This is a genomic window from Nonomuraea sp. NPDC049758, from assembly GCF_040674635.1.
Taxonomy (GTDB): Bacteria; Actinomycetota; Actinomycetes; order Streptosporangiales; family Streptosporangiaceae; genus Nonomuraea.
In genome coordinates, this window is record NZ_JBFAMZ010000016.1 from 171,138 (window position 1) to 272,224 (window position 101,087).

General features: G+C 71.6%; 86 protein-coding genes and 1 pseudogene (1 of these 87 only partly in view). 45 read left to right on the forward strand and 42 right to left on the reverse strand.

The features are described from left to right. The 4 genes in view from AB0J46_RS35370 to AB0J46_RS35385 are tightly spaced (at most 30 nt apart) and all read right to left on the reverse strand, a layout consistent with a single transcriptional unit that may run on beyond the window. A protein-coding gene (locus tag AB0J46_RS35370) for a glycoside hydrolase family 38 C-terminal domain-containing protein (protein WP_364338445.1) crosses the window boundary here: on the reverse strand, window positions 1-794 show its beginning. Its footprint begins 2,203 nt before the window's first position; the window shows 794 of its 2,997 coding nt (coding positions 1-794); its start codon is at window positions 792-794; its stop codon lies beyond the left edge, outside the window. 30 nt (window positions 795-824) lie between these two features. Continuing rightward, a complete protein-coding gene (locus tag AB0J46_RS35375) occupies window positions 825-1,739 on the reverse strand; it encodes a carbohydrate ABC transporter permease (protein WP_364338446.1) in 915 nt (304 codons plus the stop codon). 1 nt (window position 1,740) lies between these two features. After that, complete coding sequence (locus AB0J46_RS35380; RefSeq protein WP_358297843.1) at window positions 1,741-2,640, reverse strand: sugar ABC transporter permease; 900 nt, start codon at window positions 2,638-2,640, stop codon at window positions 1,741-1,743. Further along, window positions 2,637-3,917 carry a sugar ABC transporter substrate-binding protein gene (locus AB0J46_RS35385; RefSeq protein ID WP_364338447.1) on the reverse strand — a complete coding sequence of 427 codons (1,281 nt, stop codon included), beginning with the start codon at window positions 3,915-3,917 and terminating at the stop codon, window positions 2,637-2,639. Before AB0J46_RS35385 ends, AB0J46_RS35380 begins: the two co-directional genes overlap by 4 nt. A gap of 98 nt (window positions 3,918-4,015) precedes the next feature. Between AB0J46_RS35385 and AB0J46_RS35390 the strand changes: the two genes are divergently transcribed. From AB0J46_RS35390 to AB0J46_RS35405, 4 genes are read left to right on the forward strand one after another with little or no spacing between them, the layout of a single operon-like run. Beyond that, window positions 4,016-5,047 (forward strand): LacI family DNA-binding transcriptional regulator, encoded by a 1,032-nt coding sequence (locus AB0J46_RS35390; RefSeq protein WP_352354547.1) that lies wholly within the window; start codon window positions 4,016-4,018, stop codon window positions 5,045-5,047. A gap of 46 nt (window positions 5,048-5,093) precedes the next feature. Then, window positions 5,094-6,314 (forward strand): glycosyl hydrolase, encoded by a 1,221-nt coding sequence (locus AB0J46_RS35395; protein ID WP_364338448.1) that lies wholly within the window; start codon window positions 5,094-5,096, stop codon window positions 6,312-6,314. Between the two features lie 45 nt (window positions 6,315-6,359). Beyond that, a complete protein-coding gene (locus tag AB0J46_RS35400) occupies window positions 6,360-10,583 on the forward strand; it encodes an NEW3 domain-containing protein (protein WP_364338449.1) in 4,224 nt (1,407 codons plus the stop codon). Beyond that, window positions 10,580-11,683: a hypothetical protein gene (locus AB0J46_RS35405; RefSeq protein WP_364338450.1), complete on the forward strand. Its 1,104-nt coding sequence runs from the start codon at window positions 10,580-10,582 to the stop codon at window positions 11,681-11,683. Before AB0J46_RS35400 ends, AB0J46_RS35405 begins: the two co-directional genes overlap by 4 nt. 273 nt (window positions 11,684-11,956) lie before the next feature. On the opposite strand, the gene AB0J46_RS35410 is transcribed toward AB0J46_RS35405, so the two are convergent. After that, entirely contained in the window at window positions 11,957-12,607 is a 651-nt protein-coding gene (locus AB0J46_RS35410; RefSeq protein WP_364338451.1) for a TetR/AcrR family transcriptional regulator, read from the reverse strand. A 140-nt stretch (window positions 12,608-12,747) separates the two neighbouring features. Between AB0J46_RS35410 and AB0J46_RS35415 the strand changes: the two genes are divergently transcribed. Together AB0J46_RS35415 and AB0J46_RS35420 are read left to right on the forward strand one after the other, a co-directional pair. Next, a complete protein-coding gene (locus AB0J46_RS35415) occupies window positions 12,748-13,095 on the forward strand; it encodes a nitroreductase family deazaflavin-dependent oxidoreductase (RefSeq protein WP_364338452.1) in 348 nt (115 codons plus the stop codon). A 28-nt stretch (window positions 13,096-13,123) separates the two neighbouring features. Beyond that, on the forward strand, window positions 13,124-13,807 hold the full coding sequence (locus AB0J46_RS35420) for a DUF4386 domain-containing protein (RefSeq protein ID WP_364338453.1): 684 nt from the start codon (window positions 13,124-13,126) through the stop codon (window positions 13,805-13,807). A gap of 70 nt (window positions 13,808-13,877) precedes the next feature. On the opposite strand, the gene AB0J46_RS35425 is transcribed toward AB0J46_RS35420, so the two are convergent. Further along, window positions 13,878-15,353 carry a S41 family peptidase gene (locus AB0J46_RS35425; protein WP_364338454.1) on the reverse strand — a complete coding sequence of 492 codons (1,476 nt, stop codon included), beginning with the start codon at window positions 15,351-15,353 and terminating at the stop codon, window positions 13,878-13,880. Window positions 15,354-15,520: 167 nt separating this feature from the next. On the opposite strand from AB0J46_RS35425, the gene AB0J46_RS35430 reads away from it, so the two are divergent. The 4 genes from AB0J46_RS35430 (at window position 15,521) to AB0J46_RS35445 (ending at window position 19,351) form a co-directional block, all read left to right on the forward strand. Continuing rightward, on the forward strand, window positions 15,521-16,765 hold the full coding sequence (locus AB0J46_RS35430) for a sensor histidine kinase (RefSeq protein ID WP_364338455.1): 1,245 nt from the start codon (window positions 15,521-15,523) through the stop codon (window positions 16,763-16,765). After that, window positions 16,762-17,466 (forward strand): response regulator transcription factor, encoded by a 705-nt coding sequence (locus AB0J46_RS35435; protein WP_364338456.1) that lies wholly within the window; start codon window positions 16,762-16,764, stop codon window positions 17,464-17,466. Before AB0J46_RS35430 ends, AB0J46_RS35435 begins: the two co-directional genes overlap by 4 nt. Before the next feature lie 698 nt (window positions 17,467-18,164). After that, entirely contained in the window at window positions 18,165-18,746 is a 582-nt protein-coding gene (locus AB0J46_RS35440; RefSeq protein ID WP_364338457.1) for an RNA polymerase sigma factor, read from the forward strand. Continuing rightward, entirely contained in the window at window positions 18,734-19,351 is a 618-nt protein-coding gene (locus AB0J46_RS35445) for a hypothetical protein (RefSeq protein WP_364338458.1), read from the forward strand. The genes AB0J46_RS35440 and AB0J46_RS35445 overlap by 13 nt, the downstream gene beginning before the upstream one ends. A gap of 17 nt (window positions 19,352-19,368) precedes the next feature. Here the strand turns inward: AB0J46_RS35445 and AB0J46_RS35450 are convergent, their stop codons facing one another. The 3 genes from AB0J46_RS35450 to AB0J46_RS35460 form a co-directional block, all read right to left on the reverse strand. After that, window positions 19,369-19,917 (reverse strand): hypothetical protein, encoded by a 549-nt coding sequence (locus AB0J46_RS35450; RefSeq protein WP_364338459.1) that lies wholly within the window; start codon window positions 19,915-19,917, stop codon window positions 19,369-19,371. Window positions 19,918-20,007: 90 nt separating this feature from the next. Further along, window positions 20,008-21,051, reverse strand: a complete 1,044-nt coding sequence (locus tag AB0J46_RS35455) for a DUF5937 family protein (RefSeq protein WP_364338460.1) — start codon at window positions 21,049-21,051, stop codon at window positions 20,008-20,010. A gap of 57 nt (window positions 21,052-21,108) precedes the next feature. Next, the gene (locus AB0J46_RS35460) at window positions 21,109-21,522 is read right to left on the reverse strand and encodes a hypothetical protein (protein WP_364338461.1); all 414 of its coding nucleotides are present in this window, start codon (window positions 21,520-21,522) and stop codon (window positions 21,109-21,111) included. Window positions 21,523-21,690: 168 nt separating this feature from the next. Here AB0J46_RS35460 and AB0J46_RS35465 point away from each other — a divergent pair, with 168 nt between their 5' ends. From AB0J46_RS35465 to AB0J46_RS35480, 4 genes are all read left to right on the forward strand, one after another. Continuing rightward, window positions 21,691-24,378, forward strand: coding sequence for an AAA family ATPase (locus tag AB0J46_RS35465; protein WP_364338462.1), 2,688 nt, complete (start codon window positions 21,691-21,693; stop codon window positions 24,376-24,378). A 145-nt stretch (window positions 24,379-24,523) separates the two neighbouring features. Beyond that, the gene (gene bla / locus AB0J46_RS35470) at window positions 24,524-25,495 is read left to right on the forward strand and encodes a class A beta-lactamase (RefSeq protein WP_364338463.1); all 972 of its coding nucleotides are present in this window, start codon (window positions 24,524-24,526) and stop codon (window positions 25,493-25,495) included. A gap of 108 nt (window positions 25,496-25,603) precedes the next feature. Beyond that, the gene (locus tag AB0J46_RS35475; protein WP_364338464.1) at window positions 25,604-26,203 is read left to right on the forward strand and encodes an N-acetyltransferase; all 600 of its coding nucleotides are present in this window, start codon (window positions 25,604-25,606) and stop codon (window positions 26,201-26,203) included. Between the two features lie 98 nt (window positions 26,204-26,301). Continuing rightward, window positions 26,302-27,243 carry a hypothetical protein gene (locus AB0J46_RS35480; RefSeq protein ID WP_364338465.1) on the forward strand — a complete coding sequence of 314 codons (942 nt, stop codon included), beginning with the start codon at window positions 26,302-26,304 and terminating at the stop codon, window positions 27,241-27,243. Between the two features lie 71 nt (window positions 27,244-27,314). On the opposite strand, the gene AB0J46_RS35485 is transcribed toward AB0J46_RS35480, so the two are convergent. Next, window positions 27,315-28,580, reverse strand: a complete 1,266-nt coding sequence (locus tag AB0J46_RS35485; protein ID WP_364338466.1) for a valine--pyruvate transaminase — start codon at window positions 28,578-28,580, stop codon at window positions 27,315-27,317. 216 nt (window positions 28,581-28,796) lie between these two features. Next, window positions 28,797-29,882, reverse strand: a complete 1,086-nt coding sequence (locus AB0J46_RS35490; protein WP_364338467.1) for a helix-turn-helix domain-containing protein — start codon at window positions 29,880-29,882, stop codon at window positions 28,797-28,799. Between the two features lie 100 nt (window positions 29,883-29,982). Here AB0J46_RS35490 and AB0J46_RS35495 point away from each other — a divergent pair, with 100 nt between their 5' ends. Both AB0J46_RS35495 and AB0J46_RS35500 read left to right on the forward strand, forming a co-directional pair. Further along, a complete protein-coding gene (locus AB0J46_RS35495; RefSeq protein ID WP_364338468.1) occupies window positions 29,983-31,209 on the forward strand; it encodes an MFS transporter in 1,227 nt (408 codons plus the stop codon). Between the two features lie 68 nt (window positions 31,210-31,277). Then, a complete protein-coding gene (locus AB0J46_RS35500; protein WP_364338469.1) occupies window positions 31,278-31,799 on the forward strand; it encodes a carbonic anhydrase in 522 nt (173 codons plus the stop codon). A gap of 78 nt (window positions 31,800-31,877) precedes the next feature. On the opposite strand, the gene AB0J46_RS35505 is transcribed toward AB0J46_RS35500, so the two are convergent. Then, a complete protein-coding gene (locus AB0J46_RS35505; protein WP_364338470.1) occupies window positions 31,878-33,353 on the reverse strand; it encodes an SDR family oxidoreductase in 1,476 nt (491 codons plus the stop codon). Between the two features lie 116 nt (window positions 33,354-33,469). Between AB0J46_RS35505 and AB0J46_RS35510 the strand changes: the two genes are divergently transcribed. Together AB0J46_RS35510 and AB0J46_RS35515 are read left to right on the forward strand one after the other, a co-directional pair. Then, window positions 33,470-33,625, forward strand: coding sequence for a hypothetical protein (locus AB0J46_RS35510; protein WP_364338471.1), 156 nt, complete (start codon window positions 33,470-33,472; stop codon window positions 33,623-33,625). A 44-nt stretch (window positions 33,626-33,669) separates the two neighbouring features. Then, window positions 33,670-34,920: a deoxyribodipyrimidine photo-lyase gene (locus AB0J46_RS35515; protein ID WP_364338472.1), complete on the forward strand. Its 1,251-nt coding sequence runs from the start codon at window positions 33,670-33,672 to the stop codon at window positions 34,918-34,920. A 15-nt stretch (window positions 34,921-34,935) separates the two neighbouring features. Here the strand turns inward: AB0J46_RS35515 and AB0J46_RS35520 are convergent, their stop codons facing one another. Genes AB0J46_RS35520 through AB0J46_RS35530 form a run of 3 tightly spaced genes read right to left on the reverse strand, consistent with a single transcriptional unit; the run spans window position 34,936 to window position 35,995 of the window. Beyond that, window positions 34,936-35,193 (reverse strand): DUF3303 family protein, encoded by a 258-nt coding sequence (locus AB0J46_RS35520; protein WP_364338473.1) that lies wholly within the window; start codon window positions 35,191-35,193, stop codon window positions 34,936-34,938. A gap of 8 nt (window positions 35,194-35,201) precedes the next feature. Next, window positions 35,202-35,597, reverse strand: a complete 396-nt coding sequence (locus AB0J46_RS35525) for a hypothetical protein (protein WP_364338474.1) — start codon at window positions 35,595-35,597, stop codon at window positions 35,202-35,204. Further along, a complete protein-coding gene (locus AB0J46_RS35530) occupies window positions 35,594-35,995 on the reverse strand; it encodes a rhodanese-like domain-containing protein (protein WP_364338475.1) in 402 nt (133 codons plus the stop codon). The genes AB0J46_RS35525 and AB0J46_RS35530 overlap by 4 nt, the downstream gene beginning before the upstream one ends. Window positions 35,996-36,093: 98 nt before the next feature. Between AB0J46_RS35530 and AB0J46_RS35535 the strand changes: the two genes are divergently transcribed. After that, complete coding sequence (locus AB0J46_RS35535; RefSeq protein ID WP_364338476.1) at window positions 36,094-38,601, forward strand: LuxR C-terminal-related transcriptional regulator; 2,508 nt, start codon at window positions 36,094-36,096, stop codon at window positions 38,599-38,601. A gap of 57 nt (window positions 38,602-38,658) precedes the next feature. On the opposite strand, the gene AB0J46_RS35540 is transcribed toward AB0J46_RS35535, so the two are convergent. The 6 genes from AB0J46_RS35540 to AB0J46_RS35565 all read right to left on the reverse strand — a co-directional run bounded on the left by AB0J46_RS35540 (window position 38,659) and on the right by AB0J46_RS35565 (window position 47,335). After that, a complete protein-coding gene (locus AB0J46_RS35540; RefSeq protein WP_364338477.1) occupies window positions 38,659-41,484 on the reverse strand; it encodes a BTAD domain-containing putative transcriptional regulator in 2,826 nt (941 codons plus the stop codon). 27 nt (window positions 41,485-41,511) lie between these two features. Beyond that, window positions 41,512-43,329, reverse strand: a complete 1,818-nt coding sequence (locus tag AB0J46_RS35545; protein ID WP_364338478.1) for a potassium transporter TrkA — start codon at window positions 43,327-43,329, stop codon at window positions 41,512-41,514. 2 nt (window positions 43,330-43,331) lie between these two features. After that, window positions 43,332-44,288 (reverse strand): hypothetical protein, encoded by a 957-nt coding sequence (locus AB0J46_RS35550; RefSeq protein ID WP_364338479.1) that lies wholly within the window; start codon window positions 44,286-44,288, stop codon window positions 43,332-43,334. Between the two features lie 209 nt (window positions 44,289-44,497). Beyond that, window positions 44,498-44,857: a hypothetical protein gene (locus AB0J46_RS35555; RefSeq protein ID WP_364338480.1), complete on the reverse strand. Its 360-nt coding sequence runs from the start codon at window positions 44,855-44,857 to the stop codon at window positions 44,498-44,500. Window positions 44,858-44,956: 99 nt separating this feature from the next. After that, window positions 44,957-45,334: a hypothetical protein gene (locus AB0J46_RS35560; protein ID WP_364338481.1), complete on the reverse strand. Its 378-nt coding sequence runs from the start codon at window positions 45,332-45,334 to the stop codon at window positions 44,957-44,959. An 87-nt stretch (window positions 45,335-45,421) separates the two neighbouring features. After that, window positions 45,422-47,335, reverse strand: coding sequence for an NB-ARC domain-containing protein (locus AB0J46_RS35565; protein ID WP_364338482.1), 1,914 nt, complete (start codon window positions 47,333-47,335; stop codon window positions 45,422-45,424). An 87-nt stretch (window positions 47,336-47,422) separates the two neighbouring features. Between AB0J46_RS35565 and AB0J46_RS35570 the strand changes: the two genes are divergently transcribed. Together AB0J46_RS35570 and AB0J46_RS35575 are read left to right on the forward strand one after the other, a co-directional pair. After that, window positions 47,423-49,276, forward strand: a complete 1,854-nt coding sequence (locus tag AB0J46_RS35570; RefSeq protein WP_364338483.1) for a BTAD domain-containing putative transcriptional regulator — start codon at window positions 47,423-47,425, stop codon at window positions 49,274-49,276. 143 nt (window positions 49,277-49,419) lie between these two features. Then, window positions 49,420-50,238 carry a DUF4344 domain-containing metallopeptidase gene (locus AB0J46_RS35575; protein WP_364338484.1) on the forward strand — a complete coding sequence of 273 codons (819 nt, stop codon included), beginning with the start codon at window positions 49,420-49,422 and terminating at the stop codon, window positions 50,236-50,238. On the opposite strand, the gene AB0J46_RS35580 is transcribed toward AB0J46_RS35575, so the two are convergent. Then, window positions 50,228-52,039 (reverse strand): BTAD domain-containing putative transcriptional regulator, encoded by a 1,812-nt coding sequence (locus AB0J46_RS35580; RefSeq protein ID WP_364338485.1) that lies wholly within the window; start codon window positions 52,037-52,039, stop codon window positions 50,228-50,230. The two genes, AB0J46_RS35575 and AB0J46_RS35580, sit on opposite strands and share 11 nt — an antisense overlap. A gap of 621 nt (window positions 52,040-52,660) precedes the next feature. On the opposite strand from AB0J46_RS35580, the gene AB0J46_RS35585 reads away from it, so the two are divergent. From AB0J46_RS35585 to AB0J46_RS35600, 4 genes are read left to right on the forward strand one after another with little or no spacing between them, the layout of a single operon-like run. Continuing rightward, window positions 52,661-54,826, forward strand: coding sequence for a TOMM precursor leader peptide-binding protein (locus AB0J46_RS35585; RefSeq protein WP_364338486.1), 2,166 nt, complete (start codon window positions 52,661-52,663; stop codon window positions 54,824-54,826). 11 nt (window positions 54,827-54,837) lie between these two features. After that, window positions 54,838-56,160, forward strand: coding sequence for a SagB family peptide dehydrogenase (locus AB0J46_RS35590; protein WP_364338487.1), 1,323 nt, complete (start codon window positions 54,838-54,840; stop codon window positions 56,158-56,160). Beyond that, the gene (locus tag AB0J46_RS35595; RefSeq protein ID WP_364338488.1) at window positions 56,157-58,427 is read left to right on the forward strand and encodes a lantibiotic dehydratase; all 2,271 of its coding nucleotides are present in this window, start codon (window positions 56,157-56,159) and stop codon (window positions 58,425-58,427) included. The genes AB0J46_RS35590 and AB0J46_RS35595 overlap by 4 nt, the downstream gene beginning before the upstream one ends. Beyond that, entirely contained in the window at window positions 58,424-59,164 is a 741-nt protein-coding gene (locus AB0J46_RS35600; protein WP_364338489.1) for a thiopeptide-type bacteriocin biosynthesis protein, read from the forward strand. The genes AB0J46_RS35595 and AB0J46_RS35600 overlap by 4 nt, the downstream gene beginning before the upstream one ends. Here the strand turns inward: AB0J46_RS35600 and AB0J46_RS35605 are convergent. Together AB0J46_RS35605 and AB0J46_RS35610 are read right to left on the reverse strand one after the other, a co-directional pair. Continuing rightward, window positions 59,150-60,085, reverse strand: a complete 936-nt coding sequence (locus AB0J46_RS35605; RefSeq protein WP_364338490.1) for a LuxR C-terminal-related transcriptional regulator — start codon at window positions 60,083-60,085, stop codon at window positions 59,150-59,152. The two genes, AB0J46_RS35600 and AB0J46_RS35605, sit on opposite strands and share 15 nt — an antisense overlap. After that, on the reverse strand, window positions 60,073-61,266 hold the full coding sequence (locus AB0J46_RS35610) for a cytochrome P450 (protein WP_364338491.1): 1,194 nt from the start codon (window positions 61,264-61,266) through the stop codon (window positions 60,073-60,075). Before AB0J46_RS35610 ends, AB0J46_RS35605 begins: the two co-directional genes overlap by 13 nt. Before the next feature lie 289 nt (window positions 61,267-61,555). On the opposite strand from AB0J46_RS35610, the gene AB0J46_RS35615 reads away from it, so the two are divergent. After that, window positions 61,556-62,029, forward strand: coding sequence for a SigE family RNA polymerase sigma factor (locus AB0J46_RS35615; RefSeq protein ID WP_364338492.1), 474 nt, complete (start codon window positions 61,556-61,558; stop codon window positions 62,027-62,029). After that, window positions 62,026-63,162, forward strand: coding sequence for a hypothetical protein (locus tag AB0J46_RS35620; protein ID WP_364338493.1), 1,137 nt, complete (start codon window positions 62,026-62,028; stop codon window positions 63,160-63,162). Before AB0J46_RS35615 ends, AB0J46_RS35620 begins: the two co-directional genes overlap by 4 nt. Window positions 63,163-63,184: 22 nt before the next feature. Here AB0J46_RS35620 and AB0J46_RS35625 read toward each other — a convergent pair whose 3' ends face one another. Then, window positions 63,185-63,772 carry an XRE family transcriptional regulator gene (locus AB0J46_RS35625; protein ID WP_364338494.1) on the reverse strand — a complete coding sequence of 196 codons (588 nt, stop codon included), beginning with the start codon at window positions 63,770-63,772 and terminating at the stop codon, window positions 63,185-63,187. A gap of 134 nt (window positions 63,773-63,906) precedes the next feature. Between AB0J46_RS35625 and AB0J46_RS35630 the strand changes: the two genes are divergently transcribed. Further along, on the forward strand, window positions 63,907-64,728 hold the full coding sequence (locus tag AB0J46_RS35630) for an MBL fold metallo-hydrolase (RefSeq protein ID WP_364338495.1): 822 nt from the start codon (window positions 63,907-63,909) through the stop codon (window positions 64,726-64,728). Window positions 64,729-64,763: 35 nt separating this feature from the next. Here AB0J46_RS35630 and AB0J46_RS35635 read toward each other — a convergent pair whose 3' ends face one another. Further along, window positions 64,764-66,662 (reverse strand): N-acetylmuramoyl-L-alanine amidase, encoded by a 1,899-nt coding sequence (locus AB0J46_RS35635; protein WP_364338496.1) that lies wholly within the window; start codon window positions 66,660-66,662, stop codon window positions 64,764-64,766. A gap of 118 nt (window positions 66,663-66,780) precedes the next feature. Continuing rightward, window positions 66,781-67,710 (reverse strand): zinc-binding dehydrogenase, encoded by a 930-nt coding sequence (locus tag AB0J46_RS35640; RefSeq protein WP_364338497.1) that lies wholly within the window; start codon window positions 67,708-67,710, stop codon window positions 66,781-66,783. 74 nt (window positions 67,711-67,784) lie between these two features. Here AB0J46_RS35640 and AB0J46_RS35645 point away from each other — a divergent pair, with 74 nt between their 5' ends. The 3 genes from AB0J46_RS35645 to AB0J46_RS35655 all read left to right on the forward strand — a co-directional run bounded on the left by AB0J46_RS35645 (window position 67,785) and on the right by AB0J46_RS35655 (window position 70,001). Then, a complete protein-coding gene (locus tag AB0J46_RS35645; protein WP_364338499.1) occupies window positions 67,785-68,492 on the forward strand; it encodes a TetR family transcriptional regulator in 708 nt (235 codons plus the stop codon). Beyond that, window positions 68,441-68,809 carry a MarR family transcriptional regulator gene (locus AB0J46_RS35650; RefSeq protein WP_364338500.1) on the forward strand — a complete coding sequence of 123 codons (369 nt, stop codon included), beginning with the start codon at window positions 68,441-68,443 and terminating at the stop codon, window positions 68,807-68,809. Before AB0J46_RS35645 ends, AB0J46_RS35650 begins: the two co-directional genes overlap by 52 nt. Window positions 68,810-68,942: 133 nt before the next feature. Continuing rightward, window positions 68,943-70,001 carry a polyprenyl synthetase family protein gene (locus AB0J46_RS35655; protein ID WP_364338501.1) on the forward strand — a complete coding sequence of 353 codons (1,059 nt, stop codon included), beginning with the start codon at window positions 68,943-68,945 and terminating at the stop codon, window positions 69,999-70,001. A 30-nt stretch (window positions 70,002-70,031) separates the two neighbouring features. Here the strand turns inward: AB0J46_RS35655 and AB0J46_RS35660 are convergent, their stop codons facing one another. Further along, complete coding sequence (locus AB0J46_RS35660; protein ID WP_364338502.1) at window positions 70,032-71,342, reverse strand: hypothetical protein; 1,311 nt, start codon at window positions 71,340-71,342, stop codon at window positions 70,032-70,034. A gap of 224 nt (window positions 71,343-71,566) precedes the next feature. Here AB0J46_RS35660 and AB0J46_RS35665 point away from each other — a divergent pair, with 224 nt between their 5' ends. Continuing rightward, window positions 71,567-73,387: a M4 family metallopeptidase gene (locus AB0J46_RS35665; RefSeq protein WP_364338503.1), complete on the forward strand. Its 1,821-nt coding sequence runs from the start codon at window positions 71,567-71,569 to the stop codon at window positions 73,385-73,387. Between the two features lie 63 nt (window positions 73,388-73,450). Here AB0J46_RS35665 and AB0J46_RS35670 read toward each other — a convergent pair whose 3' ends face one another. Next, window positions 73,451-73,798 (reverse strand): hypothetical protein, encoded by a 348-nt coding sequence (locus tag AB0J46_RS35670; protein WP_364338504.1) that lies wholly within the window; start codon window positions 73,796-73,798, stop codon window positions 73,451-73,453. A gap of 732 nt (window positions 73,799-74,530) precedes the next feature. Between AB0J46_RS35670 and AB0J46_RS35675 the strand changes: the two genes are divergently transcribed. Further along, window positions 74,531-75,373, forward strand: coding sequence for a universal stress protein (locus AB0J46_RS35675; RefSeq protein WP_364338505.1), 843 nt, complete (start codon window positions 74,531-74,533; stop codon window positions 75,371-75,373). Between the two features lie 793 nt (window positions 75,374-76,166). Here AB0J46_RS35675 and AB0J46_RS35680 read toward each other — a convergent pair. Beyond that, on the reverse strand, window positions 76,167-76,340 hold the full coding sequence (locus tag AB0J46_RS35680; RefSeq protein WP_364338506.1) for a hypothetical protein: 174 nt from the start codon (window positions 76,338-76,340) through the stop codon (window positions 76,167-76,169). Between the two features lie 1,223 nt (window positions 76,341-77,563). Here AB0J46_RS35680 and AB0J46_RS35685 point away from each other — a divergent pair. The 4 genes from AB0J46_RS35685 to AB0J46_RS35700 all read left to right on the forward strand — a co-directional run bounded on the left by AB0J46_RS35685 (window position 77,564) and on the right by AB0J46_RS35700 (window position 80,083). Further along, window positions 77,564-78,019 (forward strand): GNAT family N-acetyltransferase, encoded by a 456-nt coding sequence (locus tag AB0J46_RS35685; protein ID WP_364338507.1) that lies wholly within the window; start codon window positions 77,564-77,566, stop codon window positions 78,017-78,019. A 46-nt stretch (window positions 78,020-78,065) separates the two neighbouring features. Continuing rightward, window positions 78,066-78,257 (forward strand): hypothetical protein, encoded by a 192-nt coding sequence (locus AB0J46_RS35690; RefSeq protein ID WP_364338509.1) that lies wholly within the window; start codon window positions 78,066-78,068, stop codon window positions 78,255-78,257. 30 nt (window positions 78,258-78,287) lie between these two features. Beyond that, window positions 78,288-79,127, forward strand: a complete 840-nt coding sequence (locus AB0J46_RS35695; RefSeq protein ID WP_364338510.1) for a hypothetical protein — start codon at window positions 78,288-78,290, stop codon at window positions 79,125-79,127. A gap of 182 nt (window positions 79,128-79,309) precedes the next feature. Continuing rightward, window positions 79,310-80,083 (forward strand): hypothetical protein, encoded by a 774-nt coding sequence (locus AB0J46_RS35700; RefSeq protein WP_364338511.1) that lies wholly within the window; start codon window positions 79,310-79,312, stop codon window positions 80,081-80,083. Window positions 80,084-80,795: 712 nt separating this feature from the next. Here the strand turns inward: AB0J46_RS35700 and AB0J46_RS35705 are convergent. From AB0J46_RS35705 to AB0J46_RS35720, 4 genes and pseudogenes are all read right to left on the reverse strand, one after another. Further along, window positions 80,796-81,944 carry a PLP-dependent aminotransferase family protein gene (locus tag AB0J46_RS35705; RefSeq protein ID WP_364338512.1) on the reverse strand — a complete coding sequence of 383 codons (1,149 nt, stop codon included), beginning with the start codon at window positions 81,942-81,944 and terminating at the stop codon, window positions 80,796-80,798. 365 nt (window positions 81,945-82,309) lie between these two features. Then, complete coding sequence (locus AB0J46_RS35710) at window positions 82,310-82,927, reverse strand: TetR/AcrR family transcriptional regulator (protein WP_364338513.1); 618 nt, start codon at window positions 82,925-82,927, stop codon at window positions 82,310-82,312. Window positions 82,928-83,048: 121 nt separating this feature from the next. Further along, a pseudogene (locus AB0J46_RS35715) lies at window positions 83,049-83,671 on the reverse strand (SDR family oxidoreductase). 45 nt (window positions 83,672-83,716) lie between these two features. Then, window positions 83,717-84,328, reverse strand: coding sequence for a TetR family transcriptional regulator C-terminal domain-containing protein (locus tag AB0J46_RS35720; RefSeq protein WP_364338515.1), 612 nt, complete (start codon window positions 84,326-84,328; stop codon window positions 83,717-83,719). A gap of 99 nt (window positions 84,329-84,427) precedes the next feature. On the opposite strand from AB0J46_RS35720, the gene AB0J46_RS35725 reads away from it, so the two are divergent. Further along, a complete protein-coding gene (locus AB0J46_RS35725) occupies window positions 84,428-85,948 on the forward strand; it encodes a carboxylesterase family protein (protein ID WP_364338516.1) in 1,521 nt (506 codons plus the stop codon). A gap of 25 nt (window positions 85,949-85,973) precedes the next feature. Here the strand turns inward: AB0J46_RS35725 and AB0J46_RS35730 are convergent, their stop codons facing one another. Further along, on the reverse strand, window positions 85,974-86,825 hold the full coding sequence (locus AB0J46_RS35730; RefSeq protein ID WP_364338517.1) for an alpha/beta hydrolase: 852 nt from the start codon (window positions 86,823-86,825) through the stop codon (window positions 85,974-85,976). A 68-nt stretch (window positions 86,826-86,893) separates the two neighbouring features. Between AB0J46_RS35730 and AB0J46_RS35735 the strand changes: the two genes are divergently transcribed. Continuing rightward, window positions 86,894-87,868 (forward strand): DUF5937 family protein, encoded by a 975-nt coding sequence (locus AB0J46_RS35735; protein ID WP_364338519.1) that lies wholly within the window; start codon window positions 86,894-86,896, stop codon window positions 87,866-87,868. Between the two features lie 56 nt (window positions 87,869-87,924). Here AB0J46_RS35735 and AB0J46_RS35740 read toward each other — a convergent pair whose 3' ends face one another. Beyond that, window positions 87,925-88,512 (reverse strand): TetR/AcrR family transcriptional regulator, encoded by a 588-nt coding sequence (locus AB0J46_RS35740; RefSeq protein ID WP_364338520.1) that lies wholly within the window; start codon window positions 88,510-88,512, stop codon window positions 87,925-87,927. A gap of 102 nt (window positions 88,513-88,614) precedes the next feature. On the opposite strand from AB0J46_RS35740, the gene AB0J46_RS35745 reads away from it, so the two are divergent. The 3 genes from AB0J46_RS35745 to AB0J46_RS35755 all read left to right on the forward strand — a co-directional run bounded on the left by AB0J46_RS35745 (window position 88,615) and on the right by AB0J46_RS35755 (window position 90,885). Then, window positions 88,615-89,055, forward strand: a complete 441-nt coding sequence (locus tag AB0J46_RS35745; RefSeq protein ID WP_364338521.1) for a DoxX family membrane protein — start codon at window positions 88,615-88,617, stop codon at window positions 89,053-89,055. Window positions 89,056-89,364: 309 nt separating this feature from the next. After that, on the forward strand, window positions 89,365-89,688 hold the full coding sequence (locus AB0J46_RS35750; protein WP_364338522.1) for an alcohol dehydrogenase catalytic domain-containing protein: 324 nt from the start codon (window positions 89,365-89,367) through the stop codon (window positions 89,686-89,688). 291 nt (window positions 89,689-89,979) lie between these two features. After that, window positions 89,980-90,885, forward strand: a complete 906-nt coding sequence (locus AB0J46_RS35755) for a S41 family peptidase (RefSeq protein WP_364338523.1) — start codon at window positions 89,980-89,982, stop codon at window positions 90,883-90,885. A 196-nt stretch (window positions 90,886-91,081) separates the two neighbouring features. Here AB0J46_RS35755 and AB0J46_RS35760 read toward each other — a convergent pair whose 3' ends face one another. The 3 genes from AB0J46_RS35760 to AB0J46_RS35770 form a co-directional block, all read right to left on the reverse strand. Beyond that, window positions 91,082-91,237 (reverse strand): hypothetical protein, encoded by a 156-nt coding sequence (locus tag AB0J46_RS35760; RefSeq protein WP_364338525.1) that lies wholly within the window; start codon window positions 91,235-91,237, stop codon window positions 91,082-91,084. A 117-nt stretch (window positions 91,238-91,354) separates the two neighbouring features. Continuing rightward, window positions 91,355-93,019: a TROVE domain-containing protein gene (locus AB0J46_RS35765; RefSeq protein ID WP_364338527.1), complete on the reverse strand. Its 1,665-nt coding sequence runs from the start codon at window positions 93,017-93,019 to the stop codon at window positions 91,355-91,357. A gap of 917 nt (window positions 93,020-93,936) precedes the next feature. Continuing rightward, a complete protein-coding gene (locus AB0J46_RS35770) occupies window positions 93,937-94,506 on the reverse strand; it encodes a TetR family transcriptional regulator (protein WP_364338528.1) in 570 nt (189 codons plus the stop codon). 96 nt (window positions 94,507-94,602) lie between these two features. Between AB0J46_RS35770 and AB0J46_RS35775 the strand changes: the two genes are divergently transcribed. Continuing rightward, window positions 94,603-95,295: an SDR family oxidoreductase gene (locus AB0J46_RS35775; protein ID WP_364338529.1), complete on the forward strand. Its 693-nt coding sequence runs from the start codon at window positions 94,603-94,605 to the stop codon at window positions 95,293-95,295. A gap of 61 nt (window positions 95,296-95,356) precedes the next feature. Here AB0J46_RS35775 and AB0J46_RS35780 read toward each other — a convergent pair whose 3' ends face one another. The 3 genes from AB0J46_RS35780 to AB0J46_RS35790 all read right to left on the reverse strand — a co-directional run bounded on the left by AB0J46_RS35780 (window position 95,357) and on the right by AB0J46_RS35790 (window position 100,176). After that, window positions 95,357-95,668, reverse strand: coding sequence for a hypothetical protein (locus AB0J46_RS35780; protein WP_364338530.1), 312 nt, complete (start codon window positions 95,666-95,668; stop codon window positions 95,357-95,359). A gap of 12 nt (window positions 95,669-95,680) precedes the next feature. After that, window positions 95,681-96,952: an FAD-dependent monooxygenase gene (locus AB0J46_RS35785; RefSeq protein ID WP_364338531.1), complete on the reverse strand. Its 1,272-nt coding sequence runs from the start codon at window positions 96,950-96,952 to the stop codon at window positions 95,681-95,683. 170 nt (window positions 96,953-97,122) lie between these two features. Then, window positions 97,123-100,176: a tetratricopeptide repeat protein gene (locus AB0J46_RS35790; RefSeq protein WP_364338532.1), complete on the reverse strand. Its 3,054-nt coding sequence runs from the start codon at window positions 100,174-100,176 to the stop codon at window positions 97,123-97,125. Window positions 100,177-100,265: 89 nt separating this feature from the next. Between AB0J46_RS35790 and AB0J46_RS35795 the strand changes: the two genes are divergently transcribed. Both AB0J46_RS35795 and AB0J46_RS35800 read left to right on the forward strand, forming a co-directional pair. Next, window positions 100,266-100,427, forward strand: a complete 162-nt coding sequence (locus tag AB0J46_RS35795) for a hypothetical protein (RefSeq protein ID WP_364338534.1) — start codon at window positions 100,266-100,268, stop codon at window positions 100,425-100,427. Between the two features lie 121 nt (window positions 100,428-100,548). Beyond that, window positions 100,549-100,686, forward strand: coding sequence for a hypothetical protein (locus AB0J46_RS35800; RefSeq protein WP_364338535.1), 138 nt, complete (start codon window positions 100,549-100,551; stop codon window positions 100,684-100,686). Window positions 100,687-101,087: the final 401 nt, after the last annotated feature.

Sequence of the window (101,087 nt, forward strand, 5' to 3'; positions counted from 1 at the left end):
GAGTCGATGTGGGCGTGCCCGACCGCGCTGATCCGGTGCGCCGAGGGCACGGCGGGCGCGGACAGCACGCCGGTCAGCTCGGCGCGGGCCGCCCCGGCGGTGGCGTTGACGTCCTGGAGGTCGATCGCGTCCAGGGCACGGTCGACGGCCCGGGTCAGCTCCGCGCGGCGGCCGCTGTCGGCGGGCAGCTCGTGCATCAGCTCCCCTGCCACCTCCAGGTCGAGGATCAGGTTCCACACCGTCTCGTCGAACACGGCCAGGTCCATGCGCGCCAGCCGGTACTGCGGCTCGCTGCCCGCCGTCTCCTTGTCGCCGAGCAGGGTGGGCACGAACGGCTTGTAGTCGAGCACGACCGGGTTGGAGGCCGCCTCGATCCGCAGCTCAACCTGCTCGCCGCCGGTCACCGGCGCACCGACGCGCACCCACTGGTTACGCGGGTTGAGCCCCTTCACGGGCGTGCCGTCGGGCAGGTAGACCAGGCCCTCGCACTGGAAGCCCGGCATGTTCTCGTCGAAGCCGAGGTCGAGCACCGCCTCGACGGTCCGGCCCGTCCAGGCGTGCGGGACGGTGCCGGTCACCGTGAACCAGCTCGTCGCCCACGGCGCGCCCCACGCCGCGCCGACCGCGATCGGCTCGGTCGGGGCCGCGAGCCCTTCGGCGACGGGTACGGGCTCGCCCGGCGCGGTCCAGACGCGCACGTCCATCGGCACGGACTCGGGGTAGACGGCAGGGCGCAGACGTTCGTCCAGCACGCGCTTGAGACGGGCTTCGACCAGTGTGCGGTCGTCATGCATGGAGAGAGACTCCTCGTTCTCGGAACCGGCTCAGCCCTTGATCGCGCCCTCGGCGACGCCACGGAAGAAGAAGCGCTGCAGCGAGGCGAAAAGGAGCACGATGGGCAGGAAGGAGATCATTGTCCCAGCGGCGATGAGACGGGGGTTGGCGCTGAACGTGCCGTTGAGGTACTGCAATCCGACGGTCAGCGTGAAGTTCTTCGGATCGTTGAGCACGATGAGCGGCCACAGGAAGTCGTCCCAGGCGCCGATGAACGCGAAGATCGTGATCACGCTCAGCATGCCGCGCACGTTCGGCAGCCCGAGCCGGACGAGCCGCTGCCAGGGGGTCGCCCCGTCGATGACCGCCGCCTCGTCCATCTCCTTGGGGATGGCCTGGAAGGCGGTGCGCATCAGCAGCACGTTCAGCATGCCGATCGCGCCGGGCAGGGCCACGCCCAGCAGCGTGTCGGCCAGGCCCATGCCGCGGACGGTGACGTACTGGGAGACGATCGTCACCTCCCCCGGCAGCACGAGCGTGGACAGGAACAGCACCAGGAGCAGCTTGGCGCCCCGGAACTCCAGCCGGGCCAGCGCGAACCCGGCCAGCGTCGCGCCGACCGCGTTGCCGCCCACCACGATGACCGCCACGATCACCGAGTTGAGCGCGTACGTCCACACGGGGATGGTGTCCGCGACGCGCGCGTAGTTCGCCAGCGTCGGCTGGAGCGGGACGAAGCTCGGGGTCTGCGCGAAGACGTCCTCGAACGGGCCCTTCAGCGAGGTGGACAACTGCCACAGGAACGGCAGGATCGTGATCGCCAGGACGAGCAGCAGCAGCGCGTACCGCAGGACCAGCTCACCCGGCGTGGTGGCGCCGAACCCGCCCCGGCCCCGGCGGCGGCCGTGCCGCCCCGGACGGGCCACCGCGGCGGCGGGTCGCGCGCTCGCCTTCATCGCCGCCATGTCAGTCCGCCTTCCTGTTGAGCCGGGTCAGCAGGAGCATCGGGCCGATCGTGATGACGAAGAGCAGGATGCTCAGCGCCGAGGCGTAGCCGAAGTGGCCGTAGAAGCCGCGGCTGTACATCTGGATCAGCATGACCAGCGACATCGCCCGCCCGCCCGGCCCGCCGGTGCCGTTGGACAGCACGAACAGCTCGGAGAACACGCGCAGGGCCGACACCGAGACCAGCACCGACACCAGCAACATCGTGTTGCGCACGCCGGGCACCGTCACGCTCCAGAACCGGCGGACGGCCCCCGCCCCGTCCACGGCCGCGGCCTCGTGCAGTTCGCGCCGCACGTTCCCGAGCGCCGACAGGTAGATGATCATGTAGTAGCCCAGCCCCTTCCACACCGTCAGGGTGATGGCGCTGAGGACCAGCAGCCACCGGTCGGTCAGGAACGGCAGCGGCCCCTGCAGCACGCCCAACGCCTGCATGAGCCCGTTGATCAGGCCCCGGTCGCTCAGCAGCCAGCTCCAGATCAGCGCGACCACGACGGCGGAGGCGACGACCGGGGTGTAGAAGGCGGTGCGGAAGAACGTGATGCCGGGGATCTTCTTCTCCACCAGGATCGCCAGCAGCAGCGGCAGCAGGGTGAGCACCGGCAGGCAGACCAGCATGAACACGACGCTGTTGAGCAGCGCGTTGCCGAGCTGGTCGTCGTCGAGCATGCGGCCGAAGTTGGCCAGCCCGGTGAAGTGCCCGCCGCTGAGCGGCTTGGCGTTGGTGAAGGCCAGCACCAGCGTGTTCAGCGAGGGCCAGACGTTGAAGACGAGCAGCCACAGCGCGGCGGGCGCCACCAGCAGCCAGGGGGTGAGCCGGCGGCGGAGGGCGCCCTGCGCGGGAAGAGCGGGGGTGATCACTGGTTGAGCAGCTCGTTGCACTTGGCGACCGCGGCGTCCAGCGCCTCCTTGGCGGAGACCTCGCCGTTGAGCGCGAGGGCGATCTGCTGGCGGATGAACTTGCTCATCGCGTCGGTCACCTCGACCGGCTGCAGCATCTTGGCCGTGGCCAGCGACTTGAAGGCGATGACCTTGGCGTCGCCGGCGTTGGTGCCGTCGCTCCGGGTGAAGAACGCGTCGTCGGCCGAGGCCTTGGTGCTGGGGAAGACGCTGACCTCGTGCGCGAACGCCGCCTGGTTCTCGGCGCTGGTCACCCAGCGGGCGAGCGCGATCGCCGCGGCCGGGTTCTTGCTCTTCTTCGACACCGACAGGCCCTGCACGTACAGCGGCGGGGTGCCCATCGCGGTCGAGGGCACGACCTTGGGCGCGAGGGAGGGGTTGTCGGTCTTGACGGCGATGATGTGGTTGGCGCCGGCCGTCGTCCAGGCCACGGTGCCCTCGTTGAACAGCTTGGCGTTGCCCGCATAGGTGTCGGTCAGCACGTCGCGCGGCAGTAAGCCCTCCTTGAAGGCGGCCCGGTACTTCTCGATCACCGCGACGGCCTCGGGGGTGTTGAAGACGAAGCTCTTGCCGTCGTCGGACAGCAGCTTCACGCCCGCCTGCGCCAGGTCCCCCAGCTCGGGGCGGCGGCTCATCAGGTAGGTCTTGCCGCCGGACTTCTCCTTGTAGGTCCGGGCCTGCTCGACCAGCTCGTCGAACGTCGTCGGCGGCTTGGCCGCGTCGAGGCCGTTCTTCTTCATCAACTCGGAGTTCCAGTAGTTGACGTCGGTGTTGAGGTACCAGGGGTAGCCGTACGTGCCGGCGTAGCCGCGGAAGGTGTAGGCGTCGATGCCGCCCGCGACGTACTCGTCGGCGAGCTTGGGGTCGGCGGCGGCGACGTCGAGCAGCATGCCCTGCTGGACCAGGGGCCTGGCGAAGTCCGGGGGCAGGTTGGTGACGTCGGGGAGTGTTCCGGAGGCGGCCTGGTTGAGTACCTTCTCGGAGTAGGCGTCCGCCGGCTGGTCGAGCCATTCGACCTTCGTGCCGGGGTACTTCTTCTCGAAGGCGGCGACGACGCCCTCGACGTACGCCGTGAACTTGGGCTTCAGGGCCCACGTCTGGAGGCTGACAGTGCCCTTCACCTCTCCCGTGGCCGCCGCGGTCGGGGCGGCGGCTCCCGACTCGCCGGACCCGCCGAGGCCGCAGCCCGAGACGACCATGACGGCTGCCACCGCCGGTCCCGTCCAGTACCTACGCATGGCGCTCTCCTTGGTTACTAAATCGCTCTAGTTGCGGGACTATTCACCTGGCTAGACTCGTGTGTCAATAGCTGAGACGAATTCGTGAAGGAGCAGTGGTGCGCCGACCGACGATCACCGACATCGCCGAGCGGGTCGGGGTTTCCAAGGGCGCGGTGTCCTTCGCGCTCAACGGCCGCCCGGGGGTCGGAGAGGCCACCCGCGCGCGAATCCTGCAGGTGGCGAAGGAGATGAACTGGCGTCCGCACAGCGCCGCCCGCGCCCTCGGCGGGGCGCGCGCGGAGGCGGTGGGCCTGGTCATCGCCCGGCCCGCCAGCGCCCTCGGCGTGGAGCCGTTCTTCGCCCAGTTACTGTCCGGCCTGCAGGCGGGGCTGTCGGCCCAGGCCGTCGCGCTGCAACTGCTGATCGTGGAGGACGCCGAGGCCGAGATGGAGATCTACCGCGAGTGGACCTCCGCCCACCGGGTCGACGGCTTCGTCATGGTGGACCTCATGGTCCGCGACCCGCGCATCGCCGTGCTGGAGGAGCTGGGCGTGCCCGCCGTCGTCCTGGGCGGGCCGGGCAGGCACGGGTCGCTGTCGAGCGTCTGGGCCGACGACCGGGAGGCCATGCTGTCGATCGTGGACTACCTGGCCGCGCTCGGCCACCGCAGGATCGCGCACGTCGCGGGCCTGCCGGCGTTCCGGCACACCCAGCGGCGCGCCCGCGCGCTGCGCGACCGCGCGGGGCGGCTGGCCCTGGAGGAGGCGGTGTCGGTGCACACCGACTTCAGCGACTCCGAGGGCGCCGCCGCCACGCGCGCGCTGCTGTCGCGGCCGCGCCGGCCCACGGCCATCGTCTACGACAGCGACGTGATGGCCCTGGCCGGGCTGGGGGTGGCCGGCGAGATGGGGGTGAAGGTGCCCGACGACCTGTCCATCGTGGCCTTCGACGACTCGGTGCTCACGCGGATCACCCACCCCGCGATCACGGCGCTCTCCCGCGACACCTTCGCCTTCGGCAAGCGGCTGGCCGAGGTGATGCTGGAGGTCATCGCCGACCCTGAGCAGCGCAAGGACGTCAAGACCGAGACCCCCCGGCTGACGGTCCGCGAGAGCACGGCGGCTCCGGGGGCTTGGCAGGGCGACTAAATCGCTTTAGGCTCCGCCGGGAGATCGTACGACCCCCGGAGGACGCGTGCCCCTGCTCGACCCCATCCGCCACGGCGCCAACTACGTGCCCTCCGCCGGCTGGTTCCACAGCTGGCTCGACCTGTCGCTCGACGCGGTCCGCCGCGACTTCGAGGACCTGGCCTCGATCGGCCTGGACCACGTGCGCGTGTTCCCGATCTGGCCGTGGATCCAGCCCAACCCGGGGCTGGTCCGGCAGCGCGGCGTGGAGGACCTGCTGGCCGTGATCGACGTCGCGGCCGAGTTCGGCCTGTCCGTCGCCGTGGACCTGCTCCAGGGGCACCTGTCCAGCTTCGACTTCCTGCCCTCCTGGGTGCTCACCTGGCACCGGCGCAGCCTGTTCACCGACCGCGGCGCGCGCGACGCCGTCGCCGCCTACGCCGACCGGCTCACCCGGGCCGTCGCCACCCGCGGCAACGTGTTCGCCGTCACGCTCGGCAACGAGGTCAACAACCTCTACCCCAGCAACGCCACCACCCCGGAGGCGTCCACGGCGTGGGCCGCCGAGCTGATCGACGTCGTGCGTGCGGCCGCGCCCGGCCTGCTCGCCCTCCACTCCCTGTACGACGCCACCTGGTACGACCCGGAGCACCCGTTCCGTCCCGCCGACAACGTGGACCTGGGCGACCTGACCACGGTGCACTCCTGGGTGTTCAACGGCGTCTCCGCGATCGACGGCCCGCTCGGCCCGGCCACCGTCTCGCACGCCGACTACCTGGTCGAGCTGGCCGCCGCCACCTCGCTCGACCCGGCCAGGCCCGTCTGGCTGCAGGAGATCGGGGTGCCCAGGCCCGACGTGCCCGAGGCCAGGACCGCCGAGTTCGTCCGCCGCACGCTCGACGCGGTGACCGCCAACCCCGCCCTGTGGGGCGTCACCTGGTGGTGCTCCCACGACCTGGACCGTTCCCTCTCCGACTTCCCCGAGCGGGAGTACGAGCTGGGCCTGTTCACCGTGGACCACCGTCCCAAGCCGGCGGCCAAGGAGCTCGCCGCGATCATCGACGAGCGCCGCGGCCGTACCGAGGCGCGGCGTCCGGCCCTGCGGTGCGACGTGGACCTGCGGACCGAGCCCGGGCGCCGGGCCGAGGTCGCGCCGGGCAGCGCCTTCCACGCCGCATGGGTCCGGCTGCGCCAGGCCGGGCCCGTGGCCATCGTCGCCGGTGACCGCGCCGACGACCCCGGCCACCTCGCGACCCGGGGGATCGGCAGCGTCCTCGCTCCGGAGTGAGCAGCGGTCCTGCTGCGTGATCATTTATTTTCAGAGAGGAAGACCGTGTCAGTCGCCATCGTCTCCGTGGAGTCCACGGACCTGTTCACGGGCACCGAGGACGCCCCGCGCCAGGTGCTGCGGGTGACGCTCGACGGCCCGCCCGCCCGGGTCGCCGTCACCGGCCCGGGCGTGTCCGGGGAGGCGGAGGGCGCGGGCGTGGTCGAGGTCCCGCTGGAGATCACCGACCCCGTCCCGGGGGCCGAGCTGCCGGTCGTGGTGACGGCGGGCGGCGGGCGGGCCGAGGCCGTGGTGGTCGTGGCCGAGCCCGGCTGGACGATGTTCCTGGTCTCCCACTTCCACTACGACCCGGTGTGGTGGAACACGCAGGCGGCCTACACCTCGCCGTGGGAGCTGCTGTCCGGGGACGCCACCACCCGCCCGCTGTGGGAGCGCAACGGCTTCGCGCTGGTGGATGCGCACCTGGACCTGGCGCTGCGCGACCCGGTCTACAAGTTCGTGCTGGCCGAGATCGACTATCTCAAGCCGTACTTCGACGTCCATCCCGAGCGCCGGGCCGACCTGCGGCTGCTGATGGAGCGCGGGCAGGTCGAGCTGGTCGGGGGGACGTACAACGAGCCCAACACCAACCTGACCGGCGCCGAGGTCACGATCAGGAACATCGTGTACGGCATCGGCTACCAGCGCGACATCCTGGGCGGGGATCCGGCGACGGCGTGGCAGCTCGACGCGTTCGGGCACGACCCGCAGTTCCCCGGATACCTCGCCGCGGCGGGGCTGACCGGCAGCGCGTGGGCGCGCGGGCCGTTCCACCAGTGGGGGCCGATCCAGAAGAACTTCCGCGAGGCCAAGGACGACGCCCGGGTGATGCAGTTCCCGAGCGAGTTCGAGTGGATCGCCCCCTCGGGGCTCGGCGTGCTGACGCACTTCATGCCCCACCACTACTCGGCCGGCTGGTGGATGGACTCCGCCGCCGACCTGGCGAGCGCCGAGCACGCCGTGTACGAGCTGTACCGCAAGCTCAAGCCGGTCGGGGCGACGCGGAACCTGCTGCTGCCCGTGGGCACCGACTACACCCCGCCCAACAAGTGGGTCACCGAGATCCACCGCTCCTGGAACGCCCGCTACGTCTGGCCGCGCTTCGTCTGCGCCACCCCGCGCGACTTCCTCGACGCGGTCCGGGCCGAGCTGGCGGCCGCCGGACGCCGTCCCAGCCCGCAGACCCGCGACATGAACCCGGTCTACACCGGCAAGGACGTCTCCTACATCGACACCAAGCAGGCGCAGCGGGCGGGCGAGGTGGCCGCCGTGGACGCCGAGAAGCTGGCCACCCTCGCCGCGCTCGAAGGGCTCGGGACCTACCCCGAGGCCGCGCTGGACAAGGTGTGGCGGCAGCTCGCGTACGGAGCACACCACGACGCGATCACCGGCAGCGAGTCCGACCAGGTCTACCTGGACCTGTTGTCCGGCTGGCGCGAGGCGTACGACCTGGCGGGCGCGGTGCGCGACGTCTCGCTCGCCTCGCTCGTCGCCCGCGTGGACACCGGCGGCGAAGGCGTCGCGGTGGTCGTCGCGAACACGTTGTCGTTCGACCGGTCGGCGCCGGTGGCCGTACGGCTGCCCGCCGGGCTCGACGGCGGACGGGTGCTCGACGACGCCGGCGCGGAGGTGCCGTGCGTCGTGGACCGGGGGACCCTCCGGTTCCTGGCCGAGGACGTGCCCGCCACCGGCTGGCGCACCTGGCGGCTCCTGCCCGGATCGTCCCGGCCCGACGCGGCCGCGTGGACGCCCGCGCCCGGCGTGACCGTCGAGAACGCCCGCTACCGCGTCACCGCCGACCCCGGCCGCGGCGGCTGCCTGTCCGCCGTCCTGGACAAGAAGGCGGGACGCGAGCTGCTACGGCCCGGCTGCGTCGGCAACGAGCTGCGCGTCTACGAGGAGTACCCCGCCCATCCCGACTTCGGCGAGGGCCCCTGGCACCTGGTGCCCAAGGGCCCGGTCGTCGGCGCGGCGGAGAGCGCGGCCCAGGTGCGGCGCGAGACCTGCCCGCTCGGCGAGCGCCTGGTGATCACCGGGACGGTGGACGGCATCGGCTACGAGCAGACCGTCACGCTCTGGGACGGCGTGGACCACGTGGACCTGACCACCCGCGTCCTGGACTACCGCGGCGCGGACCGGCTGCTGCGGCTGAGCTTCCCCGCCGACCTGCCCGGCGCGCTGCCGGTGAGCGAGGTGGCCGGGGCCGTGGTCGGGCGCGGGTTCGCCCTGCCCGACGTGGACGCCGCCGAGGCGCCGTGGACCCTCGACAACCCCGCCAACACCTGGTTCGGCCTGGGCTCCACCGCCCGCGTCGCGCTCACCGGCCCCGGCGGCCGGCCGCTGGGCGAGCGGGCGCTCGGCGTGGCGGAGGTGGTCGTGCCCGGCCCGGACGACGCCGCCGGCGTGCGCGACCTGCTGGTCGCGCTGGTCAGGGCCGGGGTCACCGCGACCACGGCCGGGGCGGACTGGTCCAGGTACGGCTGGCTCGACGTCGACTCCAACCTCCCCGACTTCCGCATCATGATCGGCGGCCCCCGGGAGAACGACGCGGTGCGCGAGCTGCTGGAACGCGCGGGCCCGGCCTATGCCGAGGTCCTGGAGCGGGACGGGCGCGTCTGGGTGCCCGCCGCCCGGCCGCTGCGCGAGGTCTGGCGGCCCAACGCCGACCTGCGTGACCTGCGGGCGCTGCCCGCCCTGGTCACCACCGATCCCGCCGCGCTGACCGCCGACCTCGCCGACGCCCGCGTGAGCTCCGCCTGCCCCGGCGAGGTCCCGGAGTCCGAGCTGCTCACCGGCCACACCGTCGCGCTGCTCACCTACGGACTGCCGGGCTTCGCCGTCGATCCGGCCGGCACGTTGCACCTGTCGCTGATGCGCTCGTGCACCGGGTGGCCGTCCGGGGTGTGGATCGACCCGCCCCGCCGTACGCTGCCCGACGGAGCGGGCTTCCAGCTCATGCACTGGACCCACGAGTTCCGTTACGCGCTGGTCTCCGGCGAGGGCGACTGGCGCACCCTGACGCTGCCCGCCCGTGGGCAGGAGTTCAACCATCCGCTGTACGCCGTGATCGCCGAGCCGCACGGGGGCCCGTTGCCGCCGACCCGGTCGTACCTGAAGGTCGAGCCGGCCCGGGAGGTGCTGGTCGGCACCGTCAAGCCGGCCGGCAACCCGACCGCGCACGGGTCGGCCGCCGCGGCTGACCCGGCTTCCGGGGTGACCGTGCGCCTGATGGAGTCCACCGGGCTCGGCCGCGACGCCGTCCTTTCCGGTGCGCTCGCCCTCACCGAGACACACCGCGCCGACCTGCTCGAACGGCGGCGCGAACCCGTCCAGGGGGCCGTCGCACTGACCGGCGCCGAGGTCGCCACCGTGATCGCCGTCCCTGCCCTGCCGCTGGGTGGCTCGCCGCGCCACGGTGCGGTGCTGGGGCCCGCGGCCGAGGTGGCGCAGCCGGTGCATGCGCGGTACTGGCTGCACAACCGGGGGCCGGCGCCGATGGGCTACCTGCCGGTGAGCGTCACGGCGTCGCCGGGCCTGGTGCGGACCGAGGGCGAGCCCGCCGAACTGTCGGTGGTGCTCTCCTCGCACCTGCTCGACGCCGACGTGGAAGGAGCCGTGGAGATCCTCGTCCCCGAGGGCTGGACGGCCGGTCTGACGCGGCGCCCGTACCGGCTGGCGGCCGGCGGGCACGTACGGTTCCCGGTGACGGTGGCCCCTCCCCCGGGCGTCGAGCCCGGCCTGTACTTCGTCGCCGCCCGGATCCGGCACGACGGCCAGACCGTCGAGGACGTGGTCACCGTCGCCGTCGGCGACCTGCCCGGCGACCTGCCCGGCGTGCTCCCCGTGCCCGGTGACGTCCCCGAGGACTGGGTGGCGGCGCAGGGCAGCAAGGACCGTCCCGGCCGCGACACCGGCCTGTCGGTGGAGGTGACGACGCCGTCGGTGCGCGTCGCTCCCGGCGGGCGTGCCGTCCTGGGGCTGGCGCTGCACAACCGCACGAACGGTGAGATCCGGGGCGAGCTGCAGGTCGTCTCGCCCTGGGGCACGTGGGACCTGATCGCCGCCCCGGTCCGCGGATTCGTCCTGGCGGCCGGCGAGAGCACGGTCGCCGAGTTCGAGGTGTCCGCACCCCGCGACGCCGTCCCCGGCTCCGCCTGGGCCCTGGGCAAGGTCATGTGGTTCGGCCGCTGCCAGTACGCCCCGACCATCGAACTGGTGGTGACCCCATGACCCACCCTTCCCACCCCGCCCATCCCTGGCCCCACCCTGGAACCACCGCCCAAACGCCACCGGCGCACCGTCCCACCTCCGCCCCCGCACTCCAGGCGGACCATCCGACCTCCACCCCCGAGCCCGCAGCGGACCATCCGACCTCCACCTCCGCCCATCAGGCCGGCCATCCGGCCCCCGCCCAACCTCCCCGCGCCGACCGTCCGACCTCCGTCCCAACACCTCGGGTCAGCCATCCGGACTCCGCCCACGCGCCCGTCACCGGCGAGCCGGTCGCCCCCGGTATGGGGCCGGTGCTCGGCTGGCTCGACGGCTGCCCGCTCCCCCGCTTCGAGCTGGACCGACGGCTCGCAGCCCTGCGGACCGGCCCTAGGTCCTCGGCGCTTCCGGCGCCGGGAACCGCCGAGGACCGGCAGCTCACGCGCTGGGTGGCTCAGGTGGTGCTGACCGAACGACTGTGCGCCGCCGAGGCCACAGCCCGCGGACTCCCCCTGGAGAAGCCCCCACCACCCCGCCCCAACCAACCCACCACCGACGCCCTTGCGGCACGGCGGGACCAGCCCCCCACCGACGCCGCTGCAATACGGCCGGACCGGCGAGCCACCGACGCCATCGCGGTACGGCTCGACCAGCGGGCGGCTGTTGAGCTGGGTTCGATCGCTGCGGCGGCCTACGAGGGCAGCGCCGCCGTTCGAGCCGTCTACGAGGCCGTCACCGCCGACGTCGCGGTCTCCGCGTCGGAGGCGTCCGCGTATCGGGAGGCCACCGTGCGACCGCCCACCGGACCGACATGGCGGCTACGCACCCCGGACGGCGAGTTCGACGCCGACCCGACTTCGCTGCCAGTCGCCCTGGCCGAAGCCCTGGCCGCCGCCGTACCGGGCCAGACGGTGACGGCCGGCCCTTGGACCGCCACCCTCGTCACCCGCCACGCCCCCGTCCCGGACCGAGATGCACCCGCCGACGGCCTCCTCGACTCCGCACGCAGGGTGGCGTTCGTACGCTGGCTCGACCACGCCCGCGCCCACCGGCTGCGCCTGGTGCCGGGCCTCGAACACCCCGGCGACCCCGCCCAACCCGACAACCACCACCGCCACTGACACCACCATCGACCCAACCGGACCGGTCCGGTCCGGTTTCACCCCCGGCCCCGCCGACGTACTCGCTCCGTCGGCGGGCATGTGGCATCTGCCGGCCCCTGACGTGCTCCCAGACGGGCTACGGTAGCCGAGCACCGAGGACGTGGACCGTCCAAGTTCTCGCCCTCCACCAGACGGCGGCACTGTCCGACACGGCCGGCCGGCCGGTCGCTCACGTGGTGCTCTCGCTCCTGTTCGCCACACGTACCGAGAAGTTCACCCGGATTCGCCCGATCACTGGGCGCTTCGGCGCGCTTCGAGGGCGTCCAGGATCAGGTCGAGGCCGTAGCCGAACTCGCTGGTGTAGTCGTAGCCCGGTCGCAGGGCGTGGTCGCGGATCATCTCGGCCAGGTACGGCAACTCCTTCTCCGGAAGTTGCCGGAGGATGTCGCCGGCCACGTCCTCGACGTCGTCCGGCGTCGCTATCGGGAGGTTCGCCTCCTGCAGGACGAACCCGGAGACGTAGCTGTCGATCAGCGACACGGCGTGCGCGGCCATCGGCAGCGTGAACCCCGCCTCCCGCAGGACCCCCAGGACGGCGTCATGGTGGCGCAGCGTCGCCGGTCCCGGATCGCGGCGGGAGTCCATGAGGCCGAGTGCCCAGCTGTGCTGCGACAGGACCGCGCGGGCGGAGACGGCTCGCGTACGGATCGCATCGCGCCAATCGTGGCATTCGGCGCCCGGCAACTTGATCGCCGCGAACACCATGTCGACCACGCCGTCGAGGATCGCGTCCTTGTTCGGCACGTGGTGGTAGAGCGACATCGCCTCAACGCCCAGTTCCTGCGCCACCCGGCGCATCGTGATCGCCTCCGCGCCGCCGCGGTCCGCGACCCGGATCGCGGCTTCCAGGACGAGGACTCGGCTGAGCGGTTGCGGCGGCATGACGGCTCCGGGACGTGTGCGGGTTGACAGCCTTACGAGCGTAAGCCAACCTTACACCCGTAAGTGGCCTTACGGCCGTAAGGCCGTTCTGGAGCGCAGAGAAGGAGATTTCCATGCCGATGCCGAGGTGGTGGGGGCACGTGAACAAGAAGGTGTTCAATCCCCGCGCGATATCCGGCGGAAGATGGCCGGTGCTGTTTCACGTCGGCCGCATTTCCGGCGCCACGTACCGCACGCCGCTCGACGCGCATCCCGTCGACGGCGGTTACCTGTTCGTTCTGGTGTATGGATCGCGTTCGGACTGGGTGCAGAACGTCCTGGCGGCCAGAAATGCGCGGCTCCGGGTCGACGGGAGGGACGTGGAACTCACCGCCCCGCGCCTCGTCGGCGAGGACGAGGCTTTCCAGGCCCTTCCCGAGAAAGCGGCACGCCCGCCGAAGCTGCTCCGCATCACCGAGTTCCTGCGCATGGACCTGCTCACAGGCTGACCACCACGACGATCTCGGGACAAGAATCGTGCACACGAACAGGCGGGCAACCGCAACTGCCGGCGCCCTGGTCATCCTCGGTATGATCGCCGGCGCGCTGAGTGTCGTTCCCGCCGTCGACGAACCACGCCGTCTCGCTCTCGTTTCCGCACACGAGGGCCAGGTCATCCTCGGCGCAGTCGCTCAGTCCATCATGATCCCCGCCTATGTCGGATTCGCGCTGTGCCTGTATCCGATGTTGCGGGCGGAGAACGAAAGACTCAGCTCAGGTTTCCTCGGGTTCAGGCTGATCGCGGCGACGTTCCACTTCATCGGCGTCATCATCCTGCCCTTGTTTCTCGTGCTGGGCCGGGAACTCGCCCAAGCCGACGCTACGACCGCATCCAGCATCGAGGTCGTCGGTGAATTACTGCGGACGGCGCGCGACTTGGTCAATCATGTCGCATTGATCATTTCGCTGAGCCTCGGAGATCTCCTGTTGTTCCGCATTCTGTGGCGGTCGAGATCTGTCCCTCGATGGTTGTCCGGGTGGGGATTCCTGGCAATAGCAGCAGCCGTGTCGGCGAGTTTCCTGGTGCTGCTTGGAGTAACTGACGTCGTAACGCCGCTCTACCTGGCGATGAATGCGCCACTGGCCCTGCAGACCTTCGTCTTCGCCGTGTGGTTGATGACAAGAGGTTTCGTCACGCAGAAGGCATCTTCGAGGCACTAGCAGCGGGCCGTTCACCCCGATTCCCATGGCCGGCCGCCGCCGCGGCCGGCCTGTTCCAGGCGCGGAGGCGCTACCGTCGCCGCCGGCTCGTCAGGTAGGAGAGCGCCTTGGCGAAGGCGGCGTCGTGGCCGCCGTTCAGTTCCTCGTCGCTGAGGACGCCGGGAACGGACAGGTGCGGCGGGATGCCCGTGACGTCGAAGGTGGTCCCGTCGCGGGTCAGGAAACGCTCGTTGGGCAGCGCGAAGCTCCACCCGTTGGGCAGCTTTCGCCACAGGAAGTCGGAGAAGGCTCCCTGCGTGTTCTCCCCGATCCGCTCGGGCCGGGGCGTCCGTCCCGTCATGGCCTGGGTGAAGGTCTCGCCCGCGCTGATGGTCAGGCTGCTGGTGAGCATGGCGATGGGGCCCGTGTACACCGGGGCGGTCGCCGGCCGTACGGGCACCGGCCGGGGGCGGGTGAACCCGGGCGGATCGCCGGGGGTGTTGCGGGCCTGCTTGGCGTACGCCTGGTACGGCCTGCCGGTGAGCCTGGAGGCGAGCCGCAGGCCGAGTGCGTCGTAGCCGCCCAGATTGACGCGGACGTCGATGATGAGACCGCGCAGCCGGCCGGGCCCCGAGGTGCGGGACACGGTGAAGATCTCGTCGAGCGCCCGGTCCAGCTCGGCCGCGTTGGGCTCGTAGCCGCCGTCGGCGTAGCCGTCGAACGCGCCCAGCCGCAGGTAGCCCAGGCCGTCCGGGAGGTCGGCGTACCCGATCACGCCTCGGCCCCACTGTTGCAGGGGTTTGCGGGTGTCGTTCTTCTCGACGAACTCCTGGACGCGTTGGTTGAAGGCCATGAAGGCCGGCACCCCGTCCAATTGCCTGGTGCCCGGACGCAACGGTCTGGCGAACTGCCTGCCGCCCGCGATGAGCGCGGTGTGCGCGTCGCCGAGCTCCTTGAGGATGTCGCGCAGGACGGCGAACAGCTCCTCGTCCCCGCTGTTCGGACCGATCCTGGACCGGTACCGGTCCCGTACGGCTCGCCAGTCGACGCCCTTGGTGGCGAAGAACGGGTAGTTCTCGGCGAAGGTCGTCCAGAAGACGTCGAACACCTTCACCGGATCAGCGGGCGTGGGGGTGGCACAGGCCCGGGGCAGGTGGGGCAGCCTCCGCAGGTCGATGGCGCCGACGCTGCCCGGATATCGTAGCCGCGCCCGGCCTGGTCCCCGCGTCTGGACGACGATCCGCCGGCCGCCCTCCTGGGCCGTGAAGGACGCCGAGTCGCGCGTCCGCGCCGTCTGTTCCGCCGAGAGCACCCCGCGCAGGCAGCTGATCGCCGTCGTGTCGTAGGTGATGAGCCGCCCCTGGCCGATGCCGAAGACGGTGCCGTAACCGTCGGCCCGCCAGAGGCCGTCCAGCGGCTGCCGTCCGGCGGCGGCGTCCGCGGGCGGTGTGGCGGCCTGTCCCGCCACGGCGACGCCCAGCGCGGCCAGTACGGCGGCCAGTCGCCGGAGCGTCCGTCCGCGCCTTCTCTTTCTGCTGTCGGTGCCGAGATCGTTGTCGTCGTTCATGGGGTCCGACGCTAGGCAGCGTGCCCGGCCGGGCACGTCACACCACAGAGCCGTCCGTACCGGTCATACCTTCTGGCCATCCGGCCGGCGCGTCATACCCAGGTGGGAGGCCCGAAGTCGGCTCTGGGGCTGATCCGTCCGCGTAGGCCGACGGCTACGGTGATGGCATGTCGCGCGCCTTCACCACGGCCCCGGTCCCGGCCGGACCGGCGGTCCTGTCCGCGCTCCGGTTCGCGAGGGTGCGGGCCGGAGCGCCCTGGGTGGTCGCCTGCTTCATGTTCGCCATGAACGTGGGGATGCTCGCCACCGTCTACGACGCTCCGGTCGAGCTGACGGTGGCGCTCGCGGCGGCCTGCGCGGCTCCGGTGACGTTCTGCCGGCGCCGGCCGGTGACCGCCTGGCTGCTGCTCTACATCGGGATGCTGGTCACGCCGCTGCTGGTCGCGCCGCCGCCGGCGAACAATCCGTGGCCGTGGCCGCCGATGCCCGTGGTCGCCTATCTGATCGTGCTGTTCGTGCTGGCGCAGCACCGGCCGCGGTGGATGCTGGCGGCCGTGTGGGCGCTGTCCCTCCTCGGCGCGCTGGCGGACGTGTCACTGGTGCCCATGTCGTCCACGGAGCGGGCCGTGGCGCTGCAGCTCGTGGCGGCCGTCGTGCCGGTGCCGCTGATCGTGGGCGACAACGTGCGCTGGCGCCGCCGGGCCCGGGCGCGTGTCGCCGAACAGGAACAGGTCAGCGCGGCCGAGCGGGCCCGGCGCGAGCTGCTGGAGGAACGGACCAGGATCGCCAGGGAGATGCACGACGTGGTGGCGCACCACATGTCGGTGATCGCCGTACAGGCCGCCAGCGCGGCGCGCAGGCTCGGCGGGGTGCCCGCCGGCGCCGAGCGGGAGTTCGACTCCATCGGGGCGGCGGCCCGGCAGTCACTGGCCGAGATGCGGCGCCTGCTGAGCGTGCTGCGCAGCGACGACGCGCTGCCGCCACGCGCCCCGCTGCCGGGCCTCGACCAGCTGGGCGTGCTGGTGGAGAGCGCCAGCCGGGCCGGCACACCCGTCGAGCTGACGGTGAGTGGCCTGCCCAGGCACATACCCCCGGGCATGGAACTGCCGGTCTACCGGATCGTGCAGGAGGCGCTCAGCAACGTGATCCGGCACGCGCCGGGCGCTGCCACGGCCGTGGCGGTCACCGGGAACGGGTCCGGGCTGCGGGTCGTGGTCGAGAACGCGCCGCCTGCGGGCGCGGGGCTCGCGCTCGCCGAGCCCGCGGGCACCGGTCACGGGCTGGCCGGGATGCGAGAACGGGCCGCCATGGTGGGCGGCGTCCTGCTGACCGGGCCGACGCCACGAGGCGGGTTCCGGGTCGAGCTGACGTTACCCCTGGTGCGGGCAGGAGACGAGAAGGAGCACCCATGACGATCCGGGTGCTCGTCGCCGACGACCACGCAATGGTCCGGGCGGGCTTCGGCGCCCTGCTGGCCGCCGAACCGGACATCGAGGTCGTCGGTGACGCGGCCGACGGCGAGCAGGCGGTGGACCGGACAAGGCTGCTGCGGCCCGACGTCGTCCTCATGGACGTCCGCATGCCCGGCATGGACGGCCTGCGGGCGGCCCGGTTGCTCCTGGCGCCGCCCGGCGGCCAGTACAGGCCGCGTGTGGTGATGCTGACCACCTTCGACCTGGACGACTACGTCTACGAGGCGCTGCGCGCAGGCGCCAGCGGGTTCCTGCTGAAGGAGGCGCCGCCCGCGGACCTGGTCTCGGCCGTGCGGGTGGTGGCGGCCGGCGACGCCCTGCTCGCCCCCTCGGTGACCCGGCGTCTCATCGAGGAGATCGCCCGGTGCCGGCCCGCGCTGCCGGGCGCCGCACCCCGGGTGCAGTCGCTGACCGAGCGGGAGTCCGAGGTGCTTGTGCACGTGGCCCGCGGCCTGTCCAACGCCGAGATCGCCGCGGCCCTGATCGTCGCTGAGCAGACGGTCAAGACGCACATCGGCCGCATCCTGGCCAAGCTCGATCTGCGCGACCGCGCCCAGGCGATCGTCTTCGCCTACGAGAGCGGCCTCGTCGTACCTCGCTCCGACCTCCCGGCGCACGGGAACTGGAGAACGCCGAGTTGAAAGGGCGGTGAGAAGCACCGGCACACGCGCACCTGCCCCACCCTGAACGTCCAGACGGAGCCCCGTCCCCTCGGAGAGGCGCACAGTCGCACGTCGCGGCCTGTGACGGTGACGTCCGCTGGACCGAGCAACGCGATCTCGCCCGCTCGCCCGCTCCCAACGAGCCGACGGCGGCCCGTCACCGCCGCCGTCGCGCCGCAGACCCTGCTGCCGTCACCACCCCCGTCACCGCCGCTGAAGCTACTGCCGTCACCGCCGCTTACGTTGCCGCCGTCACCGCCGCTTACGTTGCCGCCGTCACCGACGTGAACATGTTGCCCATGGGCCTGTGCCTGCGCGCGCAGGGCCTTGGTCTGTGCGACATCGCCGCCCGGCTCGTCATCACCGAGGACCAGGAGGGGACAAGGAGGGGCGCTCCTCCCCCGTCACCGCCCGCAACGTGGCGCCGGCGTACGCCGGCGGTTGGCCGAGATCGCTAGCAGTCGTACCTGCCCATCCGCCACGCTCAGGGCTTGTGCCGGCGTTCTCTCTGGTCACCGGGTATGCGTCGGACGTTCGGCACATGCTCCGGAAGTACCTGGCCCCCGGGCTCTTCGCCGGACCACTTCGCACCTGCACCGCCCGCGTTCTCCCGTGAAGGATTTCGGGCTGGCGCGGTAAGTACAGGTGACCGCATACGCCAGGAAAGGTCGGTATGCATGACAATCCCTCGCGAAGCAGTCGAGGTCGACGACGCGCTCCTCATCGAGAGATCGCTGAACGAACCGGAGATCTTCGCCACGTTGTTCGACCGGCACGCGCCGCTCCTGCACCGCTACGTGACCAGACGCCTGGGCCCCAGCGAGGCGGAGGACGTGGTGGCCGACACCTTTCTGGCCGCCTTCCAGCACCGCGGCGGCTACGACAGGAATCGCCCCGATGCCCGACCGTGGCTGTACGGCATCGCCTCCAACCTGATCGGCCGCCGGCGGCGTACCGAGATGAGCCTCTATCGCGCGTACGTGCGCAGCGGCGTGCATCCGGCGGAGCTGTCCGGCTCTCGGGTCGAGGACGAGGTCAACACCCTGGCCGTCAACCGCCCGCTGGCGCTGGCCCTGATGGAGCTCGCACCGGCCGATCGTGACGTGCTGCTGCTCGTCGCCTGGGCCGAACTGAGCTACCAGGAGGTGGCCGACGCGCTGGCCATCCCGCCGGGAACCGTCGCCTCGCGACTCAACCGGGCCCGTCTTCAGATCCGGCAAGCCCTGAGCAAAGAAGGAGAACGCCAATGGACGCCCTGAAAGCCATGTGGCAGACCGTTCCCCCCGCCACCCCGGAGGAACTCGCCGGAGCACGGCAGCGACTGCTCCGCGGGATGCACCCCCGGCGACGCGTCGTCACCGGCCCCCGGCTGCTGGTCGCGGCCGGAGTCGCGGCGGCGATCACCATCACACCGTTGCTCGCCGGAACCGGGCCCGCCGCCCACGCGGTGACCAGAGGCCCGGACGGCACGGTCGAGGTCACCGTCAACGAGCTGCGCGATCCCGCCGGCCTGGAGGCCAAGCTCGACGCGGTGGGCATCAAGGCCGACGTGACCTTCCTGGCCCCGGCCACGCGGTGCGCGGGCCCCCGATTCACCGGCGTGGACCGCGCCTACGGCGGGGAACCCGCCTCCGATGCGAGCGAGCTGCGTTCACTGGTGGCAGAGTCGCGATCGTACAAGGCCACCCGGGTGAAGTCCGTCCGGACGATCCAGATCTTCCCGCAGTACATCAAGCCGGACGAGACGCTCGTGGTGGAGTTCCGCGACAACGGGAACCCGGAGGTGCCCTGGCAGCTCGGCGCCTGGCTGGCCGAGGCGGGCACCCCCGTGAAGCCGTGCACGCCCGTCGCGGGCGCCCAGTGAAGGCCGCCGCGTCCAGTTCACCACCGCTCCGCCGCCGCGCGCTCTGACCTGCGGGAAGCGGCAGGCGGGGTGGACGGCACCCGGCCGAGGTGGATGGCGGCGTGCCAGTACGCCGGGTTCCCGGGGACGGTCCACGCCCTCTGCACCACCGCGCCGAGCCCGGCCGCGTCCCAGGACTCCGCGCCGTACCGGCTCAGGTCCGTCAGGATCGCGTCATGAACCGCCCCGAACCGGTGCAGGAGCAGCGAGGCCGGGAGGTGCCGGCCCGCCTCCACGCCGCCGACGTTCAGCGCCTGCCCGACGGCGGGGTCCTCCCAGCGTGGGTCGAGGCTCCAGTGCGGCCGGCCGGCGGCGGCCTCCGTCAGCACCGCCAGGTTGATCTCGTCCCACATCAGGACGTGCGCGACGAGGTCGTGCAAGGAACGGCAGAAGTCGCCGAGCGGGCCGGAATCCACCAGGTAGTCGGCGTCGAGCTGCTGCTCGGTGAGTCCGGTGACACGGGCGAGGAGGATGTCCCGATCGGCGCGCAGGCGGCCGATCGCCTCTTCCGGAGACAGGATCGTCACGGTGGTTCTCCCTCGATGAAGTGGTTGGGAGGGACTTCAGCACCACTGCGGCCGTCCGGCCAGCGGGCTGACGAATCCGGTCAATCGTGCTCAGCGCAGCAGCAGCGACAGCACGTCCTTGCCGAGCTCCTCCAGGACATCGGCGGCGAGCCGGTACCGCACGAACCGTCCCTGTCGGGCCGTGGTGGCCAGTCCCGCCGCGGCCAGGGCGCGCAGGTGCCGGTTCACCTGGGTCGGGTCGACGTTCCACAACATCGCGATCTCACCGGCCGTCCGCGGTTCGGTGGCGATCGCCCGGGCGACCTCCAGGCGGCCCTGGTGGGCGAGGGCCTCCAGCCGTCGCCGCACCACGGTGGCGGAGGGCACGGGGAGGCCCGTGTCGACGGGATGGAGGAGAAGGAGCGGCCGGCCGGGAACGTCGGCCACGTACAGGTGGGGACGGATGAAGGTGCTGGGCGCGACGACCAGCCCGCGCCGGGACACGTCATGACGGGCGGCCTGGATCTTGGCGATGCGGACGGCCACCCCGGCCGGAGCGAGCTCCATGGCGGGGTCGAGGGCGGCGAGCGCGGGCCCGGGCCCTTGCCGGGAGGCCAGGTCGGCGAAACGTCGCGCCCGCCCGGCCAGCACCGGCCGGATCCGGGTCCACTCGGCCTCGAACCACTCCTGCCGGCTGCGACGCAGGAACGAGAGGAAATCCGCGACCGCGTCCTGCGGACTCCTGACGAGCGTTTCGACGCGGGCCGCCACGGCCGGATCTCGCGCGCGCGACCACTGGAGGGCGACCTGCCGGTCGCCCGAGGGAGCGATCGGCCGCAGCAACTGACCTGCCAGCTCCTGGACGGGCATGGCACGCAGGTGTTCGAGCCGGTCGTCGAAGCTCTCCGCCGGGGGCTCGGGGGTGACGAACGGCATCGCTCTGATGGCCTGCGCCGTCCACCACCACGATCGCGTCCAGGCCGCCAGGTCAGGGCTCATCGCCGTGAGGGTCTTCGCCGCCCAGTCCTCCAGGCCGTGGTGACCGGGGTCGCGCAGGACGTGCAGCGCCGAGCCGAACTCGGTCATCGCCGATACCGCCGGCAGCAGGGAACCGGCCTGCATGCACCGGTCGAGGCCAGTGATCACTGTGGGCACGGAACCGATCCCATCATCCCCGCAGCCGAAGCCGGTACGTCGGGACGGAGGTGCGGCTCAGGCCCTGTGGAGGCCGGCGAACTGCAGGCCGGTGAAGCCCGCCACCACCACCGCCTGGACGATCACGTAGGCGGTGCCCAGCCCGGTCAGCGGGAACCACCCGGCGATCAGCGTCTCCACACTGGCGATCACCCACGCCACGTTGACCACCATCACCGCGACCACCGCCGCCCTGTTCACCACCGGACGGGCGGCAAGGAGGAGCAGGGACGCGGCGTAGGCCACCAGGAACACGCCGGCCGGCACGAGGAGGGCGGCGGGCAGGCCGAACATCGAGCCGAAGATCGCGGCGACGGCCAGGAAGACGAGCCCGTTGGCGCCCGACCCGACGGCGTCCTGCTTGAGCGCGAAACGCAGCAACTTGGCCTCGGCGCCGGCGGCGGTGGTGGACGCGGCGGCAAGGGCAGCCATGATCAGATCCTTTCGTCGGTGCGGGATGCCGTCATCCCTGCTGCCGTCGAAACTACGCAGGCCGGTGGCGCGCCGAATCTGTCATCGTGACGGTAGTGCCAGGTCACGGTCATTGCTCACCGCTCCCACCCGGAAGGGACAAATGTCCGTTCCGCTAGATTTTCGGCCATGTTGTACGGGCGGGCCGCGGAGCAGGCGCAGGTGGACCGGCTGCTGACGGACGCCCGGTCCGGACGCAGTGGCGTGCTGGTGGTGCGCGGGCAGCCGGGCATCGGGAAGTCCGCCTTGCTCAGCCACCTGACCGAGCGCGCCGCGGGGGTTCGGGTGCTGCACGGGGTCGGCATCGAGTCAGAGGCGGAGCTGCCGTACGCCGCCCTGCACCTGCTCCTGCGCTCCGAGCTCGACCGGATCGACGCGCTGCCCGAACCGCAGGCGGCGGCGCTGCGGGGCGCGCTGGGGATGGGCGCCACCGCTCCGGTGAACCGGTTCCTCGTCGGGCTCGCCCTGCTCAGCCTGCTGGCCGAGATCGCCGGCGACGGGCCGCTGCTCTGCCTGGTCGACGACGCGCAGTGGTTCGACCGGGCTTCCGCCGACGCCCTGGTGTTCGTGGCGCGGCGGCTGGACGCGGAGGGCGTCGCGCTGGTGTTCGCGGGCCGGGAGGAGTTCGACCCGCACGGGCTGCCCGAGTTGTGGCTGGACGGCGTGGATCGCGAGGCGGCCGTCGCGCTGCTGACCGAGTCGGCCGGGGATCTGGCGCCGAAGGTGCGTGACCGCGTCCTGGCGGAGGCGGGCGGCAATCCGCTCGCGCTCCTCGAACTGCCGTCCGCGTTCACCGCCGAGCAGCGGGCCGGGCAGCCGAACCCGTTCACCGCGATCCCCGTCGCAGGACGGGTGCAGGAGGCGTTCCGGCAGCAGATCAGGGCGCTGCCCGGCACGGCGCAGACGCTGCTCGCGGTGCTCGCCGCCGACGACACGGGCGACCTCGGCATCGTGCTGCGCGCCGCGCAGTCCTTCTCCACCCGGCTGGCGGACCTGGAGGCGGCGGAGCAGGCCAAGCTGGTCGCGGTGAACGGGGCCACGGTGACCTTCAGGCACCCGCTCATCAGGGCCGCCGCCTACCGGAACGCGCCGTTGACGTCCCGGCTGGCCGTGCATCGCGCGCTCGCCGAGGTGCTCGACGGCGGCGAGCACGCCGACCGCCGGGCCTGGCATCTGGCCGCGGCGACGACCACGCCCGACGAGGACGTGGCGGGCGAGCTGGAGTCGGCCGCGGAGCGGGCGCGCACGCGTTCGGGCTATGCGGCCATGGCCGCGGCCTACGAACGGGCCGCCGAGCTCACCCCCGACACCGCCAGGCGGTCGGTACGGCTGGCCGCCGCGGCCGTGGCGGCCAGCGACGCGGGACAACTGGCCCGTGCGGGCGCGCTGGCCGGACGGGCCAGTGAGGAGATCCGGAACCCGCTGGCCCTCGCCCACCTGATCCAGGTGCGCGCCCATCGGGAGTTCGAGCAGGGCAGCCCCGCCACGGCCGGTGACCTCATCATCGCCGGCGCGGAGCGGGTCGCCCCGCTCGACGCGGAACGGGCGGCCTACCTGCTCGTGGAGGCGATGCGGTGCGCGTGGTACGCCGGTGACCCGGGCCTGGCGGCACGGGCGGCGAAGCTGCTCAGGGCGCTGCCCGAGGTGGGGTCTCCGCTGGTGAGCGGCGCGCTCGGGATGTCCGCGCTGGCCAACGGCGAGCTGCCGGACGCCGTCCCGCTCATGCGGGGCCTGGTGCTCGCTCCCGATCTGTCCGGGCTTCAGGTGCCGGGGCTGACCTTCGCGGCCCAGCTGTGCGCGCCGATCGGGCGCTACGGCCTGGCCGAGGCCAGGGCGGCGCGCGTCGAGGCCGAGTGCAGGGCCCACGACATGGGCGGCTGGCTGACCGTCGCGGTGGAGATCCGGACGGAGGCGCAGATGTTGCTCGGCAGGTATCGCGAGGCGGCGTCCCGGCTGGAGGAGAGCATCGCGGTGGTCGGCGACCTGGGGCAGCGGAACGGAGCCGTCGTGCTCGCCGCGCTGCTCGCGGTGACGCGCGGCGAACTGGGCGACGAGCCCGGTTGCCGGACGGCGGCCACGACCGCGCTGGAACAGGCGAGAGCGCGCGGGCTCCGTACGGCCGAGGCGGTGGCCATGGCCGGGCTCGGGCGGCTGGAGCTGGCGCTGGGCCGTCCGGAGGCGTCGCTGAGGATGCTGGAGAGGATCTCGCCCGCCAACGCGCCGGTGTCCGTCTTCTCCGCCCCCGACCGGATCGAGGCCGCGGTCAGGGCCAAGGAGCCGGAGCTGGCGGGCGAGCCGCTGGCGTACTACCTGGACTGGGCGGCCGGCGTCGGCGTGCCGTCCGCCGATGCGATCGCGCTGCGCTGCCGCGCCCTCGTCGAGGACGACGAGGACCTGTACGAGCAGGCCGTCCGGGCGCACGAGCAGGGCGAGCAGCCGCACGAGCAGGCCCGCACGCGGCTGCTCTACGGCGAGTGGCTGCGGCGGGCGCGCAGGCGCGCCGCCGCCCGCGCCCAGTTGCGCGCCGCGCTGGAGACCTTCGACCGGCTCGGCATGGCGCTCTGGGCCGAGCGGGCCCGCGCGGAGCTGCGCGCCACCGGCGACGTGCCCGCGGCCCCGCGCCGGCCGGACGACCCGCTGAGCGTCCTCACGGCGCAGGAGAGGCAGGTGGTACGGCTGGCCGCCACGGGCGCGTCCAACCGCGACATCGCGGCCCAGCTGTACCTCAGCCCGCGCACGGTCGGCTACCACCTCTACAAGGCCTTCCCCAAGCTGGGGATCTCGTCGCGGGCGGAGTTGGCCGCGATCGTCGCCTGAGCGTTGGGGTTGTGTGAAGCGCTCACCTAGGCAGATATCCGGATCCTTATGACTTGGGGTCTCATATCGCTATTGGACATCCCGCTGCCGCCTCTGGTCTTCTGGTCGCGCTCAGGAAGATCCGGATCGAGATCGGGGAGTCGGGATGAGAAACGTTCCTTACGGAGGGCAGCGCACCAGGCTCGGCGCCTCCGTGCTGGCGACCTCCACGGCGATGGCGGCCGTCGTCGGACTGGCGGGCTCGGCAGGGGCCGACACGCGCTCGGCGTCCGCCGTCGCCGCCGCGCGACCGGAGAGCGGCACGGCCGGCGTCAGGAAGCAACTGCGCGCGCTGGAGGACTCCTACCAGGGACGCATCGGGGCCTACGCGATCGACATCGGCACCGGGAAGACCATCTCCTACCGCGGCGGCGAACGATTCGCCGGCGCCTCCACCTTCAAGGCCATCCTGTGCGGCGCCATCCTGAACAAGGCCCGCACGACCGACCCCGGCCTGCTGGACCGCACGCTGCACTGGACGGCCAAGGACGTGGTCGTGAACTCGCCGATCAGCGGGCTGCCGGAGAACGTCAAGAACGGCATGACCGCGGACCGGCTGTGCCACGCGGCCGTCACCGCCAGCGACAACACCGCGGCGAACGTGCTCCTCAAGCAGATCGGCGGACCCGCGGGGCTGACCCGCTACTACCGCTCGCTCGGGGACCCGATCGGGCGGCTCGACCGCTGGGAGCCGGAGCTCAACGACTGGAAGCCGGGTGAGAAGCGCGACACCATCAAGCCCGCGTTCATGGCCCGCAACCTGCAGAAGCTCAGCCTGGGCGGCGCGCTCGTCCCCGAGGACCGGCAGCGGCTGAACGACTGGCTGCGGGCCAGCGTCACCGGCGCCGAGCGCATCCGGGCCGGGGTGCCGCGGGACTGGATCGTCGGCGACAAGACCGGGGGCGGCACCGGCGCGTACGCGCCGGGCAACGACATCGCCGTCGCCTGGCCGCCCTCCGGCGCGCCGGTGATCATCGTGATCTACACCAATCGCACCGACCCGGCCGCGACCATGGACAACAGCGTGATCGCCAAGGCGGCCACCGTGCTGGTCCGCGGGCTCGGCCTCGCCAAGTAGGGTGAACGTGGCTGGTCGGCGGCCTTGATGGCCGACAGGCCCCGGTGGTAACGACCTGGGGCGTAATTGCCTCGCGCGGGAGCCGTCCTGTGATCTACCGTCGCGGCCATGACGTCATGCGATGCGTCCGGAGGCTCCCGGATCGCTCCCGATGGTGCCGGGCTGGTGATCCGGCGCGAGACCGCTGACGATCACCAGGAGGTGCGGGAGGTTCATACGCGCGCCTTCGGTGACGGCGAGCGGGTTCCCGGGCTCGTGGAGGCGCTTCGTGTCGCGGAGGCCGCGCTGGCGCCGATGTCCTTCGTCGCCACCGTTGACGACCGGGTGGTGGGGCATGTCCTGCTGAGCGCGGCCCGGTTGGACGCTCCGCGCCGGATCGTGGACGTCCTGTCCCTGTCACCGCTGGGCGTGGTCCCGGAGTTCCAGCGCCAGGGGATCGGCACCCGGCTCATCGCGTACGCCCTCGACGCGGCCGACAGCCAGGGCGTGCCCTTGGTGTTCCTGGAGGGTTCGCCGCGTTACTACGGCACGCGCGGCTTCGAGGCTGCCGGCGCGGCGGGCTTCCGTTCGCCGTCGCTGCGCATCCCTGAAGCCGCGTTCCAGGTCGCCCGGTTGTCCGCTCACGAGCCGTGGATGACGGGCACGTTCGTCTACTCAGAGGCTTTCTGGGCCTTCGACTGCGTCGGCCTGCGCGACCCCGAGAACTGAGGGCCCGGCCGAAGCCGGCGCGGGTGTCGCAGGCAACCTCGTGAAGCGCTCACGCGTATGGGGTGGGGACAGCACTTCCCGATCTCTGGAGGAAAGACATGAAGCTCGCGACCGCACGGGTCCGGCCGCTGATCGCCGTCGGCACCGGCCTGGCCGCCGTGGGCGTCGCCGCCCTGCTGGGCCCGCCGAGCGTGGCGAAGGCATCGCAGACACAGCTCGCGGCCGCCGCGTCGGCTCCGGCGGAAGGCGCCTACTGGCATACGAGGGTGCTGACCCAGCGCACCGGTCCCCGCCAGATGGGCAGCGGCGCGAATCGCTACTGGGTGGTGGAGCAGGCGCTCACCGAGGAATGGACGGCGCCCGACGGCAAGACGTGGCTCGGATACCGGAACGCGGGGGCGTATCCGAAGAGCGCGGCGGACCGGAAGGCGTGGCGTCGCGACGGTTCGCCGGCCAAGTGGACCCGCACGGCCGACGGCCAGGTCGTGAAGCTGTCGACCGAGCCGGACAAGGGCCACGTCGGGCCCGTACGCGGCCGCGACAGCGACAAGTTCTTTCTGGCCGGGCAGTGGCTGACCTACGACGAGGTCCAGCGACTGCCCGCAGACCCGAACGGCTTGAAGTCCTGGCTCTCCGAGGCCGCGCGGGTCTCACGGGTCAAGCAGAACGACGTGGACCAGTTCGTCACCGGGACGCTGCCGGAGATGCTCCACCGGCTTCCGGCGCCCAAGAACGTCCGCGCCGCGGCCTACCAGCTCCTGCAGACGATGCCCGCCGTCCGTTCGCAGGGACAGTCCAAGGACGGCATGGGCAGAGCCGGCGCGGCGCTGTCGATCGACCACCCGACGGTCGTTCAGAAGAACGGACTGACGATCAAGGAGCAGACCGGCCTGATCGTGGACACCGGCACGATGCTGCTGCTGTCCAAGAGCCGGACGACCGCGATCAGCGGCAAGCTGTCCCTCAACGAGGCCACGACCGACACCATGCTCGAAACCGGCTGGACCAACAACGCGCCGGCCGTGCCCGCCCTGCCGTAGCGGCGGCACGGCGGCGGGGCCGCGCCGGGCCTGGGCTCATGGGCGGCGGCAGGTCCGGGCGGCGCGGGCCTTCAGGAGCTGCGGCGCAGCTCCAGGAGGCCTTCGGCGATCCTTCCGACGCCCTCGGCGATCACGTGTTCGTCGGCGGTGAGGCTGATCCGGAAGCACCGCCTGGCGTGGGACGCGGCCGTGGCGTCCGACGCCGGGGTCGCGAAGAAGTGGCGGCCGGGGACGACGAAGACCTTCTTGGTCTTCAACAGCCGGTACAGGGCCATGTCGTCGAACCAGTCGTGATCGATCCACAACCAGCAGAACATGCCGCCCTCTCCTGCGTGCAGCCGCCAGGTGACGGACTCGGGCAGCAGGTCGGCCAGCAGGCGCTCGGCGTACAGGCGGCGGGCCCGGTAGAACGGGTTGATCACCGTGGCGGCGAGCCGGTCCAGCAGCCCCGAGGACAGCGCCCTGGCCGCCACCCGCTGCATGAGCTGCGGCGCGTGCAGGACGGAGTTGGCCATGAACGACACCATCGCCCGGATGTACCGGGACGGCCCGATCGCGAATCCGACGCGCTCGGCGGGCATGCCCGCCTTGGACAGGGTGAAGCAGTTGATCAGGTGGTCGTCCCACTGCGGGGCCACGCGGGAGGCGGCGACGCGGGGGAAGGGGGCGCCGTAGGCGTGGTCGACGATCAGCGGCACGTCGTGGCGCCGGGCCAGGCCGACCAGCCGGGCGAGCTCGTCGCCGTCGATGCTGCGGCCGGTCGGGTTGCTGGGGCTGGACAGCAGGAGCATGCCGACCTCGGGGCATCGTTCCACCGCCTCGAAGTCGAAGGCGTAGCGGAAGGACCTGTCGCCGGTCAGCTCGATCTCGGGGGCGATGCCGGTCACGCCGTCGGGGTCCGTGGACAGGCCCAGGTAGCCGGCGTAGTCGGGAGTCATGGGCAGGACCACGCGCTGGAACGAGCCGTCGGCGGTCTGGCCGGAGAACAGCGCGGTGGCGATGAAGAAGAGCATCTGGCTGCCCGGTCCCACCACGACGTTCTCGGCCGTGATGCCCCAGCCGTACTGGGCGTTGAAGGAGGTGACGATCTCCTCGACCAGGGTGGGCATGCCGCGCGAGGGCCCGTAGCGGCTGCTGGTCGCGGCGAAGTCCTCCGCCACGACGGTCGCGGTCAGGTCCCTCCAGGCGTCGATGACCTCTTTGATCTGGGCGGGGTTGCCGATGCTCAGGTTCAGCCAGTCGGACGCGCCCGAGGCGGTGGAGGTCGCGACGTCCTCCATGATGCTCCGCAGGCCCGACATATCAGACATCTTCTGGCCGCTCCGCGATAACTTCATTCTTGCGTGTCCCTTCTCGGATCTGGCCCGCCGCCGGCACACACCCGCGGTTTGTCGTGATCAAGCGAGTCCACCGCATTAGTCGTCGCCGCACAAGACGGTGACGACGTGCGCCGGCCGGCCCGCTCGCGGCGGCCGGGGCCGAGCGCAACGCCGGTGAGCGCGATCAGACCTCCACGAAAGGATCGGCTCGAACGTCCTGACAGCGGAAGCCGCTCAGCGCAGTACGGCCGTCAGCAGGTCGGCGCCCAGCGCCGTCAGGTCGGGGACGTTGACGGTGTAACGGACGTAACGGCCGTGCCGCCGGGCCGTGAGCAGGCCCGCGCGGCGCAGGACGGCGAGGTGGCGGGAGACCTCCGGAGGGGAGAGTTCCCAGGCGTGGGCCAGCTCGCCGGTGGTGTGCGGGCCGCGGGCCAGGGTGCGCAGCAGCCGCAGCCGTACCGGATGCGCGAGCGCCTCCAGCCGCAGCGTGACCGTCTCCAGCGACACCGGCTCCGACGGCCCCGCCTCGGCCACGGGGTACTGCACCACCGGCTGCCATCCGGGCGCGTGCACCACCACCAGGTGCGGGCGGCCGAAGACGCTGGGGAGGAAGGTGACTCCGGTGCCGTGGGCGGTGGTGGCGTTGTCCTGCAGCTTGTCCACGATGATGCGGTTGCCGTCCGGCGCCAGGGTGACGGCGCCGGAGACGGACGCGAGCGCCGCCCCGATGCCCTGGCGCTTCCGCAGGTCGTTCTTCAGGCGCAGGTCGGTGGCCAGCTGTGCGGCGACGCCCGTCCAGGCGGCGTCGAAGAACGCCTCGGCGCACTGTTCGAGGGTGTCGCGCACCCGCGCCCGCACGGCGGCCGGGTCCGCGAGCAGCCGTTCCGCGAAGGCCTCCTGGAGCGCGCCGCGGGCCTGGGCCAGGTCCAGCGCCCGCTCGCGCGCCGTCGCGTCGGTGAGCGGCGACGGCGCGGCGAAGTGCACCCGGTTGCTGCCGCACGTGGTGATGAGCGCGGCGGTCACGTAGGTCTCGTCGTCGATCCGGTCGACATCGTCCAGCTCCTCGGCGAGGGTCGGCCGGGGACGCGCCGGGACCAGGAAGTCGGCCCGCGAGGAACGCCAGAGGAACTCCGCCTCCCTGAGCCGCTCGGCCAGCTCCGGCCGCAGCCCGGCCCAGACGTCCCCGGCCCAGCCGGCGAGCTGCGGGTGATGCCCGGGTTCGGCCAGCACGTGCAGCATCGCGGTCAGCTCGGCCAGCGGGGAGGCGGCGAACCGCAGCCGCCCGGACGGCAGGCCGCCGATGTCGATCCTCAGCGTCATCCCCACATCATCCCTGGTCGGACGGCCGGCGACCGCGTCGATTGACGGTGTCCGTCAACTGGCGGAGCCGTCCCGCGCGGCCGGACGCATGGTTGACGCCATGGCATCCACCGCCACGATCCGGCCGCGCGCCCTCGTCCGCGCCTCCGGAGGCCCTCGCTACGCCGTCGCCCTGGCCGTGGACGCGCTCGGCACCGGCCTGCTGCGGCCCTTCCTGCTGCTCTACGGGGTGACGGTGCTGAGGCTGTCCGCGCCGGTCACCGGCATCGCCATGACGGCCGGCGTCGTCGTGGGCCTGGTGTGCATGCCCGCGGTCGGCCGATGGCTGGACCGGGGCGCGCGCAGCACGGTCGTGGCGGCGTCGATGCTGGTGCGGGTGCTGGGCGTGGCGCTGCTGCTGGCCGCCCCGGCGGGGCACGTCTGGCTGTTCGCGACGGCGGCGCTCTTCCTCGGCATCGGCAACCAGGCATGGCCGGCCGCCCACGCGGCCCTCGTGGCCACGGTCGCCCACGGCCGCGACCGCGACGCCGCCCTCGCGGCGGGCCGTGCCCTGCGCAACGCCGCTCTGGGCGTTGGCGCCCTGCTCGCCACCGCGTGCCTGGCGGGCGGCGCCGCCGCGTTGCAGGCGCTGGCGGCCGTCACCGGGCTCGCCTATCTCGCCGCTGCGGCCTTGGCGTGGTCGGTCCACCTGCGTGCGCGTCCGGCCGCCGCTCCGGCCACGGACGTGATCGGCGGGCCCGCGCCCCGGATGCGCGCGCTGCTGGCCGCCAACGTGGTCTACGTCTTCTGCCTCAACGTCCCCGAGATCGCGGTGCCGCTGGTCCTGGTGGCACAGATGCACGCGTCCCCGGTGTGGCCGGCGGCCGTCTTCGTGGCCAACACGGTGCTGGTGGTCACCTTGCAGGTGCCGGTGACCGTCCTGCTGTCCCGCTTCTCCCGGCGGACCGTGCTGGCGCTCGCCGGCGTGCTGCTCGCCGCGTCCTACCTCGGCTTCCTCGCGGCCACGTCCTTGGGGCCCGGCTGGGGTGCCCCGGCCGTCGCCGTGGTGTCCGTGGTCTGCACCATCGGCGAGATCGTCTACGCCGGCAGCGCGACGGCGCTCGTCACCGCCCTCGCGCCGGCCCATCTTCTGGGACGCGCCCTCGCCCGCTTCCAGCTCTCCACGGGCTTCGGCCTCGCCGTCTCCCCGGCGGTCATCACCGCCCTCGCCGCCCACGGCCCGGCCACCCTCTGGGGCAGCCTCTCCACCGCGACCCTCCTGTCCGCCTCCGCCGTCGCCGACCGCCGTGTTCGCCCTCGACGCAGGGGCTGCACAGGAGCACAATAACCTGTACAGTCAGTAGGGAATGTGGGCTATGGCCGCGGGCCGCGGCACGTGACAGGAGGACGTCCCCCATGAGCGTCACCGACCAGCTGATCGCCAACTCCGAACGCTACGCCGCCGCCTTCGACTCCGGCGACCTGCCGCTGCCGCCCGCCCGGGGTGTGGCCGTGCTGGCCTGCATGGACGCCCGGCTCAACGTCTACGGCCTGCTCGGCCTGCGCGAGGGCGACGCGCACGTGATCCGCAACGCCGGTGGCGTCGTCACCGCCGGCGAACGGCGCAGCCTGGCCATCAGCCAGCGCCTCCTGGGTACCCGCGAGATCATCCTCATCCACCACACCGACTGCGGCATGCTCACCTTCACCGACGACGGCTTCAAGCACGACATCTACCAGGAGGTCGGTGTCAAGCCCGACTGGTCCGCCGAGGCGTTCCAGGACCTGGAGGCGGACGTGCGCCAGTCGGCCAGGCGCATCCAGGCCGACCCCTTCATTCCGCACAAGGACTCGGTCCGCGGGTTCGTCTACGACGTCGCCACGGGCCGGCTGAACGAGGTCAAGCTGGACGCCGGCCCGCAGGGCTCGTCCGACTGATCAGGTGCGGATCCGGCGTGCCCCGCCGCGTGACCGAGCGCACCCCGGTCGGCATTGACGTGCTCGATCTGGCGCTGGTCAGCTCGTAGCCGCGGACTGCTCCCTGCGGCGGGCCGCGGCGGCCACGTTGACCGGCATCCGGCCGAAGATCAGGCCGTGGAAGGGCGAGATCGACCACCAGTACAGCTGGCCGAGCAGTCCGTGCGGATGAAAAATGGCACGTTGTGTGTAGATCGTCCGGCCGCCGGAGCGGGTGACGCCGAGCTCCAGCCAGGCCAGTCCGGGCAGCCGCATCTCGGCGCGCAGCCGCAGCAGCCGTCCGGGCAGCACCTCCTCCACCCGCCAGAAGTCGATCGAGTCGCCCACCCGCAGCCGGGCCGGATCGCGCCGGCCGCGCCGCAGCCCGACCCCGCCCACCAGCCGGTCGGCCAGGCCCCGCAGCTGCCACGCCACCGGCAGCGAGTACCAGCCGTTACGGCCGCCGATGCCCTCGATCACCTGCCACAACGCCTCGGGGCTGGCCTGCACGGCCAGGCTGCGGTCGTCCACGAACAGGCTGCCGCCCGCCCAGTCGGGATCGGTGGGCAGCGGATCGCTCGGCGCGCCCGGCGTGGACGCCGAGGACCAGCGCGTGGCGACGTCGGCCTCCTTGATCTTCATCAGCGCCAGCGACACCGCCTGCCGAAAGCCGACCAGCCCGCCCTCGGGGTCGGGCACGTGGCGGGCGATGTCGTGCTCGCCGCACACGGCCTCGTTGCGCAGCGACTCCACCAGCGGGCGCGCGATGCTCGCGGGGACGGGCGTGACCAGCCCCACCCACAGGCTCGACAGCCGGGGGGTGAGCAGCGGCACCGGGATGATCAATCTTGGCGGCAGCCCGGCCACCGCGGCATAGCCGTGCATCATGTCGGCATATGTGAGGACATCAGGCCCGCCGATGTCGAATCCCCGGTTGACCGTTCCCGGCACATCCGCCCACGCCACCAGATAACGCAGCACGTCCCGCACCGCGATCGGCTGCGTCCGGCTGCGCACCCAGCGCGGCGTCGTCATCACCGGCAACCGCTCGGTCAGGTAACGCAGCATCTCGAACGAGGCCGACCCCGACCCGATGATCACCGCGGCCCGCAGCACCACCGCCGGGACCGCGCCGCGCAGGAAGATCTCCCCCACCTCGGCCCGCGACGACAGGTGCGGCGAGAGCCGCTCGTCCGCGGTCAACCCGCCCAGATAGACGATCCGCCGCACGCCCGCCTCGGCCGCCGCGGCCGCGAACGTGCGCGCCGCCAGCCGGTCCCGCTCGGCGAACCGGCCGCTCGTCCCCATCGCGTGGATCAGGTAGTACGCGACGTCCACCCCGTCCAGCGCCCGGCGCGTGCGCTCGGCGTCGGTGGCGTCGGCCTCGACGGCCTCGACCCGTTCGGCCCACGGCAGATCGCGCAGGCGTCCGGCCGAGCGCACCATGCACCGCACGTCGTGACCGGCGGCCAGCAGCTCAGGCGCCAGCCGCCCGCCGATGTACCCCGTCGCCCCGGTCACCAGGCAGAATGCCATGTCCACGCACCTTCCCCGTCCCTCGGGCCTCATGCCGGAGCAGGCCGGTCATCGTCACGTCCACCAGCACTGCCGCCGCGCGCGTGCGGGCGCGGCCGGCGGGGCATCTGTGAGGCATGGCTGAGGTGCACGGTCGTGGCAGGCCGCGAGGGGCGGCGCCGAGCCGCCCGCTCGGCGAGCCGGCGCGGCACGACGGCTGCCACGACGACGGCGGCGACGACGGAGACCGCGCCCGCCTCCGCACCGGCCCGGCTCGCGCGGCCACGTCGTGACACGACCCGCGACCGCAGCCCGTCTCGTCGTGAAGGGACCGTCGATGGACACAGTGATCGTCCTGCTCAACAGGGACCTGCGGGTGCACGACCACCCGGCCCTGACGGCCGCCTGCGAGCGCGCCCGCGCCGTGCTCCCCCTGTTCGTGCTGGACGAGACCGTCCCCGCCGGCCGCCGCCGCGGCTTCCTGCTGGAGTGCCTGGCCGATCTGCGGGCGTCCTTGCGGGCACGCGGCGGGGACCTGGTCGTACGGCACGGCGACGTCGTGACCGAGACCATGAGGCTCGTCCGGGAAACCGGCGCCGAGGCGGTCTTCGCCAGTGCCGACGTCAGCCTGCTGGCCAGGCGCAGGCAGGACCGGCTGGCCCGCGAACGGATCGCGTACGAGCTCTTCCCGGGGGTCACGGTGGTGCCGCCCGGCACGCTCACCCCGTCCGGGGGCGGGGACCACTACCGGGTCTTCACGCCGTACTGGCGCGCCTGGAGCCGGCACCGGCGCCGCCCCCTGCTCGCGGCCCCCGACCACGTGCCGACGCCCCGCGACCTCGACGCCGGGCGGCTGCCGGGCCCGGCCCGGCCGGAACCCATGCCCGGCGGCGAGACCGCCGCCCGCGACCGCGCCCGCCAGTGGATCCGCCGCGCCCTGCCGGGGTACGCCGACGGCCACGACGACCTGGCCGGCGACCGCACCTCCCGGCTGAGCCCGTACCTGAGGTTCGGCTGCCTGTCCCCGCTGGAACTGGCCCACCTGGCCGCGGGCAGCGAGCCGTTCGTCCGCCAGCTGTGCTGGCGCGACTTCTACCACCAGGTCACCCACGCCTTCCCGCGGATCAACCGGGACGACTACCGCCCCCGCGGCCATCGCTGGCGCGACGACGAGGACGCGCTGCAGGCCTGGCGGGAGGGCATGACCGGGCTGCCCGTCGTGGACGCCGGCATGCGCCAGCTCCTCGCCGAGGGCTGGATGCACAACCGGGCCCGCCTCATCGTCGCCTCCTACCTGGTCAAGGTCCTCGGGATCGACTGGCGGGCCGGCGCCGGGCACTTCTTCGAGCACCTCCTCGACGGCGACGTGGCCAACAACTCGGGCAACTGGCAGTGGATCGCCGGCACCGGCAACGACACGCGTCCCAACCGCGCCTTCAACCCGCTGCGCCAGGCCCAGCGGTACGACCCGGCGGGCGACTACGTACGCCGCCACGTCCCCGAGCTCGCCGGCGTGCCCGCCGCCCACATCCACCAGCCGTGGCTGCTGGGCACTCCCCCGGCCGGGTACCCACGTCCGATGCTCTGACCGGCGACGTCCGGATCAGCCGTCGAGGGCGGCCGCGGTCGCGGCTCCGGGCACCACCGGCACGATCTCGAACTCGGTGAGGTCCGACCACTCGGCGACCCAGCGCTGCAGGAGTGCGATGTCGTCACATTCCATGAGCTGGAAGCAGCGGCTCAGGTCGGCCGTCACCCAGCTGGAGACGAACACCAGACCTTCGCCGGTCATGCGGCCCTTCTCCCGGAACCGCCGGTAGACGGCCTTCGCGTCCTGGCCGCGGAATCGTTCGATCACCATGAACAACATCAGCCCTCCGGCGGCTCCCCGTCCGGGGCGGGCCGGAAGCCGGAGCACAGGATACGCAGCCAGGCGATGCGCTCGCCGGCGACGCTGTAGTAGACCTGCTGTTCGACCAGGTAGCGGGTGGAGCCGGTACGCACCTGGAGGCGGTAGGCGAGATGCTCCCGGTCGCCCACGCGGCCGGTGGCGACGTGCAGGAGACGTTCGATGTCGTCGCCGGGTTCGAACCACTGGCCGAGGATGATCCGGTCCACGACCTCGCCGGGGTCGTCGGCGTCCCAGTGGGCTCCGGGGGTGAGCGCCTTGAAGTCGACCGGGTCGCCGAGCAGGGCGTGCAGCGTGTCGCGGTCCTTGGCGGCCAGCGCCCGCGCGAACGCCGCTCCGAGCGCGTCCCCGTTCACCGGCGTTCCTCCTCCGCCTGGAGGGTCACGGGACGGCCGTGCTCCTTCCAGGCGTTGAGCCCTCCGTCGAGGTGGGCGACGTCGGCGTAGCCGAGTTCCCGCAGCGCCAGGGCGGCGAGCGCGGAACGGCCGCCTGACGCGCAGTACAGGATGGTCGCGGCGGCGGGATCGAACTCGGGCCGATGATGAGGACTGGCCGGATCGGCCCAGAACTCCAGCATGCCGCGCGGCGCGAGGACCGCGCCCGGAACCCTGCCGTCGCGGGCCACCTCGCCCGGTTCGCGCAGGTCGATGAGGGTCACCGTGCCCGACTCCAGGGCCTCGGCCACCTCTGCGACCGACAGGTTGCGTATCCGTGCGCGAGCGTGCGCGATCATTTCGGTGACGGAGCTTGCCATGCGCGGGTCCTTTCAGGAGGCTTCCGCCATCACACCTCATGCTCGAAGCCGGCACATCCGTGCTCGGTACGGAGCTTTTCTGGGGGATGATTCGCGTCATGAAGGACGCCGCGCTGCCGGAGGCGTTACGGTCCGCCGGGGTCACCAGGCGGGAGGCGGAGGTCTTCTGGCTGGTCGGTGACCGGCTGGCGAACCGGGAGATCGCCGACCGGCTCAGGCTGTCCGAGCGGACCGTGGAGAGCCATGTGTCGTCCCTGCTGCGCAAGCTCGGCCACCCGGCCAGGCGGGACCTGGTCGAGGGCGCGGCGCGGCTCCGGCGCCGGACGCACGCCCTGCCCAGGCCGTTGTCGTCGTTCGTCGGCAGGGAGCGCGAGCTCCGCGACCTGGCCGAGCTGGTCGCCGGCGGCCGCATGGTGACCCTGACGGGGCCCGCGGGCATCGGCAAGACGCGCCTCGCCCTGCGCCTGGCCCACGAGGCGGCCGGGCCGGCTCCCGCGGTCCTGGTCGATCTGGCCTCGGCCGCGCCCGGCAGGCCGGTCGAGCGGGCGTTCGCCGACGCGCTCGGGGCGGGCGGCGACGGCAGTGACCTCGGCCCGCAGATCGTCGCCGCGGTCCGGGCGAGCCCGTGCTGGCTGCTGGTGGACAACTGCGAGCACGTCGCCGACGCCGTCGCGGCCCTGCTGGCCGGGCTGCTGGCGGCGGCCGGCGGGCTGCGCGTGCTGGCGACCAGCCATGGGCCGCTGCGGGTGAGCGGCGAGGTCGTCTACCAGGTGCCGCCGCTGCCGGTGCCCGGCGAGGGCGCCGATCCCGGCGAGATCCTGGACTGCGCCGCCGTCCGGCTGTTCACCGACCGTGCGGCCGCCGTCGTGCCCGGCCTCACGGTCACGCCGGCCGACGCGGCGGTGGTCGCGACGATCTGCCGCCGCCTCGACGGCTTGCCGCTGGCCATCGAACTGGCCGCCGCACGCACCCGGTTCGCCTCGCCCGGCGAGCTGCTGCGTCTGCTCGACGACCGGTTCGCGCTGCTGACCGACGCGCCGCGGCCCAACCGCCACCGCACCCTGGAGGAGGCCCTGCGGTGGAGCTACGACCTGCTGGACGGCGACGAGCGTCTTCTGCTGGACCGCTGCTCGGTGTTCCCGGGCGAGTTCGACTACGACACCGCGACGCTGGTGCTGGCCGCGCCGCCGCTCACCGGCGCCGGTCTCACCCGGCTCTTCCCGCGCCTGCTGGACCGCTCGTTGATCTCCGCCCGGCGCCAGGGCGGGGAGACGCGCTACCGCCTGCTGGACAGCGTCCGCCAGTTCGCCGGCAACAGGCTGGCCGAACGGCAGGAGTACGAGGAGATCCACGACCGCCACGCCCGCCACCATCTGACGCACGCCGTGTCGCTCGCCCCCGCGTTGCGCGGCCAGAACCAGCCGGCGGCCCTGCGCTGGTTCGCCGACCGCTGGACCGACCTGCGGACGGCCATGGGACGCGCCCTCGACTCCGGCGACACCGCCGCGGCCTGGGGCCTGCTCACCGGCATCGGCACCGGATGGGAGATCCTCGGGGCCCGCGGCGAGCTGTTCACCTGGGTGAACGCGCTGCTCGACCGTCCGCTCCCGGACGGCTCCGCCGGGGTCCGCGCCGCGATCACGTCCTGCCTGCTGCTCTGCTACCAGGACACCGACAGGGCGCTGGAGCTGGCCCGCCGGGCGGCGGAGCACGCGGCGACCGAGGAGGAACGGGCGTCGGCCGCCCTGGCGGCCGGCCAGGTGGCGCTCTACCGGCGCGGGCACGCCGAGGCGGCCCGGGCGCTCGACGGCGCGGCCGCGGTGTTCGAACGGCTGGGCGACGACTGGCATCACGCGCTGGCGTTGTCCGTGCTCGGGAGCATGGCGGGCGACACCGCGACCGCGGTGGACCGGCTCCGCGCCGCGGCGGCCCTGTTCGGCCGCCTGGGCGACCACGTGAAACGCGCCAACTGCCTCAACCACCTCGCGGGCCGCCTGATCCGCGACGAGGTTCGCCTGGCGGAGGCCGAGACCTGCCTGAACGATGCGCTGGACCTCGCCCTGAGCACCGGAAGCGACCACGAACGCCTGCACGCCCAGCTCCACCGGGCCCGCCTCACCCAGCACCGCGACGACCAGGAGGCGGCGACGGCGCTCCTCACCGAACTCCTGCCGGAGTTCCACCGCATCGGAGACCTTCGCTGCGCGACCTACTGCCGTCTGGGGCTCGGCCGCGCGGCCGCCTCGCGCGGCGACCACCGGCGCGCGCGACGCCATCTCCTCCAGGGCGCCGGCACCGCGATCTCCCTCAACGACCACAATCTGATCGCCGCCGGCCTGCGGCTGCTGGCCGAGACCGAACACGCCGCCGGCTTCGCGGCCCGCTCGGCCCGCCTGCTGGGCGCCGCGACACCCACCGGCCCCGGCGGGCCCGGCGGTCCGGGCGGTCCGGGCGGCCCCGACGGTCCGGGCGACAGCCGGCTGCGGCGCGCGCTTCGCGCGGAGCTCGGCGAGACGGCCTTCGCCGCCGCACTCACCGCCGGCCGCGGCACGCCACCCGCCGAACTGCTCCAAGCCCTCAAGGCCGCGGACGCGGGAACCGGATGAGCCCCGGGCGTCGTCATCCGGCCGCGGCCGCCGGCTTCACCTGGAACGCCTGGCGGCTCAGAACGCGTCGAGCAGCAGGCGCACGTCGGCGGCCTCCGGCAGCGAGAGCCGGTCGAAGACGTGCAGGGCCTCCTGCAGGCAGGCCCGCGACCGTCCCGGCTGGCCCTGCTCGCGCAGCGCCCGGCCGAGCACGGTCAGCGCCATTCCCCGCCCCCACTCGTCGCCCACCTCCGTGAGGATCGCGAGCGCGTCCTCGGCGTAGTCGAGCGCCCGCTCGGGCGCGCTCCCGGCCAGGTGCGTCTCGGCTATCCGGAAGAGCACCGCCCCCTCCCACATCCGCTGCCTGAGCCTGCGGTACTCGGTCAGCGCGAGCTCCAGCTTGACCAGGGCCTCGCTCGGATGGCCCGCTTCGCGCAGCACGATTCCCAGCTGATAGGCCGCGCTCGGGTCCGGCCGGCCACCGCCGAGGTCCAGGGAGATCTGCTCGGCCTCCCGCGCCGCGGCGATCGCCTCGCTCACCCGGCCGAGGTCGATCAGCGCCCGTGCCAGATTCCCCAGCCCGAGCGCCAGGTCGGCCTTGTCGTCCAGTGAGCGCCACACATCGACGGCCTGGACGTACCAGTCGACGGCCTCGGTCAGCTGCCGCCTGCTCATCGCGCTCAGCGCGAGGAGGTTCAGCGACTCGGCATAGGTGTCCAGGTCGCCCTGCCGGCGGCTGAGGTCGCGGCTTGCCAGGCCGTCCTCGGCGGCGGCGTCCAGACGGCTCCTGCTCACCAGGGTCAGCCCGCGCAGGCAGCGGGCCTGTGCTTCCAGGGCTCTGTCGGCCGACTCGACGGCTGCCGACACGACCAGGTCGCCGAGCCGTTCGTAGCGCGCGGGGTCCGACTCGTACCCGAGCGCGTCCGCCGCCATGTCCAGCAGCTGCACGACCTGGGACACGGAGGTGCCGGTCGTCCGCGCGGCCTGCTCGACGCACCCGAGCAGGCCCTGCTCCTCCTGGTCGATCCACTCGACCGCGGCCGGCGCGCCGGCGAAGTACAGCCCGGCCAGGCGGGTTCGCACCTTGGCGGGCCGGCGGTCGCCGGGATACAGCAGCCGGAACGCCGAGGCGACGGACGCCAGGTAGAAGTCGAGCAACCGGCCGAGCGCCGACCGCCGTACCCCGTGATCCTCGGACCGGGAACGGGCATAGATCTTGAGCAGGTCGTGGAAGCGGTAGCGCCCGGGTGACGGCGACTCCAGCATGCTGACGTCCACCAGCCCCTCGCACACCGCCTCGGCCTCGTCCTCGGGCAGGTCGAGCAGCGCGGATGCCGCCGGCAACGAGACACCGGCGGCATCCGGCACGGCGAGCAGCCGGAAGGCCCGCGCGTGCGCGGCGTCGAGCTGCTCGTAGCCCAGCGAGAAGGTGGCCTCGATGGCCAGGTCGCCGGCCCGCAGCTCGGCCAGCCGGCGGCGTTCGTCCGCCAGCCGGTCGCGCATGGTGGCGACGCTCCAGTTGGGCCTGGCCGCCAGCCTGGCGGCGGCGATCCTGATCGCCAGGGGGAGGAAGCCACAGGCCCCGACGAGGTCCAGGGCGGCGCCGCGCTCGACGGCCACGCGGTGCTCGCCCACGATCCTGGTGAACAGCGCCAGCGCCTCGGCGGGGCCGAGGACCTCAAGATCCACCTGGCGGGCGCCGGTGAGCCCGGTCAGCCTGGCGCGGCTGGTGACGAGCACGCCGCAGCGTGGCGAGCCGGGCAGCAACGGCCGCACCTGGCCGACGTCGCACGCGTTGTCCAGGACCACGAGCATGCGCCGATCGGCGAGCACGGAACGGTACAGCGCGGCGCGTTCCGCCAGTTCCTCCGGCGGGTCGTCCTGCCCCAGCGCCCGCAGGAACGAACCGAGAACCGCGGTGGGCTCGGCCGGCGTGACTCCGGCGCCACGCAGGTCGACGAAGAGCTGCCCGTCCGGATAGTCGCCGGCCAGCCGGTGGGCGACGTGAACGGCCAGGGTCGTCTTGCCCACTCCCCCCACGCCGGCGACGGCCGAGATCACCAGGGCCGAGCTGTCGTCGGCGCGCAGCGCGGCCGCGATCGCCTCGACCTCCTTCTCCCTGCCGGTGAAGTCGGCGACGTCGGCGGGCAGTTGCCTGGGCGGGTGCCTCGGCCCCGCCGGGTGCGCCGCGGGCCGTGCCGTCCGGCCGAGTGCCGGGTCGGCGCTGATGATCTGCTGGTAGAGCTCGGCCAGCTCCCGGGACGGATCCACGCCCAGCTCGTCGGCGAGCAGCCGGCGCGTGTCCAGGTAGACGCCGATCGCCTCCGCCTGGCGGCCCGACCGATAGAGCGCCAGCATCAGCAGCGCCCGAAGCCGCTCCCTGGTCGGGTGGCTCGCGCACAGCGCGGTCAGCTCGGAGATGACCTCCGCGTGGCGGCCGTTCCCGAGGTCCTGGTCGAGGCGGCGTTCGAGGATGGTCAGCTGCCGCTCGGCCAGCCGGACCCGCTGGGCCTGGGCGTAGAAGCCCTCAAGCCCGGCCAGCGGCTCGCCCTGCCAGAGCGCCAGCGCCTCGGCGTACCGCATCTCGCCGTGGAGTCGCTCCACCTCCGCGACGTCACGCAGGCCGCCGTGCAGTGCGTACCCGTCCCCGATGGAGAACACGACGCCGTCGCCGAGCACGCGGCGGAGCCGTGAGACGTAGGTGCGCAGCGTGCTGAGCGCGGTGCGCGGCTGTCGCCTGCCCCAGACGGCGTCCACGAGCTGGTCGTTGCCGACCGCCCGGCCTCCGGCCAGCAGAAGCATGGCCAGGACCAGGCGCTGCTGCGGCGAGCCCAGATCCAGCTCCTGGTCGCCGCGCCAGGCGCGCACCGGGCCCAGCAGGGAGAATCTCAGGTCCTGCGCCATGTCGTCCGCTCCTCCGTCAGTCCGCTGTCAGTCCTCGGAGAGGACGATCACTCTGTCGCCCGGCCGGAACGCCAGCGGGGCTGATTTGTCGGGGTTGAGGGTGACTCCGTGCTGATGCGCCTGACCGGCGGAGGCCGTCAGGCGGTAGCCGATCGCGGTCTCGCCGCGCCGCCTGGCCGCCTCGATCACGGTGCCGAACGTGGCGGTGGCGCCCGGGACGATGTAGTCGCTCGCCGGCTTGAGATAGATCTCCGAGCCCTCGTGGGAGAAGAGCTGGTCGAAGACCTGGCCCAGGTGCCGGTTCTCGGCGAGCTGGGTGAGCAGCAGGCTGACCAGCTTGCCGCCGACCACGAAGTCGTCGGCCTCGGCGATCTCGGCGAGCTTCCTGTTGCGCTCGTCGTTCATCTCGCTGACGATCGCCACGCCGGTCCGCATGTCCCGCAGGTGCAGCAGGGTCACCAGAGTCCTGGCGTCGGCCTTCTGAGCGTCGTAGGCGCCGTCGGAGAGCACGATCGCGTGGTCGTAGCCGCCGATGCCGAGCGACTCCAGCGCGGTGCGGCTGGTGACGTCGACCTCCTTTGCGGAGACGAGCACACCGGGTGGCAGGGGCTGGTCGGCCAGGCCGGGCCCGGCGAGATGGACCTCGGAACCGGTCAGCAGGTAGGGCGCCAGGTCACGCAGGATCCTGGACCGCCGGTGGTTCGAACCCATGATCAACGTCCTGGTCGGCTCCCGCCGCGGGGCGCCGGGACGGGCGATCGCCTCCTGGCGCACCACGGCCGGCGCCGCCGCCAGGCGGATGGCCGAGTCGTCGGGGGCGATGAGGATGAGCTCATCGCTGTGCCTGATCACGCTCTGGCTCGGCGGGTTGAGCACCACGGAGCCGTCGCCGTGGCGCAGGCCGATCGGCACCGCGCTGGCGTAGGCGAACAGCGCCTCGCCGTACATCCTGCCGACGAGGGCGGGCTCGGCCTGGATGTAGATCTCCTCGCCGTCGAAGTCCAGCAGGTCGCTGTAGACGGTGGACAGTCCGGGCTGACGGCACGACTGCGCGACCAGGCGGGCTCCGAGGTCCTGCGAGTCGACGATCTCGACGTGCGCCCCGCCCGCGAGCCGGGCGGCGGGCAGATTGCCGCTCTCGGTCACGGCGGCCACGGTCGGCGGCCGCGTCCCGGCCCAGGGACGGTTGCCCAGCGCGAGCAGGATCTTGATCAGCTCGGCGTCGTCGGTGGGCAGCACAAGGATCGAGTGAGCCGTGTCCGGGCTCACCAGATCCAGGGCCGTCGGCTCCGCCGGATCGCCGCTGCGCGCCACGATCCGGGTACGCCCCACGTCACCGAGCCGGTCGCGTAACTCTTCCTCCATCTCGACCTTGTCCCGGTCCGCCAGGACGGCCACGACCGGGCGCTTCTCGCTCTCCTTGGCCTTGGCCAGCTCGGATACGATCGCGAAGACCTCCTCCGACCAGCCGAGGACGACGCTGTGCCCGCTCTCCACCACGCGGGACCGGCCCTTGCGCAGGTTCTCCAGCTTCGCGTCCAGGCCCGCGGTGAGCACGCCGACCAGGGCGCTGACGATGAAGATCCCGCCGATGGTGACGAAGAGCATCATGAGGACGAAGAAGGGGCTGCCCTCGTCGCCGCCCATGGTGCCCGGATCGAGGGTGCGGAGCAGGCTCATCCAGGCGACGTTCCACCAGGGCCCGTTCTCCCCCGCGATGGGCGCGGCGATCACGGTGACGACGCCGACGAGCACCAGCGACGCCACCGCCAGCCAGCCGATCAGGGCGGGCGTGCCCTTGGACATCGTGTTGTCGAACCAGTAGCGCAGTCGCTCACGGGACACGGTCACTGCTCCCCGGTTCCGGGATCCTGCGCCTCCAGGGCGTAGCCGCAGGCCTTGACCTCGCCGGTCTCGGGATCGGCGAAGTCCGGGTCGAACTCGATCCTGCCCAGCGTGGTGCCCTCGATGGAGCGGCGGAAGGTCTCCTGCCTGCCGCAGTCGTAGAGCACGTAGGCGCCCTCCTTCTCCCCCAGGAGCAGGAACCTCTCGTCCGGGTTGTCCTTGTTCAGCGGCTTGCCGTCGCCGTCGCCCACGGTGGCCCACTGGTTCTGGAAGCCGACGGTCTGCAGCAGGGCGTTGCCGTTGCCGTTGGCGGCGATGTCGACGGCGCCGTGGACCATCTGGGCGACCAGGATCAGCCCCAGCCCGATGCCGAACAGCGCGCCGGTGAGCACCTTCATGCCGGCCCGGCCCGTGTCGCGGCTCCGCATCAGGCGGAACGGCACCAGCAGTCCGAAGACCGCGACGAGCACGACGGCCACCAGGAGCCGGCCGCCGGACAGGTCCCACAGCGTGCCGAAGTAGGCCCAGTAGGCGACGACGGAGACGAGAGCGCCCATCGTGGCCGCGATCCAGGGTTGTTCCCGGAGCCGGCGCGTCAGCCGGCCGACGGATCCGCGGGTGGCCAGGTTGAGCAGCCAGCCCAGCGCGACGAGCAGCCCCACGCCGGGCAGGGCCACCAGGAAGAGCTCGATCAGCGTGCCGATGAGCCGGCCGAAGATCGTCGCCTGGTCGAGGCCGGCCTGCTCGGGGGTGATGCCGAACACCACGTAGACCTGGGCCAGGCCCAGGTACAGCATGGCGTACATGCCCACGGCGACCGGCACGGCGACCGATCCGATCTTCTCGAAGACGTCGAGCACGCCGCCCTTGGCCGTCGCCTGCTCGGGTGCGGGGGCCGTGGGAGGTGCCGGGAGCGGAGGAGCCAGGGTCTGTTCTGGCGGAAATGGCTGATGAGTCATGGGAGGAGAGACTGGATCGTGCGCCTCTACACCTGGTTGACGGAAGATAAACGTCTTCGTCCACAGGGCGTCCACGCGGGTGGCCGTGCCCGGGTCCGTGCGCGTCCGGCGGGACGGGGAGGCGCCGGCGGGACGGAAGACATGAGAACGGCCGGCGGCAGATACGATCTGCCGCCGGCCGTGTGTCCGGATGTGCTGACGTACCGGGCTCAGCCGGCCCGGCAGGCGGAGTTCAGCGCCGTCGTCCTCGCGTCCGTGCCCTTCTGCGCGGCGTCGATGCCCGCTTCGTCACCTGCGTCGATGGCGGAGTCGGCGGCGTCGAGCGAGGCGGCCATGTCGTTCATGGCCGCCCTGACGGCGCCGTCCGCCTTGCCCGCCTGCTCGGTCAGCACCGACTTGTACGCGGCGTTGATCCCCTTGACCGCCTCCGCGCCCTGCGCGGAGGCGAGTTCCTTCTCCCAGGTCGCGCTGGCCGCCGCCGCCGCGTCGCACGCGTCGGCGGAGGTGGAGCCGCAACCGGTCAGGAAAGGTACGGCGGTCATCAGGGCGATGGTCATCACGATCTTCATGGCGCCAGATCCTGCGAGGTCCACCTTGACGGCTGATGAACGCCCCGTCCACGCGGAGCTCCCGCCGCAGGCGGAGCGGGCGGCGGCGAACGGCGTCGGTCAGGCGGCGCAGGCGGAGTTGAGCTTCGACACGGTGTCACTGGCCTGGACGGTGTACTCGTCGGCCTCCTCCGGCTCGCCGATCGAGGCCAGCTCCTCGTACAGGGAGACGGCCGCGTCCTGGGCCTCCTTGACCTTCTCGTCGACGTTCAGCCCCTTGAGCTTCCGCGCGCTCTCGCTGTAGAGCTGCTTCATCGCCTCAAGGTCCCCGGCCTTGTTCTGCAGCTCGGTCAGCGTGGTCGTCATGACGGCTCGCAGTTCCTTGCACCCCTTGACGTCGGCCACGGCGGCGCTCTCGGCGCCGGAGCCGCAGGCCGCCGCGCCCAGGGTCAGGAAGGCGAGGGCTGAGAGGCTCAGTGCGAGTCTGTGGCTGGTCATGTCTTCTCCTCCGTACTGTCGACATGGGTCACGACAGCCTTCGCCGTGGCCATGGACAGCCGGTCATCAACCGGTGAACCCCTCCCGTCAGGCGGTCCCGAGACGGCGGCGGACGGCTCGTCCCTCGGCCATGTCGTAGGGGCCGAGGATCGCGTCGGCCTCCTGCCAGCAGCGCCGGGCCCGTTCCGGTTCCCCGAGGTCGGTCCACGCCTGTCCGAGCCGGCTCAGGATCCTGCCGGCGAGCAAGGGGTCGTTCATCGACCGGTAGAGCGGCAGCGCCTCCTCGCCGACCTGCACCGCCTCCTGCGGGCGTCCCAGGGCGCGGTAGGCGTCCATGAGGCGGTGGGACGCCCACGCCGCCCTGAGCGGCAGGCCGCCCTCGCGGTAGGCGCGAGCGCTTTCCAGCAGGCTGTCGATGGCCTCCTCCAGGTCGCCCGAATGGAACGCCGCCGCGGCGGCGCCCAGATGGTTGACCCCGATCCCCTGGGTGTCGCCGATCTCGTGCGCCAGGCGCAGCCCCTCCCGCACGTGGGCCCTGGCCTCGGTGACGAACCCGGCGTCGCCCAGCGCCATGGCCAGCAGGCCGTGGGCGCTGGCCGCCAGCTGGGGGCTGTGCTGCGCCTCGGCGACGGCCAGTGCCGCCGACAGCAGGCTGATCGCCTCGTCGACGCCGCGCACCCGCAGCGCACCCAGTCCCAGCGCGTGCAGGACGGCGCCGAGGATGAGGCGGTCGTCGATCTCGGCCAGCCCCGTCACCTCCGCCAGCAGCGGCACCTCTTCCGACAGGACGCGGGTTCCCGAACGTCCCGCCTGCTCGACCGCCGCGCTGACGTTGGCCTGCTCGGCGCGTACCCAGGCGCGGGCGGCGGGCGCGTCGGCGAAGGTGAGCTCGGGGCCCTGGTGCCCGGCCTGATGGACGAACCCGGGGAGCGAGACCCGGCAGACTCCTCTGATTCCGGCGAGGTAGTGGTCGAGCAGCCGGTCGAGTGCGGCCGTCCGTTCGCCCGCCGGGTCCGCCCGCTCGGCGAGCCCTCTGGCGTACAGGCGGACGAGATCGTGGTACCGGTAGCGGGCGGGCCCCCGCGACTCCAGCAGGCTCAAGTCGACGAGCGACTCGCAGAGGTTCTCGGCCTCCGCCCGGCCCACGTCCAGGACGGCCGCCGCGGCGGCGACGGACAGGTCGGGCCCGTCCATCAGCGCCAGCAGCCGGAACGCCCGGGCGTGATCGGCGTCGAGCGGCTCGTAACCGAGCGCGAAGCACGACTCCACCGCATCGCGGCCGATCTTGAGCTCGGCGAGCCTGCGCCGCTCGTCGGCGAGCCGCCTGGCCAGCATCTCCACGCTCATGCCCGGCCGCGCGGCGAGTCGCGCCGCCACGATCCGCACGGCCAGCGGCAGCAGCCCGCAGGACTCGACCAGCTCGACCGCCGCCGCGGGCCGGGCGGCGACCCGTTCCGCCCCCGCGACGCGGGCCAGCAGTTCCAGCGCCTCTTCCTCGCGGAACAGGCCGAGCCCCTCCTGATGCGCGCCCGGCAGGTCGCCCAGCCACGACCTGCTGGTCACCAGCACCGCGCAGGTGGCTGCGCCGGGCATCAGCGGCGCGACCTGCGCGGCGTCCGCGGCGTCGTCGAGCAGGATCAGCACCCGCCGTCCCGACAGCACCGAGCGCAGCCGCGCGGTCCGCTCGTGCACCCCGGAGGGGATCTCCCGGGCGCTGAGCCCGAGCGCCCGCAGGAAGTCGGCGAGCACGTCCTCGGCCCGCAGGGGGGTTGCTCCCGTGCCGCGCAGGCTCGCGTAGAGCTGCCCGTCCGGGTAGGCGGCCCGTGCGGCGTGCGCCACGTGCAGCGCCAGCGTGGTCTTGCCGATCCCGCCCGCCCCGGAGACGGCCACCACGGTCAGCGCGTTGCCCGGGCTGGTGAGCCGCTCCGCCAGCTGAGCGATCAGCTGCTTCCTGCCGGTGAAGTCAGGAATGTCAGCCGGTAACTGTGCTGGCCGCAACACCGAGAAACCCACCCCAAACCTGATCCACAACGAGTCATCGAAGAAAGCAAATGACTATCATTCGTACAAATATTCCGAAGGCGCGGTATGGAACGATCTCATAGGTTGTACTTTTCGGTACTGGGTCCCGTTCGGGCCTGGGAAGGCGACAAAGAGCTCAACCTCGGCTCGCCACAGCAGCGCGCGGTGCTCGGCGCCCTCCTCCTCCACGAGGGCCGGGCGATCACCTGCGACGCGCTCATCGCCGCGATCTGGGGGCAGGACCCGCCGTTGCGCGCCCTCAGCACCCTGCGCACCTACGCCTACCGCCTGCGCAAGGTGCTGGAACCCGACCGGTCCAGGCCGGGCGTGGTCGTCTCCGCGGGCACCGGCTACGCCCTGTCCGTCCCCAGGGACGCGCTGGACGTCGCCGTCTTCGAGGACAGGTACGCCGAGGCCGAGAAGGCCCGAGCGGAAGGCGACCCCGCCCGTGCCCGCACGCTGATGTCAGCGGCCCTCGGTCTGTGGCAGGGCGACGCCATGGACGGTACGGCCGGGCCGTACGCGGAGGCTCAGCGCGACCGGCTCGGCGATCGCCGCCTGAGCGCCCTGCAGGTCAAGCTCGAACTCGACATCGAGCTCGGACGAGCCACGGAGGCCGCGGCGGAGCTGGCCGTGCTGTCCGCCGCGCACCCGCTGCGGGAGTCGCTCAGCGCGCTGCTGATGCTGGCCCTGTTCCGCTGCGGCCGACAGGCGGAGGCGCTGGAGGTCTTCGACGGCACCAGGCGTCTGCTCGCCGAGGAACTCGGCATCGACCCGGGAGGCGAGCTCAGGGAGCTGCACCAACGCATCCTCACGTCGGACCCTCAGCTGCTGCCCGCCCGGGTCGACCCCGGAGCCGGCCCGGGGCCCTCACCGGCCCGCCACGAGGACGAGGCACTCCCCCGGGTGGCCCAGCTGCCGGCCGACCTGTCCGACTTCACCGGCAGGGACGACGAGGTCGCCCTGCTCAGCGAGGTGCTGAAGTCCGGCTCCGGGCAGGCGACCACCGTGGTGAGCCTTTCCGGCAAGGGCGGCGTGGGCAAGACGGCCCTGGCGATCCACCTCGCCCATCTGCTCAGCGACGCCTTCCCCGACGGCCAGCTCTACATCGACCTGTGCGGAGCCGGCGGCCGGCCCGTCGAGCCCGCCGCGGCGCTGCGCGCGTTCCTGTGCGCGCTCGGCCATCCCGACCTGGACGTCCCCGAGGACCCGGCACAGCGGGCGGCGCTGTTCCGGAGCTTCATGGTGAACCGCAGGATGCTCGTGGTCCTGGACGACGCCGTGGACGACGCGCAGGTCAGGCCCCTGCTGCCGGGGACAGGAGGCTGCGCCGTGCTGGTGACGAGCAGGGCCAAGCCCGCGGGGCTGCCGACCACCGGCCGAGTCGACCTCGACGTGCTCGGCCCCTGCGACGCGGTGCGGCTGTTCACCCGGATCGTGGGGGAGGATCGGGTCGCCGCCGAGCCGGCGGCGGCGCAGGACGCGGTCGCCCTGTGCGGGTTCCTGCCGCTCGCGGTGCGCATCGCGGCCTCCCGGCTGGTCTCCAGGCCGCTGTGGACGATCTCCTCCCTGGTCAGGAGGCTGGCCGACGAGCGCACCCGCCTATCCGAGCTGCGGCTCGGCACCATGACCGTCGAGGCGACCTGCCGGATCGGCTACGAGCGGCTCGATGCGACGCAGGCGCGCGCCTTCAGGCTGCTCACGGCTCTTCCCACCACCTCGTTCCCGCTGCCTGTCGCGGCGGGAGTGCTCGGCCTCGAGACCCTCGACGCGGAGGAGATCGTCGAGAGCCTGGTCGACCTGGGCATGCTCGACTCGCCCAGCCCGGGGCACTATCGCTTCCACACGCTGCTGTGGCTCTACGGCCGGACCCTCACCGAAGCGCCGGGCGAGCTCGCCGTGCCACTGGTCATGACCTGAGACGATGGCCCGTCGTCGTCGACAGCCGATCGACGGCACATTGACGGAACCGCCGGTGGCGCACGCGGAGCGCGGAGACCATCCGTCCATCGGACACCAAGATCGTGGCTGCAGGATCCGAGGATCAACTCAGACCTGGAGACATGATGAAGTGGAATCAGCTCACGACGGGCGCCGGCGTGCTGCTCCTCACCACCCTGCTGTCCGCCTGCGGCGGCACGGAGCAGCCGGTGGCCGCCAAGGAGGAAGCCCCCAAGGCGACCCAAGCAGCCGGGGGGAAGTTCGTCGCCGAGTACGGCGAGGCCGACACCGACCTCGCCGCCGAAGGGCTGCAGCTGCTGAAGCCGGGCAAGGTGCTCGAAGGCTTCGCCGCCAGCCTCAACGGCATGCTCGTCCTGCCGTACGACGTCACACTGGCCGGCGAGCAGTGCGGCGAGGTGAACGCCTACTACAGCCCCGACGAGAAGAAGATCACCATGTGCTACGAGCTCGTGGCCGACGGCTTCACCCGGTACCGCGACAAGGCCGGGTCGGAGGAGGAGAACGACCAGCACGGCCAGGCCAACCTCGTCGACACGCTGTACCACGAGCTCGGCCACGCCGTGATCGACCTCTACGACCTGCCCGCCCTCGGCAAGGAGGACGACGCGGCCGACCAGTTGTCTGCGCTCATGATGTCCCAGAACGACGACGACTCCGCGAGCGTCCAGACGATCAACTACTACTTCTCGTCGGCCGGCGACCAGGACCGGGCCGCGCTCCCGTTCTACGACGAGCACTCGATGGACGAGCAGCGGGCCTTCAACTACATGTGCTGGATCTATGGCTCCGACCCCAAGGCCTACGCCGACTGGGTCGGGGAGGACGGCTTGCCGGAAGGGCGCGCCGCGAAGTGCCCGGCCGAGTACGACAAGCTCGCCAACTCCTGGACGAAGCTGCTGGAGCCGCACATCAAGGGCTGAGGGCGAACTGCGGGACACCGGCCCGCACGCCTTCGAGCACGGCCCGCCGCACGACAGGCTGGGTGAACCGCAGCGGCGACCCGTCACCCAGGATCCCCATGCCGACCAGCGCCGACAGGGCGGCGGCCGCCTGGCTGTCCGGCAGACCGGCCAGGTCGGCCACAGCGTGGAACTCCGCGTCGTGGTCGAGTGCCGCGACCGCCTCGGCCAGCGCGGCGGCCCCGGGCCCCGCGTGGCGGAGCTGGCCGGCCACCCACCGCTCGATGGAGGTGGACCGCTCCCCCGCCCCCTGCGCCCGCATGTGCTCGGTGAACAGGAACGTGTTGCCGCCGGTCTCACGCAGGCACGAGGAGATGAACGCGGGCTCCGGTTCCGCGCCGAGCAGCTCGCCGGCCAGGGCCGCCGCCGCCTCGCGGGGCAGACCGCCCAGGCGCACGAGGCCGAAGATCGAGCAGAGGGACTCCAGCAGCTGACCGTCGCCGGCCGGGACGCCGGTCGCCCTGCTCGCGGCGACCAGCAGGGGCGCCCGCTCGATGCGCCTGGCCAGGTAGGCCAGCCAGCGCAACGAGCCGGGGTCGCACCATTGCAGGTCATCGATGAGGATCAGCAGCGGCACCCGCTCCGCCAGCCGCACGGCCAGCCGGTAGAGCGCGTGCAACGCGTCCGGACCGCCCGACGACGGCCGGTTGTGCCAGACGATGTCGGCCGCGGGCTCGACCGTCCCGCTGAGCAGTTGCTGCCGCTCCTGCGCCGGCAGGGCGTACAGGATGGGCTCGAAGATCTGCCGGGCCACGCCGTAGTCGTACTCGCTCTCCAGCGGATGCGCCTGTGCCTGCGCCACCTGGAATCCGCGCATGTCGGCCAGGGCCTCGACCCCCCTCAGGAGCTGGGTCTTGCCGGCGCCCGGCACGCCGTCGAACAGCAGGCTGCCGCCGGTGCCGGACTCGGCGGCGGCCATGGCCGCACCGGCGGCCGCGAGCTGATCGTCCCTGCCGAGGCAGCGCAGGCGGGCGACCGGCTTCCTGGTCGCAACCGGCGCCGGCGGCAGGTCGAGCTCGGCGGTCTGCGCGAGGATGTCGGCCTCAAGTTTGCGCAGCTCCGGCCCCGGATCGACGCCGAGCTCATCGGCCAGGTAGCGACGCGCCTCGGCCAGTACGGCAAGCGCGTCGCCCTGCCTGGAGGAGCGGTAGAGGCCCAGAGCGAGCAGCCGCCAGCCCTCCTCGCGGGTGGGCTGGGCGCGCGCGTGCGCCTCCAGCGCCGGGACGGCCTCGGCGTGCCGGCCCAGGGCGAGCAGGGTGTCGAGTCTGCGTTCCGTCGCCCCGAGCTGGAGTTCCTGCAGCCTGGTCGCCTCTCCCCGCGCCCACAGGGTGTGCGCGAACTCGGCGTAGGCCGGGCCCCGCCACAGGCCGAGTGCCTCGTCGACCAGGTCGAGGGCGGTACGTGGCTCTGTGGCCGCTCTGGCCTGCTGCAGCAGCCGCTCGAACCTGGCCGAGTCGAGTGCCGCCTCCTCCACCCGCAGGACGTAGCCGCGCGGCTCGGTGATCAGCACGGACGGCCTTCCGGGCTCCTGCGCGGGTGGCTCGACCACGCGACGCAGCCGGCAGACGAACGTCCGCAACGAGGACAGCGCCTGCGGCGGCGGGTCGCCCTCCCACAGGTCGTCCAGCAACTGGTCGACGGGGATGACCCTCCCCGGCGACAGCAGCAGCCGGGCGAGCACCGCCCTGTTGCGCGGCGTGCCCACCTCCAGACGTTCGTTCCCCCGCCACACCTCGACAGTTCCGAGCACGCCGAAACGCATCGACCGCATCGTTGACCCCCCAACGGTTCCGATCTGAACGCAGGCAATGGTGAGGGGGGCCGGTAGACGTTTCATGGACGAAGAATCGACGACTCGTCCATCGCCCTGGCCGCCGTCCCGTGCCTCAGGTTGCTGCCGTGGCACGTTCCTGCCGTCTGCTTTTCATGGCGAATTCCCGGAATGGCGGGCAGAGTGGCTCCCGTTCGCCGGAATCACCGAAAGGAGGAACCATGGACCACTCCATGGGCACGGCTCCGGAACTGACGATCGAGGACCTGAGCCAGGACGCCGACACGGCGCCATCGTCAATCAGCTCCGTTTTCTGCGTGGGCTGCGACTGATAATCGAAAGGACGGACATGGAAGACGTCAGGATCGCCGCGATGGACATCACCATCGAGGAACTCGCGGACGCCGAAGGAATCGCACGGGGCTGCACCAGCACCGTCCTGTGCTTCACCCTTCCGCCGACGTAAACAGCTGCTGATCTGAACGACAGCCGATTCGGCCCCCCACGCGGGGGGCCGAATCACTTTCACCCGAAGGAGCAGAATTGCCGGTCGCCATTGGATTCACCAGGTTCGCCGCGGCGCATGTGGTGCCGGAGCACGGCGTGTTTCTCATGTCCGAACACCGTCAGCTCCTTCTGCGCGGCGCGTTGATCGAGAAGATGGCGCCTCTGCTGGACGGATCCCGCACCCGCGCCGAGGTCGTCGGCGAGCTGGCCGCGGCGTACGGGGCGGAGGCCGTGGAGCGGGCGCTCGGGCTGCTGGCCGAGGCAGGGCATGTTGTGGAGATGGATCCGGGCACCGATCGGCGGGCGGCGGGGTACTGGGAGCGTGCCGGGCTGAACGGCGACACAGCCTGCGAGTCGGTGCGCGCCGGCAGCGTGCGGCTGCTCGCGCTGGGCGGCACCCGGCGCGAGTGGTTCACCGTCGCGGCCGACGAGGCGGGGCTGCGCCTGGGCGGCGCCGAGGCCGGCCTCACCGTCGTGCTGACCGACCACTACCTGCACTCCGAGCTGGCCGGCATCAACCGGGCCTGCCTGCGCGAGGGCCGCCCTTGGCTGCTGGCCAAGCCGACGGGCACGACGATCTGGATCGGCCCGCTGTTCCGGCCCGGACGGTCCGCGTGCTGGGCCTGCCTGGAGCACCGCCTGCGCGGCCACCACCCGGTCGCCTCCTTCGTACGGCGGGCCGGCGGCCTGCCCGAGTTGCCGCTGGCGGCCACGGACGTCCCCGCCGGCGTGGCCGTCGCGGTCCGGCTGGCCGCGCTGGAGGCGCAGAAGTGGCTGGCCGGCGCGCGCACGGAGGAGGACGCCGTGATCACGCTCGACACCCTCACGTTGACGCCGGAGCGGCACGCGGTGCAGGCGAGACCGCAGTGCCCCGAATGCGGCACCGCCGACACCAGCCCCGACCGCGTCCCCGACGCCGTGCGATTCACCGACCGCGTCAAGGCGGCCACGTCGGACGGAGGGCACCGGGCCCGGGATCCCGAGAGGTTCCTCGCCGACCACCAGCATCTGGTCAGCCCGGTCACCGGCCTCGTCCCCCGCCTGGTGAAACAGGAGACCGACACCGACCTGCTGCACACCTACACCGCCGGGCACAACTTCGCCGCCCGCGCGCGCGACCTGGACGGGCTGCGGTCCGGCCTGCGCATGAGCAGCGGCGGCAAGGGCCGCAGCGACGTGCAGGCCAAGGCCGGCGCGCTGGCCGAAGCCATCGAACGCTACTCGGGCGTCTTCCAGGGGGACGAGCCCCGCGTCACCGGCTCGTTGCGCTCACTCGGGGACCGGGCCGTCCACCCCAATGCCGTCTGCCGCTACAGCGACCGGCAGATCAGCGAACGCGACTCCTGGAACGCCGGGGACTGCCCGTTCCATTGGGTGCCCGAGCCGTTCGACGAGGACGCCGAGATGGAGTGGAGCCCGGTGTGGTCGCTGACCGAACAACGCCATAAATACCTGCCGACCGGCTCCCTTTACTACCAATATCCCGGCGGCGGCCCGGTGAAGGCCGATTCCAACGGCGCCGCCGCGGGATCCAGCACGGAGGACGCCGCGCTGCAGGGATTCCTGGAACTCGTCGAGCGCGACAGCGTCGCCATCTGGTGGTACAACCGAATTTCCCGCCCGGGTGTGGAGCTGGCCGCATTCGGTGACGACTATTTCTCCCGATGGCAGCACGAGTACCACCGGATGAACCGCGAGACGTGGATTCTCGACCTCACCACCGATCTCGGCGTCCCGGTGGCCGCGGCCGTTTCCCGACGATATGACAAACCGGCGGAGGACATTCTCGTCGCGTTCGGCGCGCATTTCGACATGCGCATCGCCATTTCGCGGGCCATGACCGAGATGAACCAGTTCCTGCCCGCGGTGCTGCCCATGCGGGCCGACGGCACGGGTTCCTACGCCTACGACGATCCGTACCAGGTGCGGTGGTGGCGTACGGCGACCGTCACGAACCAGCCCTACCTGCTGCCCCACGCGACCCTGCCCGCCCGGACGGCCGCCGACCATCCCTGCGTCTTCCGTCCCAACCTCCGTGACGACCTGCTGGAGGCGCAGCGGATCGTGGAGGGCAAGGGGATGGAGATGCTGGTGCTCGATCAGACCCGGCCGGACACCGGGCTGCCCGTGGTGAAGGTCATCGTGCCCGGGATGCGGCATTTCTGGCCCCGCTACGCGCCCGGACGCCTCTACAACGTGCCCGTGGAGCTGGGCTGGCTGCCGGAGCCGCGCACCGAGGACCAGCTCAACCCCATCGGCGTCTTCGTCTGAGGAGTGGTGAGATGAACCCCGAGCTGTCACCGCGCCTGGCCTTCAGGGAGGGCGTGCAGGTGCTGCCGGAAGGCTCGGTCACGCACGTACGGCACGCCATGGCGACCTTCCGCCTCCGTGGTGTGCCGCCTGCGCTGCGGGCCGCGCTCCAGCGCCTCGCGGTTGAGCGCGTCACCTGCGACCCGGAGCTCGACCGGCTGTGCGCCCGGCTGTCACCGCTGGTCACCAGCTTCCTCGTCGACGCGGAGGACCGTCCCGTGCTGAGCGTCGAGCGGCTGACGCGCACCGCGACGTTCGCGCCGGCGCCCCTCGCCGCCGGGACGCGGGTCCGGCTCTCCCGGTTCGCGATGTCCCGCGCGCACCAGGGAGACCTCGTCCTGGAGTCGCCGCTGTCGATGGTCCGCCTCCGCTGGCACTCGGACGAGGGCTGGCGATTCATGGCGGGCCTGTCGGCCGGCCGGGCGGCGTCCGGGCTCACCGACGCCTTCCTGCACGCCGCCGGACTGCTGGAGCTCGACACCGGCAGCGGCTTCCACGAGCCGGACGTCCTGCGCCAGTGGGAGTTCCACGACCTGCTCTTCCATTCGCGCAGCAGGCTGGGACGGCACGGCGAGCCGTTCGGCGCCACGTACCCGTTCAGAGGGGAGATCCCGCCGCGGCCCGCCGTGAGACGGCCGCCCGCGGGGCGGGTCGTCGGCCTCCCCGCACCCGACCTGGACGCGGTCTCCGAGCGCGATCCGGCTTTCACCGACGTACTGGAGCAGCGGCGCTCGATCCGCGAGTACGGACAGCGGCCGCTGCGGGCGGACCAGGTGGCGGAGTTCCTGTGGCGGGTGGGGCGGGTGCGTTCGCTCACAGACGCCGAGGGGCTGCCCTACCAGGCCAGCTCGCGGCCCTATCCGTCCGGCGGCGCCTGCTACGACCTGGAGCTCTACCCGCTCGTCGACAGGTGCGACGGCCTGGCCCCCGGGATCTACCACTACGACCCGCTGGGTCACCGGCTGACCGGCGTCGAGGCCCGCCCCGCCGACCTCGCGCGGATCCTGGGCGACGCCCGCTCGGCCGCCGGACTGGCCCGCTCCCCCGACGTCATGTTCGTGATCACCTCGCGCTTCCAGCGCCTGTCCTGGAAGTACCGGGGCCTGGCGTACGCGGCCACGCTCAAGAACGTCGGAGTGCTCTACCAGACGATGTACCTGGTGGCGACCGCCATGGGACTGGCGCCGTGCGCGCTCGGGTCGGGCGACTCCGACCTGTCGGCCCGGGTGCTCGGCCTCGACCGTCTTGAGGAGTCGGCCGTGGGCGAGTTCATGCTGGGCAGCCGTCCCTCATGACGCCGGTCGTGCCCCTGGTGCTGATGAGGGTGGCCGGACTGCCGGTGCGGGATCTCGACGCGCTGGTCGCCCCCGAGCTCGGCGGCCTGCTGGAGCGGGCCGCCATCCAGCGCGACCGCTCGGAGGAGCTCGGCCGCCGGGTCGCCGGCGCCCTGCACGACGTCGTCCCCCGCCTGGCGGACGAGGCCCGGCGGGAGGCGCTCAGGCTGCGGCGCGACGCCCACAACGGCCGCTGCTCCGACCGCACGCGCGCCGCCGCCGGCGCCGTGGAACGGCACCTCGACCGTGAGCTTCGCGATCTCGTCGGCTCCTGGCTCCGCTCGGTCGCCACGCTGCGGGAAAGCCTGGCCGAGACCGACCGGGCGGCGGCCGCGCACGTCGCGGCGGCCGGCCGCCAGGTGTTCGGCCTGCTGACCCGGCCCGGCATCATGAGCACGCTCGCGCTGGCGAGCCCCGCCTTCACGCGCGTCCTGCTCGGCCCCGGGTCCGCCCGGGCGTGCCCGCCGGACAGCAGGACGTGCCGGACCGCCGTGTCGTACGCCACCAGGGCGGCGCTGAAGCCGAGCCCGTTCGGGGCGCTGGGCCGTACCGTCCCCTCGACCGCGACGGTGAGCTCTCCCCTTCATCTGGCGGTCGCCCTCGTCCGGGCCTGCGCGCAGCACCCGCGCCTGTCGTCGCGGTTCCCCTCCCGCGTCAACCCGAGCCTGCGCGAAGTCGCCGGAACCTGGTACGCGATGCTGCCCTGCTACGACGTGCCCGCCGGGCTCCTGCCGCATCGCTGGGACGAGCTGACCGACGCCTCCCTCTACGTGCCCGGCCACCTCATCCCTGACCACACGGACAGCGCCCGCCCTCTCGACAACCGGCCCCGAGCCGGGACGGAACTGGCCGGCAGGTGGGTGGAGATGGGGCTGCTGCTCCCCGATGTCCCGTGGCGATCCGGTGAACGCGACTGGCTGGCCCGGATCGCCGACCGCGTGCCCACGGGACCCGTGTCCGGCGCCCTCGCCGAGCTGAAGCGGGCCGAACAGCGGATGCCGGCCGCCGACGCCGCCGAACGGGTACGGCTCGACGCCCGGGTACGGCAGGCCGCCGCCGACGTCTTCGAACGCCTGGAGACCTCCCCGCCCGCCTGGCTCCGGAACGCCCCCCTGTTCCACGAGACCCTGCCCGCCGACGACGTTCCGCTGCCCGCCCTCCCCCCGCAGGTGAGCGAGGACCTGGGCGTCGTGGCGGCGCGGATCCGGGCCGAACTCGGCCGAACGCGCCTGTACGAGGGCCTGGTCCGGCACTTCGTCGCCCGGTACGGCCCCGGCGGGCGCTGCGACGACCTCCTGGAGTTCCTCTACACCTATCCGTGGACCCCCGCCCCCTCCCCGGCGCGCCCGCCACAGCCCGGCGGCACGCTGGGCTTCCCCGCCGCCACGGTGTTCTACCAGCTCGCCGCGGACGACCGCGCGGCCCTCGACCGGGGCGACTACACCCTGGTGGTTAACCAGGTCTGCGTCGAGCCGGGCGGGCAGGCCGCGCGCTGGGACGGCGCCCACGGCACGGCGGACACGCTACGGGCCTGGATCTCCTCCCTGCACCCGGGGTGCACGGTGTACGAGCTGCTCGCCGGAGCGGACTTCGCCGCCGTGCAGATGCCGGCCGCCCGGCTCTTCGAGTGCGTCGCCTGGCCTTCCGACCTCGGCCCTCCGCAAGGCCGCGACCTGCGTGGCTTCGCGGTGACCCACGACCGCCGGACCGGCACACTGCAGGTCCGTGATCCGGCGGGCGCCCGCGCCGCCTTCGTCTACCTGGGCGCCATGCCGCTGCCCCTGCTGCACGGGCCGGTGCGGCTGCTGGCCACGCTGACGCACCCCTGGATCCCGGCGTCCCTGGAGACGCCGGGACCTCCGGGAACGCCGGCCGCGAGGGTGCGGCAGGGCAGGGTGGTCATGAGCCGGGCGCGCTGGCGGCTGCCCGCCGCCGCCGTCCCGCGGCGTACCGGCTCGTGGGCCCGGCACCTGGCGGACCTCGACGTCTGGCGGGCCGCTCATGCCGTCCCGCGCCAGGTGTTCGTCCGGCGCGGCGGGCGCAAACCGTTCTGGGTGGACTTCCACGCGCCGCACACCATCGCGCTGCTCGACCACGAGCTGACCGGCGGGGAGATCGAACTGACCGAGGCTCTGCCCACCCGTGAGCAGCACTGGGTGCGCGACGACTCCGGCAGCGCCCGTGCCGCCGAGTTCGTCGCCCTCGTCCGGCTGGACAGCGGCGCATGAGGCGGGACTGGCTCTACTACCGGCTCATCGTCGAGTCTGGAGACCGTCTCCAGGACGTGGTGGAGCACCCGCTGAGCCGGCTGGTCGGGGCGGCCGGCGGGATCGACCGCTGGTTCTTCCTCCGGTTCACCGACCGGTGGGGGCCGCACGTCCGGCTGCGCCTGGCGGCGACGCCGGACCGGATCTCCGGGCTACGGCGGCTCGCCCGGCAGGTGTTCGAGGTCCGGGACGCGTGGCCGAAGGGCCTGGCCGAGTCCTGGCGCGGTGCGGCACTGTCCCTCTACGAGCCCGAGTCGGCCAAGTACGGCGGCGTCGCCGGCGTGGCGAGCGCCGAGCGGGTCTTCCATGCCTCCAGTGAGCTCGCCCTGTCCCTCGCCGGGCCCAGCCGGCGGGAACGGCGGCTGGCCACCGCGCTGACCGTCACGCAGACGGCGGCCGAGCTGCTGCCGCCGGCGGGCCGCAGATCGTTCCTCTACCACATGGCGTGGTACTGGACCGGCCACGACCAGGAGCGGCGAGCCAGGATCCGCCTGCTCGCCGGCCGCCGCCCCGTGGAGCCGGCCCCCCTGAGCGGCCCCGCGTTCGGCCTGTACGTGCACCACCTGGAAAGGGCCCTGGCCGAAGGGCCTCGGGCCGCCCCGCACCTGCTGTTCCACTTCGTCCACACCACGAACAACCGGCTGGGCCTGAACGTGCTGGAGGAAGCGCTGATCGCCGAGCAGCTACTCCTCGGCTGACGGAGTCAGCTCCTTGGCCAGGTATCCGGCCTGGAAACGGCTCTGCGCGCCCAGCGTCTTCATGATCTCGGCGATGTGCCGGCGGCACAACCTGACCGACAGCCCGATCGCGCGGGCGATGAACTCGTCCTTGGCCCCCTCCGCCAGCATGGCCAGGATGGTCGACCGGAGGTCGTCCAGCACCGGTGCGCTGTACTCCGCGGCGAACTGCTCCCCCGACGTCCAGTACGACTCGAAGACCCGGTGCGCGAACGCCACCAGCGTCGGCTCCCGGACCACCAGCATCATCGCCGGCTCGCCGGACGCCGGGACGAGCGCGACCCTGGCGTCCAGGACGAAGACGCGCGCGGGCACCTCGGCGACGCTGCGCACCTGCGCGCCCATCCCGGACAGGTCGAGCACGTCCTGCCGGGACCTCGCGATGCGCCGGTGCGCGTGCAGGCACAGCAGCCGGACCGCGACACCGCGCTCCAGCGCGCGGCGAAGCCCGCGCGCAACCGATTCCTCCCCCGGCTGCGCCACGGCCACCTCCTCGACGCAGGCGGACAGCTCGCTGTCGAGCAACGCCTCCGCCTCCGCCATGGGGACGGCGGTGACGGCCTGCTCCCGCCACCCGTCGAGCGCCTGCACGTACAGCGGCCCGAACTCGGCCAGCACGCTGCGGGTACGTTCCAGCCGCAGCTGTTCCAGACGGAGCCGGGCCTCCTCCTGCAGAGTCTCGGCCGCCACCAAAGCCGGCCCGATCGCGTGCAGGCGGCCTCCGGCGTCCTCCCGCAGCAGGCCCATGCCGGTGAGCCAGGTGGTGGCCCGCGCAGGGGGCTCCCGGAGCCGGAGGCCCTCCCGCAGTTCGGCCATGGTGGTCCCGCCATGCCGCACCACGTGCAGATAGATCTGCACGGCCTCGTCGCTCAGCTCGGACATCGGCGCTCGTCCCACACCACGGGCAGCTGCTCGAAGTCCTCGGTCGTGGTGCCCCCCACCTGCCGGAGCTCCGCCACCGGAACGGCCAGCCGGAGGCCGGGGAGGCGGCGCAGGATCGCGCTCACCGCCTCGGTGAGTTCGACCCTGGCCAGCCCGGCGCCCACGCAGTGGCGCGGCCCGCGGCCGAAGGCGAGATGCGGTGCCGGAGAGCTTCGCGTGACGACGAAACTGCCCGCATCGGGGAAGACGCCGGGATCCCTGTTGGCCGCCGGCACGTTGAGCAGGATCCCGTCCCCCTCGCTGATCGTCACCCCGCCGATCCTGAGGTCGGCGTGCGCGTAACGAGGTATTCCGTGGGTGTTGGCGGACGCCAGCCGCACCCCCTCCTCCACCGCGGCCTCGACGAGATCCGGACTCCGCCGGACCAGCGCCCGCTGGTCGGGGCAGGCCAGCAGGAAGGCCGTCACGAAGTCGACGCGCAGGGCCGTGGTGGCGTACCCGCCGAAGAGCACCGCCGCGCCGAGGCGCGCGAGCTCGGCGACGGAGAACGGGCTCTCGGCGACGACCAGATCGCTCAGCAGGTCCCGTGCCGGCCGGCGGCGCCTGCGGTGGAGCAACTCCTCCATGTATGCGACGAGCCTGCCCCAGGCCGCCCAGCTCCGCTCCGGCTCGCTCAGCAGGCTCGCCTCGTCGGCCCAGGCGGCGAAGTCGTCACGGTCGGCGTACGGCACGCCGAGCAGCTCGCAGATGACCCGCCCGGCCAGCGGACGGGAGAAGCAAACCCGCAGGTCCGCCGGGGGACCGTGGGCGGCCACGCCGTCCAGCACCTCCTCCACGGTGTGCCGGACGAACCCGCGGAGCGCGGCCGTCCTCCTGGCGGAGAAGGCCGGATTGAGCAGCCGCCGCATCGCGGCGTGATCCGCCCGCTCGCTCGCGTGTGCGCCCGCCGGGCCGCCCAGCCTGATCGAGCCGGACAGGCGGGCGGCACGTTCGGGGCACGGGTGCGATCTTCCCAGCCGCCGGTCCGACAGCAGGTCGCGAACCTCGGCGTAGCCCGTCACCAGCCAGGCAGGGTCCCCTGCCGGTGTCGTCACCCTGCGGACGGCCGGGCCTTCCAGGTAGCCGGCGGCCAGTTCGAACGGGTGGAGTCCGGGAAACGGAAGCCGCGGTAGTTCTTGCACGAGTCATCCCCCAGGTCGTTACGATCATCCCGATCCAAGAACTCGATGATCGACAGCCGGTTGACACAGGGTTGACGGCAGCGCCTCAGCCGCCCCGCACCGGCGGCTGCGAAGGATGTCACCGCGCCGTCCGGTACGCGACGGCGGGCACGGCTGACGAGCTTCTCGCCGGAATCGTGCCGGCGTGACGCAACCTTCGCGGGTGCTCGCGCATGGAGAAGACATGCAGTTCGACATCACTCACGGCCCTCCCCGTTCTCCGGCCGCCGCGGCGTCGGTTGACGCGGCGGTGACCGAGTTATTCCTCTTTCACCGGCTTGCCCTGGTACGACTGGCGTTCCTGCTGGTCGGCGACCAGGAGACCGCCGAGGACGTGGTCCAGGACGCCTTCGCCGCGGTGTATCGCAGGTGGAGCGCGCTGGCCGACCACGAACAGGTGCTGCCCTACCTGCGCACGGCCGTGCTCAACGGAAGCCGGATGGTGTTGCGGCGCAGGGCGGTCATCGGGCGGTTCCGCGGCCAACGCGAGGTTCCGCTCTGGTCGGCCGAGGCCGCGGCGCTGCTGGGCGAGACCCGGCGGCAGGTGTTCCAGGCCGTCCGGGATCTGCCGCGGCGCCAGCGCGAGGTGCTGGTGCTGCGTTTCTACCTTGAGCTGTCGGAGGCGGAGATCGCCCAGGTGATGGGGATCAGCCGCGGAACGGTCAAGTCGACGGCATCCCGTGCGCTGCGGGCGCTCGCCGCCGAACTGGAGGAGGAACGATGACCCGTAACATCGAGGACCGGCTCCGCGACGCCTTCACCGCCGGCGCGGAACTGGTGTCCCCCGAGAGCCTCGCACCGGTCGCCTCCCCTGCGGCGGTCCAGCCGCGACGGGGCCTTCGAGGGCTGCCGATCCTGGCCGCGGCGGCGGTCGCCGTCGTCCTCACGGCGGTCGCGCTGGTGGCGAACCTGATCGCCGTGCCCGCCCCCGTGTCGAACCCCGCGCCGCACGCCGCCGACGGCAACGAGGCACTGCGCGGCCTGGCGGCCCGCATCGCGCGGCTGCCGGACGACCAGGGCGCCTACTGGTACAGGTCGATGCTGAACAACAGCCTCATCCGGGTACGGGCCGGGGGACGCACGTTCAACGCGAAGCTCTCCTCCGTGTCGGTGCTCTGGTTGCCGCGCGACCCCAAGGATCCCGTGCAGACGCAGAACGGTGCACCGATCCTGAGCCCCGCGACTCCGGCCGACGAGCACGCCTGGCGGGCCGCGGGATCGCCCGGCAAGGTGCAGCGGGTGTGCACCTCCGGCACGAGCGCCGCCGTCTGCGTGAAGCTGCCGATGCTCGCGAAGGACACGGCCTGCCAGTACACCCGCGACGTCGCGCCGGTCCGCGGTTTCGGCGCCACCGTGCTCGGCGGTTACACGGTGGCCCAGATCCTGGCGCTGCCCGCCGACGAGAAGGGGCTGCGGGAGTGGCTGAGGGCCGAGGCGGCCAAGAAGGACAAGGGCCCGACGCAGCCGTTGGAGGAGGTCATCGCCGACTCACGGTTCCTGCTGTCGAAGCCCCTCCGCCCGGCCGTCCGGGCCACCGTCCTGCGCCTGCTGGCCGAACTGCCGACGACCGCCGTCCGGGGGGTGGTCAAGGACCCGCTGAGCCGCGAGGGCCTGGCCGTGGACTTCGACAAGGGCAAGCGGTACTTCAGGGAGTTCGGCGAGGACGACGAGGTGATCGAGGACCATACGACCGTCCTCGACCCGGCGACCGGCGAGATCCTGGCGGAGGTCACCAAGGCCGGAGAGGACACCGTGGGCCTGCCCAAGGGACAGACCGTGGACTCCCAGACCTGGACGCCCACGACGGGCTGGACCGACGACCGCCCGGAACGCCCGCGGAACTGCCGTCGCCTGTAGCCGGAGGGTGCTTCACGGCCGATCAGGTCCGTCGTGAGATGAACATGATGTACTCGCAAGGTTCGTTCGTCCGGTTGGCGAAGCCGTGGTCGGCGTCGGCCTGGAAGAACAGGGAGTCGCCCGTCTCCAGGGTCTCGTTGATCCCGCCGATCGCGACGGTGAGGGTGCCTTCGAGCACCACGAGCTGTTTCTCCGTACCCGGCGGATAGGCGGGCAGCAGCCCGGTGGACACCTGGGCGGGGAGGTGGTGGAAGACCATCTCGGCTCCTCCCGCGCCCGGGGCCGCGGACACCATGTGCCGCTCGAAGCCGGTCTCCGGGTCACGGAACACGGGACGATGGTTCCTGCGCATGACGACGGCCACGCCGGACGCGGCCCCGGCCGGCGCGCCGATCAGGTCCGAGAGCGACGCGTCGAGCGCGTGGGCGATCCTGGACGCGACGCCGATCGTCGGGCTCTTCTCACCGCGTTCGACCTTCGACAACATCGCCCGGCTGACCGACGACTGCGCGGACAGCTGCTCCAATGTCAGGCCCGCCTCCTCGCGACGTCGCCGCACGTTGACGCCGAACGCGCCGGCCAGGTCGTCACCGTGCTGTGGTTCGGCCACGTTTCCGTCTTTCTCGACCACCGTGCTCCTCGATCGATCCGTACCTCGCTGTCCCACAGTGTAGGGTCTCTCCTAAAGAAGACATTGTCTTCTATCGAAGACGGGCGATGCGCGCCCGACATGACGGAGGTTCCATGCGTTTCACTTCGGGTGGCCGGCTCCACGCCACGTTCGAATTCGGCGAGCTGCGGGTGATCGCGTTGCGCGACGGGTACATCGACATGCCGCCCACACGGCTGCGCGACGAGGACGGGCGCCCGCTCGACGAGCTCCCGGCCGCCGTCCCGCTGGCCGGCGACAACCTGCGGCTGTCGGTCAACGCCTTCTACGTCACCGACGGCACGCGGTCGGTGCTCATCGACACCGGCGCGTCCGACGCCTGGCACGTCCCCACCATGGGGCTGATCTACGACGCGCTCGCCGAGGCGGGTGTCGACCGCGCGGACGTGACGGACGCGGCCATCACCCACAACCACGAAGACCACGTGAGCGGCCTGATCGCGCCCGACGGCTCAGAGGCGTTCCCCAAGCTTGAGCGCGTGTGGATCGGCGCGGGCGACGCCTCGGTCTTCGCCGGGCGGCGGCTGGAGCGGATCCGCGACCGGGTCGTGCCCGTGTCGGAGAAGGCGGCGATCAACGAGTGGGCCACGGCGCTCCCGACGCCGGGCCACACCCCCGGGCACACCGTCTACGAGATCAGCAGCTCCGCCGGCCGTCTTCTCGTCTGGGGCGACACCGTTCACGTCCCCACGCTGCAGTTCGATCGGCCGAAGGTGTCCTGGGAGCTCGACGGCGACCAGTCCGAGGCCCGCGCCGCGCGAGCGGCGCTGCTCGAACGACTGAGCCGGCCACACCACTTCGTGGCCGGCGCCCACCTCGACTCACCCGGCATCGCCCGCGTGACGCCCTCCGGCGAGGGCTACTCGCTGGAATACCTCGCACCGCCGATCGGCTGATCGAGCCCGCCGGCTCTTTCGGGCCGGTCCGGCGCTCACCCGTCGGTCACCACGACGTCCTCGCTCCTGACGAACATGACGCGGTGGCCGAACTGGATCTGGTGGTACTCCTGGGTGCCACGGACCACCCGGTGCTGCGTGGTGTCGAAGGTCGTCGCCCTGTAGTACTCGCCGGTGGTGGTCAGGCCGACCGTGTACGCCTGCCCGGCCGGGAACGTGTACTGCAGCGGGACCAGCGGCTGCACCTCCACGTCCGGCGGGTACGCCGCCTCCTCCGGGTAGGCGCGGCCGTACACGGGGACGGAGTCCAGGCCGGGCCGGGGCGTCGCCGTCCGGGCCCGGCTGGGCACGGCCACCGGACCGGACTCCGGGTTGTGGAACCACGCCTTCTGCCCCAGGTACCAGATGGCGGTCCACTCGCCCTGCCGGTCGGCGACGACGTAGCGCTGCCCGGTGGCGGCGCGGGCGGCGTGGTCGTACACGCTGAACGTGGACTGGTCCGTCGGATGCTTGCCGATGTCCTTGACGAGCGGCGCGTCCTCGCGCGGCTCGGTGTGCAGCCAGACCGAGGCCGACCCGTGGGCCGGGCAGTCGGTTTCGGGGTGGTCGTCGTCGCAGCCGATGTAGTGCGGACGGTTGGTGTCGTAGTCGGGCCGGATCATGACCGTGGCCGTGCCGGAGTCGCCGTCGGGGATCAGCGGAGCGCCCAGCAGGTCGAAGAAGTGGGCCCAGTCCCAGTACGGACCCGGGTCCTCGTGCATCCCCTTCACCTTGTCCGGCAGCATGCCCGGCACGTTGTCGTGGCCGAGGATGTGGGCGCGGTCCAGCGGGACGCCGAACCGGTCGGCCAGATACCGCACGAGCTTGGCGGACGTGCGGTACATCGCCTCGGTGTACCAGGTGCCGCCGGCGGCGAGGAAACCCTCGTGCTCCAGGCCGATCGCCTTGGCGTTGACGTACCAGTTGCCGGCGTGCCAGGCCACGTCCTTGGTGTGCACGTGCTGGGCGAGGTGGCCGTCGTGTGAGCGCAGCGTGTAGTGCCAGCTCATCTCCGACGGGTCCTGCACGAGGCCGAGGGTCTTGTCGTACAGCTCCTCGGTGTCGTGGATGACGATGTACCGGATCGTCTGGCTGGTGGGGCGTTCGGCGATGTCGTGGTTGCCGTACTTGCCGTTCGGCAGCTGACTGTACGGCGCCGGGATCCACTCGCCGGACAGCGAGTCGGGACACTCCACGGCGTCCGCGCCGGCCAGGCGCGGCAGGTCCAGCCTGGCCAGCCAGGAGCGCGCCGGGGACACCTCGGGAGAGGGCGGCAGCGTCACCTCGGCACCGCTGTCGGTCATGCGGGTGGCGCCCTCGTGGATGACCTCGTACACCTCGTCGGCGAAGTTCGCGGCGATCTCCTCGGCCGTGGCGCCCGAGTAGCGGGCCACCGCGCCGTACCAGTCGGCGGGGTCGGCGCTCGGCGGGGCGCCCAGGGCGCGCTGGTAGTCGGCGAGCAGCGCCGCGCCGCCGTCGATGTTGGCCGCCGGGTCCTTGCGCAGGCGCTCGGTGCTCTCCCCGGTCAGCTCGGCGGCACGTTCGAGAGTGTGCAGGGACGCGGGCAGGCCGCCCGGCCGCTCCACCGGCTCTCCGGGACGCAGCGCGGGCCGGGAGTCGTCGCCGCGCGGGTCCTCTTCCCCGTCGATGTGGTGGTGCCGCGAGGTGCGCAGCATGGCGCCGTCGGTGAGGTGCATGGGACCGAACCCGCCGGCCGTACTGGGCCTGCCGCCGTTGCAGTCCCAGCGCGACTCCATGTACGAGACGGCGAGCAGGACGCTCTCCGGCACTCCGTGCCTTCTCGCGGCCTGTTCGAACGCCTGCGGCATCGTCGTCGTCATCGCCACCACCTCCACCTGCACCGTCGCATGGATACGGGCCCAGCTGGAGGTCACATGTCATAGTTTTCCGCTTTCTTTCTGGAGACCCCGGCCTTCTCTCTGGAGACCCCAGCCTTCTTTCTGGAGGCCCGCCCCCGCACAAGCTCTCCGGCTCACTCGTCCAGCCCGCCTCTCACGCCAGGTCGAGCACTGCCTTGCCGTGCACGCGGCGGTCGAGGAGGGCGGTCGCCGCCTCGGCGGCGTCGTCCCAGCCGCCGCGCCAGGTGATCTCCGGGCTCAGCGTGCCGTCCGCGACCCGCCCGGCCAGCCAGGTCAGGTCGCGGTGCAGGCCCTGGCAGTAGAGCAGGTGGAAGGTCACCAGCGAGCGGTCGTGGCGGTCGGGCCCGCCGAACAGCGCGCCGAACGGGAAGTTCTCGCCCTCGCCCGTGGAGTGCCCGACGGCGACCAGCGTGCCGCCCTCGGCGAGCTGGTCGAACGCCTCGACCAGCGGGACGCCGCCGAGCAGGTCCAGGACGCCGTCGAGCCGTCCGCCGCTCTCGGCGGGGGCGGCGACGACCTCGTCCGCGCCGAGCGCGCGCAGCCCGTCGCCGTGCCGGTCCGGGTCGCCGGTGGCGGCGATGACGTACGCGCCGCCGAGCCTGGCGAGCTGCACGGCGTACCGGCCGACGCCGCCCGTCGCGCCGGTGACCAGGACGCGCCGCCCCAGGATCGGCCCGAGGCGGTCGAGCGCGCGCAGCGCGGTGGCGCCGGCGACCGGGATCGTGCTGATCGCGCCGGGGTCCGCCCCCTGCGGCACCACCCCGATCCGGTCGGTCGGGACGGCCCGCAGCTCGGCCCACCCGCCGTCCCAGCCCAGCGTGACCACGGGCGTGCCCGCGGCGGGCCCCGAGCCGTCGGCCGCCGCCTGGACGACGACCCCCGCGGCGTCCCAGCCGAGCACCGTGCCCTCGGGCGCCTCCTGCAGGGCGTGCCTGACCTCGCCGTAGTTGAGCGACGTGGCGGTGACGCGGACCAGCGCCTCGCCGGGCGCCGGCACCGGGTCGGGCGCCTGCCCCACCCGCAGGCCGCCGGGAACGGAACGGTCGACGATCAAAGCGCGCATGATGACATCCTCCAATTGCCACTGAGTGGCATAAGCCTATAGGAGGCATATGCGCTCCGGATACACTGGGGACGATGACCGCCGACCTGCTGCCGCTCCGCGAGCGCAAGAAGCTCAAGACCAGGGCCGCCCTGGTGGACACCGCGCTCGCGCTGTTCACCGAGCGCGGCTTCGACCAGGTGACCCTCGACGAGCTGTGCGCGGAGGTCGAGGTCTCCAAGCGCACGTTCTTCCGCAACTTCGCCAGCAAGGAGGAGGTCGCCTCCGCCCCGCTGGAGGCCCTGTGGACCGCGCTCCTCGACGACGTCGAGCACGCGCCGCTCGGCGGCCGTCCCGTGCTGGAGGTGCTGCAGGAGGCGATGCTCGCGGCGGTGCGGCGGATGTCGGCGGAGGGGCCGGAATGGGTGGCCCGCGTGCGGCTCAGTCAGCAGCTGTCGCAGCGTACGCCGTCCATCACCGCGCACGGGCTGCAGTTCTGCGACCGCACCAGCGCGGCCTTCGAGACCACCCTGCGCAGGCGGCTCGGCCTCGGCGACCGCGACCACCGGCCCAGGCTGGCGCTCGACCTGCTGGTGGCCGCCTTCCACGCCGCCCTGCGCGGCTGGACCACCGCCTCACCGGACCCCACGCTCGACGACCTGCTCACCGAACTGCGCACCGTCTTCGCGGCCACGCCGGCGGCAGCCACGTTCACCGGCGACGAGCCGAGCCAACCGATGCCGAACGGGCGATGTTCGACTTCGTCGACGCCTACGAAACCGCGGCCCTGGAACACGGGCTGAGCGTGGCGCAGGCCTGCGTGCTGGGGCGGCAGGTCGGCATGCGGGAACTGGCCGACGAGCTCGGCTGCGACGCGTCCAACATCACTCAGATCATCCGCAGGCTGGAGGCGCGCGACCTCGTCCGCCGTCAGCCCCACCCCGACGACCGCCGCTCCCGGCAGGTCGTCCGGCCCCCCGGCGGGACCAGCCTCTACGCCGCCTTCGAGCAGTCCTTCGAGTTCGCCCGGTCCGCCGCCGCCGATCTGAGCGCCCGCGAACAGGACCAGTCGGCCACTCTGCTACGCAAGGCCCTCAACGGAACACGGGAACGCACCTGAAAACCACGGCCGAGCGCCTTTACAATGTAGATTAAATCCGGGCATCGGCGACACACCGCCCCGCAACCCGCTCTCCCCCACACTCACCGCTTAACCTGCTGAAACACACCGGGGAAGAACGGAGCCGCCCGACATGCGTGTCGCCCCGCCCGGACCCGGCCGTACCGCCGAACAGATCCTCGCCGACACCGCGCGGATCACCGATCCGGCGCTCATGCGCGCGGTGAACTGCCTGCCCTCACCGCTGCGGGAGAGCGTGTACTACCACTACGGCTGGGCCGGCCGGGACGGCGGGCCGGCCACCGGTGTCCGCGGCGGGACCGGACGCAAGGGCATCGCCTTCACCCTGCTGTGCGCGGGCATCGACGGCGGCCCGGTCGAACGCGGCCTGCCCGCCGTCGTCGCCGGCAACCTCCTCATGAACGTGGCCACCCTGCACGACGACATCGTCGACCTGGAGGCCCGGCGTCGCGGCCGGCCCACCGTCCTGGCGGCCTACACCACCGGGCACGCCATCATGGCCGGTGACGCCCTGCTGGCCCTGGCCTTCTCCCACCTGGGCGAGCATCCGCACCCCCGGACCCAGCAGGCGCTGCGGACGATGCGCGCGGGCTGGCTCCAGCTGTGCGCGGGCCAGGTCCGCGACGAGGAGCACGAGGGCCGCTGCGAGACCAGCCTCGACCAGGCCGTCTCCGTGCAGGCGGCCAAGACCGCCGAGGGCGTGCGCGCGGTGTGCTGCCTGCCCGCCCTGCTGACCGACGCCTCCGGCGCGCAGGTGGAGGCCGTCGGCCGGTTCGGGTTCCATCTCGGCATGGCCGTGCAGTACCACAACGATCTGTCGGACCTGTGGCCGGCGGAGCAGCTCAGCCGGTCGCGCTACGGTGACGTCCGCCGTCGCAAGATCACGCCCACGGTCGCGGCGTGCCTGGAATCAGGGCACCGCGACCGCGGGCGGCTCGCCGAGTTCTACCAAGGCGACGGCGAGCCCGCCGAGGAGGGGCTGGCCGCCGTCGCGGACCTGATCGACCGGTGCGGCGGCCGCGCCTGGACCCGTGAACAGAACCACGCGCACCTGCGCCTGGCCCTCCGGAGCCTCCAGGAGGCCGACCCGCCGCCGGCCGTCTACCGCGACGCGGTCACCCTGGCCGGCATCTACCTGGTGGGCGATGCCGAGCCCCTGGCCCACCCCTGAGCCGTTCCGGCTGATCCAGGGGCGGAGCGGTCAGTGCGGCACGTCCAGACCGGCGCTGCGGGCCGCGTCCATCGCCGCGGTGACGAACTGCTCGTAGGTTCCCATGCCGTTCTTCAGGCCGAAGAGGTCGGTCTGCCGGTACTCCACGACCACGTGCGTCGCCTTGTACGGCGTCGTCTTCTGCCCCATGGAGTACGTGAACCACTCCGCCGGCCGTCCGGGGAAGGGCTCGTGGGCGGGGTAGCCGCGCGGCGGGGACATCGCGTCGTAGGCGATGCCGCGCGGGCCGTCGCCGCTCATGTGGAGGGCCAGCGTCTCGTCGCCCTGGCCCGGGTCGCCGGCCTGGATCGAGCGCAGCCACCAGAAGAGGCTGAGCTGGTTGTCATACGTCTGCCGCCCGCCCAGACCGTACGGCCGGGGGCACACCCGGGAATTCTTGTCCCCGTCGGACAGGGCGTTGACCATGGCGTCGAAGGAGGACCGTTCCACCTCCGTCAGGGCGTTCATGTAGACCGAGCGCAGGTTCGTGCGCGGCAGCAGCGCGAAGCCCGCCTTCGGCCCGTCGCCGGAGGTGAGGTTCTGATGGGCGAAGACCCACAGCATGTACTGGATCAGCGTGACGAACCCGATGAGGTTGGCCGTCTGGTGGCGTCCCTGCAGCCATGCGCCCACCTGGGCACTCGGATCGAAGCCGAGCACCCCCAGCCGGGCGGGCAGCTCGGCCAGCGGCACGTCCAAGGTGGCCTGAGCCGTGCCGTGGACGAGGTCCCTGCCGGCGGTCAAGGCCAGCACGTCGCCCATGGCGTAGACGGGCGTCATCACCGGGTTGCCGGCGAAGTCGAAGTCGCACCGCTTGATGGGCGCGGCCAGGGACACGGTGAGGATGTTGCCCACGTTGGTGCCCGGCACGAAGCGCAGCCCGTCGGTCGGCTGGACGTCGTCGTGGGTCCTCAGGTGCCCCTCGGCCACGCGCACGGCCTGCGTCCTGGCGCTCGTCCGGATCCTGCTCGACCGTCTGGAGCCGCCCGTCGCGTCCTCCTGCTCGTCGGACCGCAGGAACGTGGCAGGAAGCTTGGTGGTGTCGGGCGAACGGCCCGTCAGCAGGCTGATCAGCTCGCCGATGAAGACGAGCTGACGGCGCAGGGCGGCCCACGTCGTCACCGAGTCGGTGATGATCTCGACGTCGCCGCCGTCGGACTCGATGGCGATCCCGGGGTCCTGCCAGTAGCAGACGCGTCCCTTGGACGGCAGGGCGTCCTCGGTCCGCCAGCCGTCCCTGGAATCTGCCAGGAACCTCAGCTCGTTACGCTGGAACTGCCATTCGAACCCGATCCTGGGCATGGGCGCCTCCTGGGGGATGTGTGTGGCTGCCCCTCCCGAGCAGGTTCGGCGTGCCTCAGATACGTGCTGACGGCTGGAGTCCCTTACGTCACCGGCTCCGGGCCAGAAACAGCCATAAATCCCGATTTTTCCGCCTATTTACCTCGATATTGACCTGCTGTAGTTCATCAACTCAAATGCAGGTGACCCCGTCCATCGCCCGCCGGCGCAAGAGGAGCGACCCCATGAGACGCAATGCCGTGTTAGCCCTGGTCACGAGTGCCGTCTGTGTGCTCGTGGCCACTTCGGTCCCCGGCTCGGCGGACGCCTCCAAAGGCGATCCCGCCGACCTCCTGGTGAAGGCCAGGCCCGCGCTGCTGCACAGCTCGTCCGAGGACGCGTACGTACGACAGGGCCCGATCGAAGGGCAGAACGGGCTGCGCTACACGCCCTACACCCGCACGTACGCGGGGCTGCCCGTCTACGGCGGCGACTTCGTCGTGGTCAGCGCCGCCACCGGCGAGGTCCTGAGCACCTCCGTCTCCCAGGAAAGCCCCCTGGACGTGGCCACCACACCCAGGCTCAGCGCCGCCGAAGCGGCCCGGGTGGCCAGAAGCCAGCTGCCCCAGGTCTCCTCGATCGCCGCGCCCCGGCTGGTGGTCATGGCACAGGGACGCGGCCGGCTGGCCTACGAGGTGCTCGTCCACGGCGCCGTCGGCGGCAGGGAGAGCAAGCTGCACGTCTTCGTCGACGCGCTGACCGGCGCGGTCGTCCTGAAGTCCGACGAGGTCAAGGCGGGGGTGGGCAACAGCTACTACAACGGCAACCCGGTCACCATCGGCACCATGTCGACCGGCTCCTCCTTCGCCATGATCGACCCGGTGCGGCGGAACGTTCGCTGCGGCGGCCCGAACGGCTCCGCCTTCACCGGGCCCGACGACTACTGGGGCAACGGCAGCGGCACCAACCTCGAAACCGCCTGCGTCGACACGCTCTTCGCGATCGACACCGAATGGGACATGCTCAAGACCTGGCTGGGACGCTCCGGCTTCAACGGCGCCGGCGACGGCTACCCCGCCCGCGTCGGCCTGAACGACGTCAACGCCTACTGGAACGGCGTCAACACCGTCTTCGGCCACACCTCCGACAACCTGCGCCAGCTCACCGCGATGGACGTCGTGGCGCACGAGTACGGCCACATCGTCTTCGCCACCACGCCCGGCCTCGACCTCGGCGACAACGAGAAGGCCATACTCAACGAGTCCACCGGCGACATCTTCGGCGCGCTGACCGAGCAGTACGCCAACGAGCCCGCCACCCTCGACCCGCCGGACTACACCGTCGGCGAGGAGGTCAACGTCGACGGGACCGGCCCGATCCGCTACATGTACAAGCCGTCGCTGATCCCCGGCCACCCCGACTGCTACAGCAGCGCGGTGCCGTCGATGCCGCCCCAGGTCGGGGCCGGCGTCCAGAACCACTGGTTCTACCTGCTGGCCGAGGGGAGCAACCCGACGAACGGCCAGCCGCCCAGCCCGACCTGCGACTCCTCCTCCATCGTCGGGCTCGGCGCGCGCAAGGCGGGCCAGATCTACATGGGCACGCTGCTGCGCAAGACCTCCGCCTGGCCGCACACCATGGCCCGCCGCGCCTCGCTGCAGGCGGCGCTGGACATGTTCCCCTCGTCGTGCCTGGAGTACAACACGGTCAAGGCCGCGTGGAACGCCGTCCGCGTGCCCGCCCGGGCCGGCGAGCCGTACACGTGCGACTTCTCGGTCGCGGTCAACCCCGCCGCGGCGACCGTGCAGCCCGGCCAGACCGTGAGCGTCACCGTCGGCAGCGCCGTCGTCTCGGGCGCCCCGCAGCAGATCTCGCTGTACGCCAGAGGGCTTCCGGCGGGCATGACGGCCTCCTTCAGCCCGTCGAGCATCACCACCGGCGCCACCTCCACGCTGACGCTCACGGTCGGCGCGAGCACCCCGTCCGGGACCTACCCGATCACGGTGCTGGGCGACGGCGTCGCCCTCGACCACACGGCCACCCTCACCCTGACCGTGATGTCATGAGCCGATGACGCCCCGGCCGGGCTGTGCCCGGCCGGGGTTGCGGCGGCCGCGCGCGCTCAAGCGCTACAGATCGCCCAACGCTGACAGAACCCGCCCGATCCAGGCGGACAACCGCAGGATCTGACGGAAGGGCCAGACCGCCGCCCAGAAGACCGGTTCGAGCCACCGGAACGGGCCGAGGAGGAGGGCCATGACCATCATGACCGCGTCCGGATCCAGTGACCGCAGGACCCAGCACCACCCCCGATGCCCCCACCTGCGGTGCAGCACCAGCGACACCAGTACGGGCGGCAGCGTCAGGACCGTCGCGACCGCGAGCGCGGACGGTCCCGGCAACCAGATCCCGGCCGCGGCCCACAGCAGCCCGTACACCCCCCACGAGAAGGCCAGGCCGCCCAGCAGCCGGCCCATCCCGCCTTCCGACCGGACGTGCCGCGCCAGGCACGCGGGGCAGGCGCACGCACACGTCGGGCAGCGAGGTGTCGAGCGGGAGCACCGGCCGCTCGGCCTCGGACGGCTCGTCCGTCCCGGACGGGCCTTGCCTGCGGCTGAGCGGATGAAGAGCATCGTTCACCCGCCCTGATCTACCAGGGCCGCCTTGTGATCCACTGGTGGTCACTGGTCACGCCCGCCCTCCGGCGGTGGGCGTCCCGCACGTCGTGGCCGACGCAGTGCCCAACCATGACCGGCGCCCGCGGGTGACCGTCATGGCCCTGCGGGTGCATGAAAGAAAAGCATGGCCGCAGCCGATTCGACGCCTTCCGCGCCCTGGCCGACCGTCGTGGCCGTCCCGGCGTCCGGCTGCTCGCCGCCCGGCTCTCCGGCCGCGCGCTCCCCCACGTCCCGCCGGTCCGCGCCACCGACGTCACGGGCGACTCCCGTCGTGCCGGCGGGCGTCGTCCAGGGGCAGGACGGCCGATCTCGGCTGCGCCACGTCGGCGCAGGCCCCGGCCGAGTGCGGCCGGCCGGCTCCCGTCTTCGCCGGTCTCTCCCACGACCGGCTCGACGTCCATCCCCTCGGCGCGGCCCGCCAGCGGGGTCGACGCCCTCACGCGTCCGCCGGCGGAGAACCCGCGGCACGCCAGACATGACGGTGGGCGGCTTCGGGGTAGGGGAAGGGCAGGGGCTCGGGGGAGGCGGAAGATGGCTGGACGGATCGTGGCGGGCGTGGACGGCTCGCCGCCCTCGATGGCGGCCGTCGAGTGGGCCGCGGCGGACGCCCGCAGGCGCTCGCTGGCACTGCGGCTGGTGCACGTGTGCGAGCCGTGGACAGGCGACGTCGGAACGGCCGAATACTGCTCCGGGATGCTGGAAGCGGCGGCGGACCGGGCGCGCGGCCTGGTTCCCGGCGTGGAGGTCGGCACGGAGATCCTGCCCGGTCCGGTGGTGGACGACCTGGTGCGGGAGTCGGCGGAGGCCGACAGCCTGGTGCTGGGCAGCAGAGGGCGGGGCGGTTTCGCCGGGATGGTGCTCGGCTCCACGAGCCTGGCGCTGGCCGGACACGCCGCGAGCCCGGTCGTCGTCGTCCGGGAGCCCGCCACGATACGCCGCGGCCGGATCGTGGTCGGATACGACGGCTGGCAGTCACCGGCCGCCATGGAGTACGCCCTGAAGCAGGCCCGTGCCCAGGACGCGGAACTTCTGGTGCTCTACGCCTGGCGGCCGCCGCTCCTGTCCTCGTACGCCTCCGCCTACAGGATGACCGGCGAGAGCTTCGAGGAGAACGCCCGCGACGCCGCCCAGGAGGTGATCCCGTGGCGGGAGGGGAACCCTGACGTGCGGATCGTGGACGAGCAGGTGTGCGATCATCCGGTCGCCGCCCTCAGGAACGCGTCGTCCACGGCCGACCTGGTCGTGGTGAGCTCGCGCGGGCTGGGCGACTTCGCCTCCACGATGCTGGGCTCGGTGAGCCACGGGGTGCTCCACCACGCGGCCTGCCCGGTGGCCGTGGTGCCGCCCGGCGGGGCCTCCAGCGCGTCCCGTTGACGGGCGGGCCGGACGCCGGAGCGGCTGCCCCGTCACAGGCGTCCATCGGCACGCGAGCCTGGACTTCCGCCCGCTGTCACGCCTGCCGATCGATGGCGCGCTGAGAAGGTGAGCACCTATCCCGTACGGGGTGGACGCCCGGCTCGAGGAGCCGCTGAACCTTGGCCTGTGGATCGTCAAGTGGTTCCTGGAGATCCCCACTACATTGCGCTCGCCTTCCTGTGGATCGCCGTCGACGTCCTCACCGTCGTCGCGTTCTTCGCGATGCTGTGCACCGGCCGCACCCGCTCGGCCTCCATGACCTTGTGCGCGGGATTGCCCCCGGGCGCTCTTGGGCTCGCGTACGCCGGTCTCCCAACCGACACCTACCCGCCGTTCCACCTCGAACAGGGCAGCCACGAGCTGCCGGACATTCGGCCCCGGCCCGACGAAGCCGCCTACGTCCGGCGCCCTCGCGGGCGGCCGCCCGCGCCTCTCGTCACCCAGACGTTCCAGTGGCGACGGGATCGGACACCCTACCGGGGGCCCGAGGCGGGCGACTGGAGCATAGTGATCACGACCGCCGACGCGAGCCGGTGCCCTCGGCCGATAGTTGGCTGTCCGCCATGCTTGCCTGGCTGAACGGGCTGACCAGCTGGCTTTCGTCTCGACCGGCGTCCTGCTCGCGACGGTTCAGGACTCGTCCTGTTCGCTATCCGCCTGACCCGCAGCCCGGCCCCCAGGCGCCTCCGCACCGAGTCGGCTCCACGCTCTTGAAGGAAACAGGACAACCGCTTGGTCGCCTCACGGGCTGTCAGGGCGGGCTCGCCTCCCACTCTGGCAGCCCGTCCGGCCGACCTGTACATGTGCGCTCGTCGAGGTGCTCGATCAGGACGAACGGGCAGCGGATTGTCCAGCAGGCGGATCTCCCCGACAGCAGGTGGTCAACCGCGCGCCAGTAGGCATCGACATGCCACATCGTCGTCATGGTGACGATGACTTCTCGACAGCTCCCCGCGCCCAGGGACCTGGGCCCGTTCCCTCCCCACAGGGGACCTGCCACCGCAGCCACGTGCCTCCCCCTCCGGCCCCCGACGCGGGGGTGCCACCGGGATTGCTCGCGCCGCTGCGCCGCGCGGCCCCGTCCGGGGCGACGCCGTCGTCCGAGACGACGAGGACAAGAGACTCGGCCGCACCTCGACGGACACCTCGGCGCGGCCGGCTCTGGAGTGGCGGACCACGTTCGACAGGGCCTCGCGCAACACCGCCGGCAGGTGCTCGGCCACGGCCTCGCCACCAGTGTGTCGATCTGCCCCTCCATCCGCAGGCCTGCCATGAATGCCAGATGCTCGCCCGCCCCCTCCACCAGGTCGACGATCCGGCTCCGCGATGCGGTCGCGTCCTCCAGCAGGCCGGGCCGTTCGGCGTCGCGGCCGGCTTCGGCCCGCTCCAGCGGATGAGCCGTCTGACTGGCGAACGCGTGCAACAACTGCTGGTCCGTCCTGCTGAACGACAGCCGCCCGCCACGCTTGGCCAGCATCAGCACCTCGCGCGCGGCCGACGCCGCGCCGAGCCGGATCACGAGCTCAGGGCCGTAGCTCAGCCGCCGCAGAGGTGATGCCGGTCTTGCGTGATCTTGGCAGGGTGAAGGGCCTATTCGGCCTCAGGCAGGGGAACGACGCGCTGTCGGCGACCCGGCCGCTTGTGGCGGGCATCCTGTGCCACCGCACCGGCGCCGATCCCGCGTGCCCCTCCTGCACAACCGTCCAAGGCCGCACTCGTTCCGGAGAGCCAGCCGGTGCTCCTTGCAGAAGACCTGGTCTGTGAGCACCTCTCGGGGACGGGTTCGATTTCGTCTTCCGCCATCAGTCTACGGAGGCGTCTGCCACTGCACGGGAAGTCCGATCCAGATCGCCGCCATGCTTCAGAAAGACGGCAGGTATTCCGGCAGATTCCGCCAGTCGGCCGGCGCTGTCCACTGACTTACCGGATCTTCGCGTCCCAGTGCGGGCGGCATCTATACGAGCCGGCCGATACGGCGCCTTTCACATTCCTTTCAGACTTTGTAGCGTGCCGGACAATCCACAAAAAAATGCGAAGATATGTGATATGCGACCTCCAATTAGCCTCTCAGGAATGCCATGAAGATCTAGACCGACCATTTAGCGACAGGATGGTTTTTTATGCCTATAGCGGGAAATAAGAGCGAGCATGGGAATTCGATTCGCAACACCCGAAGACTTCGATTCGTGCGTCGAGCTACTTCCTAAAGCTTGGAACAGCTCGCGAATGAAGGCTCGCGTAGGTTATCTACTCATGAGCCGAAGCGCTCTCGTGGATACCGACCACGATGGATCCGTTAACGGCTTCTTCCTACTGGAGATCGACTTCTTCGACGAGAAAACGCTCTATCTACGGACAGCCGTCGTGCGCGAGAACCGCCGCCGAAGCGGGGTTGGCACCGCCCTCCTCAAATACTCGCTCGAATACGCGAAGAACAACAACTTCCGGAGGATATTCCTCGACGCACTGGAAGGCAATGAGCAGATCACGAGAGACGGCGTAGAGAAATTCGGCTTCAAGCAGGCCGGCTACATCGACAACATGCATGACGAGGGAGGCAAATACTTCATTTACTCACTACGCGTTGCCGACTACGTACAGTAGCCATTGCGTTCTCACCCGCCAACCTGCACACAGAAAGCTTCAGCTCATGGAAGATCGAACCTTCATCCCAGCAAGTGACAGGCCGGACCTGGCGGCAAATGTCATCGCCTCGACGGAAACAGAACTGCGGCAGTCATCATACAGTGGCTGCGCAGAGAAGAACAAGGAAGGAAAAGACGGTAAAGACATCGAGTATGTGGCGCACAGCGACCACATCGCTGGACATCCACTCGCTTGACCGGGTCTCCCCGAGCAGAATTCGAAACCCATGGGAATACCGACGATAATCGCTCCTGTCGGCGACAGCATTGCTGACGCCGCCAGCCTCGCACTCGAACGGACTGATCAGCCATTCCGTAGCCTGCGCGAGCTGGACGGCGTCAGCATCGCTGTGGAGTCGACGGGCAGAATCAATCTCAACTTGCCCGACGGCTCAACCGTTGACGACACGAGCATCGGCAACGTGCTTTTCAGGGGAGTTCCTTCGGTCGCCGAAATGAATACAAGAGACCGACAATATGCTGCTGACGAATGGCTTGCGGCGATATCCCTTCTACTCCGTCCTCGCTCGACGCGTCTTGTCATCAACCCGCCTCTGCCCTTCCAACCGCGCATGCGGACTACGCCGCATGGTCGGCGGCACCAGCTCGAATTCAGGGGCAACGGGTTCCTTGGCGCCCTGGACTACGAACTCGGCAACCGTCGGCGACCCAAGGAAGGAGACACCGCAATAGCACATTGCGCTGGGCGTGTTGCCGAGCCAGGTGATCTGCAGTCAGCCAACCGCGGGCGTGAGCTGCTCACAGTGTTCAGGACCTCAGTCGCAGAAATCATGTATGTCTGGCTGGTGGGAGGAGTTCCAGTAGCATCCGGCCTCCTCAGTGAAACTGCTGGCCAGAGGTCGGCAGAAGAAGCGGCGCTCGATCTCGCTCGAACGGCGTCGACGCAAGCTGGATACATCTTCGGCGTCGCCTGGATTCTTAAGGTGGAACACAGAACGAACCCGTTCGTTTACTGGGACTTTGACCCATTTCCTTCCACCGACCTCGCCCACGAAGATCAAGCGAGCGTCATCGGACACGCTCTAGCGGAACTCCTCGTAACATGATGATGCGTCGGCGACAAATCGCGTGTATCGGGCTTTCCACCGATGAGACCTTTCGATACACCGTTGCACGAGCGATAAGGCTGGCAGAACGACGCCCCGTTCTCATCGATCTGACAAGCTGCCTCCATGGGGAGGATAGCCGGTTCACCGGTCATTATCGCATGGGAGAACATGTGTGCCACATGGCACTCGGCGATGGTAGGCTTGAGCAACTTCACGGGTCAATGTCCGTCTATTGCCGGCTGATATGCACTTCACAGCACAGTATAATCGGAGATCAACACCGCCACGGCCTGCGCTGTGCGGAGCGGTTCTGTGAGACCCTCCTGGATACTGACTTCTTCGATTTTGCGGTAAATCCGTGGACTTCTGGTTGGAGTAACGGCGTTCGCCCGATCCACTATCGCGAGCTCGCGGAGCTTGGACTACAGGTGCCTGCCTACCTTGTCACTAATGATGCCGAGAGGGCAAGGTCCTTCATCACCGAATACGGGGAGGTGATCGTGAAGTCCACCAGCCACCATCGAACCATTGCAAGAAGATTCGCTCCGGAAATGTATGAGAAGCTCGAACTCCTTGCATACTCCCCGGCCGTTTTCCAGCAGGCGATTCTCGGCCCTGATGTGCGCATCCATGTTGTGGGAAGCGAATGTCACAGCCTCGGGATAGAGACCCAGGCAGACGACTATCGTTACCCCCGCGGACAACGGGTCCGATTCTTCAAAGTGACACCCCCCAAGGCGATCTCTGCACTTTGTATCGCCGCTACAGGGCATTTCGGTCTGCACTTCAGCGGGATAGACTTCAAGGTCTGTGCCCGAACCGGAAAGTGGTACTGCTTGGAGGTCAACCCGATGCCAGGCTACTCCGGGTACGACCGCAAGCTCTCAGGGGCGATTTCCGCTGCGCTGGTCAGATTGCTAGAAGCCGGCACCGCCCAAGAGGTGCGCGACTAGATTCGCTTGAGGTCGCCTCAGTATGACGACGTGCAGCCCACATACGGTGAGCGAAGAATGCGACTCCTCCTTGGCGCCCATTCTCACACTGTCAGCAGTTCAAGTACCTACGGAGATACCGTGCAGCACGACCTCAATTCCTATGATGTATTGTCGGACCTCGAATGCGAGAGTGTGCGAGAGCAGATCTACATGTCACGGGACCACTGGATACCTCGGGATGAGACTGAGGAGTTCTTCACACTAGGCGCCGCCAGTTATCTCGACTTCTATATGGCCCCAGGCCCCGAGGAGGGCTACTATTCGAAGGCGATGGAGCAGAACAAACTGCTCATGAGCACCTTCGGCGAGCTGCTGGAGAGGGTTCGCGAGACATTCGGCCGCATTGTTCAAGACGAGGCCGAATATGCGGAACACCTCGCTCTCCCGGGGTTCCACATCTTCCTGGGGCAAAGGCTTCGTTCTCTGGGGGAAGCACACCCTCACTTCGATCAGAATTATCGGCACCTTCGCTGGCCGGCACAGCTGGACCCGGCCCAGATGTACTCATTCACTCTAGCCGTGCGGCTGCCGGAGGCCGGCGGTGGGCTGACAACCTGGCCGATTTCATTCGATGATGGGCCTGCCTCAGATACTCATGACTGGCGTCAGTGGGTCAATGACGTTACACGTCATGTCCGCCCGACTGATCACGACTATGCGCCTGGAAAGCTCACTGTCCATTCAGGGCACACACTCCACCGCATCTCAGCAACACCGTGGACCGTCCCCGGGGACGAACGCATAACTCTGCAAGGCCATGCTGTCCGCTGCGCGGGAAGGTGGCTCTTGTATTGGTGAGTCGAGCTGTGCGCACGCGGCTCCAGATCCTCCGAACCGGTGGCGTCGTCGGGCAGCCTGCCATGCCGGAGACCTGCCGCCGAGAGGCAGACCTTCCTGCGCTCGCAGTGAGGCGGCGGGCGGCGCATAGGGCGGCCTCCTCCGTGCGGGAGGCAGGTTGAGCACGGCGTATAGGCCCGCGGCGCTGACGATGATGTGCGGGGCGCGCTCGGCGAGCGTGGCCGTGAGCAGGCTCCGGCGGCGCCGGTAGATCGTCCGCATCCGGCGCGACCGGCGGTCGTAGGCGCCGCAGGCGACGAAGTCGGCCAAGGTGAAGCGATGGGGACAGGCTCTTGCTGGTCGAGCCGAAGTAGACGACGCGGTTGGGGTCGAGGCCCTGCACGGCGCCGACCGGTTCGCGGTCGTAACGGAGCTCGCCGTCGTAGTCGTCCTCCAGCACCAGGCCGCCCGTGGCGCGGGCCCAGTCGATGGCCGCGGCCCGCCGCCGGGGGTGCAGGGCGCCTCCGGTGGGGTACTGGTGCGCCGGCGTCTGCAGGACCGCGCGCGCGTCCGTGGCGGGAAGGTCCTCGATCCGGGCGCCGTGGGCGTCCACGGTGAGCGGGACGGTCCTCAGCCCGGCCTCGGTCAGCAGGGAGCGGTGGAAGGCGAGCCCGTAGGCCTCGACGGCGACCGGGCCGCGCAGCACCTGGCACAGCAACCGCAACCCGTGCGCGTACCCCGAGCAGATCACGACGTGCTCCGCCGTGGTGCGTACGCCTCTGGTGCGAGCCAGGTAGTCCACCAGCGCCTGACGCACCTCGGACCGGCCACGGGGGTCGCCGACGCCGAAGGCGTCGCTGGGCGCGGTGGTCAGCGCCCGCCGGGCCGACGTGGCCCAGGCCGAGCGGGGGAAGGCGGCGGCGTCGGGGCAACTGGGCATCAGGTCGCCTGTCTCGCTGGGCTGCATGGTAGTCGTGATGCCGAAGGTGGAGCCGCAGGCACCCTGACGTTCGCGGACCTGCCGCGCGTGCTGCGCACCCACCGCGCCGAACGCATCGGCATCGCCATGACCTTCCTGGCCGTCACCGCCTGCACCTTCCTTCTGGACGGCGGCGTCGCCGACGGCGTGATCAGCGTGCCGCTCCTCGTCCTCGGCGTCGCCGGAATCGTGGCAACTTCCTCGCCGGCGCCCTGCTCACCAAGCGCCTGCGACAGACCGTGTGCGGCATCGGCCTGCTGCTCGCCGCCGCCCTGGCCGCCGTCGCGATCGGCGGCCAGGGCGTGCCGCGGCCGCGACCCTGGTCGTCTGGGGGCTGGCGCACGGCGCCGTCCCGGTCACCCTTCAGACCTGGACACTCGGCGCCGGGTGCCGCCGATCGTCCTGGTCGCACGCCGCCGGACCGGCCTCTAGCGAGGGGCGATGCCGTCGAAGAGGTTGTCCACAAGCGCGTCGACGAACGCCGTGCTCACCGGCTCGTCCGGGATGAGAAGACGGTGGTAGACGGCGCCCCAGAGCTGGTCGACCAGGACGCGGACGTCGACGTCTGCGCGGATCTCGCCGACGTCCTGGGCGTGCGCGAGCCGGCGGCGGGCCAGCTCGCGGCGACCGGAGGAGTAGAGCGCCCGGTAGGCGGCGGCTAGGTCGTCGTCCGTCTGGGACTGCCCGATCAACTGGCGCAGCGCCCGCCCGCCCGGGGTCGCCATGACCTCGGCGAAGGAGTGCAGCTGGCGGCGCAGGTCCTCGCGGGCGTTCGTCGTGTCGTCGAAGGCGAGCGTGTTCCGCACCGCGTGGAAGTAGCCGTCCAGCGCCAGCGCCAGCGCGCCGCGCGAGGGCCACCACTTGTAGAGGGTCGTCTTGCTGACGCCGGCGAGCCGCGCGACGCGCTCGAAGGTCAGGTCGGCCATGCCCTCGCTCAGGACGAGGTCGCCGACCGCGCGCAGCACGTCGGCCCGGACCTCCTCGGCGGGACGGCGACCGCGGCCGCGCGCTGGCCAGTCGGGTGTGCTGTCGGTCTGTGCGCTCACGGATCCATCCTCTCGGCCCGGCGCGGCCCGCGGGCGGGGCCGGGCATGAACAGTGCAGGGGTTCGCGACGAGTTCGCCATGGGCGCGGCGTCGAGGCGCACGGGTGGCGGGCGCAGAGGCCTCAGGCGATGCCGCCGTTGGCGAACAGGACCTGGCCGTTGACCCAGCGAGCCGGGCCGGCCAGGAACGCGACGGCCTCGGCGATGTCCGCGGGCTGGCCCAGCCGCTCCAGCGGGGCGGCCTTGGCGAGGTTCGCGATCTCCTCCTCGCTCTTGCCGTCGAGGAACAGCGGGGTGGCGGTCGGCCCGGGCGCGGCGGCGTTGACCGTGATGTCCCGGCCTCGCAGCTCGCGCGCCAGGATCTCGGTGATGGTCTCGACCGCGGCCTTGGACGCGACGTAGGCGCCGTACCCGGGGAACTGCAGGCGCGTCACGGAGGTCGAGAAGTTGATCAGTGCGCCGCCCGCGCGCAGGCGGTTGGCGGCCAGCTGGGCGACCACGAACGTGCCGCGGATGTTCGTGGGGTGCATCCGGTCGAGGTCGGCCAGGTCCAGGGTGGCGATCGGTGACAGCAGCATGATCCCCGCGGTGTTCACGACGACGTCGATCCCGCCGAACGCGGCCCCGGCGGCGTCGAACGCCTCGGTCATCGCGGTCTGGCGACCTGGTGCTCGTCGCTGACGTCGCAGGTGAGGGCCAGGACCTGGTGGCCGGCGTCGGCCAGATCGCCGGCGGCGGCGTCCAGGGCCCCGGTGTCGACGTCGGTGAGGGCGACGGCGGCTCCGACCGGTCACGCGCTCCGGCTCCTGTCGGCGAACAGCCTGTCCAGATGCAGGTCGATCGCGGTGAGGGCGTCCTGGGGAGTGATCACGTCCAGTTCGAGGAGGGGGGTGAGGCCGGTGAGGGCGAGGAGCAGGTTGGTCTCGGTCGCCGGGTCGCGGTCGGGGGCGATGTGCCCGTCGGCGATCGCCTGGCGGACCAGCTGCTCGACGAGGGCCCGCCCCTGGACGAGGCCGCGGCGCGCCTGCTCGTGGACGGCCTCGTCGTGCAGCGCCTCCAGGACGTAGGCGGCGCTCATCCGGCTGGTGGCGCGGGCGTCGGCGTGCAGGGGCAGCATCTCCGCGAGCGTCAGTCGCAGCACGTCACGCGGGTGCGGACGGTCGCCGAGCCCCGCGAGGCCCCGCTCGACGCGCAGCGAGGTCTGTTCCGAGGCGAAGTCCATGGCGAAGGAGAGCATGGCGGCCCGGGAGGCGAAGTAGTGCTGCAGCTGCCCGAGTGAGATGCCCGCCTCCTGCGCCACCACCCGTGTCGTCAGGTGCGCGACGCCGCGCTGCGCCACCACCCGCCACAGCGCGCGGGCGATCGCTTCGCGGCGTTCGCGGTGGTCCACCTGTTTCGGCATCGCGGGCCTCTCCCTCGTCACTCCGAGCCTTTCCCATACAGTTGACATAATACACTTGACCTATAACCATGGGGTGTCCGTCCGAGGAAAGGAGGCGTCATGTCCGAAGAGCCGAGGGTGCGGACCGCGGAAGGTGTGGTGCAGGGGCGCCGACGGCGGGGCCACGCGGTGTTCCGCGGCATCCCGTATGCCCAGCCGCCGGTGGGAGCGCTCCGCTTCGCCGCGCCCGCCCCGCCGCACCGCTGGGACGGCACGAGGCAGGCGACGGAGTTCGGCCCCCCGGTGCCGCTGTCCCTGCCGGTCGACGTGGGTCCGCCGCAGGGCACGGGCTGGCTGACGCTCGACGTCGGCACCCCGGATCCGGGCGCGGCCGGGCTGCCGGTGCTGGTGTGGCTCCCCGTGGGCGGATACGTCTCGGCGGCGTCGAGCGACCCGATGTACGACCCGGCGGCGCTCGCCGAGGCGGGGCTCGTCGTGGTGACCGTCAACTGCCGCGTGGGCGCGGAGGGTTTCGCGTTCCTCGACGACGCGCCGCCCAACCGCGGCTTCCTCGACCAGATCGCGGCGCTGGAGTGGGTGCAGCGGAACATCGCCGCGTTCGGCGGCGACCCCGGCCGGGTCACCGTGGCCGGACAGTCCGCCGGGGCCGGGTCCGTCGCCGCCCTGCTGACGATGAAGCCGGCGCGCGGCCTGTTCCGGCGGGCCATGGCCCACTCGGTGCCGGGGCTGCACAGCACCCCCGCGCTGGCCCGGCAGGTCACCGCCGCGCTCGCGGACCGGCTCGGCGCGGCGGCCCCCACCGCCGCGGCCCTGCGCGACGTCGACCCCTGGCGCCTGGCCGCGGAGCTCACCTCCTTCAACGCCGCCCTCCATGCGCACCGGGAGAGCTGGGGACGGCTCGCGGAGACCGGCACCGCCCTGTGCCCCGTCGTCGACGGCGAGGTTCTGCCCGAGACGCCCTGGTCCGCGCTGACCGGCGGGCGAGCGGACGGGATCGAGCTGCTCGCCGGCCACACCCGGGACGAGTTCCGGCTGTTCAGCGTCATGAGCGGGCGCCAGGGCGGCTTCACCGAGCAGGACGCGCGCACGGCCCTGGAACTGCTCGCGCCCCGGCCGCACGGCGCGCAGGCGTACCGCGCCGGGCTTCCGCAGGCCGGTCCGGAGGAGCTGGTGGAGACGGTGTACTCCGACGCCCTCTTCCGCATGCCGTCACAGCAGCTGGCCGAGGCCAACGCCGCGGCCGGCGGCACCTCGTACCTGTTCGAACTGTGCTGGGCCGCCCCGGCGCTCGGCGGCGCCCTGGGCGCCTGCCACAGCCTCGACGTCCCCCTGGCGTTCGGCACGCTGGACAGTCCCATCGGCGCGCAGCTCCTCGGCGACGAGCCCGCCCCCGAGGCCGTCGCGCTCTCCCGCGCGCTCAAGGAGGCATGGGTGCGCTTCGTCACCACCGGCGACGCGGGATGGGCCGCGTACCGGCCCGACCGGCGGCTGACCCGCGTCCTGGACGCCGAGCCGGCCACTCTCCCCTACCCCGAAGAGGTCTCCCGCCGGATCTGGGCGGGCCACTCCCCCGCGCCCTTCGACCTCTCGCAGGGCGGAGAGACGGTGCCGCGGCAATGAGGACGATCTGCGGCCGGGTGTTCACTCACCTGGGCGCCTGACGCAGGAACGCCGAGATGGCGGCGACGAACCGGCCCGCGTCGTCGAGCCACGGAAAGTGCCCTGCCCCGGCCTGTACGACGAGCTCGGCGTGCGGGAACAGCGCGGCGAGCTCGGCCACCGCGGCGGGAGGGGAGTTCAGGTCCACCTCGCCCACGAGCAGCAGCACCGGCGAGGTGAAGCGGGTGAGTGCGGCGCGGGTGACATCGGGGGCGAAGGCGCCCTCGGCCCCGAAGACGGCTGCCGCCTCGTTGTTCCGCTGCTCGTCCTCGGCGGCCTTGTGGGCCTGGGCCGTCTCGTCCCAGCGGCCGTACCAGAACGGCGCGATGGCCTGGAAGGCGTCGCCGGTGGCCTGGCCTGACATGACCTTCTCCAGGGCCGCGAACGCCTCCGGGAACCAGGGCTCCCCCTCCCGCAGCCGGGCGGTCTCCCGCCGGACCTCCTCGGTGATCCTGATGCCGACGGCGGCGACGCTGGGAGCGACCAGAACGAGCCTTCCGACACGTTCCGGATGGCGAGCCGCGTAGAGCACGGCCAGATTCGTGCCCCCGGAATGGGAGAGCAGGTCCATCCGGTCGAGCCCAAGGTGCTCGCGCAGGGTCTCGACGTCGTCGACAAGGCGGTCGCAACGGTACGAGGCCGTGTCCGGCGGCACGGCGGACCGCCCGGTGCCCCGCAGATCCGCCATGATCAGCCGCCGGTGCGCCGAGAGGCCCCCGAGGTCGCCGAGGTAGGCGGAGGCCTGCATCGGCCCGCCTGGCAGGCAGACCACAGGGGGGCCGTCGCCGAAGATGTGGCAGGCGAGCTTGAGGCCGTCGTGGGAGGTGAAGAAGTCCATGCCCGCCAGCCTGCGGGGAAACGGCGCGCCGCGGCTATCGTTAAGCCACAGCTACATGATGAGGGCGGATGGCGGTCGAGATCAGGTTCACCGCGGCGTCGGTCGCGAAGGTGCGATTCGCCGTCTCACCGCTGGGCGAGACCGTGCTTGCGCTGCGGATCCTGTTCGGCACCGGCGGTCATGCCGTCCACCTGCCCTGGGTGCGCCAGGCGCGCCCGCTGCTGGCGCGCGAGCGCGAGCTGCCGCTGCTGCGCGCGCTGATCGCCGGGCCGCTGCCGTCGTTCCTGTTCCCGGCGCCGGCTCAGCGCCTGCCGTCCATCGCGACGGAGCTGGACCTGGTACGCGCCACGCAGGACGACTTCTTCCGGCAGGAGTACGGCGCGGTCCTGGGCATGCCGGCCGACGACGCCCCCGAGCCCGCGACGGTCCTGCCACGGCTGGCCGAGGCGCTGCACCGCTGCCACGAGCTGCTGATCGCGCCCCAGTGGGGCCGGATGCGCGCCGTGCTGGAGGCCGACATCGGACGGCGCGCGCTGACCCTGGTGGAGGGCGGAGTGCAGGCGCTGTTCGCCGAGTTGCACCGCGACATCGCCTGGGACGACGGCCAGCTGGTCGTGCACGGCCGGCGCACCCCGCACTCCGTGTTCACGGTGGACACCGGCGGACACGGTCTGGTTCTGCAGCCCAGCGTCTTCAACTGGCCGGACGTGGGCGTCGACAAGGCCCCGGTCGCCGCCGCGTCGATCCGCTATCCGGCGATGGGCGTCGGCCTGCTGTGGGAATCGCCCCGACCGGCGCTGACGGGCCTGATCCCGGTGCTCGGCCACACGAGAACGCTGATCCTCGCCGCCCTGGCCGAACCCCTGACGACCGCCGCCCTGGCCACCCGCCTGAACATCACGCCGAGCGCGGTGTCACAACACCTGGGCGCACTGCGAGGGGCGGGGCTGGTGTCGACACAACGCAACGGCCGCACGGCCCTCCACCTGCGCACGGAACGTGCAACCCACCTGATGGACGGCCCGGCCCCGAACGGTCACTGACACGGCGGTAGTCAGGTCTGGAGGGTGCACGATGGGCGAGGCCGCCGACCATCGGATCACGGGCTGCCCGCCCCGCCCGCCACGGCGCCGAGGACGAGGCGGAGCATCGAGCGGGCCAGGGCCTCCGGGTCTCCGGCCGCGCTCTCCGGCAAGGCGCCGCTCAGCCACAGGGTGGTGAAGCCGTGCGCCAGCGACCACGCGGCGACCGTGGTCGTCCGGTCGTGTTCCGCGCTCGGCGACAGCGACTGGGCGCTGGTGTTGAGGACGTCCGCGGCGCGCTGCTGCGCGGATCGAACGCTGGGATCGTCCACCCGGTAGAGCTCAGGCCGGAACATCACCTCGAAGTGGGGCCGGTGGTCGAGGCCGAAGCGGAGGTAGGCGACGCCGACCTCCCACACGTCGCAGGCCGCGTGCTCAAGAGCGTCGGCGAACATCGTGAAGCCCTCGGCGGCCACCGCCGTCAGCAGCCCTTGCTTGTCGCCGAAGTGGTAGGCGGGGGCGGCGTGCGAGACGCCGGCGCGGCGGGCCAGCTCGCGCAGGCTCCATCCGGCCGGGCCGGATTCGCCGATGGCCTGCAGCGCGGCGTCGATGATGACGCGCCGCAGGTTGCCGTGGTGGTAGGACGGCTGGCTGATGTTCCTCACCTCCGCGTTCCAAGGCTCAGCGGGACGACCACACCCTAGCTTGACATTGACAAGATGACGAACCTCCCCCCAATCTGTCCAATGACAAGATTGGAGGACGGAATGGTTCCGTTCATCGCCCTCGTCGGTGGCTTCGTCGTCCTGCGGCTCGTGGGCCTGGTCGGCGTCGACGCACTGGACGCCTGGCAGCCGGCCCTGCGCGGCGCTCTGGCCCTGATGTTCGTCCTCACCGGCGTGCCCCACTTCCTGCCCTCGTGGCGCCGCGACTTCGTCGCGATGATCCCGCCGTCGTTCCCGCAGCCGGCCCTGCTGGTCACCCTCACCGGCGTCCTGGAACTGGCCGGCGCCGCGGGGTTGCTGTTCGCGCCGGTCGCGCCGTACGCGGCGATCGGGCTGGCGCTGCTCATGATCGCCATGTTCCCGGCCAACGTCTCGGCGGCCCGCCACGGCCTCACGCTGGCCGGGAAACCCGTGACCCCGCTGCCGGCCCGTACGGCCCTTCAAGTGCTCTTCATCGCCGCCGCCGTCGCGGCAGCCGTATGAGCTCCCAGGCAACCCGGCATCGGCGAGTTCGTGAGAAAGCCGGGGCCAGCAGTTCACGGTGTGGTCAAAGGAGCCGAAATGCCAGGGGTAGTAGATGGTCTCGAAGTCGCTCAGGGTGCGGCAGTAGGAGTCGGGGCCGCGTTTGACGACGATCTTCACCTTCATCGTCTTGCCGCAGCGATTCGTGATCCAGACCGTTTTCCTCTTCTTGCTCACACTCCGCTGGATGCAGGCCGGTGCCGTGCTTCTCCCTGCCACCACGGACGCCGGAACGCGCTGCAGCAGACGTACCTCGACGGCCCACAGGACATGCGCCTGATCGTCGACGCGCCGGTGCCGAGCCCCGGCCAGGGCGAGATCCTGATCCGTGTCACCGCCGCCGGAGTCGACTTCGCCGACATCTCGAAGGCCCACGCCATGTTCGCAGGCGGCCCCCGGCCACCGTACCTGGCAGGCTTCGAGGCCGCCGGTGAGGTCGTCGCGATGGGCCAGGCCGTGACCGGCCCCCGCCGGGGACCCGAGTCGTCGGCGTGGGAACCGGCGCTTTCGCCGAGTACATGGTTCTGTCCGCGGCCGCGGCGGTGCCTGTGCCTTCGGGCTGGACGGATCAGCAGGCGCTGGGTCTGGTCGTGAACTGGCCCACCGCGCCGGCCGCGCTCAAGCCTCTGGGCGGCGTCGCCGCCGGGCACGTCGTGCTGATCCACGCCGCGGCGGGCGGAACCGGCGGTGCTGACCCCCACCGCCACCGGCATCGCCCGCGTGACCAAGTTCCACGATCCCGCGCTGGTCACGACGTTCGGCTTCCCGGACACGCTCATGCGCTGACGCGCCGACGGGTACCGCCGTGCAGGCCGTTTCGCCGCCTGCCGAAGGCGTTTCAAGCGTCTTTGACGTCTTCGGAAGAGCGGTGCTCTACTTCCTGCCATGACGCCCCTGACGCACCTTCGGCCTGCCCCCGTCATCGACGAGACGACCCGCCTGCTGACCGAGCACTACATTTTCCCTGAGATCGCCGAGCAGCTTGCCGACCTGCTACGGCGACGCCTCGCCGAGGGCGCCTACGACGTCGGCGGCGCCGCGGAACTCGCCCGTCTGGTCACCGCGGACCTGCAGTCCGTCAACGGCGACAAACACCTGAGGCTGAAGCACCACGCCGACCCGGTGTCCCCCGAGCAGGGCGCGGCGACCCTGGAATCCATCCGCCGGGACTACGACACCTCGCTGGGCGGTGCGCCCCGGGTGGAGCTGCTCGACGGAGGGGTCGCCGTGGTGGAGCTGGCGCCGATGCTGTTCCCGCTGGACTGGGCCGCCGAACCGCTGAGCGCCGCGCTCACCTTGGCCTCCCGTGCCCAGGCGCTGATCGTGGACCTTCGCGACAACCGGGGCGGCGACCCGGACACCGTCGCCTTCGTCTGCAGTTACCTCCTGGACGAGCGCACCCACCTCAACACCATGCACTGGCGCGGCGGCGAGCGCAGCGAGCAGTCCTGGAGCCTGCCGCACGTTCCCGGCGCGCGCTTCGGCGGCAGCAAGCCTTTGTACGTGTTGTCCAGTGGCAGCACCTTCTCCGCCGCCGAGGAGCTGGCCTACGACCTGCAGCAGCTCGGCCGCGCCGTTGTCGTCGGCGAGCCCACCCGCGGCGGCGCGCACCCGTGCAAGGGCTGGACCGTCCACCCCCACCTGGAGGCCACCGTCCCCACCGGCCGCGCCGTCAACCCCGTCTCGGGCGCGAACTGGGAGGGCACCGGCGTGCAGCCGGACATCCCTTGCGCCGCCGCGGAATCCCTCGACCGGGCACACGCCCTGGCCCTCGCCCGGCTGGCAGGCTGACGCCGCCGACAGCCCTGCGTGCGCCGTCCGTGCTGTACGGCCTCCGAGTACATGTCCTGGCAGCGTCCCAGCGCGCGGTACGCCGTCTCCCGGTGGGGCGCTCGGCTCTACTCGTCGTGCTCACGTTCCGAGGGTTCCGGCGTCTGCGATTCGGAGGTGCGGGTGTTCGAGCCGACCGCCAGCGCGACCGCTGCGATCATGAAGCGATGCCGACCATCGCCGGCACCATCATGTTGCCGGCTCCCGCCGCGGACTGGACTCCGCCGGTGAGCACGTAGAGTCCGGCGAACAGGAGGACCAGCAGGCCTGCGCCGATGAACAGGTCTCTGCCCATCATGGCGGTGATCTTCAAGGGCAGTTCCTCCGCGCGTACGAAAAGGCCCCGGCCGGAATTCTCTTCCTGACCGGGGCACACTTCTTCCGGAACGGAGTAACGCGTCCCGCCTTTTCGGGCGAGTCACCGCGCTTTTCAGGCGCGGATGAAGCCGTTGACGATGAGCGGGAGTGACGCGTCGAGGCCGGCCACGTTCAGGACGCCTTCGTCCTTCGCATCGCCGATCGAATATCCCGCGGCCGTCATCGCGGCGACGACCACGCGAGCGTCGGCGTTGACGGTGCGGCGGTACGCGTCGAGGGCCTGGGTCGGGTGGGAGCGTCCCGCCCAGGTCTCGTTGTCGGTGAAGACGATGATGCCGTCCACCTCCATACGCTGGTCACGCGCCCACGTGAACGGCAGGGACAGGTCCGTGCCGCCGCCCGACGGCTGCCACGAGGCGATCTCGCGCAGGTTCGTGCGCGGGGTCACCTTGGAGGCGTGCACGGACGTGTCGACGTCGATGACATGGAGGTCGCCCTTCTCGATCCGCGACAGCATGACCGCCATCGCGTTGCCCACCTCGTACGGGGAGCCGATCGGGGAACCGCCCACCCGGACACCGCCGCCCCAGCTCATCGACCCGGACGAGTCGACGGCGACCAGCAGCCGCCTCCCGGACGGCTCGACCGCGCCGAACGACAGCTCGTACGTCTCCTCCAGCGCGTCGAGGACGGCCGGGACGGGCTGCCAGGTGTGCACGTCGGCGCGCGGGTTGGGCTGCGCCCGCCCGGAGGCGTAGACGCGCATCGCGAGCCAGGCGTCCATCGGGTGGATACGGGCGCGCAGGATCGCCTGCTGGTCGGTGAGCCGCAGCACCGCCCGCGACGTGGCGTCCGCCATCGGCTTGAGGGTGCCGAGCCGGGTCATGCGGGCCAGGTTGCGGATGAGCGCGGTCAGGCCGACCGTCTCGATCAGCGCCTCCCACACCGACGGCTCCTTGAGGACCGAGTCAGGCAGGAACTCCCACGGCACCTTCGCCTCGGTGACCACCCGGACCGCGTCCTCGGCGGTGGTGACGGCCTTCGCGGTCAGGAACCGGTCGACGGCGGGCAGCTCGTCGCGCGCCTCGTCGTCGGAGACGTTGCCGGCGATCCAGCCGAACAGCGTCCTGCGCCGGTCGGAGTCGGCGACCGGGTGGGCGATCCGCAGCACGTCCCGCAGCGCGAACGCCTCGCCCTGCGGCGTCCTGCGCTGGGCCGCCTTGCACGCCTTGAACGCGACCGCGTCGGCCTCGCCGGTGAGGAACCAGGAGCCGAGCGCCGTGCGCAGGCTCCGGCCCATCGTGGGCGCGGTGCCTCGACCGGTCGCCTTGCCGCCGAGGTTCTTGTAGTAGCCGAAGAACTGGGCCAGGTGGTCGGTGGTCCGGGCGACCTTCGCCAGTGCCTGCTTGGCCGCTCGGCGGGTGTCGGCGTCGCCCTTGGCGTAGCAGGCAGCGAGCGCGAACAGGGCCGGACGCTGCTTCGGCGCGCGCGGCGGCCGGGCCGTCGAGATGTCGGTGAGCAGCCTGACGACGCGCGGGCCGTCCTCGGCGATGGCCTGGAACAGCACGCCGGCGTTGTCGGCGGTCAGCTGGTTCTCGCCCACGTAGTAGGTGCCGCCGGTGGTGCCGAGGATGAGGAAGTCCTCCAGCTTGCACCACACGTCCTTGGCGAACGCGTAGCCGCCGGCAGCGTTCCGCACCTGGTCGGTACGGCCGGGGATCGGCTGCGTCTGCGGGGTCGCGAACGCCGAAACGCTCGCGAGAGGGTCACGTGCCATCGTCGGCTCCTTGCTCTCGACCCGCCCGAGGGCGGATATGACGAAGGGGAGCGGATGTGGTGATGTCCACCGGCCTTTATGACAGACGCTCTTCCAGCTGAGCTACCACCTGGTCTTGCCGGGTGGGCAGGACTCGAACCTGCGACAACCTGTTCCCGATAACCGACGAACTTCGACCCGCTCCCCTGCCTGTGCGCGTCAGCCTTGCCGGCGGTACGGATGTGGGGATTCCGACCGGCCTTTCAGCGTGCTGCCAGTTACACCACGGCCCGCGAGTGCGGGCCGCCGGGATTCGAACCCGGACAACTCGAATGAGATCGATAACCGATCGGATTCGACCCGTACCGCCGGCAAGGCTGACGTGCGATCAGGTCCGGAACCGGCACGGATATGGGTGCCCCACCGGCTTTTACGGTGCTCTGCCATTGAGCTACACGGACCTGAAATCCGTGGCGGGATTCGAACCCGCAACCACCGGCTTAGAAGGCGACAACCGATGAGATTCGACCCGTGCCGGCACCAGACCTGACCAGCTTCGCGCGGCCCGGAAAGGCGCGGATGTGTGTGGCGGGCACCGGCGGGTTCTTCGTTTCAGAAAGATAACCGATGCCCATTCGACCCGCGCCTTTCCGTGTCTCGCGAAGCTGATCCCCACATTAGCGATCAGCGTGCCGCATCACATCTGAATATCGCCGAGATGGGGAAATATCAGTCCATCGTCCCGAGCGAGGCACTGACCCGCCCTGCTCGGCAGGTCAGTCCCACGGCGGGAGGGGGCCGAGGTCGCGGGCGATGTCACGTGGTTCCACGCCTGCTCTGCCTGCTCCTGTTGAAAGACGAGCTTTCCAGACTCGTCGTTGTTCCGGCTGGGCACTGTGGTTGATCCGCGGAACGCGCGAATCACGTGCGATGTCCCTCTAGGGAGTGGTCCGGTCGCCGGTCAGTGCCGTGCGGGCGGCGGCGAGGATGTCCTCCGACAGCGGGTCGCCCGCGGTGGCGCGGGCCAGGACGAGGGCGCCGACCATGGTGCACAGCCGTACGACGCCGTCCTGGTCGGCGGTGGCGAGCCAGGCCGCGCTGTCGCCGACCTGCTCGCTGAACACGCGGCGAGCCTCCGCGTCCCCGTGACCGCGGGCGATGTCGACGGCGAGCCCGGCGGCGGGGCAGCCGTCGGCGGCGTTGTCGCGGTGCGTGGCGGAGAGGTAGGCGTCGATGAACGCCCGCTGGGCGGCTTCGCGATCTCCCGCGTGCCGTTCGAGCGCGCCGGCGCGAACGTCGGCGTGCTCCTCGAAGGCGCGCGCGGTCGCCTCGCCGATGAGGGCTTCCTTCGAGGCGAACTGCTTGTAGAAGCCGCCGTGGGTCAGGCCCGCGGCCTTCATCAGGTCGGCGACGCTGACCTCCGTGCCCTGCTCGCGGAAGAGGCGGGACGCCGTGTCGACGACCCGCCGGCGGTTCTCCCGCGCCTGCGCCTGTGATCCGCGTCCCATCTGCGCCCCCCATTCGGATGTCAGTTGTCATCTATCCTATGCTGCGACAGATAGATTACGTTCATCATCTATCTCATCGGCATCAAGGAGGCAGGCATGGTTCTGAACGGCGCGGTCGCGGTGGTCACCGGCGCGAACCGGGGTCTGGGACGCCACCTGGCCGCACAACTGCTGGACCGCGGCGCATCGGTCTACGCGGCCGTCCGCCGCCCCGACGACCTGGACCTGCCAGGAGTCAGCCCGCTGCTCCTCGACGTCACCGACCACGCGTCGATCCGGGCTGCCGCGCGGATCGCCACCGACGCGAACGTCCTGATCAACAACGCCGGGATCTCCACCGGCACGCCTCTCATCGGCGGCGACCTCGACGCGGTGCGCCGGGAACTGGAGACGAACTTCTACGGCCCCCTCGCCGTCACCAGAGCGTTCGCCCCGGTCATCGAGGCCAACGGCGGAGGTGCGATCCTGAACGTCCTGTCGGTGATCTCGTGGTTGCACCCGGCGCGAGCCGGGGCGTACGCGGCAGCGAAGGCGGCCGCGTGGGCACTGACCGACGCGGCCCGCGAGGAACTCCAGCCCAGGGGGATCAGCGTCTCGGCACTCCATGTCGGCTTCATGGACACCGACATGACCGCCGGGCTGGACGGTGTCCCGAAGGCGGACCCCGCCGACGTCGCCACCCAGGCACTCGACGGGCTCGCCACCGGCCAGGCCGAGATCCTGGCCGACGACCTCACCCGCCGGATCCGTCAGGCTCTTGCACGAGGACCCGTCCCGACCGGCAGGTGATCGCCCGGCGCGAGCCGGGCCGGCCGTTCCGCGCGCCGCCTTCCGCCGCTCCCCGCCGGAATCACGCGGCGGGTGCGGCCGCGTCGGCGAGAAGGGTGAAGGCGGCGTGCATGCCGAGCCACTGGGCGAGAAGCCCGACCAGGCCCGCCGCCAACGGCATGGCGCCCCAGCTGAACAGGCGGGCGGCGGCGTTGTAGCGGCCCAGCATGCCGGGGTGGACGAGGCGCTGGCTGGGGGTGCGGGCGTTGACGGTCCACAGGATGCCGCCGATGCCGCCGAGGAAGGCGGCTGCGGCCACGGTCCACAGGTCGGTGGTGAACACGGGCGCGGCGACCATGGCGGCGGTGCCGATCAGGTCGGCGAGCATCGACACGTGATGTGACACCTACGGCTTGGCCGACGAGGTGATCGGGGCTGCGGAGTCCGGTATCCCCGCGTAGTCGGGCAGCTCGACGCCGTTGATCGCGCGCCCGACCAGCTCGGTGAACCATTCGCCGGCGAAATCGGGGCGCGGCTCGGCGTCCGGCCCCGGGACGACGCGGCTGCGGGCGTTCAACCGGCCGATCTCCTGGTTGGCCTCGACGAACGAGCGCATCCGCGCCTCGTAGCGGGCGAACCCGGCGTCGGGGTCCCATCCGGCGGCGGCCAGCTCTCCGGCCAGCAGGTAGGCGCCGACCAGCGCCAGCCCGGTGCCCTGCCCCGACATCGGCGAAGAGCTGAACGCCGCGTCCCCGAGCAGCCCCACCCGTCCACTCGACCAGCGGCCCATCACCACCTGGGCGACCTGGTCGAGGTAGAAGTCCGGGGTGTCGTCCAGGTGCGCGAGGATGTCCGGGGTCAACCAGCCCAGGCCCGCCACCCGCTCACGCAGCAGGATCTTCTGGGCCGCGATGTCACGGTGGTCGACGTCGAAGTCGGCCGAAGGGAAGGAGAAGATGGCCATCGCCCGGGTGGCGTCCTGGATGGGCCGCAGGAGGGCGGAGCGACCGGACTCCTGATCCTGGTACTCCAGCAGCCAGCGGTCCAGCCCGAACTTGTTGGGCACACTGTAGAAGGCCAGCACGTGCCCGAGGTGGCGGAGGAACCGCTCATGCGGGCCGAAGACCATCGCCCGCAGCGCCGAGTGCAACCCGTCGGCCCCGACCACCAGGTCGAAGCGCCGCCGGTCACCGCCCGCGAAGACCACGTCGACCCCGTCCGCGTCCTGGACGAGCTCCGCGATCCGGTCGCCGAAGACGTACTCGACGCCGTCGCGGGTGTCGTCGTAGAGCAGCTGGGACAGGTCCCCGCGCAGGATCTCGATGTCCGCGATGTACCCGTCGCCACCGTCGTCGTCGGCACGGAAGGTCTCCAGCACGTGCCCGTCCGCGTCCACGGTGTGAGCGCCGGCGGTGTCGGTGCACGCCGCGCGCACCGCCGCGTCCAGCCCCATGCGCACGATGACCTCCTTGGCGACCCCGCGCGCGTCCACCGCCTGCCCGCCTGGACGCAGCTCGGCAGCCCGCTCCACCACGGTCACCTCGGCCCCCCGCCGGCGCAGCCAGTGGGCCAGCGCGGGTCCCGCGATGCTCGCCCCCGCCACCAGCACCCTGGGACCGCTCGCCCTCTGCTCGCCGGTCCGGACGGCGTGCTCCTGCTTGGAGTCGTCGACGCTCATCACTGCCTCCATGTGCTTCCTCCCGCGCTGAACGTTCCCAGCACGGGCCCACCGCTGTCGGTGTGTCCAGCGGTATCGACCACGCATCCGCACAGAACTCATCGGCGCACCCGAAGTCGCGTCCACGCTCCCGCGCCGGGTGCCTTCGGGGCCGCTTCGCGGTTCTGCGCTCAGGTGAGGCTGAAGGGGGCCGGTTCCACGTCGAGTTCTCTCATCGCCTCGGCATAGAGCCGGTAGCGTCTACGGGCCTCACCATGGCGGCGGGCCTTGGTCAACGTTCGGACCAGGTCCAGGTGGGCCGCCTCGTCGTAGGCATCCCGTTCGAGCAGCCGTAGCAGGTAGCGCACCGCTCTGTCGGGGTCGTCGGCCGCCTCCGCGAGCGAGGCCAGCTCGCGAAGCAGGGCCTGGTGCACGGCGCGGGCCTCCTCACGAAGAGGCTCCAGCCACTCGGCGTAAGGAGAGTCCTCGCAGACGTCCCCGGTGTAGCGGGCTTCGGCCGCGACGAGAAGATCCTCGTCCTCGGCGGCGAGCGCCTCGGCGGCAGCGCAGAGGAACTCCTCGACATCGGTACGGAGTCCGACCAGCTGGATGCTGTACTTGTCGGCGCGTACGAACTCCCCCGGGCCGAACTTCCGTTGCGGATCCAGGACCGAGCGCACGGTGGACAGAGCGACCGAAAGCCGGTTGGAGCAGGACGCGGGCTCCTCGCCCGGCCAGAGGATCTCCATCGCCGCCTCCCGGGCGACAGTGCGGCCGCGTTGGCACGCCAGCCAGGTCAGCAGGTCGCGCGCCTTGCGGGACTGCCATTCGACAGCGCCGCCGCGGCGGCTGAGCCGTACTCCGCCCAGCATGCACAACCGCACGGCGTCCTGGTCGAGGAGCGTGATCCCGCGGAGCAGGCCGGCGCCGGAGCTGTGCGGCCCGCGGACGCCGACGCGGCGGAGCTCCTGCTCCGCCTCGTCGAGGCCGGAGCCGCTGAGCCGCGCGCGGGCGAAGGCGTTACGCGCGATGTCCACCGGGCTGCCGATCCGCGCCCAGATCTCCGCTGCGGAGGCCAGCAGGTCTGCCCGCTCGCCCGGGGATTCGGCCATGGTGAGGGCCGACAGTTCCAGGGCTTCGGCCATCTTGGCCCGGTCGCGGCGGCTGACGGCCGCCTCGTGGGCGGATCGGGCGTAGGCGCCGGCTTTGGCCCGATCGCCGGTCTCTGCCCAGACCCAGCCGGCGGCCAGGAGCGCGTCCACCCGGCTGGAGCCGCCGCCTGCCGCGACCGCGCGTTCGGCCAGCTGTACGGCCAGCGCCGGATCGTCGACCGCGTGGACGCGGGCCAGTCCGGCCAGGGCCGTCTGGGTCAGATGGGCGTTCCGGAGTTGTTCGGCATGCTTCAGGGAGTTCTCGAAGCTGATCCGGGCATGCATCAGCTCCCCGCGTTCCAGATAGACCTGGCCGAGCCCCGCCAGGGGGTGGCCGAGCTTGTCGCTGCCCACCCGGCTGAAGATGTCGCGGGCCCGTCGGAAGTCGGCCAGGGCTTCGTCGAGTCTGCCCAGGCCCATGAGCGCCTCGGCGCGGTTGTGCAGGGCGATCGCAGTCTGGACGGGGTCCCCGACCAGGTCCGCTCGCCGTACCGAGAGGTCCGAGTCGGCGATGGCCTCGTCGTAGCGGGCCTCCTCCGTGCGGCTCGCGGCGCGGTTGGCCAGGACGCGGGCCGACAGCAACAGGTCTCCCGCGCTCTCCGCGGCGGCCAGGGCGAGGGCGCTGTGCCGTTCGCTTCCGGCCCCGTCGCCGGCGTCGTGGGTGACCATGGCCAACGCGGTGTGGGCGCAGGCGGCAGCGCGTTCGTCCTGGCAGCGGGTGGCCATCGCCAGGGCCTGTTCGGCCAGCTGGGTCGCCTGCGCGCTCTCGCCGACCAGCCAGCGAGCGCTGGCGGACCAGGCGAGCAACATCGCCCGGTCGGAGGAGCTCGACGAGGGCAGCGGAAACGCCGAGCCGTCGAAGCCGCCGGCCAGCTCGAACGTCGACAACGCCGCCTTGTAGTCCCCCCGCTGGTAATAGATCATCCCCATCCGCCAGGCCACCGCGGGGTCGGTGGCGTCGACACGGCGAAGGCACTCCAGCGCGCCGGCCCAGTCCCCCTGAACCTGGCGTGCCCGCCCCTCGGCCAGATTCACGGCACACGTCCGCCACTCCTCCGGCACGGCGACGCAGGCCCGGACGAGCTCAGCCGCGTGCCCCTCGGCGAGCAGCGACGCATGCCACCTTTCGATCATCGCCATCCGATGGCCGGGCTCGTCACACACCGCCAGCGCCTCCCGGACGAACCCATGCGACTCATACCAATGGGCCGCCATCGAGCTCCGTCCGGCATCGCCCATGAACTCCCTGACCAGGGTGGACACCACATAGCCCTGATCGCAGGGCGTGATCAGGATGTGCTGAGCGGCCAGAGCGCGGAGCTCCTCGCGGGAGACGGCGACCCCTATCGCCTGGCACAGCTCGTCGGTGAACCACGGCAGCCGAGCGGTCGCGCGGAGGAACTCCTCGTGCTCGTCCTTCACCACCTCCTCGACCAGATAGTCGAACACCGGCGTGGCGGCGATCCGTTTGGCACGGTCCGACCAGGGCAGGCCGCTCAGCCAGCTCAACGTGAGCCGTACGGCGACCGGCCATCCCTTGGTGAGCTCGTGCACCTCCTCCGCCAGGTCGTCCGCCCCCAGGACGATCGAGGAGAGCGAGCGGGTCTCGGCAGGAGTGAAGGCCAGCTGTTCGGCCGACACCTGGAAGACATGGCCCAGGCCGCGCATGCGCTGGATCGGGAAAGGCACGGCGGAGCGTGAGATCAACACCAGGTGAAGGTCGTCGCCGCCGTGGTGACAGAGCTCTTCGAGCAGGCGCGCCCCGGGGGTGCCCGGCTCGATCCGCTCCACCTCGTCGATGACGACGACGGTCGGCCGGCAGACGGCGGCGGCCAGCTCGGTGGCGAGCCCGGCGGAGCGGATCCAGCCGGCCGGCGCGCCCAGGGCTTGGCAGATCTCTTCGATCAGGGTGGCGTCGTCGGCCCAGGTCAGCCACGCCACCGGACGATCAGGCCGGGCCCGCGTCCAGCCGCGTACGGCTGAGGTTTTGCCGCCGCCCGGGCCCGCGGTCACCACGGTGAGCCGGTGTCGCGGGATCTGATCGAAAAGGGCGGTGAGTTGCGCTCGTGCCAGCAGAGGCTCGGTCGCCGTCACAGCGAGAAGTATCTGCCGGGCTGGACTTCAAGGCAACTGAAAGATCCATTTCTACCGTTGTTCTCGTCCCGAACAACGAGGAGAAGACCATGAGAGTCATCCCAGCCCTGCTCGCGGCGAGCGCCGGCGTCCTCATGCTCGCCGCGCCGGCCACCGCCACCACCGAGGCCATGAACGAGCCCACAGCCGAAGAACTGAGGGTGGCGCCGATCGCCGAGGAACCGGTGGAGGCCGACGGCCTCGGTACGTAAGGCCGACAGCTGGCTCATCAACTGTGCGTCGGCCGGCAACCCGCCCCAGATCGCCGCCCGCCATCGGCTCTTCTCCTTCAACAACGTCCTCAGCAAGTGGGCGGAGCAGAGTGACATCCTGGTGTACCCGGGGCAGGAGCAGCACGTCGAGAAGGGCCTCGTCAACCGCTACCGCAGGATCATCCAGGACGACACCTGGGGCTCCGACCCTGAATGCCTTTCCTGCGCGTACACGCGTGAGGGCCGCTTCCACGACTGAACCTCGACCTGCCGCGGACCAGCCAGGCCATCGACCGGCGAGCGGGCGGTGGCCTGGGCGGCGATCACAGGGAGTTGCCGGACGTGAGGTCAGCGGTTGTGGTCGCGGGCCGTCACCTCCCAAGCCCGTTGCTCCTACGTGATCCAAACGTCAAGGTGAGGGTGCGACAAGAGCGCCCAAGGCGGCCATGACGGGACGCTTCAGCAACACCCTCAGCACCTTGACCTGCGACCTCGGCCTTGACGCCGGAGTTCGGCCTGCCCAGGACGCCGGTCCGCCAGGTGACCACGCAGTTGTAGGTGCCGTTAGGGCCTGTACGGAGTTGAGATCAGAGGGATTGCCTGCGGTACGGCCGGTGACCCTGGTAGGCCATCGAACATGGCGCGTGGAGACCTCACCGA

Excerpts from the sequence above, each read along its gene's own strand:
- AB0J46_RS35555 (WP_364338480.1), bottom strand. The coding sequence starts at position 44,857 with ATGAAGATCGTGATGACCATCGCCCTGATGACCGCCGTACCTTTCCTG.
- AB0J46_RS35630 (WP_364338495.1), top strand. The coding sequence starts at position 63,907 with ATGCGTTTCACTTCGGGTGGCCGGCTCCACGCCACGTTCGAATTCGGC.
- AB0J46_RS35600 (WP_364338489.1), top strand. The coding sequence starts at position 58,424 with ATGAGGCGGGACTGGCTCTACTACCGGCTCATCGTCGAGTCTGGAGAC.
- AB0J46_RS35460 (WP_364338461.1), bottom strand. The coding sequence starts at position 21,522 with ATGGCTGCCCTTGCCGCCGCGTCCACCACCGCCGCCGGCGCCGAGGCC.
- AB0J46_RS35655 (WP_364338501.1), top strand. The coding sequence starts at position 68,943 with ATGCGTGTCGCCCCGCCCGGACCCGGCCGTACCGCCGAACAGATCCTC.
- AB0J46_RS35660 (WP_364338502.1), bottom strand. The coding sequence starts at position 71,342 with ATGCCCAGGATCGGGTTCGAATGGCAGTTCCAGCGTAACGAGCTGAGG.
- AB0J46_RS35570 (WP_364338483.1), top strand. The coding sequence starts at position 47,423 with ATGGAACGATCTCATAGGTTGTACTTTTCGGTACTGGGTCCCGTTCGG.
- AB0J46_RS35550 (WP_364338479.1), bottom strand. The coding sequence starts at position 44,288 with ATGACTCATCAGCCATTTCCGCCAGAACAGACCCTGGCTCCTCCGCTC.
- AB0J46_RS35700 (WP_364338511.1), top strand. The coding sequence starts at position 79,310 with ATGGCACTCGGCGATGGTAGGCTTGAGCAACTTCACGGGTCAATGTCC.
- AB0J46_RS35765 (WP_364338527.1), bottom strand. The coding sequence starts at position 93,019 with ATGGCACGTGACCCTCTCGCGAGCGTTTCGGCGTTCGCGACCCCGCAG.
- AB0J46_RS35670 (WP_364338504.1), bottom strand. The coding sequence starts at position 73,798 with ATGGGCCGGCTGCTGGGCGGCCTGGCCTTCTCGTGGGGGGTGTACGGG.
- AB0J46_RS35495 (WP_364338468.1), top strand. The coding sequence starts at position 29,983 with ATGGCATCCACCGCCACGATCCGGCCGCGCGCCCTCGTCCGCGCCTCC.
- AB0J46_RS35465 (WP_364338462.1), top strand. The coding sequence starts at position 21,691 with ATGTTGTACGGGCGGGCCGCGGAGCAGGCGCAGGTGGACCGGCTGCTG.
- AB0J46_RS35695 (WP_364338510.1), top strand. The coding sequence starts at position 78,288 with ATGGGAATACCGACGATAATCGCTCCTGTCGGCGACAGCATTGCTGAC.
- AB0J46_RS35435 (WP_364338456.1), top strand. The coding sequence starts at position 16,762 with ATGACGATCCGGGTGCTCGTCGCCGACGACCACGCAATGGTCCGGGCG.
- AB0J46_RS35585 (WP_364338486.1), top strand. The coding sequence starts at position 52,661 with ATGTCCGAACACCGTCAGCTCCTTCTGCGCGGCGCGTTGATCGAGAAG.
- AB0J46_RS35425 (WP_364338454.1), bottom strand. The coding sequence starts at position 15,353 with ATGAACGACGACAACGATCTCGGCACCGACAGCAGAAAGAGAAGGCGC.
- AB0J46_RS35745 (WP_364338521.1), top strand. The coding sequence starts at position 88,615 with ATGGTTCCGTTCATCGCCCTCGTCGGTGGCTTCGTCGTCCTGCGGCTC.
- AB0J46_RS35645 (WP_364338499.1), top strand. The coding sequence starts at position 67,785 with ATGACCGCCGACCTGCTGCCGCTCCGCGAGCGCAAGAAGCTCAAGACC.
- AB0J46_RS35650 (WP_364338500.1), top strand. The coding sequence starts at position 68,441 with ATGTTCGACTTCGTCGACGCCTACGAAACCGCGGCCCTGGAACACGGG.
- AB0J46_RS35440 (WP_364338457.1), top strand. The coding sequence starts at position 18,165 with ATGACAATCCCTCGCGAAGCAGTCGAGGTCGACGACGCGCTCCTCATC.
- AB0J46_RS35685 (WP_364338507.1), top strand. The coding sequence starts at position 77,564 with ATGGGAATTCGATTCGCAACACCCGAAGACTTCGATTCGTGCGTCGAG.
- AB0J46_RS35580 (WP_364338485.1), bottom strand. The coding sequence starts at position 52,039 with ATGCGTTTCGGCGTGCTCGGAACTGTCGAGGTGTGGCGGGGGAACGAA.
- AB0J46_RS35535 (WP_364338476.1), top strand. The coding sequence starts at position 36,094 with ATGAAGGACGCCGCGCTGCCGGAGGCGTTACGGTCCGCCGGGGTCACC.
- AB0J46_RS35540 (WP_364338477.1), bottom strand. The coding sequence starts at position 41,484 with ATGGCGCAGGACCTGAGATTCTCCCTGCTGGGCCCGGTGCGCGCCTGG.
- AB0J46_RS35405 (WP_364338450.1), top strand. The coding sequence starts at position 10,580 with ATGACCCACCCTTCCCACCCCGCCCATCCCTGGCCCCACCCTGGAACC.
- AB0J46_RS35785 (WP_364338531.1), bottom strand. The coding sequence starts at position 96,952 with ATGAGCGTCGACGACTCCAAGCAGGAGCACGCCGTCCGGACCGGCGAG.
- AB0J46_RS35770 (WP_364338528.1), bottom strand. The coding sequence starts at position 94,506 with ATGGGACGCGGATCACAGGCGCAGGCGCGGGAGAACCGCCGGCGGGTC.
- AB0J46_RS35720 (WP_364338515.1), bottom strand. The coding sequence starts at position 84,328 with ATGCCGAAACAGGTGGACCACCGCGAACGCCGCGAAGCGATCGCCCGC.
- AB0J46_RS35690 (WP_364338509.1), top strand. The coding sequence starts at position 78,066 with ATGGAAGATCGAACCTTCATCCCAGCAAGTGACAGGCCGGACCTGGCG.
- AB0J46_RS35445 (WP_364338458.1), top strand. The coding sequence starts at position 18,734 with ATGGACGCCCTGAAAGCCATGTGGCAGACCGTTCCCCCCGCCACCCCG.
- AB0J46_RS35795 (WP_364338534.1), top strand. The coding sequence starts at position 100,266 with ATGAGAGTCATCCCAGCCCTGCTCGCGGCGAGCGCCGGCGTCCTCATG.
- AB0J46_RS35605 (WP_364338490.1), bottom strand. The coding sequence starts at position 60,085 with ATGTCCGAGCTGAGCGACGAGGCCGTGCAGATCTATCTGCACGTGGTG.
- AB0J46_RS35775 (WP_364338529.1), top strand. The coding sequence starts at position 94,603 with ATGGTTCTGAACGGCGCGGTCGCGGTGGTCACCGGCGCGAACCGGGGT.
- AB0J46_RS35480 (WP_364338465.1), top strand. The coding sequence starts at position 26,302 with ATGAAGCTCGCGACCGCACGGGTCCGGCCGCTGATCGCCGTCGGCACC.
- AB0J46_RS35430 (WP_364338455.1), top strand. The coding sequence starts at position 15,521 with ATGTCGCGCGCCTTCACCACGGCCCCGGTCCCGGCCGGACCGGCGGTC.
- AB0J46_RS35680 (WP_364338506.1), bottom strand. The coding sequence starts at position 76,340 with ATGACGACGATGTGGCATGTCGATGCCTACTGGCGCGCGGTTGACCAC.
- AB0J46_RS35750 (WP_364338522.1), top strand. The coding sequence starts at position 89,365 with ATGCGCCTGATCGTCGACGCGCCGGTGCCGAGCCCCGGCCAGGGCGAG.
- AB0J46_RS35560 (WP_364338481.1), bottom strand. The coding sequence starts at position 45,334 with ATGACCAGCCACAGACTCGCACTGAGCCTCTCAGCCCTCGCCTTCCTG.
- AB0J46_RS35725 (WP_364338516.1), top strand. The coding sequence starts at position 84,428 with ATGTCCGAAGAGCCGAGGGTGCGGACCGCGGAAGGTGTGGTGCAGGGG.
- AB0J46_RS35385 (WP_364338447.1), bottom strand. The coding sequence starts at position 3,917 with ATGCGTAGGTACTGGACGGGACCGGCGGTGGCAGCCGTCATGGTCGTC.
- AB0J46_RS35510 (WP_364338471.1), top strand. The coding sequence starts at position 33,470 with ATGGCTGAGGTGCACGGTCGTGGCAGGCCGCGAGGGGCGGCGCCGAGC.
- AB0J46_RS35590 (WP_364338487.1), top strand. The coding sequence starts at position 54,838 with ATGAACCCCGAGCTGTCACCGCGCCTGGCCTTCAGGGAGGGCGTGCAG.
- AB0J46_RS35505 (WP_364338470.1), bottom strand. The coding sequence starts at position 33,353 with ATGGCATTCTGCCTGGTGACCGGGGCGACGGGGTACATCGGCGGGCGG.
- AB0J46_RS35730 (WP_364338517.1), bottom strand. The coding sequence starts at position 86,825 with ATGGACTTCTTCACCTCCCACGACGGCCTCAAGCTCGCCTGCCACATC.
- AB0J46_RS35515 (WP_364338472.1), top strand. The coding sequence starts at position 33,670 with ATGGACACAGTGATCGTCCTGCTCAACAGGGACCTGCGGGTGCACGAC.
- AB0J46_RS35640 (WP_364338497.1), bottom strand. The coding sequence starts at position 67,710 with ATGCGCGCTTTGATCGTCGACCGTTCCGTTCCCGGCGGCCTGCGGGTG.
- AB0J46_RS35485 (WP_364338466.1), bottom strand. The coding sequence starts at position 28,580 with ATGAAGTTATCGCGGAGCGGCCAGAAGATGTCTGATATGTCGGGCCTG.
- AB0J46_RS35490 (WP_364338467.1), bottom strand. The coding sequence starts at position 29,882 with ATGACGCTGAGGATCGACATCGGCGGCCTGCCGTCCGGGCGGCTGCGG.
- AB0J46_RS35500 (WP_364338469.1), top strand. The coding sequence starts at position 31,278 with ATGAGCGTCACCGACCAGCTGATCGCCAACTCCGAACGCTACGCCGCC.
- AB0J46_RS35520 (WP_364338473.1), bottom strand. The coding sequence starts at position 35,193 with ATGGTGATCGAACGATTCCGCGGCCAGGACGCGAAGGCCGTCTACCGG.
- AB0J46_RS35575 (WP_364338484.1), top strand. The coding sequence starts at position 49,420 with ATGATGAAGTGGAATCAGCTCACGACGGGCGCCGGCGTGCTGCTCCTC.
- AB0J46_RS35675 (WP_364338505.1), top strand. The coding sequence starts at position 74,531 with ATGGCTGGACGGATCGTGGCGGGCGTGGACGGCTCGCCGCCCTCGATG.
- AB0J46_RS35595 (WP_364338488.1), top strand. The coding sequence starts at position 56,157 with ATGACGCCGGTCGTGCCCCTGGTGCTGATGAGGGTGGCCGGACTGCCG.
- AB0J46_RS35375 (WP_364338446.1), bottom strand. The coding sequence starts at position 1,739 with ATGGCGGCGATGAAGGCGAGCGCGCGACCCGCCGCCGCGGTGGCCCGT.
- bla (WP_364338463.1), top strand. The coding sequence starts at position 24,524 with ATGAGAAACGTTCCTTACGGAGGGCAGCGCACCAGGCTCGGCGCCTCC.
- AB0J46_RS35755 (WP_364338523.1), top strand. The coding sequence starts at position 89,980 with ATGACGCCCCTGACGCACCTTCGGCCTGCCCCCGTCATCGACGAGACG.
- AB0J46_RS35620 (WP_364338493.1), top strand. The coding sequence starts at position 62,026 with ATGACCCGTAACATCGAGGACCGGCTCCGCGACGCCTTCACCGCCGGC.
- AB0J46_RS35735 (WP_364338519.1), top strand. The coding sequence starts at position 86,894 with ATGGCGGTCGAGATCAGGTTCACCGCGGCGTCGGTCGCGAAGGTGCGA.
- AB0J46_RS35410 (WP_364338451.1), bottom strand. The coding sequence starts at position 12,607 with ATGCCGCCGCAACCGCTCAGCCGAGTCCTCGTCCTGGAAGCCGCGATC.
- AB0J46_RS35665 (WP_364338503.1), top strand. The coding sequence starts at position 71,567 with ATGAGACGCAATGCCGTGTTAGCCCTGGTCACGAGTGCCGTCTGTGTG.
- AB0J46_RS35475 (WP_364338464.1), top strand. The coding sequence starts at position 25,604 with ATGACGTCATGCGATGCGTCCGGAGGCTCCCGGATCGCTCCCGATGGT.
- AB0J46_RS35530 (WP_364338475.1), bottom strand. The coding sequence starts at position 35,995 with ATGGCAAGCTCCGTCACCGAAATGATCGCGCACGCTCGCGCACGGATA.